Source organism: Nonomuraea cavernae (assembly GCF_040655715.1).
Lineage (GTDB): Bacteria > Actinomycetota > Actinomycetes > Streptosporangiales > Streptosporangiaceae > Nonomuraea > Nonomuraea cavernae_A.
Genome location: NZ_JBFAKL010000026.1, coordinates 1 through 114773, shown reverse-complemented (window position 1 = coordinate 114773; position 114773 = coordinate 1). Strand labels below are relative to the sequence as shown.

95 protein-coding genes, 1 pseudogene and 1 riboswitch (1 of these 97 running past the window's edge) are annotated in these 114773 nt (G+C 71.2%); of the genes and pseudogenes, 47 read left to right on the top strand and 49 right to left on the bottom strand.

Going from position 1 to position 114773, the window contains the following annotated elements:
• The 10 genes from AB0I38_RS31180 to AB0I38_RS31135 form a co-directional block, all read right to left on the bottom strand.
• Positions 1-760, bottom strand: partial view of a carbohydrate ABC transporter permease gene (locus AB0I38_RS31180; RefSeq protein WP_358487239.1) — the 5' portion only. Its footprint begins 95 nt before the window's first position; only the first 760 of its 855 coding nucleotides appear in the window; it begins with the start codon at positions 758-760; its stop codon lies beyond the left edge, outside the window.
• Positions 757-1647 carry a carbohydrate ABC transporter permease gene (locus AB0I38_RS31175; RefSeq protein WP_358487236.1) on the bottom strand — a complete coding sequence of 297 codons (891 nt, stop codon included), beginning with the start codon at positions 1645-1647 and terminating at the stop codon, positions 757-759. Before AB0I38_RS31175 ends, AB0I38_RS31180 begins: the two co-directional genes overlap by 4 nt.
• 141 nt (positions 1648-1788) lie before the next feature.
• Entirely contained in the window at positions 1789-3117 is a 1329-nt protein-coding gene (locus AB0I38_RS31170) for an ABC transporter substrate-binding protein (protein ID WP_358487233.1), read from the bottom strand.
• Between the two features lie 265 nt (positions 3118-3382).
• On the bottom strand, positions 3383-4624 hold the full coding sequence (locus tag AB0I38_RS31165) for an RNA polymerase sigma factor (protein WP_358487230.1): 1242 nt from the start codon (positions 4622-4624) through the stop codon (positions 3383-3385).
• Between the two features lie 126 nt (positions 4625-4750).
• Complete coding sequence (locus tag AB0I38_RS31160) at positions 4751-5179, bottom strand: YciI family protein (protein WP_358487425.1); 429 nt, start codon at positions 5177-5179, stop codon at positions 4751-4753.
• 186 nt (positions 5180-5365) lie between these two features.
• Complete coding sequence (locus AB0I38_RS31155) at positions 5366-6028, bottom strand: CHAP domain-containing protein (RefSeq protein WP_358487223.1); 663 nt, start codon at positions 6026-6028, stop codon at positions 5366-5368.
• Between the two features lie 11 nt (positions 6029-6039).
• Positions 6040-6176: riboswitch (cyclic di-AMP (ydaO/yuaA leader) on the bottom strand.
• Between the two features lie 117 nt (positions 6177-6293).
• On the bottom strand, positions 6294-7247 hold the full coding sequence (locus AB0I38_RS31150) for a Gfo/Idh/MocA family protein (protein ID WP_358487213.1): 954 nt from the start codon (positions 7245-7247) through the stop codon (positions 6294-6296).
• An 18-nt stretch (positions 7248-7265) separates the two neighbouring features.
• Positions 7266-8087, bottom strand: coding sequence for an aldo/keto reductase (locus AB0I38_RS31145; protein ID WP_358487207.1), 822 nt, complete (start codon positions 8085-8087; stop codon positions 7266-7268).
• Positions 8088-8170: 83 nt separating this feature from the next.
• The gene (locus AB0I38_RS31140; protein ID WP_358487200.1) at positions 8171-8989 is read right to left on the bottom strand and encodes an SAM-dependent methyltransferase; all 819 of its coding nucleotides are present in this window, start codon (positions 8987-8989) and stop codon (positions 8171-8173) included.
• A gap of 133 nt (positions 8990-9122) precedes the next feature.
• On the bottom strand, positions 9123-10625 hold the full coding sequence (locus AB0I38_RS31135) for a glycoside hydrolase family 13 protein (RefSeq protein ID WP_358487196.1): 1503 nt from the start codon (positions 10623-10625) through the stop codon (positions 9123-9125).
• A gap of 300 nt (positions 10626-10925) precedes the next feature.
• Between AB0I38_RS31135 and AB0I38_RS31130 the strand changes: the two genes are divergently transcribed.
• The 3 genes from AB0I38_RS31130 to AB0I38_RS31120 are packed head-to-tail and all read left to right on the top strand — an operon-like array spanning position 10926 to position 14606.
• On the top strand, positions 10926-12197 hold the full coding sequence (locus AB0I38_RS31130; RefSeq protein ID WP_358487189.1) for a sugar ABC transporter substrate-binding protein: 1272 nt from the start codon (positions 10926-10928) through the stop codon (positions 12195-12197).
• A gap of 4 nt (positions 12198-12201) precedes the next feature.
• Positions 12202-13770: an ABC transporter permease subunit gene (locus AB0I38_RS31125; RefSeq protein ID WP_358487182.1), complete on the top strand. Its 1569-nt coding sequence runs from the start codon at positions 12202-12204 to the stop codon at positions 13768-13770.
• Positions 13767-14606, top strand: a complete 840-nt coding sequence (locus tag AB0I38_RS31120) for a sugar ABC transporter permease (RefSeq protein ID WP_358487178.1) — start codon at positions 13767-13769, stop codon at positions 14604-14606. Before AB0I38_RS31125 ends, AB0I38_RS31120 begins: the two co-directional genes overlap by 4 nt.
• Positions 14607-14667: 61 nt before the next feature.
• On the opposite strand, the gene AB0I38_RS31115 is transcribed toward AB0I38_RS31120, so the two are convergent.
• On the bottom strand, positions 14668-16080 hold the full coding sequence (locus AB0I38_RS31115) for a hypothetical protein (protein WP_358487168.1): 1413 nt from the start codon (positions 16078-16080) through the stop codon (positions 14668-14670).
• Between the two features lie 642 nt (positions 16081-16722).
• On the opposite strand from AB0I38_RS31115, the gene AB0I38_RS31110 reads away from it, so the two are divergent.
• From AB0I38_RS31110 to AB0I38_RS31095, 4 genes are all read left to right on the top strand, one after another.
• On the top strand, positions 16723-17979 hold the full coding sequence (locus tag AB0I38_RS31110; RefSeq protein ID WP_358487162.1) for a right-handed parallel beta-helix repeat-containing protein: 1257 nt from the start codon (positions 16723-16725) through the stop codon (positions 17977-17979).
• 251 nt (positions 17980-18230) lie between these two features.
• A complete protein-coding gene (locus AB0I38_RS31105) occupies positions 18231-18833 on the top strand; it encodes an ACT domain-containing protein (protein ID WP_358487158.1) in 603 nt (200 codons plus the stop codon).
• A gap of 391 nt (positions 18834-19224) precedes the next feature.
• Positions 19225-20766, top strand: a complete 1542-nt coding sequence (locus AB0I38_RS31100; protein ID WP_358487146.1) for an MmgE/PrpD family protein — start codon at positions 19225-19227, stop codon at positions 20764-20766.
• A gap of 3 nt (positions 20767-20769) precedes the next feature.
• Positions 20770-21933 (top strand): acyl-CoA dehydrogenase family protein, encoded by a 1164-nt coding sequence (locus tag AB0I38_RS31095; protein ID WP_358487131.1) that lies wholly within the window; start codon positions 20770-20772, stop codon positions 21931-21933.
• A 39-nt stretch (positions 21934-21972) separates the two neighbouring features.
• Here AB0I38_RS31095 and AB0I38_RS31090 read toward each other — a convergent pair whose 3' ends face one another.
• Complete coding sequence (locus AB0I38_RS31090; RefSeq protein ID WP_358487118.1) at positions 21973-22329, bottom strand: ArsR/SmtB family transcription factor; 357 nt, start codon at positions 22327-22329, stop codon at positions 21973-21975.
• 50 nt (positions 22330-22379) lie between these two features.
• Between AB0I38_RS31090 and AB0I38_RS31085 the strand changes: the two genes are divergently transcribed.
• From AB0I38_RS31085 to AB0I38_RS31075, 3 genes are all read left to right on the top strand, one after another.
• Positions 22380-23486 (top strand): cation diffusion facilitator family transporter, encoded by a 1107-nt coding sequence (locus tag AB0I38_RS31085; RefSeq protein WP_358487111.1) that lies wholly within the window; start codon positions 22380-22382, stop codon positions 23484-23486.
• Positions 23487-23510: 24 nt separating this feature from the next.
• Positions 23511-24704, top strand: coding sequence for an acyltransferase family protein (locus tag AB0I38_RS31080; protein WP_358487102.1), 1194 nt, complete (start codon positions 23511-23513; stop codon positions 24702-24704).
• Between the two features lie 88 nt (positions 24705-24792).
• Positions 24793-26004: a hypothetical protein gene (locus tag AB0I38_RS31075; protein ID WP_358487094.1), complete on the top strand. Its 1212-nt coding sequence runs from the start codon at positions 24793-24795 to the stop codon at positions 26002-26004.
• 36 nt (positions 26005-26040) lie between these two features.
• On the opposite strand, the gene AB0I38_RS31070 is transcribed toward AB0I38_RS31075, so the two are convergent.
• Entirely contained in the window at positions 26041-27564 is a 1524-nt protein-coding gene (locus tag AB0I38_RS31070) for a class I adenylate-forming enzyme family protein (protein WP_358487089.1), read from the bottom strand.
• Between the two features lie 108 nt (positions 27565-27672).
• Between AB0I38_RS31070 and AB0I38_RS31065 the strand changes: the two genes are divergently transcribed.
• Complete coding sequence (locus AB0I38_RS31065; RefSeq protein WP_358487081.1) at positions 27673-28452, top strand: FadR/GntR family transcriptional regulator; 780 nt, start codon at positions 27673-27675, stop codon at positions 28450-28452.
• Here AB0I38_RS31065 and AB0I38_RS31060 read toward each other — a convergent pair.
• Positions 28412-29698 carry an ABC transporter ATP-binding protein gene (locus AB0I38_RS31060; protein WP_358487074.1) on the bottom strand — a complete coding sequence of 429 codons (1287 nt, stop codon included), beginning with the start codon at positions 29696-29698 and terminating at the stop codon, positions 28412-28414. The two genes, AB0I38_RS31065 and AB0I38_RS31060, sit on opposite strands and share 41 nt — an antisense overlap.
• Before the next feature lie 384 nt (positions 29699-30082).
• Here AB0I38_RS31060 and AB0I38_RS31055 point away from each other — a divergent pair, with 384 nt between their 5' ends.
• Entirely contained in the window at positions 30083-31108 is a 1026-nt protein-coding gene (locus AB0I38_RS31055; protein ID WP_358487065.1) for a LacI family DNA-binding transcriptional regulator, read from the top strand.
• On the opposite strand, the gene AB0I38_RS31050 is transcribed toward AB0I38_RS31055, so the two are convergent.
• From AB0I38_RS31050 to zwf, 5 genes are all read right to left on the bottom strand, one after another.
• Positions 31098-32699 (bottom strand): serine/threonine-protein kinase, encoded by a 1602-nt coding sequence (locus tag AB0I38_RS31050; protein ID WP_358487054.1) that lies wholly within the window; start codon positions 32697-32699, stop codon positions 31098-31100. The genes AB0I38_RS31055 and AB0I38_RS31050 overlap by 11 nt on opposite strands.
• A 164-nt stretch (positions 32700-32863) precedes the next feature.
• On the bottom strand, positions 32864-33475 hold the full coding sequence (gene eda, locus AB0I38_RS31045; RefSeq protein WP_358487043.1) for a bifunctional 4-hydroxy-2-oxoglutarate aldolase/2-dehydro-3-deoxy-phosphogluconate aldolase: 612 nt from the start codon (positions 33473-33475) through the stop codon (positions 32864-32866).
• Complete coding sequence (locus AB0I38_RS31040) at positions 33472-34455, bottom strand: glucokinase (protein WP_358487038.1); 984 nt, start codon at positions 34453-34455, stop codon at positions 33472-33474. Before AB0I38_RS31040 ends, eda begins: the two co-directional genes overlap by 4 nt.
• The gene (gene edd / locus AB0I38_RS31035; protein ID WP_358487026.1) at positions 34452-36299 is read right to left on the bottom strand and encodes a phosphogluconate dehydratase; all 1848 of its coding nucleotides are present in this window, start codon (positions 36297-36299) and stop codon (positions 34452-34454) included. The genes AB0I38_RS31040 and edd overlap by 4 nt, the downstream gene beginning before the upstream one ends.
• Positions 36296-37834: a glucose-6-phosphate dehydrogenase gene (zwf, locus tag AB0I38_RS31030; RefSeq protein WP_436838795.1), complete on the bottom strand. Its 1539-nt coding sequence runs from the start codon at positions 37832-37834 to the stop codon at positions 36296-36298. Before zwf ends, edd begins: the two co-directional genes overlap by 4 nt.
• A 97-nt stretch (positions 37835-37931) precedes the next feature.
• Here zwf and AB0I38_RS31025 point away from each other — a divergent pair, with 97 nt between their 5' ends.
• Positions 37932-39107: an ROK family transcriptional regulator gene (locus tag AB0I38_RS31025; RefSeq protein WP_358487009.1), complete on the top strand. Its 1176-nt coding sequence runs from the start codon at positions 37932-37934 to the stop codon at positions 39105-39107.
• Between the two features lie 83 nt (positions 39108-39190).
• On the opposite strand, the gene AB0I38_RS31020 is transcribed toward AB0I38_RS31025, so the two are convergent.
• Both AB0I38_RS31020 and AB0I38_RS31015 read right to left on the bottom strand, forming a co-directional pair.
• Entirely contained in the window at positions 39191-39745 is a 555-nt protein-coding gene (locus AB0I38_RS31020) for a hypothetical protein (RefSeq protein ID WP_358487004.1), read from the bottom strand.
• An 83-nt stretch (positions 39746-39828) separates the two neighbouring features.
• Positions 39829-40530 (bottom strand): DUF2470 domain-containing protein, encoded by a 702-nt coding sequence (locus AB0I38_RS31015; protein ID WP_358486999.1) that lies wholly within the window; start codon positions 40528-40530, stop codon positions 39829-39831.
• Between the two features lie 78 nt (positions 40531-40608).
• On the opposite strand from AB0I38_RS31015, the gene rpsD reads away from it, so the two are divergent.
• Positions 40609-41223 (top strand): 30S ribosomal protein S4, encoded by a 615-nt coding sequence (gene rpsD, locus AB0I38_RS31010; protein ID WP_358487419.1) that lies wholly within the window; start codon positions 40609-40611, stop codon positions 41221-41223.
• A 96-nt stretch (positions 41224-41319) separates the two neighbouring features.
• Here rpsD and AB0I38_RS31005 read toward each other — a convergent pair whose 3' ends face one another.
• The gene (locus tag AB0I38_RS31005; protein WP_358486993.1) at positions 41320-42120 is read right to left on the bottom strand and encodes an ion transporter; all 801 of its coding nucleotides are present in this window, start codon (positions 42118-42120) and stop codon (positions 41320-41322) included.
• Positions 42121-42268: 148 nt separating this feature from the next.
• Between AB0I38_RS31005 and AB0I38_RS31000 the strand changes: the two genes are divergently transcribed.
• Positions 42269-42583, top strand: a complete 315-nt coding sequence (locus AB0I38_RS31000; protein WP_358486984.1) for a DUF4190 domain-containing protein — start codon at positions 42269-42271, stop codon at positions 42581-42583.
• A gap of 161 nt (positions 42584-42744) precedes the next feature.
• Here AB0I38_RS31000 and AB0I38_RS30995 read toward each other — a convergent pair whose 3' ends face one another.
• Complete coding sequence (locus AB0I38_RS30995; RefSeq protein WP_358486977.1) at positions 42745-44103, bottom strand: S8 family peptidase; 1359 nt, start codon at positions 44101-44103, stop codon at positions 42745-42747.
• Positions 44104-44286: 183 nt separating this feature from the next.
• On the opposite strand from AB0I38_RS30995, the gene AB0I38_RS30990 reads away from it, so the two are divergent.
• Entirely contained in the window at positions 44287-46323 is a 2037-nt protein-coding gene (locus AB0I38_RS30990) for a spermidine synthase (protein ID WP_358486972.1), read from the top strand.
• 79 nt (positions 46324-46402) lie between these two features.
• On the opposite strand, the gene AB0I38_RS30985 is transcribed toward AB0I38_RS30990, so the two are convergent.
• Together AB0I38_RS30985 and AB0I38_RS30980 are read right to left on the bottom strand one after the other, a co-directional pair.
• A complete protein-coding gene (locus AB0I38_RS30985; RefSeq protein WP_358486967.1) occupies positions 46403-47863 on the bottom strand; it encodes an LCP family protein in 1461 nt (486 codons plus the stop codon).
• Positions 47864-48327: 464 nt separating this feature from the next.
• Entirely contained in the window at positions 48328-49362 is a 1035-nt protein-coding gene (locus AB0I38_RS30980; RefSeq protein ID WP_358486956.1) for a neutral zinc metallopeptidase, read from the bottom strand.
• 516 nt (positions 49363-49878) lie between these two features.
• Here AB0I38_RS30980 and AB0I38_RS30975 point away from each other — a divergent pair.
• Both AB0I38_RS30975 and folP read left to right on the top strand, forming a co-directional pair.
• Positions 49879-50748, top strand: coding sequence for a LysR family transcriptional regulator (locus AB0I38_RS30975; protein ID WP_358486953.1), 870 nt, complete (start codon positions 49879-49881; stop codon positions 50746-50748).
• 146 nt (positions 50749-50894) lie between these two features.
• Positions 50895-51725, top strand: a complete 831-nt coding sequence (folP, locus tag AB0I38_RS30970) for a dihydropteroate synthase (protein ID WP_358487404.1) — start codon at positions 50895-50897, stop codon at positions 51723-51725.
• Positions 51726-51820: 95 nt separating this feature from the next.
• Here the strand turns inward: folP and AB0I38_RS30965 are convergent, their stop codons facing one another.
• Together AB0I38_RS30965 and AB0I38_RS30960 are read right to left on the bottom strand one after the other, a co-directional pair.
• Positions 51821-53167 (bottom strand): sensor histidine kinase, encoded by a 1347-nt coding sequence (locus AB0I38_RS30965; protein WP_358486950.1) that lies wholly within the window; start codon positions 53165-53167, stop codon positions 51821-51823.
• Positions 53160-53834: a response regulator transcription factor gene (locus tag AB0I38_RS30960; protein ID WP_189125443.1), complete on the bottom strand. Its 675-nt coding sequence runs from the start codon at positions 53832-53834 to the stop codon at positions 53160-53162. The genes AB0I38_RS30965 and AB0I38_RS30960 overlap by 8 nt, the downstream gene beginning before the upstream one ends.
• Positions 53835-53961: 127 nt before the next feature.
• On the opposite strand from AB0I38_RS30960, the gene AB0I38_RS30955 reads away from it, so the two are divergent.
• The 4 genes from AB0I38_RS30955 (at position 53962) to AB0I38_RS30940 (ending at position 57277) form a co-directional block, all read left to right on the top strand.
• Positions 53962-55101 carry a LolA family protein gene (locus AB0I38_RS30955; RefSeq protein ID WP_358486940.1) on the top strand — a complete coding sequence of 380 codons (1140 nt, stop codon included), beginning with the start codon at positions 53962-53964 and terminating at the stop codon, positions 55099-55101.
• A gap of 5 nt (positions 55102-55106) precedes the next feature.
• A complete protein-coding gene (locus AB0I38_RS30950; RefSeq protein WP_358486936.1) occupies positions 55107-56072 on the top strand; it encodes an ABC transporter ATP-binding protein in 966 nt (321 codons plus the stop codon).
• Positions 56059-56994 (top strand): ABC transporter permease, encoded by a 936-nt coding sequence (locus tag AB0I38_RS30945; RefSeq protein WP_358486931.1) that lies wholly within the window; start codon positions 56059-56061, stop codon positions 56992-56994. Before AB0I38_RS30950 ends, AB0I38_RS30945 begins: the two co-directional genes overlap by 14 nt.
• Before the next feature lie 88 nt (positions 56995-57082).
• On the top strand, positions 57083-57277 hold the full coding sequence (locus AB0I38_RS30940) for a CsbD family protein (protein WP_358486922.1): 195 nt from the start codon (positions 57083-57085) through the stop codon (positions 57275-57277).
• Positions 57278-57329: 52 nt separating this feature from the next.
• Here the strand turns inward: AB0I38_RS30940 and AB0I38_RS30935 are convergent, their stop codons facing one another.
• Positions 57330-58040 carry a YcnI family copper-binding membrane protein gene (locus AB0I38_RS30935; protein ID WP_358486916.1) on the bottom strand — a complete coding sequence of 237 codons (711 nt, stop codon included), beginning with the start codon at positions 58038-58040 and terminating at the stop codon, positions 57330-57332.
• A 48-nt stretch (positions 58041-58088) separates the two neighbouring features.
• On the bottom strand, positions 58089-58628 hold the full coding sequence (locus tag AB0I38_RS30930; protein WP_358486910.1) for an MFS transporter: 540 nt from the start codon (positions 58626-58628) through the stop codon (positions 58089-58091).
• A gap of 127 nt (positions 58629-58755) precedes the next feature.
• Here AB0I38_RS30930 and AB0I38_RS30925 point away from each other — a divergent pair, with 127 nt between their 5' ends.
• Positions 58756-59229, top strand: coding sequence for a hypothetical protein (locus AB0I38_RS30925; RefSeq protein ID WP_358486905.1), 474 nt, complete (start codon positions 58756-58758; stop codon positions 59227-59229).
• On the opposite strand, the gene AB0I38_RS30920 is transcribed toward AB0I38_RS30925, so the two are convergent.
• The 3 genes from AB0I38_RS30920 to AB0I38_RS30910 are packed head-to-tail and all read right to left on the bottom strand — an operon-like array spanning position 59223 to position 61658.
• Positions 59223-59987: an ABC transporter ATP-binding protein gene (locus tag AB0I38_RS30920; RefSeq protein WP_358486900.1), complete on the bottom strand. Its 765-nt coding sequence runs from the start codon at positions 59985-59987 to the stop codon at positions 59223-59225. The genes AB0I38_RS30925 and AB0I38_RS30920 overlap by 7 nt on opposite strands.
• A 2-nt stretch (positions 59988-59989) precedes the next feature.
• A complete protein-coding gene (locus AB0I38_RS30915; protein WP_358486892.1) occupies positions 59990-60778 on the bottom strand; it encodes an ABC transporter permease in 789 nt (262 codons plus the stop codon).
• A complete protein-coding gene (locus tag AB0I38_RS30910) occupies positions 60771-61658 on the bottom strand; it encodes an ABC transporter permease (protein ID WP_358486884.1) in 888 nt (295 codons plus the stop codon). The genes AB0I38_RS30915 and AB0I38_RS30910 overlap by 8 nt, the downstream gene beginning before the upstream one ends.
• 129 nt (positions 61659-61787) lie before the next feature.
• Between AB0I38_RS30910 and AB0I38_RS30905 the strand changes: the two genes are divergently transcribed.
• The 3 genes from AB0I38_RS30905 (at position 61788) to AB0I38_RS30895 (ending at position 65415) form a co-directional block, all read left to right on the top strand.
• Positions 61788-62762, top strand: a complete 975-nt coding sequence (locus tag AB0I38_RS30905; RefSeq protein WP_358486875.1) for an alpha/beta hydrolase — start codon at positions 61788-61790, stop codon at positions 62760-62762.
• Positions 62763-62833: 71 nt separating this feature from the next.
• Positions 62834-63667 (top strand): siderophore-interacting protein, encoded by an 834-nt coding sequence (locus AB0I38_RS30900; RefSeq protein ID WP_358486870.1) that lies wholly within the window; start codon positions 62834-62836, stop codon positions 63665-63667.
• A gap of 239 nt (positions 63668-63906) precedes the next feature.
• Positions 63907-65415, top strand: coding sequence for a serine/threonine-protein kinase (locus AB0I38_RS30895; protein WP_358486859.1), 1509 nt, complete (start codon positions 63907-63909; stop codon positions 65413-65415).
• Positions 65416-65467: 52 nt separating this feature from the next.
• On the opposite strand, the gene AB0I38_RS30890 is transcribed toward AB0I38_RS30895, so the two are convergent.
• The 3 genes from AB0I38_RS30890 to aceA form a co-directional block, all read right to left on the bottom strand.
• Complete coding sequence (locus tag AB0I38_RS30890) at positions 65468-66691, bottom strand: hypothetical protein (protein WP_358486851.1); 1224 nt, start codon at positions 66689-66691, stop codon at positions 65468-65470.
• Positions 66688-67197, bottom strand: coding sequence for a SigE family RNA polymerase sigma factor (locus tag AB0I38_RS30885; RefSeq protein ID WP_358486847.1), 510 nt, complete (start codon positions 67195-67197; stop codon positions 66688-66690). Before AB0I38_RS30885 ends, AB0I38_RS30890 begins: the two co-directional genes overlap by 4 nt.
• Positions 67198-67372: 175 nt before the next feature.
• Positions 67373-68659 (bottom strand): isocitrate lyase, encoded by a 1287-nt coding sequence (gene aceA, locus AB0I38_RS30880; RefSeq protein ID WP_358486840.1) that lies wholly within the window; start codon positions 68657-68659, stop codon positions 67373-67375.
• Positions 68660-68938: 279 nt separating this feature from the next.
• Here aceA and AB0I38_RS30875 point away from each other — a divergent pair, with 279 nt between their 5' ends.
• A complete protein-coding gene (locus tag AB0I38_RS30875) occupies positions 68939-70411 on the top strand; it encodes a helix-turn-helix domain-containing protein (protein ID WP_436838794.1) in 1473 nt (490 codons plus the stop codon).
• Between the two features lie 22 nt (positions 70412-70433).
• Here the strand turns inward: AB0I38_RS30875 and AB0I38_RS30870 are convergent, their stop codons facing one another.
• The 3 genes from AB0I38_RS30870 to AB0I38_RS30860 are packed head-to-tail and all read right to left on the bottom strand — an operon-like array spanning position 70434 to position 73108.
• Complete coding sequence (locus AB0I38_RS30870; RefSeq protein WP_358486835.1) at positions 70434-71111, bottom strand: hypothetical protein; 678 nt, start codon at positions 71109-71111, stop codon at positions 70434-70436.
• A gap of 15 nt (positions 71112-71126) precedes the next feature.
• Positions 71127-71849 (bottom strand): endonuclease/exonuclease/phosphatase family protein, encoded by a 723-nt coding sequence (locus tag AB0I38_RS30865; RefSeq protein WP_358486833.1) that lies wholly within the window; start codon positions 71847-71849, stop codon positions 71127-71129.
• The gene (locus AB0I38_RS30860; RefSeq protein ID WP_358486826.1) at positions 71846-73108 is read right to left on the bottom strand and encodes a hypothetical protein; all 1263 of its coding nucleotides are present in this window, start codon (positions 73106-73108) and stop codon (positions 71846-71848) included. Before AB0I38_RS30860 ends, AB0I38_RS30865 begins: the two co-directional genes overlap by 4 nt.
• 618 nt (positions 73109-73726) lie before the next feature.
• Here AB0I38_RS30860 and AB0I38_RS30855 point away from each other — a divergent pair.
• From AB0I38_RS30855 to AB0I38_RS30845, 3 genes are all read left to right on the top strand, one after another.
• Positions 73727-74653, top strand: a complete 927-nt coding sequence (locus AB0I38_RS30855) for a glucosyl-3-phosphoglycerate synthase (RefSeq protein WP_358487393.1) — start codon at positions 73727-73729, stop codon at positions 74651-74653.
• Positions 74654-74827: 174 nt separating this feature from the next.
• Entirely contained in the window at positions 74828-76036 is a 1209-nt protein-coding gene (locus tag AB0I38_RS30850; RefSeq protein WP_189129123.1) for an acyl-CoA dehydrogenase family protein, read from the top strand.
• A 234-nt stretch (positions 76037-76270) separates the two neighbouring features.
• Entirely contained in the window at positions 76271-77494 is a 1224-nt protein-coding gene (locus AB0I38_RS30845) for an exonuclease domain-containing protein (protein WP_358486815.1), read from the top strand.
• Positions 77495-77792: 298 nt separating this feature from the next.
• Here the strand turns inward: AB0I38_RS30845 and AB0I38_RS30840 are convergent, their stop codons facing one another.
• Both AB0I38_RS30840 and AB0I38_RS30835 read right to left on the bottom strand, forming a co-directional pair.
• Entirely contained in the window at positions 77793-79466 is a 1674-nt protein-coding gene (locus tag AB0I38_RS30840) for an ABC-F family ATP-binding cassette domain-containing protein (protein ID WP_358486808.1), read from the bottom strand.
• 124 nt (positions 79467-79590) lie between these two features.
• Positions 79591-79776 (bottom strand): hypothetical protein, encoded by a 186-nt coding sequence (locus tag AB0I38_RS30835; protein WP_358486803.1) that lies wholly within the window; start codon positions 79774-79776, stop codon positions 79591-79593.
• A gap of 480 nt (positions 79777-80256) precedes the next feature.
• On the opposite strand from AB0I38_RS30835, the gene AB0I38_RS30830 reads away from it, so the two are divergent.
• From AB0I38_RS30830 to AB0I38_RS30820, 3 genes are all read left to right on the top strand, one after another.
• The gene (locus AB0I38_RS30830; protein ID WP_358487388.1) at positions 80257-84402 is read left to right on the top strand and encodes a LamG-like jellyroll fold domain-containing protein; all 4146 of its coding nucleotides are present in this window, start codon (positions 80257-80259) and stop codon (positions 84400-84402) included.
• 79 nt (positions 84403-84481) lie between these two features.
• Positions 84482-90847 carry an RHS repeat domain-containing protein gene (locus tag AB0I38_RS30825; RefSeq protein WP_358486798.1) on the top strand — a complete coding sequence of 2122 codons (6366 nt, stop codon included), beginning with the start codon at positions 84482-84484 and terminating at the stop codon, positions 90845-90847.
• A gap of 112 nt (positions 90848-90959) precedes the next feature.
• Positions 90960-91688: a hypothetical protein gene (locus tag AB0I38_RS30820; RefSeq protein WP_358486791.1), complete on the top strand. Its 729-nt coding sequence runs from the start codon at positions 90960-90962 to the stop codon at positions 91686-91688.
• An 85-nt stretch (positions 91689-91773) separates the two neighbouring features.
• Here the strand turns inward: AB0I38_RS30820 and AB0I38_RS30815 are convergent, their stop codons facing one another.
• Together AB0I38_RS30815 and AB0I38_RS30810 are read right to left on the bottom strand one after the other, a co-directional pair.
• Positions 91774-92736 carry a peptidoglycan DD-metalloendopeptidase family protein gene (locus tag AB0I38_RS30815; RefSeq protein WP_358486785.1) on the bottom strand — a complete coding sequence of 321 codons (963 nt, stop codon included), beginning with the start codon at positions 92734-92736 and terminating at the stop codon, positions 91774-91776.
• 154 nt (positions 92737-92890) lie between these two features.
• A complete protein-coding gene (locus AB0I38_RS30810; RefSeq protein WP_358486780.1) occupies positions 92891-93262 on the bottom strand; it encodes a DUF302 domain-containing protein in 372 nt (123 codons plus the stop codon).
• Between AB0I38_RS30810 and AB0I38_RS30805 the strand changes: the two genes are divergently transcribed.
• Positions 93255-93443 (top strand): hypothetical protein, encoded by a 189-nt coding sequence (locus tag AB0I38_RS30805; RefSeq protein ID WP_358486775.1) that lies wholly within the window; start codon positions 93255-93257, stop codon positions 93441-93443. The genes AB0I38_RS30810 and AB0I38_RS30805 overlap by 8 nt on opposite strands.
• A 42-nt stretch (positions 93444-93485) precedes the next feature.
• Here the strand turns inward: AB0I38_RS30805 and AB0I38_RS30800 are convergent, their stop codons facing one another.
• The gene (locus AB0I38_RS30800; protein WP_358486772.1) at positions 93486-95321 is read right to left on the bottom strand and encodes an alpha-amylase; all 1836 of its coding nucleotides are present in this window, start codon (positions 95319-95321) and stop codon (positions 93486-93488) included.
• A 304-nt stretch (positions 95322-95625) separates the two neighbouring features.
• Here AB0I38_RS30800 and AB0I38_RS30795 point away from each other — a divergent pair, with 304 nt between their 5' ends.
• From AB0I38_RS30795 to AB0I38_RS30770, 6 genes are read left to right on the top strand one after another with little or no spacing between them, the layout of a single operon-like run.
• Positions 95626-96918 carry an extracellular solute-binding protein gene (locus tag AB0I38_RS30795; RefSeq protein ID WP_358486765.1) on the top strand — a complete coding sequence of 431 codons (1293 nt, stop codon included), beginning with the start codon at positions 95626-95628 and terminating at the stop codon, positions 96916-96918.
• A gap of 4 nt (positions 96919-96922) precedes the next feature.
• On the top strand, positions 96923-97933 hold the full coding sequence (locus tag AB0I38_RS30790) for a carbohydrate ABC transporter permease (RefSeq protein ID WP_358486755.1): 1011 nt from the start codon (positions 96923-96925) through the stop codon (positions 97931-97933).
• Positions 97930-98790: a sugar ABC transporter permease gene (locus AB0I38_RS30785; protein ID WP_358486745.1), complete on the top strand. Its 861-nt coding sequence runs from the start codon at positions 97930-97932 to the stop codon at positions 98788-98790. Before AB0I38_RS30790 ends, AB0I38_RS30785 begins: the two co-directional genes overlap by 4 nt.
• 25 nt (positions 98791-98815) lie before the next feature.
• Positions 98816-100399 (top strand): glycoside hydrolase family 13 protein, encoded by a 1584-nt coding sequence (locus tag AB0I38_RS30780; RefSeq protein WP_358486739.1) that lies wholly within the window; start codon positions 98816-98818, stop codon positions 100397-100399.
• A 1-nt stretch (position 100400) separates the two neighbouring features.
• On the top strand, positions 100401-101438 hold the full coding sequence (locus AB0I38_RS30775) for a LacI family DNA-binding transcriptional regulator (protein WP_358486732.1): 1038 nt from the start codon (positions 100401-100403) through the stop codon (positions 101436-101438).
• 48 nt (positions 101439-101486) lie between these two features.
• Positions 101487-102242: an ABC transporter permease gene (locus AB0I38_RS30770; RefSeq protein ID WP_358486723.1), complete on the top strand. Its 756-nt coding sequence runs from the start codon at positions 101487-101489 to the stop codon at positions 102240-102242.
• A gap of 54 nt (positions 102243-102296) precedes the next feature.
• On the opposite strand, the gene AB0I38_RS30765 is transcribed toward AB0I38_RS30770, so the two are convergent.
• The 4 genes from AB0I38_RS30765 to AB0I38_RS30750 form a co-directional block, all read right to left on the bottom strand.
• The gene (locus AB0I38_RS30765; protein WP_358486710.1) at positions 102297-103304 is read right to left on the bottom strand and encodes a 1-aminocyclopropane-1-carboxylate deaminase; all 1008 of its coding nucleotides are present in this window, start codon (positions 103302-103304) and stop codon (positions 102297-102299) included.
• 108 nt (positions 103305-103412) lie between these two features.
• Positions 103413-104096 (bottom strand): GntR family transcriptional regulator, encoded by a 684-nt coding sequence (locus AB0I38_RS30760; protein ID WP_358486702.1) that lies wholly within the window; start codon positions 104094-104096, stop codon positions 103413-103415.
• A gap of 65 nt (positions 104097-104161) precedes the next feature.
• Entirely contained in the window at positions 104162-104767 is a 606-nt protein-coding gene (locus tag AB0I38_RS30755) for a hypothetical protein (protein ID WP_436838793.1), read from the bottom strand.
• Positions 104764-106152 carry a selenium-binding protein SBP56-related protein gene (locus AB0I38_RS30750; RefSeq protein WP_358486695.1) on the bottom strand — a complete coding sequence of 463 codons (1389 nt, stop codon included), beginning with the start codon at positions 106150-106152 and terminating at the stop codon, positions 104764-104766. Before AB0I38_RS30750 ends, AB0I38_RS30755 begins: the two co-directional genes overlap by 4 nt.
• A gap of 167 nt (positions 106153-106319) precedes the next feature.
• Here AB0I38_RS30750 and AB0I38_RS30745 point away from each other — a divergent pair, with 167 nt between their 5' ends.
• The 3 genes from AB0I38_RS30745 to AB0I38_RS30735 all read left to right on the top strand — a co-directional run bounded on the left by AB0I38_RS30745 (position 106320) and on the right by AB0I38_RS30735 (position 109908).
• The gene (locus AB0I38_RS30745; protein ID WP_358486685.1) at positions 106320-107219 is read left to right on the top strand and encodes a bile acid:sodium symporter family protein; all 900 of its coding nucleotides are present in this window, start codon (positions 106320-106322) and stop codon (positions 107217-107219) included.
• Positions 107220-107233: 14 nt separating this feature from the next.
• Entirely contained in the window at positions 107234-108721 is a 1488-nt protein-coding gene (locus tag AB0I38_RS30740) for a carboxylesterase/lipase family protein (protein ID WP_358486682.1), read from the top strand.
• Between the two features lie 74 nt (positions 108722-108795).
• Positions 108796-109908 carry an acetamidase/formamidase family protein gene (locus tag AB0I38_RS30735; protein ID WP_358486677.1) on the top strand — a complete coding sequence of 371 codons (1113 nt, stop codon included), beginning with the start codon at positions 108796-108798 and terminating at the stop codon, positions 109906-109908.
• 62 nt (positions 109909-109970) lie between these two features.
• On the opposite strand, the gene AB0I38_RS30730 is transcribed toward AB0I38_RS30735, so the two are convergent.
• Both AB0I38_RS30730 and AB0I38_RS30725 read right to left on the bottom strand, forming a co-directional pair.
• Entirely contained in the window at positions 109971-110888 is a 918-nt protein-coding gene (locus AB0I38_RS30730) for a hypothetical protein (protein WP_358486671.1), read from the bottom strand.
• A complete protein-coding gene (locus AB0I38_RS30725; RefSeq protein ID WP_358486667.1) occupies positions 110885-111430 on the bottom strand; it encodes an RNA polymerase sigma factor in 546 nt (181 codons plus the stop codon). The genes AB0I38_RS30730 and AB0I38_RS30725 overlap by 4 nt, the downstream gene beginning before the upstream one ends.
• Positions 111431-111620: 190 nt before the next feature.
• On the opposite strand from AB0I38_RS30725, the pseudogene AB0I38_RS30720 reads away from it, so the two are divergent.
• The 4 genes and pseudogenes from AB0I38_RS30720 to AB0I38_RS30705 form a co-directional block, all read left to right on the top strand.
• Positions 111621-111785, top strand: a pseudogene (locus tag AB0I38_RS30720) (phosphorothioated DNA-binding restriction endonuclease); the annotation flags it as partial.
• A 102-nt stretch (positions 111786-111887) separates the two neighbouring features.
• Positions 111888-112874 carry a hypothetical protein gene (locus AB0I38_RS30715; protein WP_358486659.1) on the top strand — a complete coding sequence of 329 codons (987 nt, stop codon included), beginning with the start codon at positions 111888-111890 and terminating at the stop codon, positions 112872-112874.
• Between the two features lie 12 nt (positions 112875-112886).
• The gene (locus AB0I38_RS30710; RefSeq protein ID WP_358486653.1) at positions 112887-113654 is read left to right on the top strand and encodes a hypothetical protein; all 768 of its coding nucleotides are present in this window, start codon (positions 112887-112889) and stop codon (positions 113652-113654) included.
• Positions 113655-114180: 526 nt separating this feature from the next.
• Positions 114181-114714, top strand: coding sequence for a hypothetical protein (locus tag AB0I38_RS30705; protein ID WP_358486649.1), 534 nt, complete (start codon positions 114181-114183; stop codon positions 114712-114714).
• Positions 114715-114773: the final 59 nt, after the last annotated feature.

Here is a 114773-nt window from a genome sequence, read left to right as displayed (position 1 = left end):
CGGTGAACAGCATCACGTAGTCGGTGCCGTGGGCCTGGTTGAGCGCCGCGATGGACGTCTGCACCACCGGGTTGTCCGGCAGCAGCACGATGAGCGGCCACATGAACTCGTTCCACGTCTGCATGAACACGAGCAGCGCGAGCACCGCCATGCCCGGCCGGAGCGCGGGCAGGATGACCTTGCGATAGATGCTCAGCGTGGACGCCCCGTCGACCCTGGCCGCCTCGACCAGTTCGTCGGGGACCGCCTGGGAGGCGTACTGGGTCATCATGAACACGCCGAACCCGTTGACCAGGAACGGCAGGATCACCGCCTGCAACTGTCCGGTCCAGCCGAGCGTCACCATGAGCTCGTACAACGGGACGATGCCCATCTGCTGCAGCGGCACCATCATGGTGACCAGGATCAGCCCGAGCAGGATCTTCGAGCCGCGGAAGCGCAGCTTGGCGAAGGCGAAGCCGGCCAGCGTCGAGATGAGCACCACCGACACGGTCACCGTCGTGGCCACGATCGCGGAGTTGACCAGGCCGGTGATGAAGTAGGCGTCCTCGGTGGAGAGCAGCCGCTGGACGTTCTCGCCCAGATGGCCGGCCGGCAGGAACGGCGGCGGCACGTCGAGCGCGTCGTCGTTCGTCCGCGTCGCCATGATGAACATGTAGTAGATCGGAAAGGCCGACAGCAGCAGCGCGAAGGTCAGCACGACCTTGGTGAGAAGCCCCGCGTCCCACAGTCGGTTGGCCGGTTGCCCGGTGGTCGTCATCGCGCACCCCCGATGCGGCGTGTGAACCAGTAGTTGATCATCGTGCCGATGAGGATCAACACGAACAGCAGCCAGGCGGCGGCCGAGGCGTAGCCGATCTCGAAGCCGCCGCGGAAGGCGGCCTCGACGATGAACATCGCCACGGTCTGGTACTGGCCGGTGGTGCCGCCGGTCATCATCTGCTCGCCCTCGAACATGACCGGCTCGGTGAACAGCGTCAGGCCGCCGATGGTCGAGATGAAGACGACGAACACGATGGTCGGCCGCAGCATCGGCAGCGTGATCTGCCAGAACTGCCGTCGAGCGGACGCTCCGTCGATGGCCGCGGCCTCGTAGAGATCCTTGGGGATCGTCTGCATGGCGGCCAGCAGGATGATCGAGTTGTAGCCGGTCCAGCGCCAATCGACCATCGTGGCGATGGCGATCCAAGAGGACCACTTCTCGTTCTGCCAGGCGATCGGCTCGATGCCCACCAGGCCGAGGATCCAGTTGAACAGGCCGTAGTCGCGGCTGTAGAGCTGGCTGAAGATGACCGCCACGGCGACGACCGAGGTGATCATCGGCAGCAGCACGCCCAGGCGCAGCAGCAGCCTGCCTCTCAGGCGCTTGTTCAGCGCGTTGGCCAGCAGCAGGGCGAGGATCATTTGGGGCACGGTGGCCAGCACGAACATGCCGATCGTGTTGAACACCGCGTTCCAGAACTCGGTGTCCGCGATCAGCTCGACGTAGTTGCCGAAGCCGGTGAAGGTCCGCTGCCCGGCGAGCTCCGCGTCGTGCAGCGAGAGCCAGAACGTGTAGATCAGGGGGAAGACCCCGAAGATGGCGAAAAGCAGGAAGTAGGGCGACACCAGGAGATACGGCATCCCCTTGACGTCGAAGCGGGTCATTCGCCGCCTGGGTGCCGTCGGCTTGCCGGGCGCTTGCCGCGGCGGCGCGAGCTGGAGAGTCATGGAAGCCTTTCGGGCCGGATCGGGAGGCGGGCGGCGGCGCGTCGCGCGAGCCGCCGCCCGTCCTGAGACGGCGGACCGTCAGCCGGCGGCCTTGACGCCCGCCGCGGTGAACTTCGACCATGCCTCGTCGTAGCCGATCGCACCCTGGTCCATGCCCTCGAGCACCTTCTCCACGGAGGTCTTGACCTGGGCGTGCTTCTCGCCGAGGAACACCGGGAGCAGGTCCTTCACCGAGGCCGAGAAGATCTCGCCGGTCGGCACGTCGTTGAAGTACTCGTTCTTGAGGCCGGCGACCTCAGGGTCCTGCTGGGCCGGGATGGAGCTCGGGAACGCGCCCGCCTCCTTGAAGGCCGCGACGTGGCCCTCCTTGCCCGTCAGGTAGTTGAGCACCTCGGCGGCTTCCTTCGGGTGCTTGGTCTGCTTGGGCACGGCCAGCCAGGAGCCGCCCCAGTTGCCCGAGCCGCCCGGCACGGCAGCGACGTCCCAGTTGCCCTTGTTCGCCTCACCGGCCGCGCCGGAGATCACGCCGAGCATCCACGACGGGCAGCCCATGGTGGCGAAGTCGCCGCCCTTGATGGCCTTGTTCCACGGCGGGCTGAACGCCTGCAGCTTGGCCGTCAGGCCCGCCTGGCTGAACTTCTGCACCCAGTCGAAGGCGGTCTTGACGGCCGGGTTGCTCTCGATGACCAGTTGGTTGCTCTTGTCGAAGTACGACATGTTGCCGTTCTTCGGCGCCTCCTGCGACAGGATCACGTTGTAGATGGTGTTGGGGCCGTCCATCCACTTCGCGCCCGTGTCCGCGGCCGAGAACTTCTTGCCCGCCTCCAGATAGGCGTTCCAGTCCGGCCACAGCTTGCCGACCTCCTCACGCTCGGTCGGCAGGCCGGCCTTCTTGAACAGGTCCTTGCGGTAGCACATGGTCATGCCGCCGATGTCGGTGCCCAGCGCGAACAGCTTGCCGTCGGCGTTGACGCCCGACTCCCACTTGGCCGCGGGGAAGTCGGCCTTGCGGCTCTGCAGGCCGTACTCGCCGAGGTCGGCGAAGAACTGCGGGCGGGCGGCCATGAGGCCCATCGCGCCCTCGTCGATGCCGACCACGTCACCCGCGCCTGCCCCCGCCTGGAGGCGCTGGAGGAGCTGCGGCAAGTAGACGTCCTCGAAGCGGTCGGTCAGGTTCTGGTACTTGATCTGGATGTTCGGGTGCTCGGCGTTCCACTTCTTGACCGCTTCGTCATAGCCGAAGTTCTCGCCGCCGCCGAAGGTGTGCACGTTGATCGTGACCGGCTCGGCGGCCGCGGCGCTGCTCTGTGACGCGGCCGGAGTGGAGCTACCGCCGCCGCACGCGGCGGTGGCTGCCAGAGCGGTGAGCGCGACACCGGCTACTACAAGGCGCTTGTGGTTCGTCATTCCGTACCCCTCTTGGGTGTGGCTGTGGGAGGTGCGTGGCGGCTCGCGGCCGCGGGGGGACAATCTTTGGGAGCGCTCCCACAAAGAGTGCCCGTACGGCGTGCGGGCGTCAACGTCCCGAAACGGAACCGTTACCGATGAGGCGATTTAGCACCATAGAAGCGGACTCTAGTTGCGAAACGTCTCAAAAAGGTTGCTGGGAGCGCTCCCATCTCATGGGCACCGTTTGTGCGCAACCCGGACAACTTCCTCGCCGATCGCGGGTCTAGGAGCAGGCGCCGGCGCGGTCGAGCAGCAGTCTGCGCTCGCGCTCGTTGCGTGTCAGCGAGGCCGCCCGCTCGAACTCCGCCCGCGCCTCGGACAGGCGCCCCAGCCGGGCCAGCAGGTCGCCGCGCACGCTCGGCAGCAGGTGGTAGCCCTTGAGCGACGGCTCGCCGGCGATCTGGTCGACCAGGTCCAGCCCGGCCCCCGGGCCGTACGCCATGGCGAGCGCGACCGCCCGGTTCAGCTCCACGACGGGCGAGCGCGCGAGCGGCGCCAGCTCGTCGTACAGCGCGGTGATGCGCGCCCAGTCGGTGTCCCCGGGAGTGAGCGCCCGGGCGTGGCAGGCCGCGATGGCCGCCTGCAGCGTGTACGGGCCGCGCGCGCCGGCGAGCTCCTCGGCCCGATCGAGGGCGGCCAGCCCGCGGCCGATGAGCAGGCGGTCCCAGAGCGCGCGGTTCTGGTCCATCAGCAGGATCGGTTCGCCGGACGGGCCGACGCGGGCCCGCGCTCGCGACGCCTGGATCTCCATCAGCGCGGCCAGCCCGTGCACCTCGGCCTGCCGGGGCATCAGCCCGGCCAGCACCCGGCCCAGCCGCAGCGCGTCGTCGCACAGCGCGGGCCGCATCCAGTCGCCGCCCGCCGTGGCAGAGTAGCCCTCGTTGAAGACGAGGTAGATCACCTCCAGCACCGAGGAGAGCCGCCCCGCGAGCTCGTCGCCCCGCGGCACCTCGAACGGGACCTTCCGGTCGGCCAGCGTCCGCTTGGCGCGCACGATCCGCTGCGCCACGGTGGACTCGGGCACCAGGAAGGCCCGGGCGATCTCGTCGGTCGTCAGCCCGCCGAGCACCCGCAGCGTCATCGCCACCCGCGCCTCGGTCGACAGCACGGGATGGCAGGAGGTGAACACCAGCCGGAGCAGGTCGTCCTCGATCTCGTCGGCGTCGGGGAGCTCGTCCACGCCGTCGAGGTCGCGGCCGAGCTCGACCAGCTTGCGCTCGTAGCGCTCCTGGCGGCGCAGCAGGTCGACGGCGCGACGTCTGGACACCGCCATGAGCCAGGCGCCCGGGTTGCGCGGCACGCCAGACTCCGGCCATTGCTCCAGCGCCGCGACCAGCGCATCCTGCGCCAGCTCCTCGGCCAGGCCTATGTCGCCCCGCGTCATCCGGGCCAGCCCGGCGATGACGCGGGCCGCCTCGATCCGCCACACCGCCTCGATCGCCTGATGGGTCTTGGAAGCCGTCACCGGCCCATGAGACCAGCCCCCACGCCCGCTCGCAACCGCGCCCGCCCGGCGCCCGGAGTCTCGCGCCGGCCTGATCTCAAGACGGTCCGGTGCCCGCCGGCCATGTGCGTGGGCGGGGCGGTGGGATCAAGCGCCTTCGTGGCCCTCCAGGGACTCGCGCAGGGCGTGCTCGCGCTCGGTGGTCTCGGGCGACATCGACTCGGGCGGCATGTCGGTCGGGTCGAGCACCTGCCACACGTGCAGGCCGACGCCGTCGTGCCCGCAAGGCACGGGGATCCGCATCGCCCATTCGAGGGCCTCTTCGCGCGACTTGACCTGGATCAGCCAGAAGCCGGCGATGAGCTCCTTGGCCTCGGTGAACGGCCCGTCGAGCACGGTCGCCTTGCCTCCGCTGTAGGCGATGCGGGCCCCGTGCGAGCTGGGGTAGAGCCCCTCGGCCGCCAGCAGAACTCCCGCCTTGACCAGCGACTCGTTGTACTCCATCATCGCGTCCACCAGTTCCTGGCTGGGCATGACGCCGGCCTCGCTCTCCTCGTTGCTCCTGCCAACGATCATGAACTTCACGACGCCGACCTCCTTCGTCCGTTGCCGGGGTCCCGGCCGGACCCCACGCTCACCAACGCGTCGAGCTCTGTGCCGGCGAATCGACACGTCCGGCCAGATTGTTCCGGAAAAGCGGCGAGCGCGCGCCCGAGGGGGAGTGGGGCGCGCGCTCGCCGGAGAGGGAGGCGGGGGTGTGGGTCAGGCCGCGTACTGCGGGTAGCCGTAGCCGGCGACCTGCCACTTGGGCCGGACCCGCTCCTCGACCTTGCCGTTGCCGGTGTTGCCCTCGATCGTGGTCAGGGTGCCGTTGCCGTTGTCCTTGACGACGAAGCCGACGTGGTTGATCGAGCTGATGCTCTTGCTGCCGCTCCAGGCGAAGAAGACGACGGCGCCGGGCTTGGGGGTAGTGCCCCAGCGGCCCTTGTCGGCGAACCACTGGGCGTGCGTCACGGTGTAGGCGTCCCAGCCGATCTGAGGCCGGGCGCCGGAGTTCTCGCCGACCCAGGAGACGAACATCGCGCACCAGGCGGCGTTGAGGTAGCCGGCCCGGTTGCCGCCGTCACGGGCGATCGTCTCGGCGGCGCGCTGCGAGTACGCGTACCACTCCTGGAACTTGGTGCCTCCGCCGTAGGCGTTCTCCGAGACGCCGATCTGGGCCCTGGCCAGGGCGAGCACCTGATCTGCCGTCACGCTGACCGCGCCGGCCTTGGCCGGGGTCTCCGCGCCGGTGCCCGCGTGCTGGGGGGTGTCGGCGGCGGCGGGGGCGACGACGCCGAAGGCCGCGGTGGCGGTGAGGGTGACGCCCAGGGCGGCGCGGGCGGCGTGGCGTCTGAGGGCATGGGAAGGACAACGGGTGGCCATCGGTGGGGGACTCCTTGCTTCCATACCGCTTACCGAGTTAGCTGACGGGTTCGGACGTGGAAGCTGCCCTACGGCACGATGTGCCGATTCACCCCATGAGACCTGGGTCCCCGGTTCCGCGCGGACGCGGATTCAGCGGTCGCAGGTAGATCCTGCGATGTTCTTGTCGATGGAACGGCAACGAACGGACAAACCGGACATACGCCGCTAAGACCCCATAAAGTAATACAAGCGGCAAGAGATGACAAGCGAATGACCGCCCTGGTCAGGAAAGCTGTCTGCGAGCCGCCGCGAGCAGCCCCATCATGGCAAGGCTTTCGTCAAGGGGCATGATCGCGCTCTCGGTCCGCCCGGCGGCCAGCGCGTCGCGCACCTCGCGCACCTCACCGGCGTATCCGTTGTCCTCCGGAGCGAGCTCGTGCGTCTCCGGTTCGATCGACGGCCCGCTCAGGGTCATCCGCCGTGGCGCCCAGAACGGCGCCTCGATGTCGGCCCGCATCCCGGTGCCGACCACATAGGCGCTGTTGGGCAGGGCTCCCAGTAACGAGACCTCCACCAGCGCCCGCCTGCCGCCCGGGTAGAGGAGCACGCCCGCCGCCTCCGCGTCCACGCCCGACGGCGCCAGCGACCCCGTCACCCGCAGCTCCGGCGGTGTCCCGAGCAGCAGCTGAGCCAGCCCGAACGGGTAGATCCCGAGGTCGAGCAGTGCCCCGCCGCCGAGCTCCGGCGCCCAGAGCCGGTGCAGCGGGTCGTACGGTGAAGCGAACCCGAAGCTGGCGTGAACGGAGCGAAGGTCACCGAAGCGCGGATCGGCCGCCAGCCGCCGGATCAGCGGGTTGAACCGCATCCACATGGCTTCCATCAGGAAGACGCCGGCCTCGCGCGCCAGTCGCACCATCCGCTCGGCGTCGGCGAGCGAGGCGGCCAGAGGCTTCTCGCACAGCACCGCCTTGCCCGCGGCGATCGCCGCCTCGGCCACCTCCAGGTGCTGGGTGTGCGGGGTCGCCACGTAGACCGCGTCCACGGCGGGATCGGCGCACAGCGCGGCGTAGGAGCCATGGGCCGACTCTGCGCCCAGCGTCGTGGCCAGTGCCCGCGCCCGGCCGAGGTCGCGTGAGCCGACGGCCGCCACCCGCATCCCCGGCTCCGCCGCGATGACCGCTCCCACGGTCCTGGCGATGCCGCCAGTCGCTGCGATTCCCCATGAAAGATCCCTCATGGGGAGGGATCGTAGTCTTTACGCCCTGTTGAAGGCGTCTGGGTCGGGTCCGAGCCGTTTTCCGATGTTCATCGCCCCGATGGCCGCGATGTCCTCATGGTCGAGGACGAAGTCGAAGACGCCGAGATTCTCCTTGATCCGCGACGGCGTGACCGACTTGGGGATCGCCACGTTGCCCACTTGGATGTGCCAGCGGAGCACGATCTGCGCCGGAGTGCGGTTGTGCTTGTCCGACAGCACCCGCAGCGCGCGGTCCTCCAGCAGCCCCCGGCCCTGCCCGAGCGGGCTCCACGCCTCGGTGAGGATGCCGTTGGCCTCGTGGAAGGCCCGCAGCTCGCGCTGCTGCAGGTAGGGGTGGAGCTCGATCTGGTTGATCGACGGCGCGAGATCGGCCTCGTCCAGCAGCCTCGTGAGCGTGTCCACGGTGAAGTTGGAGACGCCGATGGCCTTGGCCCGGCCGTCGCGGTAGATCTTCTCCAGCCCCCGCCAGGCCCGCAGGTAGGTGTCGCGGGCCGGCATCGGCCAGTGGATGAGGTAGAGGTCGACGTAGTCGAGCCCGAGCCGGGCCAGGCTCTCCTCGAACGCCTCCTCCGGGCGCTCGTGGTCGGTGTTCCACAGCTTGGTGGTGACGAACAGCTTGGCGCGCGGAATCCCCGAGGCACGCACGGCCCGGCCCACGCCCGGCTCGTTCTGGTAGAGCGTCGCGGTGTCGATGTGGCGGTAGCCGACCTCGATCGCGGTCTTCACCGACCTCTCGGCCTCGTCGTCGGGCACCCGCCAGACGCCGAACCCGATCTGCGGGATCTGGACGCCGTCCGTGTTGAGCAAGAGCGAGTTCATACTCTCCATTGTTCACTCGGCGTTCCGTCCCGCTTGAGGCGGACGGAGCCGCCCGCGCCGGACGGAACGGGAGACACCGGCCGCTAGGGCTTGCGGCCGATCCCGGCCAGGCCCAGGCGGGCGAAGTCCTCGTCGAGGAACATCGTCGCCTCGAGGTCGGCGAACGGCCACACCACCTCGGGGCCGAGGCCGGTGGCCAGGCCCGGAGGGATCAGCTCGAAGTCGCCGAAGAAGGACGCGACCTCCTCGTAGGAGCGCGGGCAGAACGGCGAGTTGGCCTGCCGGTAGAACTCGCTGATCCGCTGAGTCACCGCCGGAGCCGCGTCGCCGGCCACATGGGTGATCGCCAGGTAGCTGCCGGGGGCCAGCGCGTCGCGGTAGGCGGCCACGAACTTCTGCGGGTCGTCCTCGTCGGGCACCAGGTGCAGCAGGAACATCATCAGCACGGCCACCGGCCGGTCGAAGTCCAGCAACGCCTTGACCTCGGGCCGCGCCAGCACCTCGGCCGGCCGCCGGACGTCGGCCTCCACCATGGTCACCCGGGACGGGTCGGCCAGCAACGCCCTGCCATGCGCGGCCACCACCGGGTCGTTGTCGACATAGACCACGTGGGCGTCCGGGTTGAACCGGTGGGCCACCTCGTGCACGTTCTCCTGGGCGGGGAGCCCGGAGCCCAGGTCGAGGAACTGGGTGATGCCCTGCTCGCACAGGTACTGGACCACCCGGCCGATCAGCGCGCGGTTCTGCTTGGTGCCCTCGCGGATCTCCGGCATCACGCTCAACACCAGCTCGGCCAGATCCCGGTCGGCCTTGAAGTTGTCCTTGCCGCCGAGGAAGAAGTCATACATACGTGCCGCGTTCGGGATGTGGGGGTCGACACCGTGCGGGGCTTGCTCCGTCATGAGCCCATGATCCCTGACATGAGGGAGTATTTTGTGACTTTTACCGATCACTATTGGCAAACGGACGACGAATCGCGCGTCACCGGCCCGGCCACCGCGCCGTCGCGGAGCGGCAGCCGTACCGGAATCCCGGTCAGCGGCCCAGCCAGAGTGTGCTGTCGGGGGCGATCGTCCCGTCGCCCGCCTGGGGGCCGCTCGACAGCAGCACCTCGCCGCGCAGCCCGAGCGCGGCCAGCTCGACCGGCCGCTCGCCGGTGTTGAGCACCACGACCAGGCCCGGGTCCCGCTCGAAGGCCAGCACGTCCCTGGGGGAGTCGAGCCAGGCGAGCGTGCCGCCGCCGAGCGCCGGATGCTCCTTGCGGATGCGCAGGGCGGACCGGTAGAGGTTCAGCGTGGAGCCGGGATCGCCGTGCTGCGCCTCGGCCGACAGCGGGCCCCACGAGCCGGGGATCGGCAGCCAGGGGTCGCGCCAGCCGAAGCCGGGCTCGCCGGTCCACGGGATCGGCACGCGGCAGCCGTCGCGGCTCTCGCCGCTGCGCCGGAAGGCCGGGTCCTGGCGCAACTGGTCCGGCAGGTCGAGCACCTCGGGCAGGCCGAGCTCCTCGCCGTTGTAGACGTAGGCGGCGCCGGGCAGCGCGAGCATCAGCAGCGTGGCCGCCCTGGCCCGGCCGAGCCCGCCGTGGCGGGTGACATGGCGGGGCTTGTCATGGTTGGACAGCACCCAGGTGGTGGGCGCGCCCACCAGCTCCGCCTCGGCCAGCGCCTTCTCGATGACCGTCCGGAACGCCTTGGCGTGGTAGTCGGCCAGCATGAACTCGAAGTTGAACGCCTGGTGCAGCTGGTCCGGGCCGACGTAGCGGGCCAGCCGCTCGGGCGACGACACCCACGCCTCGGCCACCGCCATCCGCCCGCCGGGGTAGGAGTCGAGGATCGGCCGCCACTCGCGGTAGATGTCGTGCACGCCGTCCTGGTCGAAGTACGGCACGCGCTCGTCGCCGAGCATCTCCGCCTGGGGCCCGTCCTTGGCGCCCACGTCCGGCAGGCCCTCGGCCTTGACCATGCCGTGCGCCACGTCCACCCGGAAGCCGTCGACGCCGCGGTCCAGCCAGAACCGCAGCACGTCGCGGAACTCCGCGCGCACCTCCGGGTGGTCCCAGTTGAAGTCGGGCTGCTCGGGCGCGAACAGGTGAAGGTACCACTGCCCGTCCTCGACCTGGGTCCAGGCCGGCCCGCCGAAGATCGACTCCCAGTCGTTCGGCCGGTCGCGGAAGATGTAGCGGTCGCGCAGCCCCGCCTGGAACCAGGGATGCCGGTCGGAGGAGTGGTTGGGCACCAGATCCACGATCACCCGGATGCCCCGCGCGTGCGCGTCACGGACTAGCTCGTCGAAGTCGCCGAGCGTGCCGAACATCGGATCGACGTCGCGGTGGTCGGCCACGTCGTAGCCGGCGTCGGCCATCGGCGAGGTGTAGAAGGGGCTCAGCCAGATCGCGTCGACCCCGAGCTCGCTCAGATAGCCGAGGCGGTGGCGGACGCCCTGCAGGTCGCCCATGCCGTCGCCGTTGGCGTCGGCGAAGCTCCGGGGGTACACCTGGTATACAACGGCGTCGCGCCACCAGTCGTCGTCGGCCAGCATGGTGATCCTTCCCCCGGATTGTCCGTGATGTCTGGTGCAGAATGGCGTGACTCCTTGCGAGAGGTCAAGTGTAAGTTGCGGAAAGTTGCGCATTTCTCCTTGTGCCAGGTCAGCCATATGGTCCGCGAAGGTGCGACACGCCCGAGATGTGGATCTGGTAACGCTATCTTGCAAATTCTTCCAATTCTTGCAAAGTCCCGGTAACGTCCCGGAAATGTGAGCCGCGAAAGCGGCAAATGATGACCTTTCCGGCGGCGGCGCGTGAGGTGTCGTCGCTCCCTCCCGACCTCAGGAGGTCTCATGCGCAACCGAGCTCTGGGTGCGGCCGCACTCGCGACGCTGACCTTAGCCGCCACGGCCTGCGGCGGCGGGTCCACCGCCCCCTCGGCGGCCCCCACCGGATCGGCCACCGCCGCCCCCGCCGACAAGGGCGGCGGCCGGCTGGTGATCTGGGCCGACCCCAACCGGGTCAAGGCGCTCAAGCCCTTCGCCGACCAGTTCGGCACCGAGAACGGCGTGAGCGTCGAGGTGAAGGAGATCAGCAAGGACAACCAGCAGACCTTCCTCACCGCCTCCCAGCAGGGCAGCGGCCCCGACGTCATGGTCGGCGCGCACGACTGGATCGGCAACCTGGTGCAGAACGGCGCCATCGACCCGGTCAACCTGACCGAGGAGCAGAAGGCCGCCTTCTCCGGCATCGCCCTCAAGGCCGTCACGTTCGACGGGCAGGTCTACGCGGCGCCGTACGCGGTCGAGAACATCGCGCTGATCCGCAACACCAAGCTCGCCCCCGACGCCCCGGCCACCCTCGAGGACATGGTCGCCAAGGGTAAGGAGCTCAAGGAGGCCGGCAAGGTCAAGGAGATCCTCTGCCTGCCCGTCGCGCAGAAGGGCGACGCCTTCCACGTCTACCCGATCTTCGCCGCGGGCGGCGGCTCGCTGTTCGGCACCACCCCCTCCGGCGACCCCGACCCCAAGAAGGTGCTGCTCGGCTCGGCCGAGTCCGTCAAGGCGTTCGGCAGGCTGAAGGAACTCGGCGAGAAGGGCGACGGCGCGCTCAAGACCTCCATCACCAACGAGAACTACGTCGCCACCTTCGCCGGCGGCAGGTGCGCCTTCCTCATCTCCGGCCCGTGGGCCATGGGCGACGTGAAGAAGGGCGGCATCAGCTACGACATCACGCCCGTTCCGTCGTTCGAGGGCGGCAAGCCCGCCACGCCGTTCGTCGGCGTCCAGTCGTTCTTCGTCGCCGCCAAGGGCAAGAACAAGACCCTGGCCCAGGAGTTCGTCGCCAACTACGTGACCAACAAGGACGTGGCCAAGGCCCTGTACGACGCCGACCCACGCCCGCCGGCGCTCACCGCCGCCCTGCAGGAGGTGCAGGCGGCCGACGCCGACGCCGGCAAGTTCATGGACGCCGGCAAGGACGGTTTCCCGATGCCCGCCATCCCCGAGATGCAGGCGGTCTGGGAGCCGTTCGGCATCGCCGAGGCCGCGGTCGTCAAGGGCGGCGACCCCGCCGAGGCGGCCGAGGCCGCGCAGAAGACCATCGACGGCTCCCTCAAGAACTGACGTCATGCCCTCGGACGTCCCCGAGGCCGCCAAGCCCCGCCGGGCGCCGCGGCCGCGCCGGGAGATCACCACGGCCTACGTGGTGACCAGGATCGCGGTGCTCGCCGTGACCGCCGCGATCCTGCTGTACGCGGTGCCGCCGCTGGTCGCGGCGCGGGCCTGGATCGCGCTGGCGGTGCTGGGCGTGGTCACCGCGGCCATCGTCTGTCTCTACCTGACCCGGCGCCTCATCCCGGCGAAGTACCTCATTCCTGGCACCGTCTTCCTGATCGCGTTCCAGGTGTTCCCCATCCTCTACACGGTGAGCACCGCGTTCACGAACTTCGGCGACGGCCACCGGGGCGACAAGCAGTCGGCCGTCACCGCGATCGAGACCGGCTCGGTCCGGCAGGCGCCCGGCTCGCCCGAGTACACGCTGACCGCGGCCGTGCGCGGCGACGAGCTGGTGTTCCTGCTGGTCGACCCGGAGACCAGGCGGGTCCAGACGGGCTCCGGCGAGGGGCTTGCCCCGCTGGAGGGCGCCCGGCTCGGCGTAACCGGCAAGGTGCTGGCCGCGCCCGGCCTCACCGTGCTGACCGCGCCGCAGGCGGCCGCCCGCGGCGAGGAGATCGCGGCGCTGGCCGTGCCCACCGCCGGCGGGCTGATCAAGGCCAACGGCCTCAGCCGTGCCGTCGAGGGCAGGGCGGCGCTCGGCTACGACCCCGCCTGCGACTGCGTCCGGGGCGACGGCGACACGTGGACGGCCGACGAGGCGCGGGGCTACTTCGTCAACGCAGGAGGGGAGCACCTGGCGCAGGGCTGGCAGGTAGACGTCGGCTTCGACAACTTCGCCCGGGTGCTGACCAACCCCACGATCTCCGGCTACTTCGCGGGCGTGTTCGGGTGGAACGTGGTGTTCGCGCTGGCCTCGGTGGTGACGACGTTCGCGCTCGGCATGGGCGTCGCGCTGGCGCTGCACCACCCCCGCATGCGTGGCACGCGCTTCTACCGGATCGCGCTGATCCTGCCGTACGCGATGCCCTCGTTCGCCATGCTGCTGGTCTGGCGTGACCTGTTCAACCGCGACTTCGGGCTGGTCAACCAGCTGCTGGGGCTGACCGTCGACTGGATGGGGGAGCCGGTCACCGCGAGGTTCGCGGTCATCCTGGTCAACCTCTGGCTGGGCTTCCCGTACATGTTCCTGGTGACGACGGGCGCGCTGCAGGCCATCCCGCGCGAGCTGACCGAGGCGGCCTCGATCGACGGCGCCTCGCCCTGGCACGCCTTCCGCAAGGTGACGCTGCCGCTGCTGCTGGTGGCGCTCACGCCGCTGCTCATCTCGTCGTTCGCGTTCAACTTCAACAACTTCAACGCGATCCAGCTCACCAGCGAGGGCGGCCCGTTCCCGGCGGAGAACCCGCAGGTGGGCGCCACCGACCTGCTGATCACCTACACGTTCCGGCTGGCCTTCGGCACCGGCGGGGCGCAGTTCGGCTTCGCCGCCGCCATCTCGGTGTTCATCTTCGCGATCGTCGCGCTCATCTCGGTGGTGGCCTTCCGCCGGACCCGCAGGCAGGAGGAGGTCTACGCATGAGACTCGCGCTGAGGCACGTGTTCGTGCTCGTCGTGTGCGCGTTCGCGCTGTTTCCCATCGTGTTCGTGGTGTCGGCCGCGATCAATCCGCTGGGGACCCTCGCCTCCACCGACCTGCTGCCGGACGGGGCGAGCCTGGCCAACTTCGCCGACCTGTTCGGCTCCGACGTCTACCCGTTCGGCCGGTGGTTCCTCAACTCGGTGTTCATCGCGCTGACCGCGTCGTTCGCCGGCCTGCTGCTGTCGATGTCCGCCGCGTACGCCTTCAGCCGGATGCGCTTTCGCGGCCGCCGCGTCGGGCTGCTGGCGCTGCTGCTCATCCAGATGTTCCCGCAGTTCCTGGCCATCGTGACGATCTTCATCATCTTCACCAAGGTGACCGAGCTCTACCCGGCGTTCGGGTTCGACACCTCGTGGGGGCTCGTGCTGCTCTACCTGGGCGCCGCGCTGGGCGTGAACACCTGGCTGATGAAGGGCTTCCTCGACACCGTGCCGAAGGAACTCGACGAGGCGGCCACCGTCGACGGGGCCACGCACGCGCAGATCTTCTGGCGGGTCATCATGCCGCTCGTGACGCCGATCCTCGCGGTCACCGCGATGCTGGCGTTCATCGGCATCATGAGTGAGTTCATCATCGCCAGCGTCTTCCTGCGCGATCCCGCCAGCAAGACCCTGGCGGTCGGCATGTACGGGATGATCGCCGGCGATCAGCGCAACGCCAACTTCGGCATGTTCGCCGCGGCGACGCTGCTCACCGCGATCCCGACCGTGGGGGTCTTCCTCTGGCTGCAGAAGTACATCGTCTCGGGGCTGACCTCCGGCGCCGTCAAGGGCTAGCCCCGTTTTCCGCACGTCAGGTCGTGGGCAGGTGATCGAGGTACTGGTGATCGTCCGGCTGTCACCATGCCTGGACCAAGGGGGCCTGTTCGCCGGGCACCATCTGGGTGTGACCGGTTTCCAGGTCGAGGCGCAGTAGTTGTGAGCGGGCGCCGCCGCACGGAGGCAGCCCGGCCAGGGGTGACCGGTCCATCTCTTCGGCCTCCCGGTCGACGCCGACCAGCAGGTAGCGGCCGGTGGGGTCGAGCGCCAGCGATTCGATGTGGCCGCAGTCCACCGCCAGGACCTTCCTGACCAGCCGCGTCCCCTCATGCAGGACGAGCGTGCGGGTCGGCCAGCCGAGCGCGCGCAGTTGCCGCCCGCCGGGCAGGGGGAGGATCGGCCGGGTGAACTCGTGCTCGGCCGGGGCGGCGACCTCCCCGATCGCGCCCGTGCCCACGTCGAGGGTGGCCAGGGCGCCGGCCCGGACGCTGTGCTCGGGGAGCGCGAGGATCCGGGCGTCGAGCCACTGGAGACGGTTGCCGCTGACCGGCCATTCGCGTTCCAGGGTTCCCGCGAAGCGGGCTTCGTCCGTGATCCGCCCGTAGGCGATGCGGCCCTCGGCGGAGACGGCCAGGCCGTTGACCGTGCCCTTGAGGGTGGGGGTGAGCCGCTCGCCGAGAGCGATCCGGCCGTCGTCGCTCATGGACAGCCGGTAGAGGCGGAAGTAACGGCCTGACAGGCTGGTGATCGCCGCCACGTAGTGGCCGGGCTCGGTGTCGCGGACGATGAGATCGTACTGAACGTAGGTGCGCGTCGCCTGGGGCAGCAGGCTCACCGGCTCACCGGTCTCCAGGTCGAGCACGTACGGCCGGCCCAGGCCGGCCACCGCGTAACGCGGGGTGCCGTCCGCGTTGGCCGGCGGCCCGATCAGCGCGGCGGGCAGGAACACGGCCAGGACGACGGCTGCCACCGCCAGCCCGGCGTCGCGCAACTCGGTCAGGCGCGGCCGGAGTCCCGCACCCGCGATCCCGGCCAGCAGGACCATGGTGGCGGGGGAGAGCAGCCAGGCCAGGATCAGGCGCGGCGCCACGAAGGACGGCGGCGCCATCTGCGCGTGCAGGCACTCCTGCCACATGAAGGGCATGTCAGGAGACAGCCGCTCCTCGGCCTCGGCCAGCGCGGCGGGGAGCAGGGCGACCGCCAGTCCCAGCGTGGCGGGGAGCAGGAACCTGCCCCGGCCCGCGTTGGGACGGCCCCGGGGTCGCGACCGGATCGCCCAGAACGCGGTCAGCGCCAGCAGTACGGGCTGGAGCCGGGCGAGCCAGTCACCGAGGAAGCCGGCCGCCTGGGCCGCCGGAACGGGCTGCGGCCAGTCCAGCGGCCCGGCACTGCTGCAGATGACCGTTACCGTTTCGGCGAACAGGGGTTCGGCCAGCAGTTCCCACAGAGACAGCGCCACCGCTGCCGACCAGAAGAACTTCATTACGCGCATCAGGGGACTTTCCCGTGTAGGGGGCCGGAGTGGCCTAGCGGCCGCCGCGCCGTCATGATCACACATCTGCGCCGGGCCCGCCCCCACGCGGCCGGCCGGCCCGAGCCCGTGGGGGCCACGGAGCCTTTGGCTCCGGCTGGGACCTCCCGGGTCGTCTCGAACCGTCGAGGCGGCCCGGGAGGCGGCTCAGCCGGACGTGTAGGTGATGGAGCCCGTCCAGCGGTGGGCGGCGTCCCGGTCCGCCGGCAGGCCTGTCGGCTTCGGCGCGAACGTCGGCCCGGTCGACCGTTCGAGGTCGCGGATGTCGTCGAAGTCGTAGTGGGTGATGCCCTGCTTGCCGACGTACAGGCCGTAGGGCCGGCCGATCAGCTCGGCCGGCGAACATCAAGATCGTAATCACGTCCGAGGCCGGGAGGCCATAGGTTTTAGATCACATGTTCGACTTTCGTGTCGCGCGACCAGGCGCTGTCCGGGGAGTTCGGACGGCGATGCGCGGCCGATCCGGTCAACGCGACGCCTGCGACACCGGCGGATCCACGCGGCGACGCGCCGATGATCAGCGTCTGGCGTCCGTTCCGGTGAGCCGCTAGGTTGGCGGACTACCGTCCGTCCTTCCTTCCCTTCAGATCGTGGTGTGCCCGCATGAGATTGCTGTCCGTGGTCGCCGTGGCTTCGTTGCTGCCTGCCGCCCCCTCCGCGGCGCAGGCCCAGGTCCAAGCAGGCACCACCTACTACGTCGACTCCAGGGCCGGCGACGACGGCGCGGCCGGCACCAGCGCCACCGCCCCGTGGCGCTCGCTCGACCGGGTCAACCAGGCCGACCTCAAGCCGGGCGACGCGGTCAGCCTCAAGCGCGGCAGCAGATGGACGGGCAGCCTCACTCTGGAGGCCGACGGCACCCCCGCCAGACCCATCGTCATCCAGCCGTACGGCAAGGGCCCTCTCGCCAGGATCAGCGGCAGGGGCGCCAACTGCGTGGTCGTCAGCGGCGACCACTGGCGGATCGGCGGCGTGCGCGCCTCCGGCTGCCAGTGGGCGGGCTTCGAGGTGGCCGGCGACGACAACCACCTGATCGGGGTGCGGGCCGACGGCAACGTCACCGGCGTCTGGGTCACCCCGAGCGGCTCCCGCAACACCATCCGCGGCAGCCAGATCGTCGGCAACAACCGGATGAGCGTCAACGACGAGGGCGGCGACAACGACTCCGGCGCCTTCGGCGTCCTGCTCAACGGCGACGACAACGTGGTGACCGGCAACACCATCACCGGGAGCCACGCGGCCAGCCACGACTACGTGATGGACGGCGCGGCCGTCGAGATCTACAACGGCGACCGCAACCTCGTCACCTACAACAAGGCGCACAACAACGAGACGTTCACCGAGCTGGGCGCGCAGAAGGGCAAGACCGCCACCGGCAACGTGTTCGCCTTCAACGTCGTCACCTCCACCCTCAGGCAGGGTTCCTTCCTCGTCACCCGCGGCCCGGGGCACGTCGTCGGGCCGGTGAAGGGCACCATCGCGGTGCACAACTCGGTCTATCTGCCGGCGCGCAAGACGATCGGCTGGTCCTGCCACGACGGCTGCTCACCGTCGATCCTGAAGCTCCGCAACAACGTCGTCTCCGTCGGCGGGCAGGCGGGCTACGAGGACGGCAAGGGGGCCGACGAGGGCGGCAGCGTCTACCAGGCGACCTCGACCAGGTTCAAGCTCGGCCCCCGGTCGGTCATGGCCGACCCGCGCCTCACCTCTCGCACCGACCTGCGTCCGCGTCCCGGCTCCCCGGCCCTCGGCCGCGCCTTCCCGCTCTCGGCCGCCTGGTACGGCGGCAAGGCCCTCACCCGCGACATCACCGGCAGGCCGCTTCCGGCCACCCCCGCCGCGGGCGCCCACCAGCCCTGACCGCTCCGTCGCGAATCCCCGTCCCCGGTGGCGGGGTGCCGACGTCGGAGGGTAGCGCCAAGACGGGGCGTACTGGGTAGGAAAAGTACGAGCCAGGGGCGGATAACCGCAGGTAGAGGTTGTCACACCCTTGTCGACAATCTGGGATTAGCGTTGCATGCTTGGACTAACCGCAGCATGTGCGACATTTCCGTGGAACCTGCACGAAACCTTTCCACGGCACTGTGAGAGCCTCTGGAAAGGGGGCGGCAATGCTGCTGCGACTGAGGGTGTCATTGCCGGATCGCCCCGGAGGGCTGGGTCAGGTCGCCAAGGCGCTCGGCACGCTGGGCGCCGACATCCTGCAGGTCACCGTCCTCGAACGCGAGGCCGGACGGGCCGTGGACGACTTCGTGGTCGCCTGGCCGGGTGCCGTGTCGGGGGAGGAGGTCCGTGACCGGATGTCCGCCGTGCCCGGCGTGCGAGTCGAGGGGGTCTGGCCGACCAGAGAGGTGCCGGGCTCGGCGCCCGACTACGACCTGCTCATGCACGTGGCCACCGAGCCCTCTCGCGGCATCGCCACGCTGGTGGACGCGCTGCCGGCGCTCTGCGGGGCGGAGTGGTCGCTGGCGGTCGCCGACGGCGCCGTGCTGCACGCCAGCCTGGCCGCCCCTGAGGCGTTCGAACTACCCGAACCGCCCCTGCGCGCCGCCACCCGCGCCTCGGAGGGCCTGCGGCTGATGCTGCTCCCGGTCGTCGCCCAGGGGCTGCACGTGGTCGTCGCCCGCGCCGCCGGGCCCGGCTTCCACCGCGCCGAACTCGAACGCGCCGCCCGCATCGTCGACGTCGTCGCCACGCTGGCGTCCCGGAGCTGATCTCCACTCCCCTCCTTCACGGCACAGCCAAGGAGGGGCCACCCGCCGCACGTGGCCGAGGGCCTCCAGGAGTACGCCCGCTGACCCGCGTCCGGCGGGCCGCCGTCACGCCGTCCCACCGGCCGGTTCCCGGGTCACCGCCGACGGCCGGTCGGCAAGGGAGGTTCGCCGTGGGATTGAAAGAATGTTCTGTTTTCTGGATTCTGTACCCAGCGGGAGACGTTGACCGTAAAACGTCAGACTAATACCGTGACGATCTGGAACGCAGAGGAGCCGCCCGTGACCGTTCAGCAGCACCACCTCGCCCCGGCGGCGGCGGGCCCGCTCGCCCCGTGAAGGACACCCGCGTCCGGCGGCCCGCCCGCCCCGGTCCGGCGGCGGACGGCGGGCGATGACCGCCGTCCGGAGCCTGGTGGCCTGGGCGCTGTCGCTGACCCTGGACGAGGTGCCCGACTCCGTCCGGGCGGCCGGGTTACGCCACCTGCTCGACGGGCTGGGCTGCGCCGCCGCCGCCGTCCGTGAGGAGGACCCTCGCCGGCCGGCGGCCGTGGCGGTGGCGCTCGACCTGGGCGGGGCGCCGGAGGCGAGCGTGCTCGGGGCCGGGCGGCGGGTGTCCGCGCCGGCCGCCGCGCTCGCCAACGGCGCCCTGCTGGACGCGCTGGACCTCGACGACGTGCACGCAGGCGGCCCGGTCCGCGCGAGCGCGGCGGTGCTGCCCGTCGCGCTGGCCGTGGGGGAGGAAGCGCGCGCTCGCGGGAGCGAGGTGCTGGTCGCGGCCCTCGCCGGATACGAGGCCGTCTGCCGTCTCGGCGCCGCCGTGCCGCCCGGGCTGGACGCCGCCTCCGCGTGCGGGCCGCTCGTCTCCGCGCTCGTCGCGTCCAGGCTGTACGGCCTGCGCGAGGAACAGGCGATCGACGCGCTGGCCATCGCGGCCGGGCACGCCGGCGGGCTGCCGGCCTCCGCCGCGCGGCCGCATCCGGGGCTGGCCGCCCAGGCCGGGATTCTGGCCGCCCGCCTCGCCCGCTCCGGAGCCACCGGCCCGCACGCCGCGCTGGAGGAAGAGCACGGCCTGTACGACACGTTGTTCGGCCGGTCCGGCTCCGGCCCGGCCGAGGGTCTGGGGGAACGCTGGGAGGTCACCCGGATCACGATCAGGCCCTATCCCGCCGACCGGCTCGTGCATGCCTCGCTCGACGCCGCCAGGGTCCTGCGCGCGGACACCGCCTGCCCGCCGCCCGGTCACCCTGGCCGGCCGGACCCCGCCGGGCCGGCCACGTCCTGGGTGCGCGCCCGTGAAGCCGGTGGCCAGGACGTGCTCCGCCCGGCCAGGTCGCGGCGGGGCCTGCCCGGCGGCGCGCTGGCTCGCCGGGGCGGGGGCGGCCAGTCAGGACAGGATGGCGCGCCGGCCGCACCGGGCCGTGCTCAAGCCGGGCACGGGCGACCGGCCACCGGCGAGTTATGGGGCGGGCGTGACCTCCGGGAGGTCCGGGAGATCGTCGCCACGGTGCACCGGGACAGCGTGCCCGTCGTGTGCGGGCCGGGCGCCCATCGGCCCCGGACACCGTACGAGGCGATGCGCAGCCTGCCGTGGAGCGTCGCGGCGATGCTCCTCGACGGCGAGGTCACCGTGCGGACATATCGCGATGTCCAGCGGGAAGAGGTCGCGGAGCTGGCCAGGCGCATCCGATACGAGGCGATCGACCCGCCATGCGAGGCCGACGACCAGCCGGGACGGCTGCTCGTGAGATACGCCGACGGGACCGAGGCGGTGGCCGCGGTCGAACGCGGCTCGGGCGGCCCCGGCGACCCGGACATCGAGGACCTGGTCCGGCGCAAGGCGCTGGGCAACGGGCTGAGCCCCGCGGCGGTCGAGGCCGTGCTCGGGCTCGCGGAACAGGACGTGCTGGTGCTGCCGGCAGGCGACAAGGAGTGAGTGATGGATTTCGAGCTGAACGACGACCAGAAGGCCCTTCGCGAGACGTTGCGCGCGTTCGTGGACAAGGAGATCGTGCCCGTGGCCTCCGAGTGGGAGCGTACGGGCAGGTATCCCACGGAGATCGTCGAGAAGATGAAGCAGATGGGGCTGTTCGGCCTGTCCGTGCCGGAGGAGTACGGCGGCATGGAGGCCGACATGGTGTCGTTCGCGCTGGTCTTCGAGGAGATCGCGCGCGGCTGGATGGGCGTGGCGGGCACGATCGGCTCGCACTCGCTGGCCTGCTCGATGATCGCCCGCCACGGCACCGAGGAGCAGAAGCGGCTCTACCTCAAGGACCTGGCCACCGGCGCGCGCCGTACCGGGATCGCCCTCACCGAGCCCGGCGCAGGCACCGACCTGCAGGGCATCCAGACGCGTGCCGTGCGCGACGGCGACCACTACGTCGTCACCGGCACCAAGACGTGGATCACCAACGCCCGCCACGCCGACCCGCTGCCCGTGCTGGTCAAGACCGCCGTGACCGAGCCCGCGCACAAGGGCATGGCGGTGCTGCTCGTGGATCCCGCCTCCGAGGGGTTCAGCGTGAGCCGCGACCTGCCCAAACTGGGCTACAAGGGCACCGAGACCTGCGAGGTCGTGCTCGACGGCGTGCGCGTGCCCGTCGAGGCGCTGCTCGGCGGCGTCGAGGGGCGCGGCATGCAGCAGGTGCTCGGCGGGCTGGAGATGGGCCGCGTCAACATCGCGGCCCGCGCCGTGGGCGTCGCGCAGGCCGCCTACGACGCGGCGCTCGCCTACGCGCGCGAGCGCACCGCGTTCGGGCAGCCGATCGCCGAGTTCCAGGCCATCCAGCTCAAGCTGGCCGACCTGGGCACCGAGATCCAGGCGGCCCGGCTGCTCACGTACTGGGCCGCGTCCCAGGCCGACGGCGGCAAGCGGGTCGACATGGAGGCGAGCATGGCCAAGTACTTCGCCTCCGAGGTCGCGCTGAAGGCCACGTTGGAGGCGATGCGGATCCACGGCGGCTACGGCTACTCGCAGGAGTACGTGATCGAGCGGCTCTACCGCGACGCGCCGCTGATGGCGATCGGCGAGGGCACCAACGACGTGCAGCGCATGGTCATCGCCCGCGCGCTCGTGTCCGGCAAGGGCAAGGTCGGATGGTGACGCGGCCCGCGTGACGCCCAGGATGGCTCGCCGGGCGCGTCAGTCGTGCCGGGGGAGGTGGGAGACCTCGTGGTCGGCGTGCGACAGCGCCTCGGCGATCAGCGCGCGGACGTGTGAGTCGCGGGCGCGGTAGAGCACCCGGCGGCCGTCCCTGCGGGTGGTCACCAGACCGGCCAGGCGCAGCTTGGCCAGGTGCTGCGACACCGAGGGCCTGGGCATGCCGACGGCCCGGGCGAGCGAGGTCACGTCCAGCTCGCCCGATGACAGCAGCCACATGAGCCGCAGCCGTGTGGCGTCGCTGAGCATGCGGAACGCGTCGACGGCCGAGCTCACCTGGGCGGGAGTGGGTTGCTCCTGCGCCTGATGCGCACCTGAGTCGTTGTCGCGTGCGTACATGAATACATATACTCGCCCAAAGGAGACATCGTGCGCAAGTGAGGGACGGTATGTCTGACCTCGAGTCCAGCTCCGCACCCGTACACCGCCCTGACCCCGAGCCCGCCCATGAGCACGGCCACGGGCATGGGCACGGCCACGGTCACGGCCACGGCCAGCGCCGAGGTGGCGGGAAGGGGTGGGTGACACGGGTCGGGCGGCTGATCGCGCCGCACGGTCACGACAGCGCCGACAAGACCGACGCGGCCCTGGAGAGCAGCAGCCGCGGGCTGCGCGTGCTGGCCATCTCGTTCGCCGTGCTGATGGTGACGGCCGCCGTCCAGGCCGTCATCGTGGTCAGGTCGGGGTCGGTGGCGCTGCTGGGCGACACCCTGCACAACGTCGCCGACGCCCTCACGGCGGTGCCGCTGGCGATCGCGTTCTCCGTCGGCCGCCGCGCCGCCACCCGCCGCTTCACCTACGGTTACGGGCGGGCCGAGGACCTGGCCGGCATCGTCATCGTGCTGATCATCGCCGCGACGGCCGGGCTGGCGGGTTTCGAGGCGGTCAAACGGCTGGTCGACCCGCAGGACATCTCGGCCGTGGGCTGGGTCGCCGCCGCGGGCGTGGTCGGCTTCCTGGGCAACGAGTGGGTGGCGCGCTACCGGATCAAGGTCGGCCGGGAGATCGGCTCAGCCGCCCTGGTCGCCGACGGGCTGCACGCCAGGACCGACGGCTTCACCTCGCTCGCGGTGCTGCTCGGCGCGGGCGGCGCGGCCCTGGGCTTCCCGCTGGCAGACCCGATCGTCGGGCTGCTCATCACCGTCGCCATCTGCTTCGTGCTGCGCGATGCCGCCCGCGAGATCTACCACCGGCTGATGGACGCCGTCGACCCCGGCCTGGTCGACCAGGCAGAGGCCGTCCTGCGCACGGTCGGCGGGGTCCGGCGGGTCGGCTCGGTCCGGCTGCGCTGGATCGGGCACGCGCTCCACGCCGAGGTGGAGATCCTCGTCGGCCACGACCTCACCCTGCTCCAGGCGCACGCGCTGGCGGTGGAGGCCGAGCACCGCCTCATCCACGAGGTGCCGCGGCTGCGCGCCGCCACGGTCCACACCGACCCGTACGACCCGTCGGGCGCCGACCATCACGCCCCTTTGAATAGTCATCGCATCACTTGAACCCTTACGGGTATGTTGGGCCGAGTGTCGATCGCCGCCGCACATCAGTCTCCCACCCCTGTCTCCACCACCAGACTCGCCTGGCTCGACGCCCTCCGCGGCATCGGCGCCATGGCCGTGGTGGCCGAGCATCTGATGCCGTGGTTACTGCCCTCGCTCCGGCCCTACTGGTTCAGCATGGGGGCCTTCGGCATTCTGGTGTTCTTCCTGGTGAGTGGCTACATCATTCCGACCTCGCTGGAGCGGCACGGCGACGTGCGCAAGTTCTGGATCAGCCGGGCCTTCCGCCTCTACCCGCTCTACCTGGCGGTCATCGTGCTGGTGGTCGGGATGTCGTGGTGGGTGCCGGTGCGCGAGCAGGTCCCGCGCGACGGGTCGGTGATCGCGGCGCACGCGACGATGCTGCTCGACGTGGTCAGCGTCGGCGGGCTCGCCGACACGATGTGGACGCTCTCGTACGAGATGGTCTTCTACCTCCTCGTCACCGCCCTGTTCGTGACCGGGCAGCACATGCGCAGCGGGTTGCTGGCGATGCTGTTCGGCGCCGTCGCGGTCATCGCCGGGCTCGTGCTGTCCAGGGCGGTGCTCGAAGGGGAGTGGCTCTCGTACGTCTCGGCCGCGGTGTTCGTCGCCGGATTGGCCTGCGTGATCTCGGGCCGGTTCCGTACGGCGGGCGCGTACGCGCTGGGCCTGCTGGCGGTGACGCTGGTCGTGCTGGGCAGCCGGGTGCCGTGGCTGGGCGTCGCCGTGCTGGCCGCCATGTTCGCCGGCACCGCCATCCACCGCTGGGAGCGCGGCACCGGCTCGCTCTGGCCGGTGGCCGTCACCACGGCGCTGATCGCGGTGGCTCCCGTCTGGGCGCCCCAGGCAGGCTGGTGGTGGGTCCAGCCCGACGTGTGGATCACCACGATCGCGATGGTCGCCGTCACGTTCGCGGGCGGGATGGCGCTGCGGGGACGCAGGGTGCCGAAGGTGCTGACCTGGCTCGGACTGATCAGCTACTCGCTCTACCTGGTGCACCATCCACTGCTGAAGTTCTTCGCGCAGGTCACCGGTGACCTGCGCGAATCGCCGCTGCCCGTGCAGCTCTCCATGGCCGCGGTGGCCGTCGTGCTGATCCTGCTGGCCAGCGCGCTGACCTACCGGTTCATCGAGAGACCGGCGCAGAGCTGGGGCCGCCGCTTCACCCGGCCTCAGCTGAGCGCCACCCGCTCCTGACCCCCGGAACGTCAAGCCCCCGCCGGGCCCGGGTCTCGCGGTTTCCCTGGGCATGCCCGTAGTCGGCGCGAGAGAGAGGTGCGCGGCCATGCCCGCGATGCTGGTGCTCATGGGATCGGGCGAAACGGCTCCGACCATGGTCGAGGTCCATCGGGCCGTCGCCCGCCGGCTGCGACCGGGGCCGCGGGCCGTGCTGCTCGACACCCCCTACGCCTTCCAGGAAAACGCGGCCGACATCTCCGCCCGTGCCTGCCGATACTTCGCGCGCAGCGTCGGCCTGGATGTCCGGGTGGCCGACGGCGTCGCGGGCGCCGACTGGGTGTTCTCCGGGCCGGGCAGCCCCACGTACGCCCTGGAGCGCTGGACCGCCACCTCCGTGGCGGGCGACCTGCGGGCCCGGATCCGGGCCCGCAGCGGGGTGACCGTGCTGGCCTCGGCGGCGGCCTGCACGGCCGGCCTGGCCACGGTGCCGGTGTACGAGATCTACAAGGTGGGTGCCGAGCCCCACTGGCGTGACGGGCTCGGCCTGCTGGAGGCGCTCGGCCTGCGGGCCGTCCTGATCCCCCACTTCGACAACACCGAGGGCGGCACCCACGACACCCGTTACTGCTACCTGGGGGAGCGGCGGCTGGCCCGCATGGAGCGCGAGCTGCCGCCGGGCGCCGCCGTCCTCGGCGTCGACGAGCACACCGCCGTGCTCATCGACCTGGAGAGCGAGCAGGTCGAGGTGGCCGGGCGCGGTGGCCTGACCGTCCGGCGGCCTGGGTCCGCGGTGGTGCTCCCGGCGGGCACCCGCACCGGCCTGCCCGAGCTGCGCCGCCTGGCCGAGGGCGTCTCGGGCGCCACCGCCGCGCCGCCGTCCCGGCCGGCCGGTCCGGCGCGAGGCCCGGTCACCACGCTGGAGGAGACGGTGCGCTCCTGTGAGCGCCGCTTCCAGGTCGCGGCGGCCGAGCCCGACCTGGCGGCGGCGGCGCGGGCCGTGCTCGACCTGGAGGCGGAGCTGGTCACGTGGGCCGCCGACACCGAGGAGGACTCCGGCGGGGTCGACGAGGCCCGTGACCTGATGCGGCTGCTGATCGCCAGGCTGGGTGAGCTGGGTGCCACCACCGACCTCCGCCGCCTGGTGGAGCCGCTGCTCGCCTGGCGCGACGGGCTGCGCGAGCAGGGGCGCTACGAGGTGGCCGACGCGCTGCGCGACGCCATGATCCACGGGGGCGTCCTGGTCGAGGACACTCCCGACGGCGCCCGCTGGGCCCCGGCGCACCCGGCCGCGACCGAGCCCCCGCCCCGCCGCGACTGAGCCCCATCCCGCCGTCCGGCGCGGGTCGGATGTGGGTCAGGCGCCGTTCCTGAGCTCGCGCTTCAGGATCTTGCCGGCCGCGTTGCGCGGCAGCGACGGCACGAACACGACCGTCCTCGGCAGCTTCGGCCCCGACAGGCGGGTACGGCAGTGCGCTTCCAGCTCGGCCCCGGACACCTCGGCGCCGGGCAGCCGGACCACGTACGCGGCCACCCGCTCGCCCCACTCCTCGTCCGGCAGGCCGACGACCGCGGCCTCCGCGACGCCGGGGAAGCCCTGCAGGACCTCCTCCACCTCGCGCGGCGCGATGTTCACCCCGCCCGAGATGATCATGTCCTTCTTCCGGTCGACGATGTAGACGTAGCCGTCGTCGTCGCGCACCACGATGTCGCCGCTGCTCAGGAAGCCGTCATCGGTCACGCAGGCCGCCGTCGCGGCCGGGTCGCGCAGGTAACCGCTCATCAGGTACGGCGAGCGGCTGAACAGCTCGCCCGGCGTGCCCGGGCCCACCGGGAGGCCGTCGTCGTCCACCACCCGGATCTCCGTCATGAACCAGGGCTGTCCCACCGAGCCGGCCTTCCGCCGAGCGTCGGCCGGGCGGCAGTCGGTCACGATGCCGGCCTCCGTAGACCCGTACAACTCGTGCACCCCGACCCCGGGGAAGGCGTCCAGCACCCACTCCTTGAGCGCCCGGGGCAGGGCGGCGGCGTTGAAGTAGATCGTGTCCAGGCTCGACAGGTCGTGCCGGCGCAGCGCGGCCTCGCCCAGCGCCCTGATGCCGTGGGCGTGCGTGGGCACGAGGAAGACCGACTGGGCGCGTTCGCGTTCGATCATGGCGAGCAGGTGCTCGGGGTCCCAGGTGCGCAGCATCGCGACGGTGCCGCCGGTGTGGACCGGCGCGTACCCGAAGGCGAAGCCCGCGCCGTGGTACATGGGCGCGACGGCGATCGTGCGGCGGCCGGTCGCGAGGCCCCACTCCAGCGCGGAGCCGTAGAAGGTGAGGGACCGGGAGCGGTGGCTGATCACCACGCCCTTGGGGTGGCCGGTCGTGCCGGAGGTGTAGGCGACGCAGAACGGCTCCAGCTCGCCGACCGGCACGCGCGGGTCGGCGGCCCGCGCGCCCTCAAGCGCGCTCTCGTACGGCCGCTCCGCCCCGGCCCCGCCGATCGACAGGACGGTCCCCGGCGTCGCCCCCGCCGTCAGCCCGCCCAGCTCCTCGGCCTGGATCAGTGCCCGGCTCTCCGAATGCCCGAGGACGTACGCCGCCTCGACGGCGGTCGAGCGGGGGTTGACCGGAACCATGACCAGGCCCGCCTTGGCGATCCCGCACGCCACCTCCGGGTACTCCAGCCGGTTGCCCAGCAGCACGGCCACCCGCTCGCCGGGCCGCAGCCCCTCGTCCAGCAGCACGTTCGCCAGCCGGTTGGACCGCTCGTCCAGCGCGCGGTAGGTCAGCCGCCGATCCCCGTCGACCACGGCGGTCGCCTCCGGCGTCGCGACCGCGAACTCCCGGACCCCGCCCGCGATCGACAGCGCGGCACCACCGGGCAGCAGCGGCATCGAAGCCCACCTCGTTTCGCAGGAAGGAACACTATTTCCGTAGAGCATGTATCGCGGCTCCGGCCTCCGTCAACGGAAAGTCTGACGTTTTCCCGTACGCTTGCTCCTGTGAGCACGCGCCCGCCCGCCTACCAGTCGCTGGCCGCCGAGTTGCGCGCCCAGATCCTGGCCGGGGTGCTCAAACCGGGCGACCGGCTGCCCGTGGAGCCCGAGCTCTCGGCCGCCCACGGAGTCAGCCGCAGCACCGTCAGAGAGGCGCTGCGCCTGCTGGCCAGCCAGGACCTCATCGCCACCGTGCGCGGCGTGGCGGGCGGCAGCTTCGTCGTCACGCCCAGGCCCGAGCAGGTCAGCGAATACCTGCACGCCAGCCTCAACCTGCTGACCGTCGACACCCAGATCACCGTCGACCAGCTGCTGGAGACCCGTGAGCTGCTGGAGGTGCACGCCACGGGCCGGGCGGCGCTGCACCGCACCGACGACGACCTGACCGGGCTGCGCGCGACGCTCTTCGACCCCTGGCAGCTGCGGCCGGAGGAGATGTACGAACCGAACAAGGCCTTCCACGCCCTGCTGCTGCGCGCCTCGGGCAACCCGCTGCTCGAAGTCGTCGCGCGGCCGGTCTTCCAGGTGCTGGACGAGCGGTTCCTGCGCCGGCGCGCGCCGGGACGGTTCTGGCACGAGATCGACCACGACCACCGTGAGATCGTCGCCCGCGTGGCGGCCCGTGACGAGGCCGGCGCCCGCGAGGCCGCCCGCGCCCACCTTGACCGGCTGCGCACCACCTACCTGGCCATCGACCGGGCCCGCGCGCACGCGGCGGGCCAGGTCAGCGACGCGGAGGGCCAGGTCAGCGACGCGGAGGGTCGACCCGGGCGCCGTCCGGAGTGAAGATCATCAGGCGGCTGACGTCCACGGCCACCTTGGCCGCGTCGCCCGCGCGCCAGACCGGCCGGCCGCCGAGGCGGACGACCAGGTCGGAGCGGCGGTGGAAGCCGCTGCCGACGTTCTGGCCGACCCGTTCCTGTTCCTGCGGCTCCTCCTGTTCGCGGCCGCCGAACATCCGGCGCACCATCCCGCCGAACCCGCCCGGCCCGTCGTGGCGCTCCCTGGCCCGGCCGCGCGGATCCGGCGGCTCCGGCACCGCGGCCGCGGGCACGCCGCACTCGACGTAGGCGAGCCACTCGTGACCGTGGTACTCAAGGGCGCGCACCCGCCCGAAGAACGACGGCCCGTCGTACGACTCGGGAACGGGCGCCAGGCCGTCCGGGCGCAGGCCCACCAGGATCTGGCCGCCGGTGTGCTGGGAGACGGCGTACGCCCTCGGATCGCTCCAGGGGATCATCAGCCGGTGCGTCCCGAAGTCGAGCAGCACGAACTCGTTCTGAGGCGTGTACACGGTCGCGGCCAGCAGGTTGAGCTGCTGGGAGTTGAGGAAGGAGGCCACGAACGCCGTCGCCGGATCGTTGTAGATCTGGGCCGGCGTGCCGACGTCCTGCAGCACGCCGCGGTTGAGGATGGCGATCCGGTCGGCCAGGGTGAGCGCCTCGACCTGGTCGTGGGTGACGTACACGGTGGTGACGCCGAGCGACCTGACCAGGGCGGAGATCTCCATGCGCAGCTCGGTGCGCATGCCCGCGTCGAGGTTGGACAGCGGCTCGTCCATGAGGAACAGCTTCGGCTGGCGGACGATCGCGCGGCCCATCGCGACCCGCTGCCGCTGGCCGCCGGAGAGCGTGCCGGGGCGGCGGTCCAGGGTCTCGTCGATGTGCAGCGCCTTGGACAGCTCGGTGACGCGCTCGCGGGTCATCTCCGGGTCCGACTTGGCGATCTCCAGAGGGAAGGAGATGTTGCCGCGCACCGTCCGGTGCGGGTAGAGGGCGCCGCTCTGGAAGACCATGGCGACGTCGCGCTCGCGCGGAGGCAGGTGATTGGCCATCTGGCCGTCGAGCCACAGTTCGCCCTCGGTGATCTCCTCCAGGCCCGCGATCATGCGTAACAGCGTGGACTTGCCACAGCCCGACGGCCCCAGGAGCACCAGAAACTCACCGTCGCCCGCCTTCAGGCTCAGCCGATCGACCGCCAGGTGGCCGCCCGGGTAAATCTTGGTCACGTTGTCAAGTACGACCGAGCTCATGGGCCCACACCTTGCGCGCGTGTCACCTGTGACGGGGCAGATTGGAGAGGTAGTACATCGCGCCTTAATACTGTGTGTCCACCCTTGACATGAAAGATCTCTATACCTGGAGATTTCGGGTGTCAGGTTCGGCCGACCGTAACGCGAAATAGTGGGACATATGGGACTATGGAAAATAGTTGCGTAAAGTTGCCGCAATGGATTTCATGGGTCGGGGACCGTTCCGGGGGTTGAGATCATGACAAGTGAACGTGACGCCATGATCCGTCAACGGCCCGGCGGCGCCCACGCGCCCGGCCGCGACCGGGCGCCCCGCGCCGCCGATGTGCCCGGCGCGCCCGATGCGGCCGCTGCGCGAGCCTCGCGGAAAGTAAAGTGTCCCGCATGAACGGTCACGCGCGCCTCGCCGACATCGCCGCCCAAGCCGGGGTGAGCGAGGCCACGGTCAGCCGGGTGCTCAACGGCAAACCCGGCGTCTCGGCCGGCACCCGCCAGGCCGTGATGACCGCGCTCGACCTCATGGGCTACGAACGCCCGCCGCGCCTGCGGCAGCGCAGCAACGGCCTGATCGGCCTCGTCACCCCCGAGCTCGACAACCCCATCTTCCCCGCGTTCGCCCAGGCCATCGAGAAGGCACTGACCCAGCACGGCTACACGCCCGTGCTCTGCACCCAGTTGCCCGGCGGCGCGCCCGAAGACGAGTTCACCGAGTTGCTCGTCGACCGCGGGGTGAGCGGCATCGTGTTCGTGTCGGGCCTGCACGCCGACACCACCGCCCGGATGGATCGATACACCCGGCTCACCGACCGCGGCCTGCCGATCGTGCTGGTCGACGGCTACAGCGAGCACATCGACGCCCCGTTCATCTCGCCCGACGACCGGCTCGCCGCCCGGCTGGCCGTCCAGCATCTCGCGGACCTCGGCCACGAACGCATCGGGCTGGCGCTCGGCCCGCGCAGGTTCGTGCCGGTGATTCGCAAGATCGAGGGCTACAAGCAGGCCATGGCGCGGCTGCTCGGCGCCACCGAGGTCGACGACCTGATCGCCAGCTCGCTGTTCTCCGTCGAGGGCGGCCAGGCCGCGGCCACGCAACTGCTGGCCGCCGGCTGCACCGGCATCGTCTGCGCCAGCGACCTGATGGCGCTGGGCGCGATCCGCGCCTGCCGTCAGCAGGGCCTGGCCGTGCCCGGCGACGTGTCGGTGGTCGGCTTCGACGACTCGCCGTTGATCGCGTTCACCGACCCGCCGCTGACGACCGTGCGCAAGCCGATCGGCGCGATGGCCACCGCGGCCGTGCAGACGCTGCTCGAAGAGATCAACGGAGCCCCGGCCAAGCACGTCGAGCTGATCTTCCAGCCCGAGCTGGTGGTACGCGGCTCCACCGGCTCCGGTCCGCTGGTCAGCCGCTGACCCACGACGTCTGACCCACGACGTCCCGCACCGGAGCGCTCGCGCCGGCCCCGTCGGGAATTCTCGACACCCACGCGATGACGGCCACCAGCAGCACCAGCAGCACGATCACCACCACCACGGCCGTCAGGCAGCCCACGAACACGCTCCTGCGCGGCTTGGCCACCGGGAACATCCCCGGCGGCGGAAGCGGGCCCTGCCCGGTCTGATGATTGGGCGGTCCCTGCATGGGCAACGGGCCCTGCCCCGTCCGGTGCGCCGACCGCCCACGCCCTCCCGGCGCCCGCGGCGCGGCCGAGCCGCCCACCGGCCCGGCGGGATGGCCTGACGGCGCCTGCGCGGGCGGGCGGGCCGAGGGTGGCTGGCCGCCCGGATGGGCCGGAGGAGGACCGGCGGGATGCCCTGACGGCGCCTGCACGGGCAGGCGTCCGGACGGCGGCTGGCCGCCCGGGTGGGCCGCCGGCGCCGGTCCAGCGGGATGGCCTGAGGGCGCCTGGCCGGGTGGGGCGGCGGGATGGCCTGACGGCGCCTGGCCGGGTGGGGCGGCGGGGGGCTGTTGCGCGGGAGGGGGCGCCGAAGGTGCCGGTCCGCCGGGGTGAGCGGGACGCGGACCATGCGAGTTGGGCGGCTGGACCGTGGGTGGGTGGGGTGAGGGTGCTTGCCCGGCGTGATGCCGCGAGGGCAGGGGGAACGGGGGCAGGTCGGAGGGGTTCCACGAACTGGAGAGGTGGCGCGTCGCGGCGAGCTGGGCGGCGGGTTCGTCGGCCGCGCCGACCAGCTCCAGCAGCAGTTGCTTGGCGGCGGGCCGGCGGACGGGATCGGGGTGGATGGCCGCGGCCACCAGCCGGTCGAGCGGAGCGGGAAGACCCCGCAGGTCAGGCGGCGCGGTGCGGGCGCGCGCCGCCATGACGTAGGCGTCGCCCTCGCCGAACGGGTGGCCGCCCAGCCCGGCGTAGGCGATGAGCGAGCCCCAGGCGAAGACGTCGCCGGCGGGGCTCGTACGCCCCTCGAACACCTGCTCCGGAGCGATCCAACCAGGTGTGCCCATCACCATGCCGGCGTTGGTGTGGCGGGAGCCGACGTGGGACGAGCGGGCCAGCCCGAAGTCGATCACCCGCGGCCCGGCCAGGGTCAGCATGACGTTGGCCGGCTTGAGATCGCGATGAACCAGACCGGCCGCGTGGATCGCGGTCAGCGCCGCCGCCACGCCCACGGCCGCCGAGTGCAGCACGGACGGCGTCAGGGCGCCGTGCTCGATCAGGTGATCTTCGAGCGAGATGCCGTCGATGTATTCGGTGACGAGGTAGAGGACGCCTTCGTGCTCGCCGTGGTCGAGCACGCGGGCGGTGCAGAACGAGGCCACCTTGCGGGCGTTGGAGACCTCCTCGTGGAAGCGCGCCCGGTAGACGGGGTCTGCGGTGAAGTCGCGGCGGATGGCCTTGAGCGCCACCTGCGAGCCGTCGGCGGCCCTGGCGAGATAGACGGTGCCCATGCCGCCCGAACCGAGGCGGCTGAGCAGCTCGTAGGGGCCGATCGCCGGTGGATCCTCGGGCGTCAGCGCGCTGCCCGCGGAGCGACCCTGCTGCCCCAACGTCGCTGTCCTCTCGCCGTCGTCGTCTTGTCGCCGCAACCGACCGATCCTCCGCCCGGCATGCCCTTTGACACCCCAGACTCTAACGGAGGAAGAGCCCGCCCCGTGGCGCCCCGACGGCGCGGCAACCCCGGCGCCGGCGAGGGAGCGGCACGCGGGGCGCGTCAGCCGAGGACGGCCGCGTCGGCGGCCAGCTTCTCCACGCGGCCCCAGTCGCCCGCCGCGAGGGCATCGGCCGGGGTCAGCCAGCTGCCGCCGACGCAGCCGACGTTCGGCAGCGCCAGATAGCCGGGGACGCTGGACGCCCTGATGCCGCCCGTCGGGCAGAAACGGACGTCCGGCAACGGCCCGGCCAGCGACTTCAGATAGGGCACGCCGCCCGCGGCCTCGGCGGGGAAGAACTTGAGCTCCTTCAGCCCCCGTTCGGCCAGCGCCATCGCCTCGGACGCCGTGGCCGCGCCGGGCAGGAACGGCACCCCGCTCGACTCCAGCGCCTCGACCAGCGACAGGGTCGTGCCGGGGGAGACGAGGAACTTCGCCCCGGCCTCCAGCGATCTAGCGATGTCGTCGGAGGCCCGGATCGTTCCGGCACCGATCACGGCCTCGGGCACCTCGGCGGCGATGCGGCCGATCGCCTCCAGGGCGCAGTCCGTACGCAACGTCACCTCGATCACCGGGAGGCCGCCCGCGACGAGCGCCCGCGCCACCGGCACGGCGGTCTGGACGTCGTCGATCACCACGACGGGGATCACGGGTGCGAGGTCGAGCAGGCTCATCGACGGTTCTCCTCTGGTGCGAAGAAGGGCGTGCCGACGCCGGCGCGCTGGGCCAGCCAGGCGGCGGCGCCGGTCAGCGCCGGCTGCGGCGCGACGATCAGGGTGGTCGCGATGCCGGACAGGTAGTCGGACATATCCGGATTGCTGGCGAACCTGGCGCGGAAGCCGCAGGCACGCACACGTTCCACGATACGGGGCAGCACCCCGCCGCCCAGGTAGACCCCGCCACGGGCGCCGAGGGTGAGCGCGACGTTCGCGGCGAAGCTGCCCAGCATCCCGCAGAACACCTCGACCGTCTCCGCGCACAGCGGGTCGTCGAGGCGCGCCACGATCTCCGACGCGGTCAGCGTGTCCGCGGGCACGCCGTTGACCGCGGCCAGCGCCCGGTGCAGCCGCGCCAGGCCGGGACCGGACAGGACGTGCTCGGCCGCCACCGGTCCACGGGCTCCCAGCACGCGGACGAGCTCCAGCTCCCGCTGGTCCAGGACCGGCACCGTGACGTGCCCGCCCTCGCCCGGGACCGGGATCCAGCCGCCGTCCGACGGCACCAGCCCGGCCACGCCCAGCCCGGTGCCGGGCCCGAGCACGGCCTTGACGCCGTGGCCGGGCGGCGGGCCGCCCAGCGGCTCCAGGTCGTCGCCGGCGAGGTGCGGCAGCGACAGGGCGAGTGCCTCGAAGTCGTTGAGCAGCGCCACGTACGGGATGCCGAGGTCGCGCGCCGATCCGGCCCACGGCGAGTTCGTCAGCTCGTAGCGGTCGCCGTCGACCGGTCCGGCCAGGGCGAGGCAGGCCGCCCCCGGTCGGACTCCGCCCGCGTGTTCGGCGAGATAGGCGGCTATGGCTTCGGGGAGGGTCGCGTACTCGGCCCCGGGCAGGACCGCGACGTGGGCCGGCCGGGTGCCCGGTGCGGTGACCAGCCCGAACCGGGCGTTGGTGCCACCGATGTCGGCCACCAGCCACGGCGGCTCCAAGGCGCTCACCACGACTCGGCGCCGCTGACGCCGAAGATCCCGGCGCCCTGCTCGGCGTGACCGGCCATCCGGCGGAAGGTCGCGAACAGCTCGCGGCCGGTGCCGACCCACTGGGCGTCGCTCAGCGGTCGGCCCTCGGGCGCCCGGCGGGCCAGCTCCTCGGCCGGGACCAGCGCCTCCAGCGTCCCGGCCGCCGAGTCGAGCCTGATCACGTCGCCCTCGCGGAGCAGCGCGATCGGGCCGCCTTCGGACGCCTCGGGCGACAGGTGGATGGCCGCGGGCACCTTCCCGGACGCGCCGGACATCCGGCCGTCGGTGACGATCGCCACGCGCTGTCCCCGGTCCAGCAGCACGGCCAGCGGCGGGGTGAGCTTGTGCAGCTCGGGCATGCCGTTGGCGCTCGGCCCCTGGTAGCGGATGACGGCCACGAAGTCCTGCCCGTCCAGCTCGCCCGCCTCGAAGGCGCGCAGCAGGTCGAGCTGGTCGTCGAAGATCTTGGCGGGCGCCTCGATCACCAGGTGCTCGGGCCTGACCGCCGACACCTTGCTGACCGCGCGGCCCAGGTTGCCGTCGACCATGTGGATGCCGCCGTCGGCCGCGAACGGGGCCGACACCGGCCGCAGCACGTCCGGGTCGGCGCTGCCCGTGGTGACCTCGCTCCACACCAGCTCGCCGCCGGCCAGGACGGGAGCCGACCGGTAGTGGCCGAGTCCGCGTCCGGCCACGGTCAGCACGTCGGCGTGCAGCAGGCCCTCGTCGAGCAGGTCGCCGATGAGCACCTGCATGCCGCCGGCGTCGCGGAAGTGGTTCACGTCCGCCTGGCCGTTGGGGTAGATCCTGGTCAGCGACGGCACCACCTTCGACAGGCAGGCCAGGTCGTCCCAGGTCAGCACGATGCCCGCGGCGGCGGCCATGGCCACCAGGTGCAGCGTGTGGTTGGTGGAGCCGCCGGTGGCCAGCAGCGCGACGCAGGCGTTCACGATCGCCCGCTCGTCGACCAGCTCGCCCACCGGGGTGTACTCGGCGCCGTGCGCGGTGATCTCCACGGCGCGGCGGCCGGCCGCCCCGGTCAGCGCGTGCCGCAGCTCGGTGTGCGGGTTGACGAACGTCGAGCCCGGCAGGTGCAGCCCCATGACCTCCATCAGCGCCTGGTTGGAGTTGGCGGTGCCGTAGAAGGTGCAGGTGCCGGGGGAGTGGTAGGAGTCGGCCTCGGCGTCCAGCAGCTCGGCCCGGCCCACCTTGCCCTCGGCGAACAGCTGCCGGGTGCGGGCCTTGACCTTGTTCGGCAGCCCCGACGTCATCGGCCCGGCCGGGACGAAGATCGCGGGCAGGTGCCCGAAATGCAACGCGCCGATCAGCAGCCCCGGGACGATCTTGTCGCAGACGCCGAGCAGCAGCGTCGCGTCGAACATGTCGTGCGACAGCGCGATCGCCGTCGCCATGGCGATCACGTCACGGCTGTAGAGCGACAGCTCCATGCCGGGACGCCCCTGCGTGATGCCGTCGCACATCGCGGGCACGCCGCCCGCCACCTGCGCGACGCCACCGGCCGCGCGCACGGCCGCCTTCAGCTCCGCCGGGTACGTCTCGTACGGCTGGTGGGCCGAGAGCATGTCGTTGTAGCTGGTCACGATCGCCACGCCGGGCTTGACGGTGCCCCGCAGGGCGGACTTGTCCTCGGCGGACGCGGCCGCGAAGCCGTGCGCCAGATTGGCGCAGCCGAGGTGCGCGCGAGCCGGTCCGCGCCGCCGGGCCGCCTCCCCGTCGCGCCGGATCCGCTCCAGATAGACGGTACGGCTGGCCCGGCTGCGCTCGGCGATCCTGTCCGTGATCTCCTGGATGACCGGATTCACGCTTCCTCCTCGTGCCAGGCGCGACCGCTGCGGCCGAGCAGTTCGTGGGCGCCCGCGGGGCCGGTCGACCCGGCGGGGTAGGGCTCGGGCAGCTCGGCGGACGACTCCCAGGCGGCCAGGATCGGATCGATCCAGCGCCAGGCCGCCTCCACCTCGTCGCGGCGCATGAAGAGGGTCGGGTTGGCCGCGAGCACGTCCGTGAGCAGCCGCTCGTACGCCTCGGGGACCCGCGTGGTGAACGTCTCGCCGAAGCTGAGGCTGAGCGGCACCGGCTTGAGCGCCACCTCTCCGGCGCCGGGCTCCTTGGCCATGATGTGCAGCTCGATACCCTCCTCCGGCTGCAGCCGCAGCACGAGCCGGTTGGGCGTGCCGCCGGGGAAGATGGAGTGCGGCACGTCCTTGAACTGCACCACGATCTCCGACGTCCGGCGCGGCATCCGCTTGCCGGTGCGCAGGTAGAAGGGCACTCCGGCCCAGCGCCAGTTCCTGATCTCGGCGCGGATCGCGGCGAACGTCTCCACCCGGCTCGACGCCTCGGTGGGCGGGGTGGAGCCGGGCTCGTGCAGGTAGCCGGGCATCCCGGCGGCCTCGGTGTACTGGCCGCGCACGGTGAACCGGTCGGCCTCGGTGCCCGTGATGGGCAGCAGCGACTGCAGCACCTTCACCTTCTCGTCGCGGATCGCCTCCCGGTCGTTGCGGGCCGGGGGCTCCATCGCGGTCATGCAGAGCAGTTGCAGCAGGTGGTTCTGGACCATGTCGCGCAGCGCGCCCGCGTGGTCGTAGTAGCCGCGTCTGCCGGGCGTGCCGACGGTCTCGGCGACGGTGATCTGCACGTGGTCGATCCAGAGGGAGTTCCAGATCGGCTCCAGGAAGGCGTTGGCGAAGCGGAGCACGAGCAGGTTCTGCACGGTCTCCTTGCCCAGGTAGTGGTCGATGCGGAAGATCTGCCGCTCGTCGAAGATGGCGCCGACCTCGTCGTTGATCCGGCGCGCGCTGACCAGGTCGTGGCCGAGCGGCTTCTCCAGCACGACCCGCGAGCGCGGGGTCACCAGCCCGGCCGCGGCCAGCTCGCGGCAGAACGGGCCGAACGTCCTCGGCGGGCTGGCCAGGTAGAACACCCGGTCACGCTCCTCCTGCCCGGCCAGCAACGCGGCCAGCGCGTTCCACCCGGGCAGGTCGGTGTCGTCCCCGCTCGCCCGGCGGCCGACGTCGACCGACACGTGGTGCAGGCGGCCCAGGAAACGCCGCCAGCCGCCGGGGTCGTCGACCGGCACCTGGCCGCGTACGTCGGCGTCCACCTTGCCGCGGAAGTCGTCGTCGGTCAGGCCGCCCCTGGACATGGCGATGATGCGGGTCTCGGGGGAGAGCCGGCCATCGCGGTCGCAGTGGTACAGCGCCGGCAGCAGCTTGCGCATGGACAGGTCGCCGGTGCCGCCGAAGACCACCAGGTCGGCGGCGTAAGCGGTGGCGGACGTCGAGAGGGGGGACACGGGGAGATACTCCGATGATCTATCAACCAGGGACAGAACGGACATTAGTGGGAGTTTGGGTCAGGCACAAGCAGAGTTTTGCTATCTGAGATAAGAAAGTCAGGACTTTTCATTACCTAACTCTGTGTGGTTCACTTGGCCGATGTCTCGACGTACCGCCGCGAGCCTCGCCACCAGTGGTGAGGTGCTCCGCCTCATCCGCACAGGTGAGGCCGTGACGCGCGCGGACCTCGGCCGGGTCACCGGCCTGTCCCGGCCCGCGGTGCAGCTGCGCGTCGCCGAGCTGCTCGAACGCGGGCTCGTGGTCGAGCGCGCCGATGCCCCCTCCACCGGCGGGCGGCCCCCGGTCCGGCTGGAGTTCGACGCCGCCGGCGGCGTGGTGCTGGTGGCCGCGCTGGGCGCGAGCCGCACCCGGGTCGCGGTCTGCGACCTGGCCGGGCGCGAGCTGGCCGGGCGCGACTTCGCCATCGACGTGGAGCAGGGGCCCGACGTGGTGCTGCCGCTGCTCATGGACACCTGGGACGACCTGCTCGGCGACCGGCCCCGCTCGATGGTCAAGGGAGCGGGCATGGGCGTGCCCGCCACGGTCGAGTTCGCCGAGGGCCGCGCCGAGAGCGCCCGCGTGATGGCCTCGTGGACCGGCGTGGCGATCCCGCCCGTCGTCCGCGAGCGGTTCCCGGTGCCCGTGCTGGTCGACAACGACGTCAATGTGCTGGCCATCGGCGAGCACCGCGGCGTCTACCCCGAGCTGGCCGACCTGATGTTCGTCAAGGTGTCCACCCGCATCGGTGCCGGAGTCGTCGCGGGCGGTGAGATCCTGCGCGGCGCGATGGGCGCGGCGGGCGAGATCGGGCACATCCCGGTGCGCGACGGCGGCGGCGTGCTGTGCCGCTGCGGCAACGTCGACTGCGTCGACTCCGTGGCCAGCGGCACCGCGTTGCTGCGCGACCTGCGCGCCGCGGGCAAGGACGTCAAGAGCGTCGGCGACGTGACCGCCCTGGTGCGGGCGGGCGACGCCGAGACGATGGCCATGGTGCGCGAGGCCGGGCGCCGCATCGGCGAGGTGCTGGCCGGCGCCGTCAACATCCTCAACCCGTCGGTCCTCGTGCTCGGCGGCGACGTGGCCGAGGCGTTCGGCCCGCTGGTGTCGAGCATCCGCGAGGTCGTCTACCGGCGTTCCACCGCGCTGGCGACCCGTCGGCTGCGCATCGAGGCGAGCAGGCTGGGCGCGGGGGCGGGCATCAGCGGGTGCGCGGTGATGGTGCTGGACCACGTGCTGTCGCCCGACGCCATCGACGACAGCCTGGCCAGGCGCTGAGCCGCGAGCGCGGCCCTAAGGCGTTGAGGCGTTGAGGCGTTGAGGCGCTGAGGCGCTGAGGCGCTGAGGCGCGAGCGCGGCCGTCAGTCGTGCGGTGACACGGCCTCGCCGTAACCCGGTGGTGTGCTGACCGGGGCCGGGCTCAGCGGGGGAGCGCCATGGCCGGCCGGCGGGTGCGTCCGGGTGGGCACGGCCGAGTAGGGCATGGCGGGTGTCACGAAGGAGCGGCCGGCCACCGCCGTGGGACTCGCCGCCGGACTCCTCGTAAGGCCGGCCGTCGGAACGGCCGTGGGCTTCGGCGTGCGGGCCGGGCGAGTGGCCGCCGGGCCGACGTCGGCCGACGGGCGGGTGGCCGCCGGGCTGGCGCCGGTCCTGAGCGACGGCCGCGCGCTGTGGGACGGGCGCGTCACGGGCGGCCGGGTGGTGACGCCCGTGGCCCGCACCCTGACTTTCCCGGTGGACAGGGTCGTCGCGGGCTGGGCCGGCCGATCACCGGCCTGAGCGGGGAGGCTGACCGGGGACAGTGAGGTGACCGGCGGCCGGTCGCCGCCCAGGATCGCGGCGGCGGCCAGCATGAGGCCGCCGGCCAGCACGCCGGCGACCATCAGAACACGCCCGTGCCGCTCCGAGTCGCTCACAGCCGCCGATGATAGTGACCCCGCGCGACCACTCGGGCGGCTCTGGGCGAATCGTGATCAAGGCGATCATCCTCGGGCGGCCCTCAGCACGCGCACAGCAGGCCCCGCAGGGCGGTCTCCAGGCAGAGGCCGGTGTGGACCGGGGACGGCCACGGGAAGCGGATCAGGGAGTCGTCCGTGCGCACCGTCGCGCCGTAGCGGTCGAGCTCCCACAGCCACACCTCGCCGGCGTCCTCGCCCAGGTGCCGGGTCACCCCGCCGGAGAGCTGCGGCCGGTGCGCGTCGTTGATGTGGGCCAGCACGCGCTCGGCCGTCTCGGCCAGCGGATCGGGCACCGCGTCGAGGTAGTCGTCGGCGTCGAGCACCCCCGACTCCTGCCCGGTCAGGTAGACCACCTGGCCCACGTCCAGCCGCAGCAACCGGGGCGCGCCCGGCTCGCCGTACCTCTCCAGCGCGTCGAACAGGGCCTCGTCGGGGCAGTGCGACGACACCGAGACCGCCGCGGCGCGCGCCTGCTCGAAGGGCACCGCCTGAGCCCAGCCCTGCACCTCGATCATCGCCCGTGGATGCTCGATCTCGCCGAGGCGGCGCATGGCGGTCAGGTTGACCGCGACGACGGCGTCGTCGCACAGCCCGTGCAACGGCTCCCCCGGCCGCACCAGCAGGACCGGACGGCCGAGTTCGTCGACCCCGCCCTGGGCGGGGGCGGGCGTGCCGTCGACGGACAGCCGGGCGACGCAGGCGGTCGTGGCGAGCGTGCGGATCCGCTCGGGGATCGGCAGCATGGGCGCCTCCTTGAGACGGCGGAAGACAATAGGTTAGGCTTACCTAAGTAAGGATTACCTAATCACATGGAGGTCAACGTGCGCTACACCGGTCCCAAGGTGAGGCTGTCGCGCCGCGCGGGTGTGCCGCTGACCAGGAAAGCCGTCCGCCACTTCGAGCAGCGGCCCTACCCGCCGGGCGAGCACGGCCGCAAGACCAACCGCCGCGCCATGGGCGACTACGGCACGCGCCTGCTGGAGAAGCAGAAGCTGCGCTGGTACTACGACGTGTCGGAGCGGCAGTTGCGGCGCTACTGGGACCTGGCCGTGCGCAGGCCCGGCGCCTCGGGCGCCGAGCTCGTCTCCCTGCTGGAGACGCGGCTCGCCTCCCTGGTGCTGCGGGCCGGCCTGGCGCCGTCGATCTACGCGGCCCGCCAGTACGTGACGCACGGCCACATCACCGTCGACGGTCGCAAGGTGGACATCCCGAGCTACCTGGTGAAGCCCGGCCAGGTCGTCTCGGTGCGTGAGAGGTCGCGCCGGATGCAGCCGTTCGTGGCCGCCGCCGAGGGCGTGCACGCCGATGAGCGGATCGCGCCCTACCTGTCCGTCGACCACGCCGACCTGCGGTTCACGCTGACGAGCAAGCCCGAGCGCGACCAGATCGCCGTCCCGGTGGACGAGCAGCTCGTCGTCGAGCACTACTCACGCTGACCAGCCCCCGTTGACAGCCCCGTTGACCGGCCCCCGTTGACCGGGGACTCCCTCCGACGGGGGGAGCCCCCGGTGGCACTCGTGGGCGGTGAAGGCCTACTCCATGGCCTTCTCCCGGCGCAGCTCGTTGATCTCCGCGCGAAGCGCGGCCAGCTCGGCCAGGATCAGCCGGGTCGAGGCGGCCGAGGTGTCCTCCAGCTCGGCCAGCTCGGCCCGCTCCAGAGCCGATTCCTCCTCCATGGCGCTCACCACGACCGCCATGAACAGATTGAGCACCACGAACGTGCAGATCAGGATGAAGATGGTGAAGAAGATCCAGGCCGACGGGTGCTCCTGCATCACGTCTCTGGCGATGTTGCCCCAGTCGTCGCCGGTCATCGTCTGGTAGAGGGTGAACAGCGAGGTCGGCAGGCTGCCGAAGCGCTCCGGCACGGCCTCGCCGTACATCTTGGTGGCCATCACGGCGGCCACGTACAGCACCAGGGAGAGCAGCACCACGATCGAGCTCATCCCGGGCATCGCGCGCAGCAGGGCGGAGACCACGCGGCGCAGGCTGGGCACGACCGACAGCAGGCGCAGCACCCGCAGGATGCGCAGCGACCGCAGCACCGACAGCCCGCCGGTCGTGGACAGCAGCGCGATGCCGACGATCGCGGTGTCGAAGACGTTCCAGGGGTCGCGTAAGAAGCGGGCCCGTTCGACGTAGATCTTGGCCAGCAGCTCCGTGACGAAGATGTAGAGCGCCACGTGGTCGATCACCCAGAGCACGTCGCCGTAGCGCACGACGACCGAGGGGACCGTCTCCAGGCCGAGGGTGGCCGCGTTGATCAGGATGACGCCGATGATGAACTGCTGGAAACGCCGATGGTTGATGAAGGCGCGGATGCGCTCACGCACAGGGGTGGGCTCCTCAGGACGGATGCGTTGCCCCACCATGATGGCGCAGATGATCACACCGTCATCAAGTGTCCCGCAACCACCCGTCAAGGGATGCCCTGTGGTATAAAAACCGCCTGAACACCGATAAGCGAGGGGCCGAACGCAGATGTCTTATCCCAATTACGGCCCTTCCTACTACGGTCCGCCGCCCCAGACGCATCCCAACGGCACCACGATCCTGGTGCTGGGCATCCTGAGCCTGGTCGTCTGCGGGCTCGTCGGGCCGTTCGCCTGGTCGATGGGCAACAAGGCGCTGCGCGAGATCGACGGCAGCGGCTACGTCTACGAGAACCGCGGCATGGTGCAGGCGGGGCGCGTCTGCGGCATCGTCAGCACCTGCCTGTTCCTGGCCGTGATCGGCTTCTACGTGCTCATGTTCGTGGTCTTCGGCGGCGCCGCCATGATGGGCGGCCTGGACTAGCGGCCGGCGGCCGTAGTCGCCGATCCCCCTCTCCAGCAGGTCGAACACGGCTTCGGCCTGCTCGCGCAGCTCCGGTCTGATCTGCGTCCAGCTCTCGCCCGCCGGTCTCCGTCCCAGGGGGTGCCTGGCCGTCGGGACCCGGGAGAACGCCTGAGCCCGGGTCAGCCGGCGCTCCTGGCCCGGCGCCGGAGCGCGGCGACGATGCCGGCCGGGTCGATGGTCCCGTAGCCGTAGTCGTAGTCGAAGCCCACCTCGCTGCGGTCGTCGGCGGTGCGCCGCAGCAGCGAGCGCAGCTGCGACGGCGACAGCCGCGTGGCGGGCCACCGGGTGCGGACCGCGGCGACCAGGCCGGCCGCGACCGGCGTCGCCGCCGACGTGCCCGAGTCGGCCTCGTCGTCGCCGAACGCCCTGGAGCCCGAGAAGTGCGTATAGGCGCAGAAATCGGGCTTGCGCGCGGTCAGCCGTCCCGGCCCCTGCGAGGAGTAGCCGACCCGGCCGCCGTTGACGTCGACGCCGCCCACCGACAGGGCCTTGGGATGTGAGTTGGCCCCGACGATCGGCCGGTCGGGATAGGCGCACCGGCCGTCGCGGCAATCGCGCCCGCAGTTGCCCGCCGCGAACAGCACGTCGGCGCCCGCCCGGTCGAGCTCGGCCACCATCAGGTTGAACGGGTGTGCCGCGTTGTCGGAGTAGTTGCCCGGATGCCCGACCGGGAAGTCCCATTCGGGGGAGAACGACCCCCACGAGTTGGAGACCACCAGCGCCCTGGACTCCTCGGGTTGCGCGTCGAGCACCCCGCGCAGGTGCGCGAACGCCGCCACGGCGTCGGACAGCAGCCCGTCGAGCGCCGAGCCACCGGGCCGGGTGGACAGCAGCACCGGGACATCGATCACGGACGCCCGGGGCGCCCCGATGAGGGTGTCGAAGGCGCACATCGTGCCGTGGTCGACCTCGAACTCGCCCGGCCGGCCGGGGACGCCCGGCGGAATCCAGCTCCGCCGGGCGTCGAGCTCGACGCTCCGGCCGAGTTGCCGGGTGACGTGCGCGGTGTTGACGCCGGTGTCGAGGACGGCCACGGCCACCCCCGCGCCGTCGAGCCCCTCGGCGCCCAGGCCGGCGACGTCGAGCAGCCGCTCGACGTCGTGCCAGTCGCCGACCGGCGAGTCGCCTCCGCAGGTCAGCGAGGACCCGATGACCGGGTCGGCGAACACCCCGGCCACATCGGGGCGCAGCGTCTGCAGCAGGGTCACCCGGGTGGCGAGCTCGTCGTCGGAGATCGTGCCCCGCACCAGCACCGAGGCGTCCTCGGCGGCCAGCGAGAAGTCGAGCGGCTGGTTGAGGGAGAGCGGGTCGCCGCCCGCCGCCGGGATCGGCCGGGGCACGGCGACCGGGGCGAACCCGGCGTCGAGCTCGACCCCGGGCAGGCCGTCGGCGACGTCGGCCGTGGTGACCGCGCGGGCCGGATCGATGACGGCCGCGACCAGGTCGGGGGAGGGGCGGAGCTGGATCAGGACCCGCATGAGTCACCACCGGTCATGTGGAGGGAACGAACCTCACCACATTCCTCCATCCGCACGGGCGCGTCCAGCGGTTCATCAGGGATGTGACCTGCTGTGACACCTCAATTCGGACAGAAGTGCTCGATGACCGTTCCCGAGCGTCAGGCTTCCGTGTTCCGGGTCCTTTCACTACGGTGAGTGCCCATGACGCTCCAGGCCCAGCAGGCGGTCACAGTCGGCACCGGAGGCCACTGGCTGGCGGTGCGCCCGAGACTCATCCTCGCCAGCGCCTTCATGCTCTTCCTGGAGCTGGCGCTGATCCGGTGGACCGGGTCCAACATCGTGCACCTGAGCTACTTCACCAACTTCGTGCTGCTCGGCTCGTTCCTCGGCATCGGGCTCGGGTTCCTGCGCGTGGGCAGGTCCAAGCGCCAGCCCTACTACTCGCCCGTGGTGCTGTTCGGCCTGGTGATCGTCGTCCTGACGTTCCCCGTCACCGTCGACCGCGACACCGAGGGCGTCCTCTACTGGACGAGCCTGGCGACCACCGGGCCGCCCGCCTGGCTCATCCTGCCGGTGATCTTCTGCGCGGCGGCGCTGGTCCTCATGGGCCCGGCCGAGCTGGTCGGCCGCTGCTTCCCCGAGCTGCCGCGGCTGGAGGCCTACCGCTACGACCTGATCGGCAGCCTCACCGGCATCGCCGCGTTCACCGCCCTGTCGTTCCTGAGCGCGCCGCCCCTCTTCTGGGGGCTCATCGCCGCCGTCGCCTACGCGCTGCTGCTCGTGCCCCGGCCGCTCGTCACCTACCTCGGCTTCGTGGTGGTGCCGTCGCTGGCCGTCGTGGGGCTGCTGCTGGCCGAGACGCTCACCGCCGGCGCCCTGTGGTCGCCCTACTACAAGGTGACCTTCCGGCAGTTCGAGCAGCTCGGCGTGCCGGTGACCGACATCGCCGTCAACGGCATCCCGCACCAGCAGGCCGTGCCCGCCGCCGCCCGCCTGGAATGGGAGCGGCAGTACGGCCTGCCGTACGAACGCGTCACCAGCCCGCCGAAGGACGTGCTCATCGTCGGCGCGGGCAGCGGCACCGACGTCGCGATCGCGCTGTCCAAGGGCGCCGGCCACGTCGACGCCGTCGAGATCGACCCCAAGCTGCGCGAGCTCGGCGGCTCCACCCACCCCGACCACCCCTACGACGACCCTCGCGTGACCACGCACGTCACCGACGGCCGGGCCTTCCTCGAACGCACCCCCCGGAAGTACGACCTGATCCTGTTCGCGCTGCCCGACTCGCTCACGCTCGTCTCGGGAGCCAGCTCGCTGCGGCTGGAGAGCTACCTGTTCACCGAGGAGGCGATGCGGGCGGCCCGCGCCCACCTCAAACCCGGCGGCGCGTTCTCGATGTACAACTACTACCGGGAGACCTGGCTGGTCGACCGGCTCGCCTCCACCGTGCAGAGCGCCTTCGGCCACAAGCCGTGCGTCGACGTGGTGAGCACCGCCGGGCAGCAGGCCGTCATCACGGCCGGCTTCACCCCCGAGGCTCAGCGCTGCGCCACGCCCTGGGCCGGGGCCGCGGCCGGCACGCCGCCGCCCGCGCTCGACGACCGGCCCTTCCTCTACCTCAAGGACGGCGACATCCCGCCGATCTACCTCATCACGCTCGGCCTGATCCTCGCGGTCAGCCTGCTGGCCGTGCGCGTCGTGGCCGGCCCCTACCGGCGGATGCGCCCGTACGCCGACCTGTTCCTGCTCGGCGTGGCCTTCATGCTGCTGGAGGCCAAGAGCGTGACCGGGTTCGCGCTGCTGTTCGGCACCACGTGGGTGGTCAACGCGATCGTGTTCGCCGGGGTGCTCGTGGCCGTCCTCGCCGCGGTCGAGGTGACCCGCCGCTTCCGCACCCCGCCTCTGCCGGTCATGTACGCCGTGCTTCTCGGCGGGCTGCTGCTGGCCTGGCTGGTGCCCAACACCTGGTTGCTGTCGCTGCCGTTGCCGCTGCGGGCGGTGGCCGCCGTGACGGTGGCGTTCCTGCCGATCTTCGCGGCGAACGTGGTGTTCGCCAAGCGCTTCGCCGAGACGGCCGACGCGACGACCTCGTTCGGGGCCAACCTGCTGGGCGCGATGGTGGGCGGGTGCCTGGAGTACCTCGCCCTGGTCATCGGCTACCAGGGGCTGCTGATCGTGGCCGCCGTCCTCTACCTGGGCGCCCTCGCCCTGCTGCCCCGCAGGCCGGCCCTGGCCTGACCGGCCTTCGTCTGACCGGCCTTGCTCTGATCGGCCCTCGTCTGACCGGCCCTCGTCTGATCGGCCTTCGTCTGACCGGTCAGAGGCCGCAGAGTTCGTCCAGGGACTCGCTGGTCTTCTGGCCGTTGCGGGTCGGGGTCTGGCTGGGCACGGCGGCCTGCGTCCGGGTCGCCGTGGGCGCGGCCGAGGGGCTCCCCGGCGAGGCCGTCACGTCGGCCGTACGGGCCCGGCGGGGCTTGAGGGAATCGGAGATGGCCTTCGCCGACGCGCGGCGGATCTTGGCCCAGTCGGCCGCGCCCGGCCAGAACTCCGGCGGGACGAACTGTGTGCTGGTGATCCTGGCGTCCTTCACCTGCAGGGCCAGGGCGACCAGCGGCTTCACGAGGGGCTGTGGGATGTTGGTCCGCGCCATGCGCTGCGTGGCGCCGGCGATCTTGGTGAAGTTCAGCAGGATCTTGTCAGGGGTGGCCTGCTTCGCGAACGCGCCGATGACGCAGCGCTGCCGGCTCATGCGCGAGAAGTCGTCACTGTTGACGCGGGAGCGGCCGTACCACAGGGCCTCCTCGCCCGACAGCCTGCGGGTGCCGGCCCTGATCGTGCCCGCGGTGCCGAACGTGCCGCCCCACTTGACGTCCTGCTCGACGTGGATCCTGAGGCCGCCGATGGCGTCCACGAGGTCCGCGAAGCCGTACATGTTCATCAGGACGTAGTAGTCGATCTTGAGGCCCAGCGTGTGGCCGATGGCGTCCATCAGCGCGCGCGGGCCCCTGTTGTGGCCGCCCATGATGTCCGGGTGCTCGTTGGCGTACTGCCAGACCTCGTTGAGCAGCCCACCGTTGGGGAGCTCGGCCATGAAGCCATTGGGGAACTGCTTGTGCAGCGGAGAGGTCTGCGGGAAGCGTACGTGCTGCAGGTTGCGCGGCAGGCTGAAGAGCACCGTGTTGCCGGTCTTGATGTGCACGCTGGCGACGTTCATGCTGTCGGTCCGCACTCCGGTGCGGTTGCCCGCCGCGTCACCGCCGACCAGCAGGAAGTTCACCCGTTCCTTGCCGTTCCACGGATCCTCCTCCTTGATCGGGGCGACGTCCGGGTCGCCGGTCCCGCTGGAGAAGATCCGGTGGATCGTGCTCCGCGTTTCCAGCACTCCGCCGGCCGCGAAGGCGAAGGGGGCCATCACGATCACGCACAGCACGCCGACCGCGATGCCCGAGACGATCTGGCCCTGCTGGTTGAGCCGGTTGGGGTTGAGCGCCACGTACGTGGTCACCAGCAGGGCGAACCAGGCCAGCGCGCCCAGCGAGGTGAGCGTGATGACCGTCACCAAGGTGCCGTCACCGACGAGGTCGGCGAGGTTCTGCTTGTTGCGGGTCAGCGCGAAGGCCAGCGCGGCGAGCAGCAGCACCCCGTACACGCTGAGCAGCGCCAGCCCCGTGCGACGGTGGCCGGCGCGCAGGTGGCCGGCGCCGGGCGCGATGGCGGACAGGGCGGTCCAGCCGAGGATGGATCCGGCGTTGAGCGGCTTGGCGAAGCGGGGTGCCACACCGGCCCGGCCCGGGCGCGCACCGGTCTGGGGCTCGGTCTGCTGCCCGGCCTGAGGGCGGATCTGAGGGCCGGTCTGAGGCCCGGTTTGAGGCCCGGTCTGGGGGCCGGGTCGCGCTCCGGTCTGGGGCCTGGTCTGGCGGCCGGGTCGCGGCCCGGCCTGAGGCCCGGGTTGAGGACCGGGTTGAGGACCGGGCCGCGCGGCTGGTGGACCGGGTTCGGTGGGGGGAGGCGCCGGGGTGCCGGGCTCGCCGCCCGACGCCGTACGAGGACGGCGTGAGGAGCGTCGTTTCCGGCCCCCTGGCGTGGTGCCCGCACCTTCGCCCTTGCTCACACCGGCTCCTAACGCCTGCCAGGCAAAACTCGGTTCTGCTCCCCGTTTGAGCACAAGATTGCCAGGATTCTAGTCCCCATATAGGGACATCAAAGACATGTGCCCAACCTGAGATGAACTCCTGGCAGCCCTCAGGAGGTCGTCGAGGAGGGCGCCATCCAGGTGTTGCACTGGTACGTCTGGTTCTTCTCCCAGCCCTGTCTGAACCATCGGTTGTTGTTCACCATGGAGCCGTGGTCTCGCGGATGGCCGGGTTGGTCGCCCAACCGGCTGTAGAACCAGAACAGGCGGCTGCGGTTGGCCGGACCGATCGGGTAGGACGTGGCCACCGACCGCATCCACATGGCGCCGAAACAGGTCGCCTGGAGTTCCAGCCTTCTGCTGAGTGCCAGCTTCCCGCTCTTGCTGCCCGACTCCAGTGTCCGCGACCACCAGGAGTTCATCAGGCCCGACAGGTTCTGCACGTGGTGGCCGTACTCGTGGGCCATCATGCTGATGATCCCGCCGTTCCACGTGATGATCTGGCCGTAGCCGAGGGCGTTGCCGTTGCCCTTGGACATGGCCGTGGTGGAGGCGTAGATCGTGTTGTTGCGCGGGCAGTAGTACGGCACCATGGAGCCCGCCGACGGGTAGTCGCCGCAGGCCCCCCTGCCGCTCCGCTGCGCGATCGCGTAGCCCGGCGGGCTGAAGTCGATGCCCTGCTCCCGCAGGATCGGCCCCCACGCTCGGTCCATGCACTTACCCGTCTTCAGGATCAGCGCCTTGAGCTGGGCGTGGCTGAAGATGTTCGCGTTGCCGGCCCGGCAGCCGACCCTGGCCAGCGTGCCCGCCCGGTAGAGCGTGTTGTTCTTCAGGCTCGTGTCGAGCGTGACCTGCTTGGGCGGGGTGACCGTGGTGTCCTGCGTCGGCCGCCGGGTCGGCTCGCCGGTCGCGTCGTCGTCGCCCTGGCTCGGCCGCTCGCTCGGCCGCTCGTCCGGCGTGTAGGTGGGGACGGCGATCGGGGTGGTGGTCTCCGACCGGGAGGAGTCCTTGAACGCCACCGAGCCGATCACGATCAGCACGAACAGCGCTGCCATCGAGCCGAACACGACCCCGAGAATCCCGGCCGCCCCCATGCCGGACTTCCTGCGCGGGGGCGGCGGCCACTGCCCATAGGGCCCGTGCATGGGCGGCGGGGGCGGCGACGGCCGGCGCGGGGGCGGCCATCCCTGAGGAGGCGGGGGCGGCGGCTGCTGCGGGTAGGGCATCCCCCGATGCCCGGGTAAGGGCTGCTGGTACGGCGGGCCCTGCGGCTGCTGCGGATAGGGCTGCTGGTACGGCGGCGCCTGCGACGCCGGCGGATAGGGATGCTGGTAGGGCGGCCCCTGGGGCTGGGGTGAGCGAGGTAGCCCGTGCGCCGGAGGAGGCCAGGGGAGCGACGGTGGCCGCTGGGGCTGTCCGGGCTCCGGTGGCGGAGGTGGATGTTGCCCGTTGCCTGTCACCGTGTCGCCCCCTGTGATCGGTTGTCCGTATTAAGCGACTTGTGTGATCGCTTCCCGGACCTTTGTCAAATTTGGGGCAGAAGCATACTGATTTATCACCCGTCACGGATGTGACAGCGCTCGGTTACAGTCCGAAATCATTCGAGGTGATCTCCGCTATGTTCCCCACCGCGCGGCAGGCGTTGTCCTAGCTTCTTTGGCATGAACCTCCAGCAGCTCCGCTACGTGGTCGCGACTGCGGAGCACCGCACCATGACTGACGCGGCCAGGTCGCTCTACATCGCGCAGCCTGCGCTTTCGCGCGCGATCCGGGATCTGGAACGCGAGCTCGGCATGACGCTCTTCGCCCGGTCGGGACGTGGCGTCGTGGTCACCGCACAGGGCCGCCGCGTGGTCAAACTCGCCCGGGAGGCACTCGACGCCGTACGCGAGATCGAGGGCCTGGCCAACCACACCGGATCGGCGGAGGCGGAGCTGCGCATCGCCTCCACCCCGAGCCTGGAGCCCGGCCTCGCCGGGCGGCTGCTGCCCGCCTACGCGGCCGAGCATCCCGGGGTCCGCGTCCACATCGTGCGCTGCGAGGGCCGTGAGGCCGTCGTCAGCGCCATCAGGGAGCAGCGGGCCGATCTCGGGCTGACCGACCTGCCGGTGCCCACCGATCTCGTCACCCACCCGCTCGAACGCCAGGAGATCGTGCTGATCTCCCCGCCCGGCCTCGAACTGCCCAATCCCGTGCCCATGGGCCGGCTCGACGGCATGCGCCTGGCCCTGCCCGCCCGCGGCAGCGTCCGGCGCAGGGAGCTCGACGCGATGTTCGGCAAGTACGCCGTCAACCCCGTGGTCGTGCTCGAGACCGACGAACGCAACGGCTGGCTCAAGGCCGCGCGCAGCGGTCAGGCCTCCCTGCTGTGGTATCGCGGCATGGCCGAGCAGGCGGGCAGGGCGGGCCTCGTGGTGCGCTCGCTCGATCCGGCCGTGCGGCGCGTCATCGCCGTGGTGCACGCCCGCCGTCGCCTGCCGCTGATCGCCCAGGACTTCCTGTCCACCGCGGAGAAGGGCACCGCCGCCTGACCGCTCGGCCGCGGCCGCGCCGCTCTCTCCTCACACCACGCCCCGCCATGTGGGGCCGCGCGACCCGTTCCCCGTACGAGGCCCGCCATCGGCGCGCGCTCGCCCCGCCGTACCGCGTCGCGGACGGCGCGGTACGCTCGCCGATGATGAGCACTCTGCGCCTGCGTGGCCGGGAGTTCGGCCCGGGGGAGCACGCCGTGATGGCCGTGGTCAACCGCACGCCCGACTCCTTCTTCGACAAGGGCCGCACCTACGGCTTCGACGCCGCGATCGAGGCGGTGGACCGGGCGGTCGAGGGCGGCGCCGACATCGTCGACATCGGCGGCGTCAAGGCCGGTCCCGGCGACGAGGTCGACGCCCGCGAGGAGATCCGCCGCGTCGCCGACCTGGTCGAGGCCGTCCGTGAGCGGCATCCCCGGCTGCTCGTCAGCGTCGACACCTGGCGTGCCGAGGTCGGCGAGGTGGTCGCCAGGGCCGGCGCCGACCTGCTCAACGACACCTGGGGCGGCGTCGACCCCGGCCTGGCCGAGGTGGCCGCCAGGCACGGCATCGGGCTGGTCTGCGCGCACGCCGGTCGGGTCCGGCCCCGCACCCGACCGCACCGCATCGCCTACACCGACGTGGTGGCCGACGTCGTCTCCTACACCACCGCCCTGGCCGAGAAGGCCGTCGCCGCCGGGGTGCCGCGCGAGTCGATTCTCATCGACCCGGCCCACGACTTCGGCAAGAACACCTTCCACTCGCTGGAGGTCAGCCGCCGGCTCGGCGAGATGACCGCCACCGGCTGGCCGGTGCTGGTCGCCGTGTCCAACAAGGACTTCGTCGGCGAGACGCTGGGCGGGTTGCCGGTCGAGCGGCGGCACGCGGGCACGATCGCCACCCTGGCGATCTCCGCCCTGCTCGGCGCGCGGGTCTTCCGCGTGCACGACGCGGCCTCGGCCACGGCGGCGCTCGCGGAGCTGGCCCGCCTCACCTGACCGGCGCCCGCCTCACCTGCGCGGCCTCATCCGTGCGGCCTCACCCGTGCGGACGCACCCGCACCTGAGGCCGGTCGACCCGGACCTGAGCGGGCTCACCTGGCCACGGGCAGCCGCACCACGGCGCGCAGCCCCGGCCCGGCGTCCTCCAGGGTCACCACGCCGCCGTGCGCGCGCACGGTCTCGCGGACGATCGCCAGGCCCAGCCCGGCGCCGCCCTCGTCGCGGCTGCGTCCCGAGTCGAGCCGGGTGAACCGGTTGAACACCCGCTCCCGGTCCTCCTCCGGGATGCCCGGACCGTCGTCGGTCACGGTCAGCACCCCGTCGGCGGTCAGCGCCACCTCCACCTTGGACGAGGTGTGCCGTACGGCGTTGTCCACCAGGTTGGTCAGCACCCGGCTCAGGTCGAGCGCGTCACCCCGGACCAGCACCGGGTCGCACACGGTCAGCCTGACCTCGCCGTGGCGCTCGGCGCTCTGCCGGACCACCTCGTCGAGGTGGACCGGCTCGTTCCTGGCGGGCACGCCGCCGCGCTCGTCGAGGCGGGCCAGCGCGAGCAGGTCCTCGGCCAGCCGCGACAGCCGCATCGCGTCCTCCAGCACGCCCTCGGCGGTCTCCGGCCAGTCCTGCCCCTCCGGATGGCCGAGCGCCACCTCCAGCTGCAGCCGGATGCTGGCCAGCGGGCTGCGCAGCTCGTGGGCGGCGTCGGAGACCAGCGCGCGCTGGCGCTGCTCGGCCTCCTCCAGCCGGGCCAGCATGCCGTTGAGCGTGGTCGCCAGCCAGTGCACCTCGTCGCGCGACTCGGGCACCGGCAGCCGGCGCGACCTGGCCGTGTGCGTGATCTCCGCCGCGCCCCGGCGCAGCGCGGTGATCGGGCGCAGCGTCCGGCCGATGATCAGCCAGCTGGCCACGGCCAGCAGCACGATCAGCAGCGGTGTGCCCACGAACAGCACCCTGGTGGCCGTATCGAGACTGGTCTGGATCTCGCCCACCGGCCGGGCGGCGATCACCGTCTGCCCGTGGTCGGCGCGGAGCACCACCACCCGCAGCGGCCCCGGGATCGCGTAGGGCCGGCCGTCGGCGAACGTCGCGCTGCCCTCGCGCAGCACCCGCTCCCTGTCGTGGTCGCCGAGCAGGGGCACCAGCCGGTCGGCGCCGTAGGTGACGTGCGTGATGCGGCCCGCGGCGTCGATCACCTGCACGATCGTGCCGTCGTGGGTGGTGATCGGGGTGGTCAGCGTGCCCGCGTCGGCCTGCACCCGTACGGTCTGGGCCTGCTCGCGCGTCGAGTCGTCGACCGTGTCGATCAGGGTCCGGTCGAGCACGGTGAGCAGCACCGACGCAGACACGGCCAGGGCCAGGGCGAGCACCGTGGCGGCCACCACGGTCAGCCTGAACCTCAGCCCCTGCCGCCGCCACCAGGCATAGGGGGAGTCAGCCACCGTCGCCGGCCAGCCGGTAGCCCGCGCCGCGCACGGTCTGCAGGGAGTTGCGGCCGAACGGGACGTCGATCTTGCGCCGCAGGTAGCCGACGTACACCTCGACCACATTGGGATCGGTGTCGAAGGTGTCCCAGACGTGCTCCAGGATGTCGGTCTTCGACACGACCTCCTCCCGCCTGCGCAGCAGGTATTCGAGCAGCGCGAACTCCCGGGGCGTCAGCTCGATCGGGCTCTCGCCGCGCAGCACCCTGCGCCGGGCCGGGTCGAGCGACAGGTCGCCCGCCGCCAGCACCGCCGGCCGCCGCCCGGAGTCGCGCCGCAGCAGCGCGCGCAGCCTGGCCACCAGCACCACGTAGGAGAACGGCTTGGTCAGGTAGTCGTCGGCGCCCAGGTCGAGCCCGTCGGCCATGTCGTACTCGCCGTCCTTGGCCGACAGCATCAGGATCGGCACCCAGTTCTCCTCGGCGCGCAGCTGCTTGCACACGTTGTAGCCGGACAGCCGGGGCAGCATGATGTCGAGCACCACCACGTCGTAGTCGCCGTGCCTGGCCTCGTGCAGCCCCTGCTCGCCGTCGTGGGCGAGGTCGACGGAGAAGCCCTCGGCCCGCAGCCCCCGCTGCAACGCGGCCGCCATCCGCCTCTCGTCCTCGACGACAAGTACTCTCATGCCCCGATCCTCCCGCTCCCGCCCTGAGACGACGCTGAGAAGGCTGAGAGGGGTCTCAGGCTGTCTCAGGTTCGCCTAAGGATGCATCACGCAGGCTGTGGTCATCGACATACCGTTAAGGAGTGAGATGCGAAAAGGCACGTTCGTGAGGTGGGGGGTCCCGATCGCCGCCGCCGCCGTGATCGGAGCCGCGATCGGCGCGGGCCCTGTCGTCGCCGCGGTCAGTGGCGATCCGGCGCTGCCCGAGCGTTCGGCGCAGCAACTGCTCGCCGACGCCGTGACCGCCGTCGAGAGAACCGGCGGCCCGCTGCCGATGTCCGGCACCGTCCGGCAGACCGCGTCACTCGGCCTGCCCGCGCTGCCCCAGATGGGCGGCGAGTCCCCCCTCGCCCTGCTGTCGGGCTCGCACGAGGTGAAGGTCTGGTACGGCGCGCAGGACAAGCTCAGGGTGGCGATGCCGACCCATATGAACGAGACCAACCTCATCGTCAACGGCGACGAGGCCTGGTATTGGGACAGCGACGGCAACACCGCCACCAGGGTCAAGGTCAAGACGGGCGGCTGGACGCACGAATCGGCCACGCGCATGCCCACGCCGTCCGATCTGACCCCGCAGGCCGCGGCGGCGAAGGTGCTGGCCGAGGCCGACGAGCACACCGCGATCGGCGTCACCAACACCGCCGCGGTGGCGGGCCGTCCCGCCTACCAGCTGGTGCTGCGGCCGAAGGCCGAGACCTCGCTGGTGCAGGAGGTGCGCCTGGCGCTCGACGGCGAGACCTACGTCCCGCTGCGGGTGCAGGTGTACGCCAAGGGCTCGGCCGAGCCGGCCTTCGAGGTGGGCTTCACCCAGGTGACGTTCACCCCGCCCGCCGAGGAGAACTTCACCTTCACCCCGCCCGCCGGGGCCAAGGTGCAGGAGCGGTCCCTCGGCGAGGAGGTCGCCGGCAAGGCCGGCGAGCACACTGGCGAGCACACCGGGGACGCCAAGGACCTGAAGGTCGTCGGTGAGGGCTGGGGCGCCGTGGCGGAGGTCCCGATGCCGGACCTCGGCTCGCCGGCCGAGGCGTCCGGCGGCCAGGGCGACGCGGCGGAGGCCGGCGCGCTCCTGGACGGCGTGCTCAAGTCCGCCACCCCGGTGAGCGGGACGTGGGGCTCGGGCAAGCTGATCACCACCAAGCTGGTCACGGTCCTGCTGACCGACGACGGCCGCCTGCTGGCCGGCGCGGTCACTCCGGAGGAGATCGTCCGGGTGGCGGGCACCAAGTGACCGCCATGACGCGCGAAGCGGGGGCGCCCTTCGGGGCGGCCCCGCCCTCCGCCGAGGCCGCCATCGTCACGCGCGGCCTGACCAAGCGCTTCCGCGGCGGCCAGGTCGCGGTCGACTCCCTCGACCTCGACGTGCCGCGCGGATCGGTCTACGGCTTCCTCGGGCCCAACGGCTCGGGCAAGACCACGACCATCCGGATGCTGCTCGGCCTCGTCGCGCCCACCGCCGGCGAGCACACCCTGCTCGGCCTGCCGCTGGCCGGCGCGCTGCCGAGGGTGGGGGCGCTGGTCGAGGGCCCCGCCTTCTACCCCTACCTGTCGGGCGAGGCCAACCTGCGCCGCTTCGACGCCGCCGACCCCACCGCCTCCGGCGCCACCGTCAGGCGGCGCGTCGGCGAGGCGCTCGACCGGGTCGGACTCGGCGCCGCGGCGGGCAAGCGTTACCGCAACTACTCGCTCGGCATGCGCCAGCGCCTGGCCATCGCCGCGGCCCTGCTCGGGCCGCGCGAGCTGCTCGTCCTCGACGAGCCGACCAACGGGCTCGACCCGCAGGGCACCCGCGAGGTACGCGCGCTGGTCAAGGAGATCGCCGCCGACGGCACCACCGTCTTCGTCTCCTCGCACCTGCTGGCCGAGGTCGAGCAGATGTGCACCCATGCCGCGATCATGAGTACCGGCCGGCTGGTCGGGCAGGGCACGATCGCCTCGCTCAGCGGCGGCCAGGTCAGCCGCGTCAGGATCGAGACGCCCGACACGGCCGACGCCGCGCGGGTGCTCGCCACGCTCGGCCTGGCCGACGTGCGCGCCATGGACGGGGAGGTCACGGCCGAGCTCGGCGGCCAGGCGCCCGAGCGGGTCAACGCCGCGCTGGTCGGCGAGGGCGTCGCCGTGCGGGGGCTCGCGGTCGTACGGCCGAGCCTGGAGGACGTGTTCGTCGGACTGACGGGAGAGGGATTCGATGTCGACGGCTGAGACGCGGACGCGCAGGACACCGGGGCTCGTACCGGTGGCCGAGACCCTGCGCACCACCGAGCGCCGGCCGCCCGAGCCGTCGCCGCGCGCGGTGCTGCCGGAGCGCGCCCCCTGGGCGTTCTGGCGGCTGCTCGGCTCCGAGCTGGGCCTGACCTTCCGCCGCCCGCGCAACCTGTGGATGCTCGCGGTGCTGGCCGGCGTGCCCGTCGTCATGGGGGTGGCGCTGCGGCTCGTCGCGGCCGACGCGGAGATGGGCGGGATCGTGACGTCGGTCGCGGGCAACAGCCTCATGCTGACGTTCGCGTCGCTGTCGTTCCTCGTCGTGCTGCTGATGCCGGTCGCGGTCGCCATGGTCGCGGGCGACGCGATCGCCGGCGAGGCGGGCACCGGGACGCTGCGCTACCTGCTGGCGGCTCCCGCCGGGCGCACCCGGCTGCTGGTGGTCAAGTACCTCAACGCGGTGGTCTTCTCCTTCGCCGTGACCGCCGTGGTGGCGCTGGCCGCGCTGGCGACCGGGCTGATCATGTTCCCGGTCGGGCCGGTGACGCTGCTGTCGGGCACCACCGTGTCGATGGCCGAGGGGCTGCTGCGGATCCTGATCAGCGTCGGTTACGTCGGCGCCGGGATGGCCGCGCTGGCCGCGGTCGCGCTGGCGCTGTCGACGTTCACCGAGGTGTCCATCGGGGCGGTCGCGGGCACCGTGGTCATCGTCATCGTCTCGCAGGTGCTGCGCGCCATCCCGCAGTTCGACGGCCTGGCCGACTACCTGCTGCCGGCGCGCTGGACGGGTTTCGACGGGGCGCTGCGCAGCCCGATCGACTTCGGCGCCATGTCGGAGGGGCTGCTCACGTTCGGCGCCTACATCGTGCTGTCCGCTTCCGTGGCCTGGGCGCGTTTCTCCGGCAAGGACATCACCTCCTGACGGGTGCCCCTGGTACTGGACGTTTCCTCCCGACCTGTCCGGATAGGGGAGTCCTGGCCAACGAAACCACGACAGAGAGGCACCCGACATGGGAACCGACGACAAGTTCGCGCACAAGGCCGAGGAGCTCAAGGGCCGGGCCAAGGAGAACGTGGGAGACCTCACCGACGACGAGCGGCTTCAGGCCGAGGGCCGCGCCGAGCAGACCAAGGGCGGCATCAAGCAGGCGGGTGAGAAGGTCAAGGACGCCGGCAAAAAGGTCAAGGACACCTTCAAGAAGTGAGGCAGGCACCGCGGACGGCGGGCGCCCCGGCCGGGCGCCCGCCGTCCGTCTGTCATGCCGAGCGCCGGCGCAGCGCGAGGGCGGCCACCACGAGGCCGATCAAGCCCAGCGCGAGCCCGGCGCCGCCCAGCACGCGAGCGGTGCCGTCGGAGGCGGCCGTGACCGTGGCCACCCGCGTCATCTGGGGCGCCGCGCCGGCCGTGGCCGAGACGGCCGCCGTGGCCCCCTCCTTGGCGGCGGGCGTGAGCTTCAGCAGCGGGGCGGGGTGCCCGGCTTCGGTGCCGTCGGTCTTGGGCGCCTCGGACCAGTCGACGACCTCGCCGCCGGAGTAGGTCTGCTTGGTCGGGAAGAGCAACTGGTCGACGCCCTCGGGCAGGCGGCCCATGGACACCTCGAACTCCTGGAACTCACCCTTGCCGATCTTGCCGCCTTCCCAGACGACCTTGCTGACCGACTCGGTGAGCTCGCCGTACTCGGTCTTGACCGGCGAGGGCAGCTTGCTCTCGGTGACCTTGACGCTCCACCCCGGCACCGGCTTGACCGAGACGAACGCCAGCGGGTGCTCGATGGGGAAGGAGACCTCGATCTTCACGGTCGAGGCGTCGTCGCGCTCGTTGGGCACCCGGAAGGCGACCTTGGTGAACCCGCCCTGCTCGGCGGTGCCCGGGTTGATGGTGACGTGGGCGAGGGCGGGCAGCGAGAGGCCGATGGTGACGGCGGTGGCGGCGGCGAGCACCGTCGCGGCACGGCGAACGAAGGACATGGCGAATCTCCACTTGACTGGTTGAGGAAGTAACGGGGGTGTCGGCGATCAGGCGGGAAGTGGAGGACCACGCCTGACGACCGAGTGCCGCAGCGCCGGATCGGGCGGGACGACGCGCACCCGCACGATGACGGGGGCGGCCGGGTGCGCGGAGGGGAGGGGCGTCGGCCACCGCAGGACGAGGGGGCGGACCAGGCGGCGCAGCGTCGCCCACAGCGCGGCCTCGCCGCGTGCCAGCCACCAGCCGGTGAGCAGGGTGGCCGTCAGGTGGGCCAGCAGCATGCCGACGTCGTTGCCGAAGCCCCGCCCGTGGAGGTGGGCCACGACATAGCCGGTGCCGTCGTCGCCGCCGAACAGCTCGTGCAGCCCCAGTTGCGCGCAGACCAGCGCGATGTTGATCGTGGCGGTCGAGCGCTCCCGGCCGCCCAGCGCCAGGGCCAGCGTGAAGACCGTGCCGACACCGAGCGCCGCGGCCCACGGAGCGGGTGTGGAGCCGCCGCCCACCGCGTGCGCCAGCGCGGCGAGCGTCACGCAGACGGCGGCGAAGACGGCCGTCCGCGCGAGCCTCAGGGGAAGTTCGGCGCGCATGAGTGTGCCACATGTTCTCACGCGCGCCCCTTCGAAGGGACGGCTACTGGCAAGCTGCCCAATACCTGGTTGATTTACGGCTTTTGTCGCTAAGGTCGAGCCGACACATCGACTTGGGGTGAGAACGTTGCGGCATTTCGCTGGTCTGCTCATCGGGATCGTGGTCACGGCGGCCGTGGTGGGAGGCGGAGGATGGGCCGTCCAGCAGGCGATGGGCAGTGCGCAGGCCGGCCCCGCCGGCGGCCAGAAGCTGTGGATCGCGCTCGGCGCGATGGCCGCGGTCGGCCTGGTCGTGGGCCTGGTGGTGGCGGGCCGCGTCTCGCCGCTGGCCACGTTCCTGCCGGCGATGGCGCTGCTGGCGTGGACGGTCGTGTACGCCCTCGACATGAACCGCGCCCTGTCCCTCGTCCCCGACCAGCCGTCGGTGAACCAGCTGATCAGGGACGCCGGATTCGGCGCGAAGACGCTGCTCTCCACGGGGGCGTTCGCGCTGCTCGGCGTGGCCATGTTCATCCCCGTGCTGATGCCCTCCCGGTGGGCGCGGCGGCATGACGACCTCGACGACGACTACGAGGAGAGCCCGCAGGGCGGCTACTACTGATCCCTCGGGCCGGCCGTGCCCGGCCCGGTGTAGAGGGCGGTGACCACGTCCTCGATCGACGACCGGCCGGGAGCCGTGGCCATCAGGTCGGCCAGTGACCCGTCGAACGCCAGCCGCCCGTGGTCGATCAGCATGACCCGGCGGCAGAGCCGCTCGATGTCGCCGAGGTCGTGGGTGGTCAGCAGCACGGTCGTGCCCCGCTCGGCGTTGACCCGCAGCAGGAACTCGCGGATGCCGGCCTTGCTCACCACGTCCAGCCCGATCGTCGGCTCGTCCAGCACCAGCACCTCGGGCGCGTGCAGCAGCGCGGCGGCCAGGTCGCCGCGCATCCGCTGGCCCAGGCTGAGCTGACGCACCGGCGTGCGGAGGAAGCCGCCCAGCCCGAGCGTCTCGGTCAGCTCCCCGAGCCGCCGCGCGAAGGCTTGTCGATCTACTTTGTAAAGGAGCCGGATCAGCTCGAAGCTGTCGCTGAGCGGCAGGTCCCACCACAGGGTCGTCCGCTGCCCGAACACCACGCCGATGTGCCGTGCCAGCGTGGCGCGCCTGCGCGACGGGTCCAGCCCGGCCACCCGCACCCTTCCCGACGTGGGCGTGAGGATGCCGCAGAGCATCTTGATCGTGGTGGACTTCCCCGCGCCGTTGGGGCCGAGGCAGCCGACGAACTCACCCGGCTCGACGCTGAACGACAGATCTCGTACGGCGTGCACGACGGCGCGCCGCACCTTGAACGAGCGGCCGGCCCGGTCGACTTCGATCATGGTCAACTCCCCGTGGAGGTGTAGCGTCGGATGCCCCATCGCCAGGCGGAGGCGGCGGCCAGCACCAGCACCACGGCCGCGACCGGGCCGAGGAACCGCATGAAGCCGGGCGTGCCGAACGGATCGTCCCTGTCCAGCACGTACAGACCGGGCTGCCAGTTGACGAACGCCAGCGGCAGCGCGTAGGTCACGCCGCGCACCAGGTCGCGGCCGTAGATGCTGAACGGATACTGGGTGAGCTGGCCGCTGCCGTAGGTGAAGGCGTTGACCACCTCCGGGGCGTCGGTCAGCACGAACTGCGCCGCCCCGGCCAGGGTCCACAGCGAGGCGAAGATGACGGTGCCCGAAACGACCATGACCGGCACCATCCAGAGCCGGCGCCCGTCGAGGTCGAGCACGGCCAGCGCGTAGCCGAGGGCGGCGGCGGCCTGCAGGACCCGGGTGGCGCGGGTGGGGTTCATGCGGTCCGTCGCCACCTGGATCCAGGTGCTCACCGGGCGGATCAGCATGGTGTCGAAGGTGCCCGTCCGGATGTGCTGGCTGATCCGGTCGAGGTTGCCGGCGATCAGGTCGCACAGCGTGAACGCGAGGTTGGCGGTGCCGTACAGGAAGAGGACCTCCTCGCGGGAGAAGCCCGCCAGCGAGGTGGTGTTGGCGAAGACGATCAGGATCACGGCCACGTCGGCGGAGGCCAGGACCAGGCCGAGCACGGCCATGATGGCGAACGACGCGCGGTAGGCGAACGCGGCGCGGGTCCAGGTCCAGGCCAGCAGGAGGTAGGTGCTAACCACCCTGGATCACCACCTTGTGGCGGATCGCCCGGGTGCCGAGCGCGCCCAGCCCGAGCAGCGCCGCGGCCCAGGCCGCCTGGAACGCCAGCGTCGGAAGGGCCGGCGCCTTGCCGAGGTAGACGTCGGCGGGCGCCTGCGCCATGGCCGCCCACGGCAGCGCCCTCGCCACCTCGCCCAGCGCCCCGGGGAACAGCGCGAGCGGCAGCAGCAGGCCGCTGAACAGGGTCGTGAGCACGAGAGAGAAGACGGCCACACCCCGGTCGTCGGCCAGCCAGCAGACCGACAGCGCGACCAGGTAGCGCCAGGCGAAGCTGACCGCGATCCCGGCCAGGACGCTCGCGAAGATGCCCGCCCAGCGCCCGGCGCCGGCCGGGACCACGATGCCGAACAGCGCGGCGCCCAGCAGCATCGGCGGTACGCCGCGCACCAGGAACAGGTAGGCCGCCCGGCCCAGGTCCTCGGCCATCGACCAGAGCTGCAGCGAGGCGGGCCGGACGAGGTCGAGCGCGATGTCGCCGGTGCGGATCCGCTCGGTGAGGGTCAGCCCGCCGCCGAAGAGCTGCATGGGGCCGATGCAGGCCTGGGTGACGAAGCAGAACGTGACGGCGTCGATCATGTCGTAGCCGGCCAGGCCGGGCCTGGCCTGCCAGAGCGCGATCAGGACGTAGGCGCGTAGCACGCCGAACACGCTGTTGGTGAAGGCGCCGGCGAGCGCGGCCCCGACATAGGTGGCGTGCTTGCGGAAGCCGTACCGGACCAGCCGCGCGTAGAGGGGGATCGTGGCGCACCTCCGGAGCGTGATGACGTGGTGGCGTACCGTGCCCGGGTCGCTGCGTGGGCCGGCCAGTGGGAGCCCTGGATTATGCGCGTTCCGGCTCACCTCGCGCAACGAGATATCAACCCGGAACCGGCGCGCGATACCTGCCCGAAACATCCAGGTAAGCGATGAGATACATACTTGTGAGTAGAGCGGCGTTCCGCGGGGAAAGGATTCTTCGGAGGCCCGAGCATGCACATCGACAGGGACGTCACTCCGGACTATCCCCTCAGCTGGCAGGCGCGCGCGCTCACCGGACTGATGCGCGGCACGCTGAAGCCGGTCTCCAGCCTGCTCATGCGTCACACGCTGGCGCTCGACTGCGCCTCCCGCCTGGGCGACCTCGTGCTGATGGTGCCGCACTCCGCGCCCGAGCACGTCGGCATCCTGCCGCACAGCTCCGGCACGTGCGGCGGCGAGTGGGTGCGTGCGGGGCAGGAGCTGGACGAGTCGAAGGTGCTGCTCTACTTCCACGGCGGCGGCTACTTCTTCTGCTCGCCGAAGACGCACCGGTCCATCACCTGGCGTCTGTCGGCGGTGGCCGGCCGGCCCGTGCTCGCGCTCGACTACCGCCAGGGCCCGATCCACAAGCTGGCCGACTCGCTGAGCGACGCGCTGGAGGCGTACACGTGCCTGCTGGAACGCGGGCACGCCGCGCGGGACATCATCCTGGCGGGAGACTCCGCCGGCGGTCACCTCACGCTGGCCGCGCTGCTGGCGCTGCGCGACCGCGGCGTGCCGTTGCCCTCGGCGGCCATCTGCCTGTCGCCCTGGACCGACCTGACCGACACCCCCCGCACCGCCAACCGCTGGCAGGACCCGATGCTGCCGGCCAGCCGGGTGCGCTGGCTGGCGCGCCGCTGGACCTCGGGCCTCGACCCGCACGACCCGCTGGTGTCGCCGGTGCTCGGTGACTTCACTGGACTGCCGCCGCTGATGATCGTGACCGGGTCGACGGAGGTGCTCCGCGACGAGGCGCGGCGGGTGGCGTTGCGGGCCAGGCAGGGGGGCGTGCCGGTGACGTACGAGGAATGGCCGCGGATGCCGCACGTCTTCCCGATCCTGGCGGACGTGCTGCCGGAGGCCCGCCACTCTTTCCGCCACATGTCCGACTTCCTCGCCGCCGTGGCCGACGGCTCGTCCCGCGGGGAGACGGCGGCCGCCTGACCGGAGATCGCCCGGCACTCGGGAACGCGCGGTAAGTTAGGTATACCTAACAAGCCGTGAGGAGCCGGGCGATGACGGACAAGCCAAGAGATCACCATCTGGGTGTGGTGCTGCGCACCGAGCGGTTGACGCCGCACATGATCCGGGTGGTGCTGGGCGGTGACGGCCTGCGCGACTTCGCGACGCGGGGGCTCACCGACCACTACGTGAAGCTGGTGTTCCCGCACGAGGGGGTCGACTACCCGGCCCCGTTCAGTGTCAAGCAGGTCCGCGAGACCATGCCGCGCGAGGTCTGGCCCCGGCTGCGCACCTACACCGTGCGCGCCTGGGACCCCGAGACGCTGGAGCTCACGATCGACTTCGTGCACCACGGTGACAAGGGCCTGGCCGGGCCCTGGGCCGCGGGAGCGGTCCCCGGCGACGAGATCATGATGCTGGGGCCGGGAGGCGACTACGCGCCGGACCCGGAGGCGGCCTGGCACCTGCTGGTGGGCGACGAGAGCGCGCTCCCGGCCATCGCGGCCTCCGTCGAGGCGCTGTCCGAGGGGGTGCCGGCCTATGTGTTCGTGGAGGTCGACGGCCCCCGCGACGAGCTGAAGCTGGGGGCGTCGGCCGACGTGCGGGTGTCCTGGCTCTACCGCAACGACCGCCCGCTCGGCGACGCGCTGGTGGAGGCCGTGTCCGCGCTGGCCTTCCCGGAGGGTGACGTGCACGCCTTCGTGCACGGCGAGGCGGGGTTCGTCAAGCGGCTGCGGCACCACCTCAGGGTCGAGCGCGGGGTGCCGATGGAGCGGCTGTCGATCTCCGGCTACTGGCGCGCCGGGGTCGACGACGAGGCGTGGCGCGCGGTGAAGAAGGACTGGAACCGCCAGGTGGAGGCCGAGGAGGCCGCCGCCCTCGGCTGATCTCTCCGGGCGCGCTTGGCGGATCGTTCCCGTCGGACACGGCAGGGGCGCAACACCACTTCAGACCGCCAGGCCACACCCCTTACTCACCATCGGGGTACGAACGCCTTACCTGCGATACCCCTTCTGAAGGTCATGCGGAAACGCCTGTCCGATGAGGCCACAGTGTGCTTTGCCGTGTCCCGGACAGGAGAGGCGAAACTCGGATGGCGCGTGGTTCGAGCGACATGCCTCCAGGCGTGAGGCCGCTTACGGTGGGCGACCCGATGATCATCGGCCGATATCTCCTGCTGGGCCGGCTGGGCACCGGGGGGATGGGCGTGGTCTATCTGGCGGAGCACCCCGGGGGTGGTCTGGTCGCGCTCAAGACGCCACATGCCGTGCACCTCAAGGATCCCACGTTGCGCGCCCGTTTCGCCGAGGAAGTCACTTTTTCCCGGCGAATCGTCCCGTTCTGCACGGCAGCGGTCGTCGAGGACGGCACCGACCGGGACCGTCCCTACCTGGTCTGCGAATACGTGCCGGGCCCGGCGCTCTCCCAGGTCGTGGCGGTCCGGGGGCCGCTCACCCCCGACCTGGCCTACGGGGTGGGGCTCGGGGTGGCGGCGGCGCTGGTCGCCGTGCACGACGCCGGGCTGGTGCACCGCGATCTCAAACCGGGCAACGTGCTGCTGTCCACCGGCGGGCCCCGCGTCATCGACTTCGGCATCGCCCGCGACGTCGACACGCTCGCCGCGCACACCCAGGCCGGCCAGGTCATGGGCAGCCCCGGCTGGGTGTCGCCCGAGCGGCTGACCGGAGGGCCCGCGGTGCCCGCGTCCGACGTGTTCGCCTGGGGGTGTCTGGTGGCGTTCGCCGCCACGGGCTGCCATCCGTTCGGCGGCGGCGAGGCCGACGTGCTGGCCCGCCGCATCATGGTCGAGGATCCGCGCGTCGAGGGTGTGCCCGCGCTGCTGCGGCCCGCCGTCGAGGCGGCGCTGGCCAAGGAGCCGGCCGGCCGTCCCAAGGCGGCCGAGCTGCTGCGCGCCCTGCTGGCGGCGGGAGGCGTGGGCGACCCGTGGGACCTGCGCGAGGCCGTCACCGGCGTGCTGGAGGAGATCTGGACCCCGGTGCCCTACCCGCCCGGCGGGGGCCGGGTGCGCCTGGCGCCGCCGCCCGGCGACCGGCGGCCCACCGCGCCCAAGCGCGGGCGCAGGGCCAAGGGCGGGGCCGGCCTGTCGCACGCCGGCTTCGCGGCGCTGGCCACGGTGTCGATCGCCGCGGTGACGGTGGTCGCCGCGTCCGGCGGCGGTGACACGCGCATCGGCGGTGGCTCCCCGTTGCCCGACCTCCCGGTGGCCGTTCAGTCGCACGTGCCGAGGGCCACGGCCGACTCGACGCTGCGGCCGCCGGCCACCCTCACCGGCGGCGTCCCGGCCAGCGCCGGCACCTGGTCGCCCGCCACGCCCGCCACGCCCACCGTGCAAGTCACCGGGACTCGCACCCGGGGCCCGTCCACGGTCCCCGACCCGACGCCCGAGCGGCAGACCGGCTCCCGGCCGCCGGTGACCAGGGACCCCGGCGGCCAGGACGACGGCGACCCGTGCGCCGGCCCGGCGGCCAGACGCCGCGCCAACGCGGCCAGGCGCGGCTGCCCGCAACCCACCACGTCGATCACCACGATCCCGCAGGAGGGGCCCGGCGAGTCACCGGACCCCTCCGCCACCCCCACGGTGCCGCCGACACCCTCGCCCACCGGCCCTTCGTGATGCCGGCACGTCCCGGCCGGTGTGCTGACGGTCCCCTCCCGGCACGTCCGATCTACGGAATCCTGGTCAAGTCGATGACGCGGAGTTCGTCGCCGACGGTGTAGGCGAGTAGTCGCTGCCGGCTGTCCGGGTAGCTCCCCTGCACGCTGTCGCCGTCCGGCCGGACCCCGAGGTCGGCGGACTTCCCGGTCGTCATGTCGTGCAGCACGACTCCCAGGACCTGCCGGCCCACGCCCAGGTCCTGCCGGCGCGGACCCTCGCCGAGCACCGACGCGGTGTGGAAGCGGCCGGGCAGGAGGAGCGGGTGCATCCCGCCGGGCAGTTCCTGTTCCCCGGAGCCGTCACGCAGCCGGTGGAAGGACGGGCCGGTGGGCTTGGCGCCCACGCAGAAGGTCAGGCCGCAGACGATGTGCTTCTCGTCCACCTGGGTGACGGCCGTGTCGGTCTCGCCGGTCTCGACGTTGCGGATCGAACCGAACCTGGGCTCCTCCGTGGGGCCGTACCCTCCTGACATGCCGATCCACGGCCAGGCCAGCAGGTGCATGCCCGTGCCCCCCTCGACGGGCTCCGCCGGGCCTCCGCCGAGTGGCGCGGTGAAGACCCCGCCGGCCCGCAACGAGAAGACGATCCGGTCGCCGGCCACTTCCAGAGCGTCGAAGCCGCCGTCGTCGACCGGGTGGGTCACCACGACCTCGGCCTGGCCGCCCGCGAGGAGCGCCGACCAGATCTTTCCCTCGCCGCCCTTCAGCGCGGTCCACCAGAGCACCCTGTCGCCGGCGACCTGGAAGCCGGAGGCGTACAGCACGGTACCCCGGGGCGTCGGCACGTCGGCGATCTTGCGCAGCTTCCGGGTGTCCAGATCGTAGGCGTAGATGGCGTTCGTCTTCTCGAAGCTGGACCACGTCGTGACGAGGAGCGTGTGGTCGTCGATGCGCCTGATCTCGCGGATGGTCTGCCCGCCTGGGAGCTTGACCGGCAGTGTCCGCACCGCCTGCGGCCAGACCTGCTCGACCGGAGGGGGCAGCGCCGTGGAGATGGCCGGTGGCGTCTTGGCCGGGACGGTGGCCGGCAGGGTCTGGATCGTTCCGCCGCGCAGCGCGATGGCCGCGCCGCCCGCCAGCAGCACGACCGCCCCGGCGGCCAGTAGTGCCTGGCCGCGGTGCCGCCGCCTGCGGTAGCGGGTCTCCACGGCCTCGGCCAGCCGGTCCGGCGCGGGCGGCGCCTGCCCTGCGGCGTGACCGAGGGTCCTGCGCAGGCTCTCTTCCAGGTCGTTCATCGCGCGTCCCCCCGTACGGGCTGTGGGTTGATGGCATCCGGTGTGGCGGCGCGGAGCTTGCCGAGCGCCCGCGAGGCCTGGCTGCGTACGGTGCCCGGGGAGATGCCCAGGACCCCCGCTATCTCAGCGTCGGACAGCTGCTCGTAGTACCGCAGCACCAGGACGGTCCGCTGCTTGCGGGGCAGCGTCGCCAGCGCCTGCCAGAGCGCCCGCTCGTCGCCGCGGGGCAGCACGTCGTGGTGTTCGCCCTCGGGCAGGTCCCAGGCGAGCAGCTCGCGCCGCCGCAGCCGCCAGGCACGGATGTGCAGCCGGGCCATCGTGGTGCGCGCGTAGCTCTCCGGGTTGTCCTTGGCCCGCACCCGTGGCCAGGACGCCCGCAGTTTGATCAGGGCCTCTTGCACCAGGTCGGCCGCGTCGTGCGGGTTTCCGGCCAGTACGTGGCCGTAGCGCAGTAGCGCGTCGCCGCGTTCGGCCACGAACTCCGCGAAGCGGGAGTCTGGTTCCACCTGTCTTCGCCCTTTCCTCGTCTCCGTCATCTCTCAGAGCGGATCGGCGGGCGAACCGTTGCACGAAGGCGTCCGGACATGGAAGGGCCGCGCCAGGCCGGGGGGAGCCTGGCGCGGCCCTTCGTCGCCGGGGGAACCTACCCATGCCCTGGTGGTGGCCGGCGAGTCGGGAGTGTCAGTGAGCGGCGGTGAACTGCTCCTCTTCGGTGGAGCCCTTGTACGCCGTCGTCGAGGAGTCGGGCGCGACGGCCGTGCTGATCAGGTCGAAGTAGCCGGTGCCGACCTCGCGCTGGTGGCGGGTGGCGGTGTAGCCGCGCGACTCGGCCGCGAACTCCGCCTCCTGCAGCTCGACGTAGGCGGTCATGCCGTCGGCGGCGTACCCCTGGGCCAGGTCGAACATGGAGTAGTTGAGCGAGTGGAAGCCGGCCAGCGTGATGAACTGGAACTTGTACCCCATGTGTCCCAGTTCCCGCTGGAACTTGGCGATCGTGGAGTCGTCGAGGTGCTTCTTCCAGTTGAAGGACGGCGAGCAGTTGTAGGCGAGCATCTGGTCGGGATACTCGGCCTTGATCGCCTCGGCGAACTCGCGGGCCACGTCGAGGTCGGGGGTGCCGGTCTCCATCCAGAGCAGCTCGGAGTGCGGGGCGTAGGCGAGGCCGCGGGCGATGCACGCCTCGACGCCGTTGCGCACCCGGTAGAAGCCCTCGGCGGTGCGGTCGCCGGTGGTGAAGCGCTGGTCGCGGGGGTCCACGTCGCTGGTCAGGAGCGTCGCGGCCTGGGCGTCGGTCCGCGCGATGATCAGTGACGGGACGCCGGCCACGTCGGCGGCGAGCCGGGCGGCGTTGAGCGTCTTGATGTGCTGGCCGGTCGGGATCAGCACCTTGCCGCCCAGGTGGCCGCACTTCTTCTCGGAGGCCAGCTGGTCCTCCCAGTGCACGCCCGCCGCGCCGGCGGCGATCATGCCCTTCATCAGCTCGAAGGCGTTCAGCACGCCACCGAAGCCGGCTTCGGCGTCGGCCACGATCGGGGCCAGCCACTCCCGCGACTCACCTTCCGACCAGCTGATCTGGTCGGCGCGGAGCAACGCGTTGTTGATGCGGCGGACCACGGCGGGGACCGAGTTGGCCGGGTACAGGCTCTGGTCGGGGTAGGTCTGGCCGCCCAGGTTGGCGTCGGCGGCGACCTGCCAGCCGGACAGGTAGATGGCCTGGAGCCCGGCCTTCACCTGCTGCACCGCCTGGTTGCCGGTCAACGCGCCGAGGGCGTGCACGTAGTCCTCGGTGTTCAGGAGCTGCCACAGACGCTCGGCGCCGCGCCGGGCCAGCGTGTGCTCCTCCTGGATGCTGCCCCGCAACCGGACCACGTCTTCGGCGCTGTAGGTGCGCTCGATGCCATCCCAGCGAGGGTCGTTGTCCCAATCGTTTCGCAGCTGCTCAGCAGCTCCCTTGAGGCGATCGTCCATGTTTCCACTCCTTTGTCGTCCCCTGGGGCCTGTGTCGAGTCTCTGCCCGGCAAGGGGGCGATCAACAGTGGGAAGCATGCAGAAGGAACGCAAAATTTCACTTCATGTCAATACTTGTCGGTATTCAGCAGAGAAGAAAACGCGAGTTTTCCCGATGGACTAGACCATTCATGTGACACGGCCCGCACGGACGGGCGGCGCCTGTCACAACCGTGGCGGTGCCCCGGAGGCGGGTCCGGGCCCTGGAAGATGAGCGGAATTTCCGACTAAGATGCCCCCATGGCGTCCTTGCTGGGAGAAGAACCGCTGTCTTTGACGCAGGAGCTCGATCTCATCGCGTTTGGGCAGCGCCTCCGCCACCTGCGCAAACAACGCGGCCTGACCCTCTCCGACCTGGGCAGTCGCGTCAGCAGGGCGCCCAGCCAGCTGTCGCTGCTGGAGAACGGCAAGCGTGAGCCGAAGCTGTCGCTGCTCAAGTCGCTGGCCGCCGCACTGGGCGTGCCCGTCGAGGAGCTGCTGCGCCGCCAGCCCCCCAACCGCCGCGCCCAGCTCGAGATCGCACTGGAGGAGGCGCAGCGCGACCCCATCTACGCGGCGCTCGGCCTGCCCCGGCTGAAGGTCTCCGCGCGGGTGCCCAACGACGTGCTCGAACACCTCCTCGGCCTGTACGGCGAGCTACGCGCCCGGCAGGCCAGAGGCACCGCCACCCCCGAAGAGGCCAGGGCCGCCAACGCCGAGCTGCGGCGCACGCAACGCGAGCTGGGCAACTACTTCCCCGAGATCGAGAAGGCCGCCGCCGAGGCGCTCGACTCCGTCGGCTACCGCACCGGCGCCCTGTCGCAGAGCACGATCCAGAGCCTGGTCACCCACTTCGGCTACACCGTGCACACCGCGCAGGACCTGCCCCGGTCGGTGCGTTCCATCACCGACCTGCGCAACCGCCGCATCTACGTCAAGCACGAGCAGCTCGGCATGCACACCCCCCGCACGATCCTGCTGCAGACCCTCGGCCACCTCGCCCTCGGCCACGACAAGCCGCGCGACTTCGCCGACTTCCTGCGCCAGCGGACCGAGGCCAACTACTTCGCCGCCGCCGTGCTCGTCCCCGAGAAGGCCGCCGCCCTCTACCTGAAGGAGGCCAAGGCCGACCGCGCGCTGTCGGTGGAGGACCTGCGCGACGTGTTCGCCGTGTCCTACGAGATGGCCGCCCACCGCTTCACCAACCTGGCGACCCACCACCTCGACCTGGTCTGCCACTTCGTCCGCAACGACGCGGGCGGCATCATCTACAAGGCGTACGAGAACGACGGCATCGTCTTCCCCGCCGACGAGCAGGGCGCGATCGAGGGCCAGCGGATGTGCCTGCAGTGGTCGGGGCGGCAGGTGTTCGCCTCGCCCGACCGCTTCTCCGTCTTCTACCAGTACTCCGACTCGCCCACCGGCACGTACTTCTGCGTCGCGCACGTCGACCCCTCCCGCGAGCGCGACTTCGCGATCACGCTGGGCGTGCCGTTCAAGGAGTCGCGCTGGTTCCGGGGGCGCGAGACCACCCATCGCACCAAGTCCAACTGCCCCAACGGCGACTGCTGCCGCCGCCCGCCCACCGAGCTGGCCGAACGCTGGGAGGGCTACGCCTGGCCGTCCGCCCGGGGCAACTCCCACGTGCTGGCCGCCCTGCCGCCCGGTTCGTTCCCCGGTGTGGACGAGGCCGACGTCTACACCTTCCTCGAACGGCACGCGGCGACGGCCTGACCCTCCTGCCGGCCGGCCGTGCTCACGGCCCGAGCAGGGTCTCGCCCACCAGGGTGAGCCGCTCCCGCAGCTCGTCCGGCGTGAACGGGGTGCGCCGCAGGCGACCGGGTGGCCGCTGCCCCGGCTCGATCAGCACCTCGGAGTGCGACCTGGTCACCGGGCCTTCCAGGAACAGGGTGACGGCCGGCCCGGCGGTCACCTCCACGCGGTGAAGGGTGCTGGCGGCCTGTGAGTACGCCGACCCGGCACAGACCTCCAGCGTCGCGGACCGGGCGACCACGACCGTGTCCCGGCGTTCCAGCCGCCACCCGTCGGCGTGCAGCGGCGTGCTGTCGGTGAACCTGTCGTACGGGCGCCCGGTCTCACTCCGCTCGAACAACGCCGACCGCACCACCCCGGCGACCACCGCCGAGGAGAAGGCGAAGCGGTGGTTGTGAATGTGCTCACGTTCGTGGTGCGCGTCCGGCCACCACACGTGCATGTGCAGGCGGCCGGCCGGATGCCGGCACCACAGGACGTACTTGTCGAAGCCGAGCGGATGCCGGTATGACATCCGGGCGACCCGGAGCACGGCGGCCTCGTCGGCGAGGAGCCCCTCCAGCAGCCGGGCGACCGGGCCGGGGCCGGACAACCGGCTCAGGATCGCCCGCTGCCGTCGCGCCGGTGTCGCCACCAGGTCGGGTAATCGCAGGGCATCCACCAGGTCATCCACGGCTCAGCCCAGGTCCAGCTCGGCCACGCACAGGCAGTGGTCGGAAAAGGTGCGGACGACCCGGGCCGACACCCGCGCCACGGAGGCCGAGTGGACGATGTCGTCGACGGCCTTGCCCCTGCGGGTGGCGCCGGTGACCGACGTCTCCAGGTCCGCCCCGATCCGGCGCAGCAGCAGGCGGCGGTGAGATGTGTTGAAGTCGCCGGCGATGACGGTCACCTCGTCCTCCTCCGGCTCGAGTTGCTTGGCCAGGTTGTCCCAGATGTAACCGAAGTCCGGGTCGTCGGCACGCCTGCCGAAGCGGTGAAAGGGCGGCATGTGCAGGGAAGTCATCGCCACGAGACGGCCCATGGCCCGGACGCGCGCGGTCACGGTGCCCTTGTCGAAGGAGAGCATGCCGCCGCGTTCCAGACGGGGGTTGGGCAGCACCGCCACCGCCGCCGTCTCGATCGGGAATCTGCTCGCGACCGCCACACCGGAGCGTTTCCCCTGGACGAGCCAGGAGGGTGAGAGCACGTTCGCCTGGTAGTGGCGCAACCGGGTCCGCTCGGCCAGCTCGGTCAGCAGCGGCGACGACCGCGAGCCCTCGGGAAAGGGCACCTCCTGCAACGCGAGCAGGTCGAGCCGCTCGGCCAGGACGTGCTCGACGGCCTCGTCGAGCACGTCGCCGTGATCCGTCACTCCCTCGTGGACGTTCCAGGTGCCCACTCTGATCCTGGAGATCACATCCAGATCGGCCGGCGCATCGCGTAGTCGCGCATCACGCTCAACCCTTGGTAGGTCATCCAGATGGGACGCCACTCTTTCCATCGCCAGATTCCATTCTCTTGGCGGCGTAGGACCGCCTCGACGGCGCCGCGTAGTAGGTCGGGATCGGGGTCGCCGCAGGCCATGAGCGCCTTGGCGACCCACGCCGCGGTGAAGTGGTGGATGGTGATCGTGTCGAGCTCCGTGCCCACCGGCCGTCTCAGACGTTCATGGCTGTCGGCCAGATCGCTTCCGCCCTTCACCAGCCAGGACAGTCCTGCCTGCACCGACTCGTCCAGATCGCCGTGACCGGGCAGGACGTCGGCGGCGCGGCGCAGCGCGACGATGGCCCGGGCGGTGTGGGCCACCGACGGCGGCGGCTCGCCGACCAGGCGCTCCCCCCAGCCGACCTCGTCGCGCGCGTGCGTCGCGGAGGCGATCAGCCGGTCGGCCAGGTGGGGGAGGAGCGGTGAGGCCGGGGCGATCTCGGCCAAGGTGGACACCACGGTCGTGACCACAGTGGTGCGCTCCAGCCCGACCGTGTCCCTCTCAGTGATCTCCTCCAGCAGCCCGACGAGCCGGGCCTGCTCGACCGGGTCCAGCCCGGCCCGGCTCGCCGCGCCCAGTGCCCAGGCGGTCACCTCGGGCCTGCCGATGCCCCGCTGGCTGCGTGCCGCCCAGCCTCCGCCGCCGCACTGCAGCGCGAGCAGCGTGCGCACCAGCATCCTGCGATCGAGCGTCGGGTGGTGAAGGTCCATGGCCAGCACCAGACGCAGGCCGTACGAGGTGCCGGTGGCGCTCGGCGGCAGCGACTCGCCCAGGAACTGGCACCAGCCGAACAGGCCGGGATGACCGGGTGCCTCCCTGGCCGTCTCGATCAACCGGCGCCTGGCGCCCACCACCAGCACCCGCGCGGGCGGTCCCGTGACGGTGTTCGCTTTTCCCGTGGGTGCCCGCTCGACCTGGGCGGGGACATCGGGAGCGAGTGCCGTCGATCCGCTCGTCAGGGCCGCCACCGCCGGCAGCCGGCGTAATGCGGCCAGCCCGAGCCAGACGCAGCCGGCCGCCAGCAGCGCCAGCAGGTAGCGCAGGACGTCGACGGTGAACCAGGTGTCGGGCAGGTGGTCGATGAGCACGCCGTAAGCCGTGAACGCCGCGGCCGGGGGACCCGCGGTGAAGAGTGCCCTTAGTGCGCGGTGCCGGCGGACGTCGCCCGCCTGCAGGCTCTGGTCGATCACGTTCACCCCGTGGTGTGACGTCGATTACTCCAAAGGTAACCAAGGTCGAATGTCGCGTCGATGCATATGGGATTACGGCGCCTGCCCGCAATGCTGTTGTCATTCCGGAACTTCGCTATCCGCCCGAGAGCTGGTCATTTATGACTTGCCCCAATCTGCCGTGAATCCTTGATCTTCGGTAGGTGCGACTCGGGTGTCACAGCAGCATGGAGCCGTTATCGACGCTCTGTCCGCGACGTCGGGTGTACGTTGATGGCCGCTTTCATGTGGGTTATCGGCCAATTCGGATACGGTCGGCGATTTATGGATTAAAGGCGGAGATTCATGGCAGGGATTTCCTGACCGCTGATGCTTCCCTTGGTGGTGCCTAACCGCCCCCGGGAGGACAACCGTTCAATTCCCGTCGATTGGCGATAGGCGCTATCCGCATATTTCGCCAATCATCGGCAATCGGTGCCCCCGCGCGCCGTGTTGCCCGCCGGGGAGCCTTTCCTCCACCGCACCGCCCGTGAGCCGTGGCGGTCTCCCGCGTGCGGGGAGCCCGTCGCGGCACTCGGCGACGAGCCGATCGAGGCCACGCCCTAAGCTTGGGGCGTGTCATCGACGGGGGAGGGGCGTGTGCTGCCCGAGGTGCGTGCCTGGCTGCGTCACCGCACTCATTCCGCCGCCGACTGGCCGCTCGGCGCGCTGGCCGAGGCCAAGGGCGACACCTCGATCAGCGTCGTCCTGCCGGCCCGCGACGAGCGCGAGACCGTGGGAGAGATCGTCGGGGTGATCCGGCGGGAGTTGTCCGCCGTCGTCGACGAGATCGTGGTGATCGACTCGCGCTCCACCGACGACACCGCCGTGGTGGCCGCCCGGGCGGGGGCGCGGGTGCACGCGCAGGACGAGATCCTGCCGCACCTCAAGCCGCTCGACGGCAAGGGCGAGGCGCTCTGGAAGTCGCTGGCGGTCACCTCGGGCGACATCCTGGCGTTCGTCGACGCCGACATCCGTGACTTTCGCGCCTCCCTGGTGACCGGGTTGCTCGGGCCGCTGCTGGCCGACCCGGGCATTTCGTACGTCAAGGGGTGTTATGACCGCCCGTTGGGCGGTCTCGCCAACGGCGGCGGGCGGGTCACGGAGCTGGTCGCCCGGCCGCTGATCAACCTGCACTGGCCCGAGTTGGCCGGGTTCGTCCAGCCGCTGGCGGGCGAGTACGCCGGCCGCCGCTCCGCGCTCGAACGCGTGCCGTTCGTCACCGGCTACGGGGTGGAGCTCGGGCTGCTGATCGACCTGGTGGAGCTGGTCGGGCTCGACGGGCTGGCCCAGGTCGACCTGGGCTCGCGGGCGCACGCGCCGCAGTCCACCGAGGCTCTGGGCGGGATGGCCGCGCAGATCATGCTCGCCGCCTGGTCACGGCTGGAGCGTCAGGGCAAGATCAAGGCGTCGCACGATCCCGCCGCACTGCTCACGCAGTTCCGCCGTACGGCCGGTGGCCACGAGCCGGTGACCAGGGACGTCTCCATCTCCGAACGCCCGCCTATGGTCACCGTGCGGCACTGACGGACCCCCGGCTTCCGATGCGGGCTACTGATCGGTAAGTTGTTGCCATCACGTCGGCTGCGCCGGCAGGGGCGGCCTGGCGGCGCGCCCGGGGGTTCGTGCCGGAGTCCTCGCGCACGGGCGTTCGTGCACGGGCCGAAGTGAACATACGCGGATATATCAGGGAGCGCGGGCATGAGCGGCTTTTGTCCGGAACTGAGCGGTGACGTGGCCGAGGTGCGCGACTGGGTGCACGCGTTCGCCCGCGACGTGGTCCGCCCAGCCGGGGCCGAATGGGACGAGCGCGAGGAGACGCCCTGGCCCGTCATCCAGGAGGCCGCCAAGATCGGCCTCTACTCGCTCGACTTCTTCGCCACCCAGTGGTTCGAGGAGAGCGGCCTCGCGCTGCCCGTGGCGTTCGAGGAGATCTTCTGGGGTGACGCCGGCATCGGCCTGTCCATCGTCGGCACCGGCCTGGCCGCCGCCGCGCTCTCCGCCAACGGCACGCCGGAGCAGATGGGCGAGTGGCTGCCGCAGATGTTCGGCACGGAGAACGACATCAAACTGGGCGCCTTCTGCGCCTCCGAGCCGGACGCCGGCTCCGACATCGGCTCCATCCGCACCCGCGCCGTCCCCGACGGAGGCGACTGGATCATCAACGGCGTCAAGACCTGGGCCACCAACGGCGGCATCGCCAACGTCCACGTCATCGTCGCCTCCGTCGACCCCGCCCTCGGCACCCGGGGTCAGGCGACCTTCGTCATCCCGCCCGGCACGCCCGGTCTGTCGATGGGGCAGAAGTTCCGCAAACACGGCATCCGCGCCTCCCACACCGCCGAGGTCGTCCTGGACAACGTCCGGGTGCCCGGCTCCTGCCTGCTCGGCGGCAGGGACAAGCTCGACGCCCGCCTCGCCAGGGTCCGCAACGGCGAGCGGGCGGGCGAGCAGGGCGCGATGCGCACCTTCGAGACCACCCGCCCCGTGGTGGCCGCGATGGCCGTCGGCATCGCCCGCGCCGCCTACGAGTACGCCCGCGACTACGCCCGTGAGCGGGAGCAGTTCGGCCGCAAGATCGGCGAGAACCAGGCCATCGCCTTCCTCCTGGCCGAGATGGCCACCCGCGTGGACGTGGCCCGCCTGCTGACCTGGCGCGCCGCCTGGATGGCCCGCAACGGCCGGCAGTTCGAGCAGGCCGAGGGCTCGATGTCCAAGCTGGTGGCGGGGGAGACGGCGGTCTGGGTGACCGAACAGGCCATCCAGATCCTGGGCGGCGCCGGCTACACGCGGGACCACCCGGTGGAACGCTTCCACCGCGACGCCAAGATCTACACCATCTTCGAGGGGACGTCCGAGATCCAGCGGCTGATCATCGGCCGCGCGGTCACCGGCCTGCCCGTCCGCTGAACGGACCCGCCTTCGGATTTCGGTGCTGAAGATCGTCTGAGAGCTCTGTTCCGTCAGGGCCCGCGCGAGCTCACTCTCTGGGTGAGCGGTCTCGAATAGATATGATCTACGCCGTAAAGGCGACCAGCGTGTAGCGCGGACTGATCATCACAAGGTCGTCACAATCCGTAGGGATGCCAAAACCCTCAGGCGTCAAGACGCGTCGTCCCTGTTGGACGAAGAGGGTGAGGGAAGATGACCAACAGCGAACCCGGATACGCAGTCATCGACGTCGAGACCACGGGCCTGCGTCCGTCATGGCACGACCGGATCGTCGAGATCGGGGTCGTCCTGCTCGACCCCCGCGGACTCGTCACCGGCGAAAGGAACACCCTGGTCAATCCCGAACGTGACCTGGGACCGCAACGCATCCACGGCATCACCGCCGCCGACGTCCGTCACGCGCCGACCTTCAAGGACATCGCGGGCCATCTCACCGAACTGCTGCGGGGCCGAGTGCCCGTGGCCCACAACCTCCGCTTCGACTCCGGCTTCCTGGAGTACGAGTTCGCCCGGGCCGGCGCTGCGATCCCCGCTCTGGACACCATCGGCATCTGCACGATGACCGAGGCCGCCCGCTTCCTGCCCGTCGCTCCCCGCACCCTGGCGGGCTGTTGCGCCGTCGCCGACATCCCGCTCGACGGCCACCACGACGCGCTCATCGACGCCCGCGCCGCCGCCGAGTTGTTGCGCCACTACCTCGGACTCGCCCATCCGGACTCGCCCTGGGCCCATGTCCTCCATTCCGCCTCCGCACTGACCTGGCCGGCCATTCCGCGTACCGGCACCATCGCGGTGCGGCGGGGTGTGTCCGCCGAGCGTGACACCCACTTCCTTGCCCGGCTTCTGGACAGGCTGCCCCGCGCCTCCGACACCGTCCGCGCCGACCCCTACTTCGCCCTGCTCGACCAGGTGCTGCTCGACCATCACATCTCGGCTGCCGAAGCCGACGCGCTGATCGCCCTGGCCGCCCACCTGGACCTCAGCCGCGCCGACGCCGTCCGCTTGCACCACGAGTATCTGAACGCGCTGGCCCACGCGGCCAAGGCCGACGGCATCGTCACGCCCGCCGAACGCCGCGAACTCGACCGCGTCGCCGCCCTGCTCGACCTTCCCCCTACAGCGGTGGAAGCCGCGCTGGCGTCCAGCGAAGCGCCCCGGCACCCCTCCGCCTCGGGCGGCTTCCGTCTCCAGCCCGGTGATCTCGTCGTGTTCACCGGCGAAATGGAGGGCGGTCGTGAGGCCTGGGAGGAGCGGGCGCGTCAGGCCGGCCACGTCCCACACGGGAACATCACCAAACGGGTCCGATTGCTGGTCGCCGCCGATCCCGACTCGATGTCCGGCAAAGCACGCAAGGCACGCGCCTACGGCATCCCCATCGTCACGCCGGACGCTTTCGCCCGCATGAGCTCTCTATGAACCGCCCCGGCGTAGAGGCCGAGCTCGATGGAGTCGCGCTCGTGGATCGTCATGCCACCATGGGCGCCACTGGGCAGACCCGCCGACACCAGCGTGCCCTTGGGGCACTCAGCTCCATAACCGGTCATCGGCACAGACCCTGATGTCGGTCACCTGGCTGACGTGCCGGGCGCCGCAGCGATCACCCGGCATCACCAGGTGCGGGCCCTGCTCGTCCAGAGCCCGGCAGTCCGAAGAAGACGGGGTGCCGTTGAGAATCGTGCGATGGCCGCCACATATGCCATGACGACTGTAGCGATCACTCACCTGACGAACGGCTCGCGCAGGATCGGACACCCGGTGCTGGAGATTCGCCTATCTCCAGACGCGGCCAGTCGGCGAGGTCCCGCAGTAGTTGCCGGTCGTGCGTGGCGACGACGACGGCAGCGCTCGTGCCGCGGATCGCGTCGGTGAGCTCGTCTACCAGCGCCGGCGACAGGTGATTGGTCGGCTCGTCGAGCAGGATCAGGCTGGGCCGCCCCGCCAGCACGAGCGCCAGGTCGAGGCGCCGCTGCTGTCCCTGGGACATCTGCCCGACCGGCGTGCGCATCGCCTCGGAGTCCAGCAGCCCAAGTGCTCCGAGCGGGACGGCGTCGGCGTCGCGCAGTGCCTCGTGGGCCACCAGCCGTCCCACATGGCGGGCGTACACCTCGTGGGCGGTGAGAGCGGGGTCCTGTTCGGCGGTCTCCTGGGTGACCCGGGCGATCCGTGCCCCCTGCGCCGTCCAGACGTGCCCGTCGGTGGGCTCGAGCGAACCGGCCAGCACCGCGAGCAGCGTGGACTTTCCGGCGCCGTTCGGTCCGATGACGAGTAGCCGGTCGCCCCCGTCGAGGGTGAGGTCGACCGGACCGGTCAGCCGCCCGTCGAGGGCGACGCCATGCGCACGCAACTGCGGCGCCCCCCGCCGGGCGCCCAGGTTCGGCCAGCGCAACACCGGCGGTGGCTCCGGCACGTCGATCCGGTACGCCCGCAGGGCGTCCTGCTGGCGGTTCAGGGCCTGCACGACGCCCGGTGCGCGGGACTGGCGCTGGTGCTTGCCGGTCCCTTTGTCCGGCCGCCAGCCGGTGGAGAGCCGGTCGCGGGCCTTCGATACCGCGTCCTGCAGCCGTCGTTGCTCGGCCTGTTGCTGCTCGTGGTCCTGCTCCCAGTGTTCACGTTCGCGACGCCGGGCGTCCTGCCAGGCGTCGTAGCCGCCGGCGTACAGCCGCGCCCTTCCGTCGCGGGTCGGGTCGAGGTCGAGAAACCGGTTCGCGACGTCGCGCAGCAGTGCCCGGTCGTGGCTGACGACGGCGAGGCCGCCATCGTGCTCGCGCAGTCTGCGGGTCAAGAAGTCCAGCCCGCCGGCGTCAAGGTGGTTGGTCGGCTCGTCGAGCAGCAGCACATCGTGCCGCGCGCCGAGCAGGCACGCCAGCCGCACCCGGTAGCGCTGACCGACCGACAGCGTCACCAGCGGGCGGTCGCGGTCGGTGCAGGCGCCGAGGGCCTCGAGCGCGACGTCGATGCGGCGTTCGGCGTCCCACGCGTCGAGCCGGGTGGCGGCGTCGAGTGCGGCGGCGTAGCGGTCGTCGGCGGTGGGGTCGCCCTCGGTCATGGCGAGGGTCGCCTCCTCCAGCGCGCCGAGGGCCGCGAGCGACGCGGCCAGCGCCTCGGACGTCAGGGTGGCGACGGTCTCACCCTCTCGTGCGGACAGTTCCTGACGGGCCAGGCCGATCGTGCCGGCCCGGTGCACGGTGCCGTCGTCTGGCGTGATCAGTCCGGCGAGGACGTGCAGCAGCGTCGTCTTGCCACGGCCGTTCTCGCCGACGACGGCGACCCGCGACCGGGCAGAGACAGTGATCGAGACGTCGTTCAGGACACGCCGAAACCCGCGGGTGACGGTGACGCTCGTAGCGCGTACGTGTGCGCTGTCGCCCGCCTCGACGGGCAGGGACATTTCGGAATTCGGGGTGAGGTTCAACGGTGCTCCGCAGCTCGCAGTGGAGCCGGGCAGCAAGAGACGGCCGCCCGGCGGAAACCGGGACGGCGAGCGCGGATTCAGCAGGAAGAAGGCGCCGCCGTCAGCGGGCGGAGCGGATCTTCTGCGACCAGATACCTCGTGCCATGACGATCACGTTAGCAGCCTTGACGCCTCCCGCGAGCCGGCTCGGCGGCGCGGGCGGCCATGGCCCGGTGACCGTGACCGCCCGCAGTTCCCAGCCGGGATCCGGGTCAGCCTCCCTCATGTTCTGGATCAACATGATCATGGCTGCTCTGCTCGCCCTGATCGGGCTAGTGCTTGTGGTCATTGAAACCAGAAGGAACACCTGCCGCACCACCGTTCACCTTCGTTGGGTGACAGGGGTCTGTCTGGTAACCCTCGCGGCCGTGGCGATTCGCTGGAACCTGTCCCCCCGGTGGAGTACGTCGTCGACCCAACTCCACGGCCAGGCGATCCCATTCCCGAGCCTGCGGACCAAGTCGTGTTGCATAAGGCGCGGAGCCACTGGTTGGTGTCGCATCCCACGGCGTGACGCTGATGGTAGAGGCCGAGGCTGGTGACCTCGCGCCCGAGCTCGGCTGATGGGAACACGAAACTCCACCCACGGGTGTACACCGTAGGTTGGCAGCCGGGCGGCGACTACCGCGGTTGTTGTAGTCAAGGTTCAATCCAGCGCCGAATGGCCGTCCGATCATCCCGCGTCTAGTTTCTGATCATCAGGACGGGGTGTTGGGAGCGGGTGGCGATGCTGGTGATGCTCGGCGGCAAAGGCGGATTAAGGCGCGTTCTAGCCCAGGGCGTAGCGGTTCTCGCCGTACTGGCAGGCCTGAGCGTGGGCGGGTCTGAGGCGGGTGCGGCGGCCGCGGTCACCGAACCGCCCGCGGATCCGCCCGCCGGCACAGCGGTGACCGACGAGGACGCGGTCACGCTGGCGCGGAAGTCGGGACGGCCGGTGGAGGTGCTCTCACAGCGGGGCGAGCACCGCACGGTCACGGTCCTGCCCAACGGACGGTTCGAGGTGACCGAGCACCTGCGGCCGGTGCGCACGCGCCGCGACGGGCAGTGGGTCGGCATCGACACCACGCTGCGGCGGGACGGTTCCGGTGTCGCCCCGGCCGCGACCGCTGTCGGGCTGCGGCTGTCCGGCGGCGGGCAGCAGCCGCTGGTGCGGATGTCCAGGGCGGGGCGCGAGCTGTCGCTGTCGTGGCCCGGCCCGCTCCCCGAGCCGGTTTTGGACGGGGACAGCGCCGTCTACCGGGCTGTTCTGGGGAGCGACGTCGATCTGCGCGTACGGGCGCTGCCGGACGGCTTCTCGCACACCCTCGTGGTCAAGACGGCGGCGGCGGCCAGGGTCCCTCGGCTGAGCCGGCTCCCCTTCACCCTGGACACCTCCCGGCTGTCGGTGGACCGGGACGCCGCCGGAATGCTGCGAGCCGAGGACGGCACCACCGGCGAGGCCGTGTTCGAGGCGCCCTCCCCGGTCATGTGGGACTCCTCGCCGCCCGCCGCGGGTACGGCGGCGCGCGGCCCGGCCGCTCGTGGCCAGGACCTGAGCAAGGGGCCGGGAGAGGGCTCCCGAACCGCAGACGTGCGGGTCGGCCTGGGCGAGAGGCGACTGGAGCTGACCCCGGACCAAGGGCTGCTGACCTCACCCGACACCGTGTTCCCCGTCTACATCGACCCGGTGTGGCAGACCAGCGCCGCCTACTACTGGGGAATGGTGTCCTCGGGCTACCCCGACGAGAACTATCCCAAGTTCAACGGCAACGCCACCGAGGGCATGGGCCGTTGCGAGGTCGCCAAGGACGGCCGGTGCGTGAAGAACCAGACCAAGCGGCTCTTCTACCGGATGAAGCTGCCCTCCATCAAAGGCAGGTACATCGAGTCGGCGGAGTTCGTGGCCTACGAGACCGCGGCCTACGACTGCGACAACGCCACCTCGGTGCAACTGTGGCGGGCCGGCTCACTCACCTCCGCCGCGACCTGGAACAACACCAAGAACGCCTGGCTTGAGCACCTGACCTCGCGCGACGTGGCCTACTGCTCGCGGGCGCCGGTCGAGTTCGGTGGGTCCAAGCTCCGCGCCCACGTGCAGAGCGCGGTGGACAAGGGGTATTCGACCATCACCTTCGGCCTGAAGGCCTACAGCGAGAGCTCGATGGACTGGTGGAAGCGGTTCGCCGACGACGCCTACCTGCGCATTCAGTACAACCGGCCGCCGCACCAGCCCAACACCGGCTCGATGTTCGCCAGCCCCGGCACCAAGTGCGTGAACAGCGGAGAGGCCCAGTGGGTCAACGACCTGTCCACGCTGTACGCCTACCTGTGGGACCCGGACACCGAGGACGCCAAGAAGGTGCGAGGCCAGTTCACCCTGCACTGGGCCGCCAACGCCGACGGCTCGGACTGGGGCGCCAAATGGACCTCAGCGCTGACACCCGCGCTGACCTCGGGCAGCAGGCACCAGATCAAGCTGCCCAGCTCCATCCCGCAGAAGAAGCTCATCGGCTGGGGCGTACGAGCGTGGGACGGCGTCCAGTGGGGACCGTGGAGCTACGACGGCGCGCAGACCGGCTGCTACTTCTACTACGACCCGTCCGTGCCGGCCGCGCCCTCGGTGTCATCGGCCGAATACCCCGGCGACCAGAGCTGGCACGGCGGCGTCGGGGACGCGGGCACGTTCACCATCAGCGACCCGGCCAGGGCCGCGGCCCGCTACGAGCTGAAGCTGAACGGCACCCCCCTCACCACCGTCACCACGGCGGGCGGCGCCGCGCGCCAGGTCGCCGTGGCGCCCAGCCGCTCCGGCCCCAACCTGCTGACCGTGCAGGCGTTCACCCAAGCCAACCAGAACAGCGCACCGACCACGTACGAGTTCTGGGCGCGGGCGGGCGCGGACGCCGCGGCCCGCTTCACGCTGGATGAGACCGCGGGCGCGACGAGCGTGACGGGCCGCGGCCCGGGCACGGCGGCGTACATCCGCGGCGGCGCCACGCTGGGCGGTGCCGGCCAGGTGGGCACGTCACTCACCGTCGACGGGACCAGCGGCCACGCCGAGACGAACCTGCCGGTGCTGCGCACCGACGACAGCTTCACCGTCTCCGCGTGGGTCAGGCCGGTGAGTCACGGCATGGTCAACGCCCTGGCCCAGGACGGGGTGCACCAGAGCGGTTTTCAGCTCGGCATCCTCCCGTCAGGGCAGCCGGAGTTCAAGAGGCCCGGCGCCGACACCGCCGGCGACGGCGGGGGAGCCTGGTACAGCGCCAGGGGCGACACCCCGATCCCGCTGAACGCCTGGACGCACCTGTGCGGCGTCTACGACCGGCCCTCCGGCCAGCTGCGCCTCTACGTCGACGGGCGACTCGCCGGCACGGTGAGCGGGGTGACCGCCTGGCAGGCGGGGGGCGCCTTCCAGTTCGGCCGCAGCAAGTACAACGACGCCCAGGCCAACCAGTGGCCGGGTGGCATCGACGAGGTCAAGGTGTTCCAGCGGGCGCTGCCCGACCAGGAGGCCCAGCAGCTCGCGGCGGGCGCGACGCCGTCCGGCGCCGGTCCGGTCGCGTACTGGTCGATGGACGAGGAGGCCGGGGCCGGGCGCGTCTACGGCACCGCCACCACCGTCCAGGCCGCGCTGTCGGGCGGCGCGACTCTCGGGCAGGCCGGTCAGGACGGCACGGCGCTGCGGCTGGACGGCTCCACCGGCCACGCCGCCACGAACGGGCCGGTCGTGGACACCAGCAAGAATTTCGCGGTGTCGGCGTGGGTGCGCCTGGAGACGGGCCGGCTCGACAAGAACTACACGGTCGTCTCCCAGGACGGGCTGCGCAAGAGCGGCTTCTACCTGAAGTACGACGGCGGCATCAGGAAATGGGTGTTCGCCAAGTCCAAGACCGACACCGACGACAGCGGCTGGTACCAGGCGGTCTCCAAAGCCACTCCGTCCGCCGGTTCCTGGACCCACCTGGTCGGCGTGCACGACGCGGTCACCCGCAAGCTGCGCATCTACGTCAACGGCGAGCAGGGCACCGACAGCGGCCCGCTGGAGGCGGTGTGGCACGCGGCCGGCGGGCTGCAGATCGGCCGCGCCAAGTGGCTGGGCACCTACGTGGACCAGTGGCCCGGCCTGATCGATGACGTACGGGTCTACGACCGGTCCGTGGGCGCGGTCGAGGCCGAGGAGCTCGTCACCCAGCACCCGGTGGTGAAGGGCCGCTGGAAGCTCAACGCCGATGGCGCGGGCGAGCCCGCCGGCGCCCAGAACCTCACCCTCGCGGGCGGCGCCGTCATCGACCCCGCCGCCGGCTTCCGCTACGTGTCCAGCGCGGGGCTGCTGCTCAACGGCACCACGGCCTACGCCGAGACGGCGGCCCCGCCGATGCGTACCGACGACAGCTTCACGGTGGCCGGCTGGGTGCGCAACATGGGCCGCCCGCAGGCGGCCAGGACCGTGTTCTCCCAGGCGGGAGCGAACGCCAACGCCTTCGCGCTGCGGTACGTACCCGATCCGGCCGATCCCGACGCCGGAGGCTGGCAGATCCAGATGCGCAACGCCGACTCCACCGCCGCCTCCGAACTGCGTCAGGCCGAACATTCGGCCTTCACCGAGTGGGACTGGGACCACGTCGCGCTCGTCCACGACGCACTGCGCGACCGGATGAGCCTGTACGTCAACGGCCAGCTGGAGGAGACCGCGCTCGGCGTCTCCCAGGAGGACCAGGTGTTCGGGTTCACCGCCGCCAACGGCGGGCTGCAGGTCGGCCGCAGCAGGTTCGGCGGCGAATTCTGGCCCGACGCCATCGACGACGTGTGGGCCTACCAGGGCGCGCTCACCCAGGAGCAGGTCCAGATGCTGGCCACCGGCGGCGAACTGGACACCGCCTCCGGTCCCTGACGCACATCGGCCGCCCGCGCCTCCGCCAGGGGGCCGGGCCGTAAACCCCTGTCGGCTGCCCTGCCCCGTGGAGATCGTGATGAAGGTGAGCCTGAAGCGCGCGGCCCTGCGCTGGACCGTGCTCGGCACGGCGCTGGTGTGCCTGACCGGGGTCCTGCCCGGCGTCCCGGTACTGGCCGAGCCCGAACCGGTCAACACCGAACGGCCCAGCCCGGCCCGCACCGAACGCCCCGTCAAGGGCAGGTCCCTGACGGGTCTGCCCCGCCCGGCCGACCCGGCGGCCCGCCCGGGGCCGCCGCCCATGGCGGCCTGGCCGGTGGCGGGCACCGCGGAGGTGAGCGTGCCGGGCGCGGGAGGACCGGTGCGCGCGGGCCGGCTGCCGGTGTGGATACTCCCCCCAGCTGAAACCTCGGCGCAGGCACAGCGGACGACGCCCCGTCCCGCGCGCAGGGTACGCGTGTCGGTGCTCGACAAGGCCGCCGCGGCCCGGGCGGGCCTGGACGGCCTCGTGCTCACACTGGGCTCCGGGGAGGCCGCCGGGCCCGGCCCGGTCGGGGTGCGCGTCGACTACTCCTCCTTCGCCCAGGCCTACGGCGGCGCCTACGGCACCAGGCTGCGCCTGCTGCGCCTGCCGGAATGCGTGCTGACGACCCCGGACGATCCGGAGTGCCGTACGGCCGTGCCGCTGCCGGCCACCAACGACGGGGCCGCGCGAACCCTGACCGCCGAGGTCGAAGCCGCCTCAGGGACCGTGCTGATGGCCGCCGCCGGGGAGTCGGGAGGGCAAGGCGACTACAAGGCGAGCTCCCTGTCGGCCTCGGCCACCTGGGAGGCCGGTGGCAACGGCGGAGAATTCACCTGGACCTACCCGATGCGGGTGCCGCCCGTGCCGGGCGACCTGAAGCCAGAGGTGGCGCTGACCTACTCCTCGGGCAGCGTGGACGGGCGCACCGGCAACACCAACGGCCAGCCGTCCTGGGCAGGCCAGGGCTTCGAGCTGTCACCGGGGTTCATCGAGCGCCGCTTCACGTCGTGCGAGGACGACGGCGCCCCGAAGGACTCCTGGGGCAACCACCCCGGCGACCAGTGCTGGGGGTACGACAACGCCACCGTCTCCTGGAACGGCAAGGCAGGCGAACTCGTCAAGGCCGCGGACGGGAAGTGGCGGCTGAAGAACGACGACGGCACCACCTTCGAGAAGCTGACCGGCGCCGCCAACGACGACGACAACGGCGAGTACTGGCGGGTCACCGGCACCGACGGCGTGCAGTACTTCTTCGGCCGCGACCGGCTGCCCGGCTGGACCGACGGCGACCCGGAGACCGCCTCGACCTGGGCGGTGCCGGTGTTCGGCGACGACGCGGGCGAGCCCTGCCACGACTCCTCCGGGTTTGCCGGCTCCTGGTGCCAGCAGGCCTACCGGTGGAACCTGGACCACGTCGTGGACCGGGACGGCAACGCGGTCACGTACACCTACGCCAAGGAACGCAACCACTACGGCCGCAACCTCAAGGCCGCCGATGAGACCCCGTACACCCGCGGCGGGTACCTCAAGTCCATCGCCTACGGGCTGCGCGCCGACGCTCTGTTCGCCACCGCGCCGGCCAGGGTGGTCTTCGGCACCGCCGAACGCTGTCTGCCGGACGCGTCCTTCGACTGCGCCCCCTCCAAGATCGGCGACCATCCGCAGCGCTGGTGGGACGTGCCCTGGGACCTCAACTGCGACGCTGGCCAGGAGTGCAAGGACAGCCACGGGGCGGTGGCGCCCACCTTCTGGTCGCGCAAGCGGCTGACGAAGGTCACCACCCAGGTGATCAAGGCCGACGGGTCGGGCCACCGCGACGTGGAGTCCTGGTCGATGGACCACGCCTGGGGGCTGGCGGACGTGGAGCGGGACCTGCTGCTGGCCTCCATCCAGCACACCGGGCACGCCGTCCCGGACGGCGAGAAGCCGGTGACGCTGCCGAAGGTGACGTTCAGACACGTGCAGCTGCCCAACCGGCTCGACAAGTCCGGCGACGACATCCTCGCCTACATCCGCTACCGGCTCGGCGCGATCTACGACGAGTCCGGCGGGCAGATCGACGTGCGGTACAGCGAGCCGGACTGCGCGCTCGACGCGTTACCGACCCCGCAGACCAACACCAAGCGGTGCTTCCCGGTGATCTGGCAGCCGCCGGGGCGGGAAGACCCGATCACCGACTGGTTCCACAAGTACGTCGTCACGAGCGTCACCCAGGTGGACCGCACCGGACTGGCCCCCGACATGGTCACCACGTACGAGTACCCGGGCGGTGCGGCCTGGCACTTCGACGACGACGACGGGCTCACCAAGGAGAAGCACAAGACATGGTCCCAATGGCGCGGCTACGGCCAGGTCCGCACACTGACCGGCGATCACGCCGCCCCCGCCACCCAGACCGACGTCTTCTACCTGCGCGGCATGGACGGCGACCGGCTCGACAGGTCAGGCGGCGAGAAGTCCGTGACGGTGCCCGACGGGGAGGGCGGCACGCACACCGACCACGACGCCCTGGCCGGATTCGAGCTGCGCACGATCCAGTACACCGGTCCCGGCGGCCAGGTCCACTCCAAGACCGTCAAGACCCCGTGGCGGGTACAGACCGCCTCCCGTACCCGCTCCTGGGGCACGGTCACGGCCAACGTCGTCAACACCGACGTCACCCGCACCTGGACGGTCAAGGACGGCGGCGGCTGGATCGAGACCAGGACCGACGCCGACTACGCCCAGTCGGGCCCCGGTGTCGGCCGCGGCACCACCGTCAACGACCTGGGCGACGTCACCACCGCCGCCGACGACAAGTGCACCCGGACCAGCTACGGTGACAACACCGCCGCGCACATGGTGACCTTCCCCATCCGCGTGGAGACGGTCGCGGTGGCCTGCGCCGCCACCCCCGACCGGTCCCGTCAGGTCATCTCCGACGTGCGCACCTACTACGACAACGGCGCCTACGGCGCCGCCCCGAGCAGGGGCAACGTGACCAGGACCGACGCGCTGGCCGCCCACGACGGCGCCACCGCCACCTACGTCACCGACAAGCGGACCGCCTACGATCCCTACGGCCGCCCCACCGTCGTCACCGACGCCCTCGGACAGTCCACCACCACGGTCTACACCGACACCCGCGGGCTGACGACCAAGGTCGCCAAGACGCCGCCGACGGTACCCGGCCTGGAGTCCACCCCCCTGACCACCACCGAGGAACTCGACCCGGCGTGGGGCGAGCCGACCGCCAAGATCGACGAGGCCAACCGGCTCCGCACCGACCTGGCCTACGACGGGCTCGGGCGGCTCAGCAAGGTCTGGCAGCCCAACCGCTCCAAGGCCACGGGACAACAGCCCAACTTCGCCTTCACCTACCGGGTGGAGGACCAGAAGATCGTCGCCATCACCACGACCGAGCTGACCGCGACCGGCGGCCAACGCGTGTCGGAGATCGAGCTGCTGGACGGCTGGCTGCGCTCGCGGCAGACCCAGGTGCCAGGACCGGAGGGCCGGCTGATCACCGACACCTACTACGACGACCGCGGACAGGTGATCAAGAGCTACGCCCCCTACTCGGCCGCCGGGTCACCGCAGCCCGAGCTGTTCGGGGTGCTGACACCCGGCAACGTCGAGGCGCAGACCCGCACCCAGTACGACGGGCTGGGCCGCAAGACCGCCGAGATCCTGATGGTGGGCAACGGTTCGCAGCCCGCGCAGGAGAAGTGGCGCACCACCACCGGCTACGGCGGCGGCAACCGCGTCTCCGTCACCCCGCCCGCGGGCGGCATCCCCACCACCGAGATCACCGACGCCCGCGGCCAGGTGATCGAACGCCGCCAGCACCACGGCTCCACGCCCACGGGCGACTACGACGCCACCCGCTACACCTACACACCCGCCGGAGAGCAGGCGACCGTGACCGGACCGGCCGGCGCCGTCTGGACCACCACCTACGACCAGCGTGGCCGGAAGATCAAGACAGTGGACCCGGACAAGGGCACGACCACCTTCACCTATGACGACCTGGACCGGGAGACCTCCGTCACCGATGCCCGCGGCAAGAAGGTCTTCACCGGCTACGACGCGCTGGGCCGCAGGACCGGCACCCGCGAAGACTCGGCGAACGGCCCCCGGCTGACCTCCTACACCTACGACACCGCGCCCGTCGGCAAGGGCAAGGTCGCCACCTCCACCCGGCACACCTCCGGCGGCGACTACACCAGCCAGATCCGCCACTACGACCAGCTGGGCCGCGCCGACACCACCGCGGTCATCGTGCCCGCCGCCGAAGGCGCCCTGGCCGGGACCTACGTCTTCACCACCTCCTACGGCCTGGACGAGACCGTCACCGGCCGCGGCCTGCCTGCGGCCGGTGGCCTGCCCGCCGAGGCGCTGGTGACCACCTACGACGACCACCTGCGCCCCACCCGCCTGACCAGCAACCTGGGCACGTACGTGGCCGCCACCGACTACACCCCGGCCGGGAAGCCGCTGCTGTACGAGCTGGGCGCCACCGGTAAGCGCGTCTGGCAGACCTTCACCTACGAGTGGGGCACCCAGCGGCTGACCACCGCCCGTACCCTGCGCGAGAACCAGCGCGGCACCGATCGCGACGCCACCTACCGCTACAACGACGCGGGCCTCGTCACCGCCCTGTCCGACGCGTCCAACAGCGGCACCGACAACCAGTGCTTCGCCTACGACCACCTGCAGCGCCTCACCGAGGCATGGGCCGAGGGCGACGCCTCCTGTGAGACCGCCCCCACCGCCGCCGTGCTCGGCGGCCCGGCGCCCTACTGGCAGTCCTTCACCTACGACAAGGCCAGTAACCGCACGTCGGAGACCCGGCACGGAGTCGGCGGCACAGCCGACACCGTCCGCGCCTACGCCTACGCCCCGGCCGGCCAGAGCCACCGGCTCAACCAGATCACCCAGACCGGCGGCGACGGCGCCCGCACCGACGCCTACACCTATGACGCCACCGGCAACACCACCACCCGCACCGTCGGCGGCGCCGTCCAGACCCTCGACTGGGACGCCGCCGGCCAGCTGGTCCAGGCCACCGAGAGCGGCAAGAGCACCGCCTTCGTCCACGACGCCGAAGGCAACCGGCTGCTGCGCAAGGACGCGACCGGCACCACCCTCTACCTGGCCAACACCGAGTTGCGCCTGAACACCGGCGCCACCACGCCCGTCGGCACCCGCTATTACAGCCATGGGGACGAGACCGTCGCCATGCGGACCACGACCGGAGTCACCTTCCTGACGGTCGACCACCAGGACACGGCCCAGATCGCCGTGGACGCCGCCACCCAGCGGACGACCACGCGCCGATTCACCCCGTTCGGCGGCCGGCGCGGTCCCGACGCGTCCTGGCCCGGCGAGCGGGGCTTCGTCGGTGGCACCAAGGACCCGACCGGGCTCACCCACCTGGGCGCGCGCCTCTACGACCCGGACACCGGCCGGTTCGTCTCCGTCGACCCGGTCTTCAACTTCGACCATCCGCAGAGCTGGAACGGCTACGTCTACGCCAACAACACCCCGGTCACGCAGAGCGACCCCTCGGGGCTCGACGGCCCCCTGCGCGGCAACACCGGCTGCTACTACTCCGGCAAGAACTGCGGCGGCGGCGGAGGCTCCTCGCTGTGCAGGGCGCTCCCGTTGCTGTGCCAGATCCTCAACCCGCCCAGGCCGAAGATCCCCAAGAAGGTCCGCAACAGCCTCGGCTCGATCGGCTGCGGCATCCTCTACTCCTGCTCCTCCGGCGGCGGCGGCAGCCGAGGCGGCTACCGTCCCGCCCCGCGGGCCAGGATGGTGCCTTTGATCCGCCCGGTGCAGCCCTACGAGACCCCGGACGGTTACCTGGGGATTTTCATCAGCAACCTCAATCCGCAGGCATTCACCAACCAAGGCTGGGGGAGCCTCGGCAACACCTTCCTCAGCACGATGCTGGGCGGCGCGCGCACCGTCCCGCTGCTCAACCACGGCGACGAACTGGCGGAGCTGAGGAGAGCCAAGTTCGCCGCCGAGCTGCTGGCCATCAAGAACGGCGGAAACTACCGCTACTGGTCCGACTACTACCGAAGCGCCATGCTCAAGTCGATGACCGGGGCCCAGACCAAGAGCCTGCGTCTCGTACGGCTCGCCAAGGGCGCCAACTACATCGGGGCCGCGCTGGCGGGCTGGGACAACTACAACGCGCAAAGGGCGGAGGACAAGGGCCGTACGGACCTGTCCGGCGGCATGAAGACCACGCGAGCCGTCGTCCGCGGTGCCGTCACGGTCGGCGGCGCGCTGGCCGGTGGGGCCTTGGGCGGCGCGCTGTGCGGCCCGGCGTGCGCCGGGGTCGGCGGCTATCTCGGTGCCGCGGCGGGCAGCGCGGCGGGCGCGTGGGCCGCCCGAGCGCTGCCGAAGGTCAGGAGATGGTTCGACTGACAGCCGTTCCGGACCGCGGATCTGGAGGGGGCGGCGGTGGGTCTCCGGACCGGACGACCTCCTCCCCGGCGATCGGACCCGAAGGCTAATCACACCCCTAAGATGCGACCTTATGATCATTCGCTTATCCGTCGGGACGGCCATGGGCCTGGCTCTTCTTTCCGCTCCGGCGCTCGCCGAGCCGGTGAAGGGCGCCCCCGAGCTGACCCACAACGCGCTCTACAAGGCGGCCAAACTGCCCAAGGTCGCCTGCAAGCTGAACAAGGGCACGAGCAGGGCGTCCACCAAGAAATACGTCACCAAACTCGTCGGCTGTCTCAACACGGCGTGGAAGCCGGCCATCAAGGACTTCGTCCCGGTGAAGGTGGTGTTCAAGGACGCCGACGACAAGCAATCCTGCTCCACCGGCCTGGACGTCCGCGGCTCCTTCTCCGAGATCTGCACCACGGAGATCCGCGTCCGGCTGGCCGATGACTGGATCAAGGCCAAGAGCGACCTCACCGTGTTCACGTCCATCGCCAGGACGTGGGGCGGGGTGGTGACCGGGCAGACCGGCATCGGTGAGGCCTGGTGGGGGTTGGAGAACGGCGCGTCCGAGCCCGTCATGAACGAGCAGAACCGCCGCTACTACCTGCAGATCGACTGCTTCCTGGCGGTGTCCGCCAAGAGTGTGGGGCGTCAGGTCAAGGACTGGAAGCCGGTCGTCAAGGTGCCCGACTTCTGGAAGAACAAATTCCACGGCAAGACCGGCAACCGCCTCTACTGGCTGGATAAGGGTTACAAGGCCGGCAAGCCGGGTGCCTGCAACACCTGGTCGGCGAGCTCGTCCAAGGTCGCCTGAGCCGGAACCCACGTGACGCGACAAGCTCTGGTGGAGCTCGTCCGGGCCCGCCGGCCAGGTGCCGGCGGGCCCGCCGTTGACACGGTCAGCCGAGCGGTATGACCGGCTCCGTCGAACGGCTGGCGTAGAAGCAGCCCGTGGTGGGCAGGCTGCTCGCCGCCGGCGGCGTGGTGCCGTCGTACACGGCCAGCAGGAAGTTCTGCGGGCACCGCCGGGTGCTGGCGGTGCGGATGCCGAAGTGCAGATGCGGACCGGTCGAGTTGCCGGTGTTACCGGTCAGCCCGATCTGCTGCCCGACGCCGACCGACGCGCCGTTGGAGACCGACCACGACGAGAAGTGGCAGTACGTGTAGATGGCCCCGTCGGTTCCGGTCAGGTTGATGCCGCGCCCGCACGAGCTGTCGTCGATGACCGTCACCGTGCCGGCGCGCACCGCGTACGCCGGGGTGCCGGTGCCGACCGGGAGGTCGATCGCGGGATAGTCGTGGTGCGGGTCGTCGTACTCGCTGCGTGGCAGCGCGCTCCGCGGAAGGGGCAGCGAGAACGAGACCGCTCCGGTCGAGGAGGTGATCCTGACCGCGTCGGCGACGACGTAGCCGGGCTGGCTGGTCCAGCGGCTGACGCCGACCACGTTGTAGTCGCCGGCGGCCAGGGTGAACGTGCCGAGACTGACCCAGCGGCCACCGTTGGCCCGCTGGTCGACGACCACACTGCGGGTGCCGCCGGTGGTCGCCACCATGAACGGGGTGGCGCTGTTGTAGCCGGCGTCCGCCGGATACCAGACCTCGACCAGGTGGGCCCCGGCCTCTGCGATCGCCGCCTTGAACCAGGCGGCGTCGCTCGTGACCAGGTTCGGTGTCGCGAACCGGTAGTCCGCGTCGTGCCGCTGCGCGGACCAGGCCGATGTGCCCCAGTCGCTGCTGGCGATGAACCGTTCGGCGGTGGCGTTGTCGACCGTGGTGCTCGCGGCCGCCGCGGGGTCCGCTGGGCCGACCAGAACCAGAGAGGCCGCCACGACGGCGGCTAACCAACTAACGATGATCTTCACGAGCTGTTCCCTCCGAGGGGGGGTGAGGGTAAGCGAAGGTGAAGGTATTTAACCAATATGCGAACGCTTGTGAAAGATATCTACATGAATCAGTTTCTCAGCCGCTGGTCAGCGGCCGGGATCGCCGCCGAGCGCGGCCAGGTCGTCCGGCGGGTCAGTCGGTGAGAGCGGTCTCGATGAGATGTCCGATGCCGGCCAGCGGGGTGATCAGCTCGTCGGAGAAGCCGTAGCGTCGTTGCCAGTCGGCGGGGTCGTGGCGGCTCACCCAGACGCGCTCCTCGTCGTCGGCCCAGACGAGCGCCTTCGACGGCAGTTCCAGGCCGAACAGCGGGTGGGCGACCATGGCCGGCGTGCCCGCCCGGGGGTTTCCGAAGAGCAGCAGTTTCGTGTCGTTCATGGCCAGGCCGGCCCGGTGGGCGCCCCCGCTGTGGTCGACGACGGCGAACAGGTGCAGCTCCGCCTCGTCGATCGCCCGCTTGAGCCGCGCCACGGTCTCCTCGGCCGGGAAGGCGCTCGCGATGGTCACCGTTCCGGGTGCCTCCGGCGAGCCGTTCGATTTCGCGGTGGAAGACACCGGCTCCGACCTTTCTCTCCATGCCGTTCGGGCGGGAGACGAGCGGCGGCCGGAACCGCGCCGGTCGCCGCTCGTCCCGCGCATGGCGGCTGCCTACCCCGCGTTCGGTATGGACCAGCTTCGCGGCAGGTGAAGATCGGGTCGTGATGACGCCGGGACGGCGGCCCCCGAACGGTCAGAAGGTGGGGGTGACGTCGATCGTCTGGCCGGCGGTGCCGTTGTGGTCGGGTCCGGTGGACCACCGCGAGTCGTTGATCAGTGGCTTGAACGCGAACGTCCGGCCGGCGGGGATGCCCTGGATCGGGCACTCCCACAGGGCGGCGGCCTTGTTGACGCAGGCCAGGCCGCTGCTCCAGCTCAGCGGAGCGGTGTCGCCCCTGATCGTGATGCGGTTGCCGTAGCCGGTGTCGTAGTGCACCCGCACCGTCGTGGCTCCCGGAGCGACAGTGGGCGTGGGCGTCGGGCCCGCGTCGCCGAGGCGGGCGCCGGCGTGGATGGCCAGGGCGTCCATGCCGGCGACCGGCGCGGTGAACCTGCCGTCGGCGTTCACGCTGACGGTCCGGCCGGAGCAGGTGCCGGCGTTCGCGTCGAAGTCGCCGTCGATCACGTCGCAGTAGACGCCGGCCGGCAGGCTGGAGTCGAACTCCCGCGACAGCGTCCCGTCGGTGCGGTTGATCACGACGTACCCCTTGTCGCCGCGGCCCCAGGCGGCCTGGTTGCCGTTGATCCACTTGTCGCCGACCGGGGCCGACCCGACCGTGTTGCGGAAACCGACCATGTTGGCGGTCTCGCGATAGCGGTGCTCGCAGACCCACTCGCCGCCGCAGGAGGTCACCGGTCTGGTGTCGCCGTTGGACTGGCGGGGCGGGCTGGTGTCGCGGTCGGTGAAGGCGAAGCTGGACATGACGACCGGCGTGCCGTACGGCCAGCCGAGCTGGAAGACGTTGGCCAGCTTGTACAGGGCGCCGTTCTTGTACGTCAGCACGTGGTGCCTGGTGAGCTCGTCGCGCTGGGTGTCGTGGTTGTCGACGAACGGCACGGCCCGGTCGCCGGGGATCAGCCCCCAGCCGCTGCCGTAGTCGTGGTTGACCAGGTCGGAGACGGTGCCGCCGGTGTTCTTGAACTTCTTGGCGAGCTCGGTGCCGGCGCGGAACTCGTTGGTGTCGCCGATGGCGAAGTACTCGGCGGGAGTGATCGGCTCGCCGGCGCCCTCGTACCAGACCTCCTGGTAGTAGTACGGCGCGGCCAGCCCGGCGGCGGCGGTCTTGGCGGTCACCTTGCTCTTGACGGCGGCCAGGTCGGCGGGCCGGACGTGCTTGGCCGCGTCGACGCGGAACCCATCGACGCCGTTCCTGACCAGCTGGAACAGGTATTCCGCGATCCGGTCCCGGACGTAGCCGGTGTCGGTCCTCAGGTCGGCGAGGTTGAGCAGCTCGCAGTCGCGGATCTCGCCGGCGTCGCCCCAGTTGGCGATGTCACGCCGGCAGGCGCCGAAGTCGCCGTCGCCGTAGCCGTACTGGCCGTCGCCGTGCAGGTCGGGGCTGCGGTACTTGGTGCTGATCGTGGTGCCGGCGCTGCCGGTGCCGCCGCCGTCCTGGCCGGTCAAGTGGTTGACGATGACGTCGGCGTAGATCTTGACGCCGGCGTTCTCGCAGGTCTGCGTCATGGCCCTGAACTCGGCCAGCGTGCCGCGCCTGGTCTTGTCGAGCCGGTAGCTGATCGGCTGGTAGTCCTGCCACCAGGGGTAGCCGCCGGAGCCGGCGTTCGGCAGCACGACGTGCTCGGCCGGTGGCGAGACCTGCACCCCGCCGTACCCCTTGGGTCCGAGGACGTTCGCGCACTCGGCGGCGATGTCGGACCAGCGCCACTGGAACAGGTGGGCGATCACCGAGCGCTCGCCCGGAGGGGCCGCGAGCGCGGAGCGCGTCGTGGCCGTGGAGGCGCCGGCGAGGGTCGCCGCCGCGATGGCCAGCGTCATCAGGGCGCTGATCCCGGTTCTGTACGGTTTCATGGCTCCCTTTCCTGTGGGTGGGACTGTTGTGGCCGCCCCAGGGGCGGGCTCGGGTGTTGACGGTCCCCGGGCCCAGAGCACCGTGGCCTCCACGAGTCGGGCGTTGCTGGGAGTACTGCCCGGAAGGTACTTAACGGATCAGGCCATTGCAATGCCTCTCTGAAAACTGCCGATTGAATTTCAGAAATTTTCAGTAAGATCTTCCAATCATGGTCAGGTGGGCGTAACGTCCCGGCGTACTCCACCCCGGCCGGCCGGATCTTCCGTCGTGTGCCGGACCCCCTTGAGTTCATGAGGAGAAGAGATGCGGCGAGCCCTCCCGGCCGCGGCAGTCGTTGCGGCCCTCGCCCTGGCGGTCTCCGCCTGCGGCGGCGGCAGTGAGACCGCGGCCCCCGCCCCCGCCCAGTCCGCCGCCGACCCGTCGCAGATCAGCGGCGAGATCACCTGGTGGGACACCACCCGCCCCGACAGCGAGGGCCCGACCTTCCAGGCGCTGATCAAGCAGTTCGAGGCGGCGTATCCGAAGATCAAGGTGAAGTACGTCAACGTGCCGTCGGACCAGGCGCAGAACCAGTTCCAGACGGCCGCCCAGGCCGGCACCGGCGCGCCTGACGTGATCCGCTCCGAGGTCGCCTGGACCTCGCAGTTCGCCTCGCTCGGCTACCTGCAGCCGCTGGACGGGACGCGCGCCCTCGACCAGCAGGACGACTTCCTGCCCGGCCCGCTGTCCAGCACGAAATTCCAGGACAAGACCTACGCGGTGCCGCAGGTCACCGACACCCTCGCGTTGATCTACAACAAGCGGCTGCTGAAGGAGGCCGGCCACGAGGAGGCGCCGAAGACCGTCGCGGAGCTCAAGCAGGTCGCGCTGGACGTCAAGGCCAAGACCGGCGTCAACGGCCTCGCGCTGAACGTCGACTCCTACTTCCTGCTGCCGTTCATCTACGGCGAGGGCGGCGACCTGCTGGACGTCGCCGGCAAGAAGATCGTGGTCGACTCGCCCGCCAACGTGAAGGCCGTCGAGACCGTCGCCGACCTGATCAGCTCGGGCGCGGCGCCGAAGCCCGCCACCACCGACAGCTACGCCAACGCCATGACCGCCCTCAAGGACGGCAAGGCCGCGATGATCTACAACGGCCCGTGGGCCCTGTCAGAGATCCACCAGGGTAAGGAGTTCGCCGACAAGTCCAACCTGGGCATCGCCCCGGTGCCGGCCGGTTCGGTCAAGGCGGGGGCGCCCACCGGTGGCTGGAACCTGGCCATCTACGCGGGCTCCAAGAACCTTGACGCCTCATACGAGTTCGTCCGGTTCATGTCCACGGTCGAGGCCCAGGGGAAGATCGCCAAGGAGCTGGGGCTGCTGCCCACCCGTACCTCGGCCTACAGCACGCCCGAGGTGCAGGGCAACGCCGACGTCTCCGTCTTCAAGCCGATCATGGACACCGCCGTGCCCCGCCCCTGGATCCCCGAGGGCGGCCAGCTGTTCCAGCCGCTGCTGGAGGGCTACCAGGCCCTGGTCAGCGGCCAGAGCGAGCCCGCCGAGCTGCTGAAGAAGGTCGACGAGCAGTACCACGGGATCATGAAGGGCTGGAGCTGACCCCATGGCGCTCTCCACTGGACGTGCGGCGGGCACGGCCAGCGACCCGGCCGCGGGCGGCGACGCCCGCGGCCGGCGCCACCGGGGCGAGCGGGGCCGGCTGCGCGGATCGCTGCACAGGCACTGGTACGCCTGGGCGATGGTCACGCCGGTGCTCGTGGTCATGGCGGTGCTCATCGGCTGGCCGCTGGTCCGCGGCGTCTACCTGTCGCTCACCGACGCCACCGAGGCCAACATCGGCCGCACCATCGGCGTCAACGTCATCCCCTCCAGCTACGAGTTCGTCGGGTTCGACAACTACGTCGAGATCCTCACCAGCGACGTGTTCTGGGACAAGCTCCTCTGGACCGTGGTGTGGACCGTCGTCTGCGTCGGCTGCCACTACGGCATCGGGCTCGGCCTGGCCATGATGCTCAACCGCAAACTCCGCTTCCGCTCGCTCTACCGGGTGCTGCTGATCCTGCCGTGGGCGGTGCCGGCCTTCGTCGCCGCGTTCATCTGGCGCTACCTCTACAACAGCGACTACGGCGTGATCAACGGCATGCTCAGGGCGGTGGGCCTGGCCGGGGTCGGCTGGCTCGACGACCCGACCACGGCCAAGCTCGCGGTGATCGCGGTCAACGTGTGGATCGGCGTGCCGTTCATGATGATCGCCGTGCTCGGCGGGCTGCAGTCGATCCCCAAGGAGTTGTACGAGGCGGCCGAGGTCGACGGCGCCACCCCGTGGCAGCGGTTCGCCCAGATCACCCTGCCCGGGCTGCGGCAGGTGTCGAGCACGGTGATCCTGCTCGGCACGATCTGGACGTTCAACATGTTCCCCATCATCTTCCTGGTCACCAGGGGCGGGCCCGGCAGCGAGACCGAGATCCTGGTCACCTACGCCTTCCGCGAGGCCTTCACCGGAGTGCGCGACTACTCGGGCTCGGCGGCCTGGGGCGTGATCATCCTGGGGCTGCTGGTCGTCCTGGCGCTGGCGTACCGGCGCACGCTGCGCAGGCAAGGAGAGGTCTGGTGACGACTGTGACGGCCAAGCGCAGGAGCCGCGAGGACCGCGGCCCGCTGGCCTCGATCGCGCTGCACGGCACCCTGATCCTCGCGGTCGGCGTCGCGCTGTTCCCCGTGGTCTGGCTGGTTCTGACCTCGCTCAAGCCGCGCGACGGATGGCTGTCGACCGAGCTGCAGATCTTCAGCGACACCTCGCTGGGCAACTACGCCCGGGTGCTGGGCGAGACGGAGTTCCCGCTGTGGCTGCTCAACTCGGCGCTCGTCGCGGCCCTGACCACCGTGCTCGGCGTCTTCCTCGCGGCCACCACGGGCTACGCGGTCAGCCGTTTCCGCTTCCCGGGGCTCCGGAGCGTCATGTGGCTGCTGCTGGTGACCCAGATGTTCCCGGTCGCCGTGCTGATCGTGCCGCTCTACAACCTGATGGCCGCGCTCGGCCTGCTCAACCAGATCCCGGGACTGGTCATCGCCTACATGACCATCGCGGTGCCGTTCTGCGCGTGGATGATGAAGAGCTACTTCGACACCGTTCCGCGCGAGCTGGACCAGGCGGCGATGGTCGACGGGCTCACGCCGTTCGGCGCGTTCTGGCGGGTCATCCTGCCGCTGGCCAGGCCGGGCATCGCGGTGACCGCGTTCTACTGCTTCATGACCGCCTGGGGCGAGGTCGGCTACGCCACGATCTTCATGTCGCAGGAGAACAAACGCACCCTCGGCGTCGGGCTGCAGCAGTTCGTCGGGCAGCACTGGTCCGACTGGGGCCTGATGACCGCCTCCGCGGTGCTGATCGCGATCCCCGCCGGAGCGGTGTTCCTGCTGGTGCAACGCCATCTGATCACCGGGCTCACGGCGGGCGCCACCAAATCATGAGATTTCATTCGATCGGGGGAGCGACATGACCGAGCTCGCACACGTGGAGCGGGACGCCTCCGGCGTCACCGGGTGGTGGCGGGACGCGGTGATCTACGAGGTCTACCTGCGGAGCTTCGCCGACGGCAACGGCGACGGCGTCGGCGACCTGCTCGGCCTGCGCGGCCGGCTGAGATACCTGGCCGACCTGGGCGTCGACGCGATCTGGGTGACGCCCTTCTACCCCTCTCCGATGGCCGACTTCGGCTACGACGTGGCCGACCACCGCGACGTGGACCCGATCTTCGGCACGCTGGCCGACGCCAAGGCCGTGATCGACGACGCCCACCGGCTGGGCCTGCGGGTGATCATGGACGTCGTGCCCAACCACACCTCCGACCGGCACGCCTGGTTCCGGCAGGCGGTGGCGGCCGGTCCGGGCAGTCCCGAGCGGGAGCGTTACGTCTTCCGCGAGGGCCGGGGAGAGCTGCCGCCCAACGACTGGGAGTCGGTCTTCGGCGGCCCGGCGTGGACCAGGCTGCCCGACGGGCAGTGGTACCTCCACCTGTTCGCGCCCGAGCAGCCGGACCTCAACTGGGAGCACCCGGAGGTGCACGCCGACTTCGCCGGCGTCCTGCGGTTCTGGCTGGACCTCGGCGTCGACGGCTTCCGCGTGGACGTCGCGCACGGCATGGTCAAGGCCGAGGGGCTGCCCGACGTCGGCAGGCCCGGCCACGTCCAGCTGATCGGCGGCGACGTCCTGCCCTTCTTCGACCAGGACGGGGTCCACGAGATCCACCGCTCCTGGCGGGCGATCCTCGACTCCTACGAGGGCGAACGGATCGGCGTGGCGGAGGCCTGGGCCCCGACTCCGGAACGGCTGGCCAGATACGTCCGCCCGGACGAGCTGCACCAGGCGTTCAACTTCCACTTCCTCAACACGCCCTGGGACGCGGGCCGTTTCCGCGACGCGATCGACGAGTCGCTGGCCACGACCGCGCTGGTCGGCGCGCCGGCCACCTGGGTGCTGTCCAACCACGACGTCAAACGGCACGTCACGCGCTACGGCGGCGGCGAGACCGGCCTGCGCCGGGCCCGCGCGGCGGCGCTGCTGATGCTGGCCCTGCCCGGTTCGGTCTACCTCTACCAGGGCGAGGAGCTCGGCCTGCCCGAGGTGTCCGGCCTGCCGGAGGAGCTTTTGCGCGACCCGCAGCGGCTGCGGGCCCCCGACAGCGGGCGCGACGGCTGCCGGGTGCCGATCCCCTGGGCGGACCTCGCGCCCGGCTTCGGCTTCGGGTTCCCCTGGGAGGAAAGCTGGCTGCCGATCCCCGGCTCGTGGGGGCCGCTCAGCGTCGGCTCGCAGCTGCGCACACCGGGCTCGACGCTGCGGCTGTACCGGAAGGCGCTGCGGATCAGGCGGGAGCTCGGCGACCTCGGCTCACTGACCTGGCTCGACGCGCCGGACGGCACGCTCGCGTTCACCAGGGGAGACCTCACCTGCACGGTCAACATGACCGGCCGGCCGGTCGAGGTGCCCGCGCCGGGTGAGGTCGTGCTGGCCAGCGCGGAGCCCTCTCCGCTGGGCGCCCGCGTCCTGCTGGAGCCCGACTCCACGGTGTGGTGGCGCTGAGGTGAGCGCGGCCGGCAACGGGACGACCCGGCTGACCGACATCGCCGCCCACGCCGGGGTGAGCGAGGCGACGGTCAGCCGGGTCCTGAACGGCAAGCCGGGACCGTCCTCCGCCACCCGGCAGGCGGTGCTGGCCGCCATGGACGTCATGGGTTACGAACGCCCGAAGCGGCTGCGGCAGCGCAGCAACGGGCTGGTCGGCCTGGTGACCCCGGAGCTGGACAACCCGATCTTCCCGGCGTTCGCCCAGGCCATCGAGAAGGCGCTGGTCCAGCACGGCTACACGCCGCTGCTGTGCACCCAGCTGCCGGGCGGCGCGATCGAGGACGAGTTCACCGAACTGCTCGTCGAGCGCGGCGTCAGCGGCATCATCTTCGTCTCCGGGCTGCACGCCGACACCACCGCGCGCGCCGGCCGCTACACGGAGCTGATCCGGCTGGGCGTGCCCATCGTGCTGCTCAACGGGTACGCGGCGGAGGTCCGGGCGCCGTTCATCTCGCCCGACGACCGCGCCGCCGCGGGCCTGGCCGTCCAGCACCTGGCCGACCTCGGGCACGAGCTCATCGGCCTGGTCGTCGGTCCGGGCCGGTTCGTCCCGGTGATCAGGAAGATCGAGGGGTTCCGGGCCGCGATGGCGCGGGTGCTCGGCGCCGGGGGCGCGGACGAGCTGATCTCGCACTCGCTCTTCTCGGTGGAAGGCGGTCAGGCCGCCGTCGGCCCGCTGCTGGATCGCGGCTGCACGGGCGTCGTCTGCGCCAGCGACCTGATGGCGCTCGGGGCCATCAGGGCGTGCCGCGAGCGGGGGCTGTCGGTTCCGGGAGACGTGTCGGTCGTCGGCTACGACGACTCGCCGCTGATCGCCCACACCGACCCGCCGCTCACGACGGTCAGGCAACCGGTGCAGGCCATGGCCGCCGCCGCGGTCGACACGCTGCTGGAAGCCGTCGCCGGTGCTCCGGCCCGGCACTCCGAGCTGGTCTTCCAGCCCGAGCTCATCGTGCGCGGATCCACCGGCTCGGGCCCCAGGGTGCTGCGCTGACCTGGCCCCCGGCTCATCCCGGGAGCCGGTGGCGGCAGACTGCTGATCGTGCGCTCCTCATCGCTGATCTCGGTCACGCCGCTGCTGCCGGTGGCGCTGCTCGCGCTCGTCGTCCTGGGCGCGCTGGTGGCCCGGCTGGGCGGGCTGGGGCACGGCCGGGCCGTGGTCACCGCCTGCCTGCGGGCGGCCCTGCAGCTGGGCGCGGTGTCGGCGGTGATCGCCACGGTCGTGGCGCTGCCGCCGGCGGTGGCGGGGTTCGTCCTGCTCATGTACGGCGTCGCGACCTTCACCGCGGGCCGTCGCATCGCCCGGAACCGGGGCTGGTGGTGGGCCGGGGTGCCGATCGCGATCGGCACCGGGCCCGTCCTGGCGCTGCTGCTGGCCTGCGGGGTGATCTCCACCCAGGGGATAGTGATCATCCCGGTCGCCGGGATCCTGCTGGGCGGATGCCTGACGGCCACGACGCTGGCCGGGCGGCGCGCGGTGGACGAGCTGGTCCAGCGCAGGGGAGAGGTGGAGGCGGCGCTGGCGCTCGGGTTCCGGCCGAGGGACGCGGCGCTGGAGATCTGCCGCCCGGCCGCGGCGCAGGCCCTGGTGCCCGCGCTCGACCAGACCAGGACCGTCGGGCTGGTCACCCTGCCGGGCGCGTTCGTCGGCATGCTGCTCGGCGGGGCGAGCCCGATCGAGGCCGGGATCGTCCAGCTCGTGGTGCTGGTGGCCCTGCTGGCCGCCGAGGCCGTGGCGACCGTGGTGACCATCGAGCTCGCGGTCCGCGGCCACCTCGACGGCGGATCGCCCGGGTGACGGGGAACCGCCGGCCACCTCGACGGTGGTTCCCGGGTGACGGGGAACCGCCGGTCAGCGGAAGACGCCGCTGTAGGCGTTGAGGGCGGGCTGCCCGCCGAGGTGGGCGTACAGGACGTTGGAGCCCTTCGGGATGGCGCCGTCGCGGACGAGGTCGATCAGCCCGGCCATGGACTTGCCCTCGTAGACGGGGTCGAGGATCACACCCTCCAGGCTGCCGGTGAGCCGGATGGCGTCGACGGTGGACGCGACGGGGACGCCGTAGCGGTCTCCCGCCCAGCCCTCCAGGAGCGTGATCTCGTCGTCGCGCAGGTCGCGGCCGAGGCCGATGAGCTCCGCGGTGTTGCGGGCGATCTTCTCCACCTGGGCCCGGGTCTCGGCCGGCTTGGCCGAGGCGTCGATGCCCAGCACTCTGCGCGGACGCTCCTGGCCGGCGAACCCGGCGATCATGCCGGCCTGGGTGCTGCCGGTGACGCTGCACACCACCACGGTGTCGAAGAACACGCCGAGCCGGCGCTCCTGCTCCTGGACCTCGTACGCCCAGCCGGCGAAGCCGAGGCCGCCGAGGGGATGGTCGGAGGCGCCGGCGGGGATGGCGTAGGGGGTGCCGCCGGCGGCCCGGACGCCGTCGATGGCCTCGGTCCAGCTGTCCTTGAACCCGATGCCGAAGCCGGCGTCGGCGAGCCGGACGTCGGCGCCCATGACGCGGGACAGCAGGATGTTGCCCACCTTGTCGTTGACCGCGTCGGGCCAGTCGACCCAGGCCTCCTGCACGAGCACGGCCTTCAGCCCGAGCTTCGCCGCCACGGCGGCCACCTGCCGCGTGTGGTTGGACTGGACGCCGCCGATGCTGACCAGCGTGTCGGCGCCCTGCCGGAGAGCGTCGGGGATCAGGTACTCGAGCTTGCGCGTCTTGTTGCCACCGTAGGCGAGGCCGCTGTTGCAGTCTTCGCGCTTGGCCCAGATCCGGACGCCGCCGAGGTGGTCGCTGAGCCGGTCCAGCGGGTGGATGGGGCTGGGGCCGAAGGTCAGGGGGTAGCGCTCGAAGTCGTCGATGGACACGCGGTGGCTCCTTCAATGTGGCCAGGGCAGTGTGGCCAGGCAGTGCGGGCGGGTCAGTGCGGGCGGGGCAGGGGGTCGGCGGTCGAGGTCGGCGGGCGAGGGTCGTCGTCAGGCGGGCTCGCCGGGCTCGCCGTCGGCCAGCGAGGTCAGGAGCGGGGCCAGCGTCTCCCAGTTGGCCCGGGACGCCTCCGCCGCCCCCTCGGCGTCGCCGGCCGCGCACAGCGCGATGATGCGATCGTGGTGGGCGACCGAGCCCCGGCCGCTCAGCGAGGAGAAGTGCAGCCGCTCGATCCGCCGCAGCACCGGGGTGAACTGCTCCAGCACCGTGCGTACGGCCTGGTTGGCGCAGGCCGCGACCGGGACGGCGTGGAAGTCGTCGTCGGCGGCGAGCGCCTCGCCCGCGTCACCGCGGCGCAGCGCGGCGGCGAAGCGGGCGTTGGCCGCGCGCATCGTGTCCAGCTCGGCCGCCGAGAGGCCGGGCACCGCCTCGCGGACGGCGAGCGCGTGCATGGCCGAGGTCACCGACTGCGCGTCGCGGACCGCCCGGACGTCGAGCGGGCTGACGATCGTGTGGCGGCCTGGCTTGGTCAGCACCAGGCCCGACTGCTCCAGCCGGCCGAGGGCCTCGCGGACCGGTGTCCGGCTGATGCCCAGCCAGGCTCCGAGATCGGTGTCGTTGAGCCGCTCACCCGGGGCGAGGGTGCCGTCGACGATCGCGTCCCGGATCGCCCGGTAGGCGTCCTCGCGGAGCAGCGGTCTGGAGACGAGCCCTCGGCTCTGCGGTACCGGCATGCAATATTATGCACTTTGTATATCGCATTTTGTCAACAATAAGTCCCGTGATTGATGGGGTGCGGTCAGGCGTTCAGCAGGGTGAGCACGCCGGCGCCCACCAGCGCGGCCGCCCACATCCGGTCCACGTTGAACCACGCCCGGCGCAGCACGGTCAGCCCGGCCACCTCGTAGACGGTCAGCGCGATCCCGCCCGCGACCGCGAACATCGCGAGCGTGTGCAGCGCCGCGACGCCGAGGCCCCCCGAGAGCGCCTGCCCGGCGTGCCCGGCATGACCGGCGTGCAGGTCGGTGAACACCGGGATCAGCATCAGCCCCGCGCCGTGCGCCGACGACATGAGGAACGACCACGCGGCCAGCTGCGGCAGGGAGAGTCGCATGCCCACCCAGCGGAAGTGCCGCTTCGACAGCAGCCGCCACAACCCGAACCCGACGAGCACCACGCCGCCGGCGATCGACAGCATCGTGCTCGTCGTCAGCGACCCCGTGACCTCGACCACGACCGCGACCAGCGCGACCGACCCCAGGTGCCCGGCCGCGATGGCCGGCAACGACGCGAGCAGCCTGACCCTGCTGCGCTCCTGCAGGCCCCGGGCGACGGCGAAGAGCCAGCCCATGGCCGGGTTCAGCCCATGGAAGGCGCCCAGCAGGAGCGCCGCCGCGACCGTCACGGGTAGCAGTAGGAGTCGGAGGAGGCGTCGCCTCCCTGAAGTCTCACCTGGTGGGGGCGCAGGCCGCGGAAGTCGTCGCCGTGCGGGAAGAACCGCTCGTCGAACGTGAACGTGTCGGCGTCGATCCCGGCCAGCCAGGCGCCGACGCCCTCGGGATAGAACTGGTCGTCCCACGCCCCGTACAGCGAGTTGCTCACGTAGACGCGCCGGCCGTCCCTGCTCACCTCGACCATCTGGGGGCCGCCGCGCAGCGGGCCGTCGGCAGACGGATGGGACTTCTGGCGGGTGATCCCGCCGATCCGCAGCGAGCCGATCTCCACCGGCTTGAACGGGTCGCTGACGTCGTACTGCTTGAGCTCCCCGGTGCCCCAGCAGGAGACGTAGAGGCGCTGGTCGTCCACCGACAGGTCGATGTCCGTCACCAGCGGCGGCACCGCGCCGAACGGCTTGAGCACGTCGGGCAGGTCGGCCGGGTCGGCCGGCTCGGCGGGGATCTCGATCACCTTGCGCGCCTGCCACGCGCCGTTCTCGTGGAACCAGGTCCACACCGAGGCCGACAGGTCCTCGACGCTGACGACCACACCCGCGAAGCCGTAGGTGCGGGTCGGGTCGTGCGCGGGGCGCAGCTCCAGCGTCATCTGGTGCTGGTCGCCGAGATCGAGCTCCTGGACGTGGCGGCGCTTGCGCAGGTCCCAGAAGTGCAGCTTGTGGCCGTACTTCCGGCCGAGCAGCAGCTCGCCCACCACCCCGTTCTCGATCATCGACGGGGTGCCCCACTCCGAGCTGACCAGCACGTCGTGGTTGATGTGCCACCAGAAGTCGTAGGCGAGGTACTGCGGGCCCCGGTCCACCTCCCACCGGCCGAGCACCTCGAACGACTGGTGGTCGAGGATCGCGATGCCGCCGGGCCCGTCCCTGCCGTCGGCCCCGCCGAGCGCCGAGACGTAGAGCCCCTCGGGGCCGCAGTGCACGGTGTGCGGGCGGGAGTATCCGGCCCGCTTGGCCAGCTCCTCCGGCTCGATCACCTTGACGATCTCCGGGCTGATCCGGTCCTTGGTGTCGAGGATGTAGATGCGCGACGAGCGCAGACCGGGCACGACGAGGTAGCGGCGCTCCACGTGGGGGTGCGGGGCGTACGGGCACAGCGCGCTGCTGCAGGCGTTCCAGCCGAAGTGGTGGAGCTCGTCACCCGTGTGGGGCAGGTCGGTCCAGCCGACCACGTTGCCGTAGCCCGAGGAGGAGGGGTCGGTGTCGAGGACGGCGATCGCGTCCGGTCGCTGCGCGCGGCGGTCGAAGGCGGCGACATAGGCGAGCCGCTCGGCCGGCGCGGCGGCGGCGTCTCTCGGCGACGGGTAGAAGGTGGGATCCGGGGTCCAGAGTGCCATCCCTCCATACTCCCCGCACTCCCTACAGGGTCAAGAGGCATTACCCGCGTGTCGTCGGACGGGTGGATCTGGCGAAGGTCACGAATAGGGCCAATGCCTTGATCAGTGATGGATCGGACTGTTAGACAAGGTCAGCGCTCGCTCATCCCGAGGAACGGTGGTACGCCGTGCAGGAGTCCGTTCTCACCACTGTCATGCTTCCGGCCGCGCTCGCGCTGATCATGTTCGGGCTGGGGCTGTCGCTCACCCTGCGCGACTTCGCGAACGTCGCGACCCGGCCCAAGGCCGTGGTCATCGCCCTGGTCGCCCAGGTGCTCCTGCTGCCGGCCGCCTGTTTCGGGCTCGTCGTGCTGTTCGGGCTGGAGCCACTGCTCGCCGTCGGCATGATGCTGCTCGCCGCCTCGCCCGGCGGCACCACCGCCAACCTCTACAGCCACCTGTTCGGCGGCGACGTCGCGCTGAACGTCACCCTCACCGCCGTCAACTCGGTGCTGGCCGCGTTCACGCTGCCCGTGGTGGTCAACCTGTCACTCGCCCACTTCGCGGGAGACGGGCAGAACATCGGGCTGCAGGCCGACAAGGTGGTGCAGGTCTTCGCCATCGTGCTCGTTCCCGTCGCGATCGGCATGCTCGTCCGGCGGTTCGCCGTGGCGTTCGCCGACCGGATGGACAAGCCGGTCCGGATCCTGTCCGCGGTCGTGCTCGCCGTCGTGATCATCGGGGCCATCGTCCAGGAGCGCGAGCGGATCGGCGGCTACATCGCCGCCGTCGGGCTGGTGGCGCTGCTGTTCAGCGCGATCAGCCTCACCGTCGGCTACTGGCTGCCGCGCCTGTTCAGGGTGGAGCGCCGGCAGGCGATCGCGTCCGGCATGGAGATCGGCATCCACAACAGCACGCTGGCCATCACGATCGCGCTCAGCCCGTCCCTGCTCGGCAACTCGACGATGGCCGTGCCGGCCGCCGTGTACGGGGTGCTCATGTTCGGCACCACACTGGTCTTCGGCTACCTCGTACGACGCCGGCGCGATCTCGCCGAGCCCGACGAGCGCCTGACCGCGGGCACCTGACAGGGGGAGGGCTCATGCCACGGATCATCGACACGACCAGCGGGAAGGTCCGGGGATTCGAGCGGGACGGCTGCGAGATCCACCTTGGCATTCCCTACGCCGAGCCGCCGTTCGGCGCCGGCCTGTTCCAGCCGCCCCGGCCGCGCGCCCCGTGGCAGGGCGTCCGCGACTGCACGGCCTACGGGCCCATCGTCCCCCAGCCGCCGATGCCCGTCATGCCATGGCCGGCCGAACCGGGCGAGGACTGCCTGTCGGTCAACGTCTGGAGCCCGGCCGGCGCGTCCGGGCTGCCGGTGATGGTGTGGTTCCACGGCGGCGCCTACATGTACGGCTCCGGCGCCGAGTCGCTCTACGACGGCGGCGCGTTCGCCCGTGACGGGGTCGTCCTCGTCACCCTCAACTACCGGCTCGGCGCCCTGGGCTTCCTGCACGCGGGCTCGCTGGACCCGGCCTACTCGGAGGCGACCGGCAACTACGGCCTGGCCGACCAGATCGCGGCCCTGCGCTGGGTACGCGACAACATCGCGGCGTTCGGCGGCGACCCCGGCAACGTCACCGTCTTCGGCGAGTCGGCCGGCGGGACGTACGTGCTGTCCCTGCTCGGCTGCCCCTCGGCGGCCGGGCTCTTCACCAGGGCGATCTCCCAGAGCGCGGGCGGCCCGCCCCTGTACGGGTTCCCGCCCGAGGCGGCGGAGCCGGTGGCCCGCCTGGTCCTCGACGAACTGGGCGTCACCCCGGCGGAGCTGCCCGCACTGCCCTACCAGCGCATCCTCGACGCCCAGGTCGCCGTGCTCGGCCGCACCGACGACGAGTACCTGGACGTCGTCGGCCCCCACACCATCCCCTTCCTCCCGCTCACCGGCGCCGGCCTGCTGCCGCTGGCGCCGATCGACGCCGTCGCCGCGGGCGCCGGAGCCGGCGTCGACCTCATCGCCGGGACGAACCGCGACGAACTGGCCACCTTTGAGCTCATGGGCACAGGCGGCCCCGCGTTCGACGCCGACCGGATGTGGCCCGACGACCCCGCCCGCCACGCCCGGATCACGGCCGTGTACGAGGCCACCCACGAGGCGGGCAGCCCGACCTCCGTCTCCGTCGCCGTCGGCACCGACCGGGCGTTCCGGGTCCCGTCCGTCCGGATGGCCGAGGCGCACGCCCGGGCCGGCGGCGCCACCCGCATGTACCTGTTCGGCTGGCGTTCGCCCGCCTTCGACGGCCGGCTGGGCGCCGGCCACGCGATGGAGATCCCCTTCGTGTTCGGCGACCTCGCCTCGCCGATGCTGGCGATGCTGCTCGGCGAGCGGCCTCCGCGGCGGCTGGCCGACGCCATGCACGGCTCGTGGATCGCGTTCGCGACCGGCGGCGACCCGGCCGCCGGCGGCCACGTCCCCGAGTGGCCGCCGTACGAGCCGGAGCGGCGCGCGACCATGGTCTTCGACGACACCTGCGAGGTCGTCCTCGACCTCGACGCCGAACGGCTGGCCGCCTGGAACACCCCCTGACCCCCGGCGGGGCTTGACAGGCTCGGGCGGCGGGCAGAGCGTGACGCTCACCACGCCGCATCGAGGGGGTCGCCATGGCCGTACACGAGATCCGCATCGACCCGAGCCGCACCTTGCGGGAGCAGCCCGGCACCGGGCACAACCGCTGGCACCCCGACATCCCGCCCGTCGTCCGCTGCGAGCCGGGCGACGAGGTCGTCATGGAGACCCGCGACGCCTTCGACGGCCAGATGGGCCCCAACGCCACACTCAAGACCGTGGAGGCGCCCGACCTCGACGTCGTCCACCCGCTCACTGGCCCCGTCTACGTCGAGGGCGCCCAGCAAGGTGACCTCCTGGAGATCGAGATCCTCGAGGTCGTGCCGGACGGCTATGGCTACACCGTCCAGGTGCCGGGGTTCGGCTTCCTGCGCGACGACTTCCCTGAGCCGTTCATCGTGCGCTGGGCCCTGGCCGACGGCTGGGCCACCTCCGACGACCTGCCCGGCGTGCGTATTCCGGCGGCGCCGTTCATGGGCACGATCGGCCTGTCACCCGGTAATCGGGCGCTCGCCGCGATCATCGCCCGCGAGCGGGCCGCGCTCGATCGCGGCGGGTTCGTGCTGCCGCCCTCGCCCGAAGGCGCCGTGCCGGCCGGCCCGCCGATCGCCACCCACGGGCTGCGCACGATCCCGCCCAGGGAGCAGGGCGGCAACGTCGACATCAAGCAGCTCGGCGCCGGCACCCGCCTCTATCTGCCGGTCGACACACCCGGCGCGCTGTTCTCCGCCGGCGACGCGCACTTCGCCCAGGGCGACAACGAGTCCTGCGGCACCGCGATCGAGATGAACGCCACGCTGCGGGTCCGCTTCACCGTCCACTCCGGCGAGGCGGCCGCCAAGGGCATCCGCGAGCCGCGGTTCGCCCGTGCCGACTACTGGGTGGCACCCCAGTACGCCGCCCCGCGCAGCTTCTACGCCACCACCGGCATGTCGGTCAGCCGCGACGGCACCGTGGCCGCCGAGGACGCCACCCTGGCCGCCCGCAACGCGCTCCTCAGCATGATCGACCACCTCGGCGAGCGGGGCTGGACCCGGCAGCAGGCGTACGTGATCTGCAGCGTCGCCGTCGACCTCAAGCTGAGCCAGCTGGTGGACGTGCCGAGCTTCCTCGTCTCCGCGTTCCTCCCTGAGGACATCTTCACCTGACCTGCCCGGCCGCGTGATGATGGTGGCCGCTCATCTTCAGCTGCCGGGCCGCTCGACCCTGCTCAGTCCTGCACGTATTCGAGGCCGGGATGGCGTTCGGCAGTGACCTCCAGACGCACCACACCGGCGCGCACTGACGTGACCTTGTAGACGATCCAGTCGGCACCGACCTGATCCGCCGCCAGCGGCTTGAGCTCATACGCGCCGTCATGGACGGAGACGAGGCTGAACTCGGCGGTCAAGCCTCGTCTCCTCACTTCGGCCAGCATGTCATCGACGGCCCGGCCGCTCACCTTGGCTCCGGACAGTTGCTCTCCGGCACGAGTGGCCGACTGCCAGTCGTTCGCGTAGGACTCGCCAGGCTTGGCCGGCCGTCCCAGCTGGAAATGCATCACCCCGGGCGTGCCCTTGATCGCTGCGGGGACGGTCACGGTCAAGAAGCAGCCGCTGTCGGCCACGTTGCAGCCCGCCGGTTCCATGCGGGCCCCAAAGGACACGTTCTCGATCATCGCGGCCGTATTCCCGCCCATGCTCACGATCTCGCCGACTGATGCCGGCGAGACAGGGATCACCTCGAGCTCGATGTTGAGACCCAGGGCCCGGAACGCCTCGGAGAATTTTCGCTGATCCGCGTAGGGGTCCTTGATTCGGGCGACATAGGTGTCCCTCTCCTCGCGAATCTCCACCGCGGAGTTGGCGTAGGAGATCGCGGTGCCGCCGCCGTATCCCAGCATGCTCGGTCCAAAGACGATGCTGAGGGCGAGGGCGGCGGAGGCAGCGAGTCCGAGCAGTGGGTGACGAGCCCGGTGCCGGTCACGCAAGCGTCGCGGGGGCACCGTCGTCGTCGTGTCCCGCTCCTGAGCGATGATGGCAGCGAACAACGCTTGCGCGCGGGCACCGCCGGCACGTCCGCCCGGTTCATCCACCTCGATCCGGGCCAAGGGCCTCAACAGCTCGCTTATCTCATCGAAGTCCTTCACAGCGGTCTCCCTGCAGGAACGACGGCGTTGCCCGGCGTGAATCGAACGCCGGCTTGGACGAGCGCGCGGGAGAAGCGTTTGCGCGCCCGGTGTAGCCGGATGCGTACGGCATTGCGGGAAAGCCCCAGCATCGTGGCGATCTCGTGGCGGTCCAGGCCCTCCCACGCGACCAGCGAGAGGACCTCACGGTCGTCGTCGGAAAGCGTTCTGAACACCTGCGCAATCGCGGCGAGCTCGACGTTGTGGTCAGCGGGATCGCCATAGAGGTCGGCCATCTCCGCGTTGAGCTCCCGGTGACGCGCCCGGTGTCGAAGCGCGCTGCGGCGGTGGTCGGCCAGCACGTTGCGCGCCACTCCGTACACCCAGAGCCTCGCCTCCGCGCCAGCAGGTAATTGGTCGATTTTGCGCCAGATGATGGTGAAGGTCTCGGCGACCACGTCGGCCGCGTCCTGCGGAGAGTCGCAGCGACGTCCGGCGTAAGCGGTGATCTGGTCGTAGGTCGCCCTATAGACGGCTTCGAACCTGTCGGTGTCATCTGACACAGGAAGTTCCCGTCATGGTGTCCTCCACTCGATACGCGATGCGAACGCTCTCTTCATGGGTGGGCGCGATCTCATCATTTCGCCCCAAACCCAGAAAAATTTTGAGCGGGCCCCGGATCGGTTCGACACTGGCCGTGACACGGTGACCTCGACCACCTCGGCGAGCGGGGCTGGACCTATGATCGCTGTCGTGGACTGGGTCGAGCGGGTCTGCCGGGTGCGGCAGTGGCGCCAGGACGGCAGGCGCGCGCCGCACAAGCCGCTGCTCCTGCTCTACGCACTTGGCCACTTCCAGCGCGCGGGCGACGCGCCCATCCGGTTCCGCGAGGCGGAGGAGCAACTGGAGCTGCTGCTGACGGGTCCAGCGTGACGGAACAAGCGCAGTGGACATACCGTTAAGATCATCCGCATCATCCCCCAAATCTGGGCCGCCACCGGCCGATACCGCTTCGGACGTGTGGCCGCTGTCGTCGTCGCGCTCTACCTCGCCGCCGTGGTCGTCACCGTGGTGCTCGCCGCCGTATCCGGCGACCTGGTTGCGCTGTCGGTGGCCTCGACGGGCATGACGTGGGCCCTGTCCGAGCGGGGGGACCGGCTGGGGCCCCTGCTCATCGGCATCTGCGGGCTCAACGCGTGGATGGTGTGGCAGGTACTGCGCGGTCCCGCGCTGCCACGCGCCGAGGGGTTGCCGCGTGGCGTGGTCTGGCTGCGGCGTCTGCTCTATGCGGGGGTCGCCGGCGATCTGGTGCTGTGGGAGCTCGTGGACGAGTTGTCCGGCACCGTGGAGTACGTGGTGAGCCTGGTCGTGTGGGTTGCCACGGTGATATTGCTGGTGCGGGTCGTCTCCGGGGTCTCGGCGGCGTTCCGCGCGATCGCCCTCGTGCTCTGCCTGATCGGTGCGCTGACCCCGCCGCTGCTGTTCTTCCTCGACGGCCCCGGTCGCCAGGTGATCAGTCCGCTGGTGCTGGCGAGCGTCGGCTCCACGGTGATGATCCTCGTCGGGCAGCGCCGCGACGGGAGATGGAGCGACGCCACGATCAATATCGGGCGGATCGCCCTCATCGCCCCGCTGGCCTTCCCCGTGCTCAGCTTCGTCTTCCAGAACGAGTGGCTGCTGTTCGGTGGCCCGGGGCTCGTGGTGGACTCTCTTGGCGTGTTCAGCACGGTGTGGTTGGCGCGCACCGCGCACGAGCTCGCCAGGCCCGCCGGCGGGTTCGTGACCGAACCCGCTACTCGGCCCGCGCCCGCCGCCCGGCGCCGGCTGCGGCTGTCCCTGGCCGTCGCGCTCGTGCTGCCGCTGGTCGTGGTGGGCGCCGAGGAAGGCGCCCGGTTCAGTTTCACAGGCACGGACGAGGGCTGCCGCGAGCGGACCCGGTCCTACGCCGACACCCGGCCGGAGGACCGGCGGCGGGCGTTCCTCTGCCTGGCCAGGAACGACGCATAAACGGGGACGCCGATGTTCCCCGAGGACCTGCCGGACCAGCGCCTCCTGGCGTACGGCGAGGAACAGTGCGCAATGCCCGGCCTCAAGGAGCGGCAGGCGCTGGTCCGGCGGGCAGGCGGGTCGGCGGACGCGGCCGATCTCGGTGACGCCCTGGAGTTCCTGTGCCCCGGCGTCGTCGCCCAGCAGCGGGCGGACCAGGCGCGCGAACAGGCCGAGCAGGAGCGGGAGTGGGCCGCGCGGAAGGCCGAGATGAACGCCCGATGCGCCGACCCCTGGCCGAAGCTACGGGCCAGGCGGCAGGGCACGGCCGCGTACTCGCTTTTCGAAGGGGGCGGATACGCCGTCTTCGACGACCGGGACAGCACCGAGGGCGCGGGCGGCGACATCTTCAAGGCCATCGACGACGGGTTCATCGACGCCGCCGGCAGCAGCGCCGCCATCACCACCTACGGCGAGAACGAGTCGATGTGCCTCACGGTCAAGGCGTTCGGCGCCGCCCCGCCGCTCCGGCTCAAGGGCTGGAACCAGGTGGTCGAGGTGGGCGTCGTCAGCCGCAGCGGCCGCCTGGTCGTGCCGCCGTATCCGGAGGGCGGCGACAGCGGGACGATTGAGCCGCTGCCCAGCCTGGCCATCGCCAGCCCCGGCCGCTACCGGATGCGCGTCTACGCTCGCGTGTTCGAGTGGGACGAGGACGACCCTGACGCGCCCGTCGAGGAGCACCTGATCGTCGTCTACCCCGGCCGTTCCGCGAAGGAGATCGTCCACCGCCCGTGGCGGTGACCCGGTCAGGCGCTTTGCGTGCAACCGGTGCGCCAGTGCGAGCACCCGCCCGTCGCACGTGGGACGCACCTGAACTTTCGAATCTGCGGCACCCGCCTTAGGAGAGCGCGAGCTATTCGGTCCGTTCAGCTGCTCTGACCTGCCTGAACATGCTAGATCGACTGAGCGAATTCCGTGATCATCCCACAGATGTCCCGCGCTTGTTGAAGTCGAACTTAGGCTGCGAAATAAGTGATCGGGTGTGCCGCAGCGCTATCTGGCGGTCGAACATTCCATTCTGAACCTGATCTTCGTGCTGGATTGTACGATTGCTGTATCTGCACAGAGTCTCCTGCGAGGCTCGGCGGCGTTAACAGAGTCCTGTGTGTCGTCGAGGGCCACGGCTATACCTGGTCATAAGGTGTCAGAAGGGCAGACGAAGGCGAGCAGGGTCTTGTGGTCAACCCGTTCGATCGAGTTCGCTCATACGTAGCAAGCACGGTGTTCTCTGCGAACGAGTCACCTGAGGAGTGCCCGGAGTGCGGACATGACGGCAACGTCCGAAGCTATCGCTGACCAGGCGCCAATGCCGCGCTGGATCGTGCCGTCTCTACGTGAGAGTGAAGGTCGCGACCCGCTCGGCTTGCAGACGACGACTCAAGATCGCCTGATGCCGCTGCTCTTGCCGGGAATCTTGGAACTGTCGCGACGGGCGCGGTACTTTGCGTTCCACGCCTTCCTGCTGGACGAGTACAGACGCAGACGTCTACCGGCGGACTACAAGTCGCTGTCGATGTTTATCCTTCGTTGCGAGTGGGATTTCGGCCTGGCCGTGCAGCGCTGCCCGAACGACTGTGGATCGAGCCCAGTAGGCGCGCGAAGGTTGAGCGACCTCGCACGGGGTTCGGGGCCCTTCCCTCGCGGGGAATCCGTCGAGAGCAGCTTCGGTGGTTACGGCCTGTACTACCGCTCACCGCTGACCGAGTTGGGCATCGTAGCGCGAGCTGGGACGATGCTCGGCGAACAGCCGATTCCGATTGACGTCGAGCAATCGTCAATACCTGTGGATCAAAAGCTTTAAGCAGCGACGGATGGCCGCCCTTCTGGGGACGTCTCGTCCGGCCGCTCGACGAGCTTGCC

Excerpts from the sequence above, each read along its gene's own strand:
- AB0I38_RS31085 (WP_358487111.1), top strand. The coding sequence starts at position 22,380 with ATGTCTGACCTCGAGTCCAGCTCCGCACCCGTACACCGCCCTGACCCC.
- AB0I38_RS31055 (WP_358487065.1), top strand. The coding sequence starts at position 30,083 with ATGAACGGTCACGCGCGCCTCGCCGACATCGCCGCCCAAGCCGGGGTG.
- AB0I38_RS30760 (WP_358486702.1), bottom strand. The coding sequence starts at position 104,096 with ATGCCGGTACCGCAGAGCCGAGGGCTCGTCTCCAGACCGCTGCTCCGC.
- AB0I38_RS30960 (WP_189125443.1), bottom strand. The coding sequence starts at position 53,834 with ATGAGAGTACTTGTCGTCGAGGACGAGAGGCGGATGGCGGCCGCGTTG.
- AB0I38_RS31170 (WP_358487233.1), bottom strand. The coding sequence starts at position 3,117 with ATGACGAACCACAAGCGCCTTGTAGTAGCCGGTGTCGCGCTCACCGCT.
- AB0I38_RS31025 (WP_358487009.1), top strand. The coding sequence starts at position 37,932 with ATGTCTCGACGTACCGCCGCGAGCCTCGCCACCAGTGGTGAGGTGCTC.
- AB0I38_RS31015 (WP_358486999.1), bottom strand. The coding sequence starts at position 40,530 with ATGCTGCCGATCCCCGAGCGGATCCGCACGCTCGCCACGACCGCCTGC.
- AB0I38_RS30920 (WP_358486900.1), bottom strand. The coding sequence starts at position 59,987 with ATGATCGAAGTCGACCGGGCCGGCCGCTCGTTCAAGGTGCGGCGCGCC.
- AB0I38_RS30995 (WP_358486977.1), bottom strand. The coding sequence starts at position 44,103 with ATGCGGGTCCTGATCCAGCTCCGCCCCTCCCCCGACCTGGTCGCGGCC.
- AB0I38_RS30740 (WP_358486682.1), top strand. The coding sequence starts at position 107,234 with ATGCCACGGATCATCGACACGACCAGCGGGAAGGTCCGGGGATTCGAG.
- AB0I38_RS30950 (WP_358486936.1), top strand. The coding sequence starts at position 55,107 with ATGACGCGCGAAGCGGGGGCGCCCTTCGGGGCGGCCCCGCCCTCCGCC.
- AB0I38_RS30990 (WP_358486972.1), top strand. The coding sequence starts at position 44,287 with ATGACGCTCCAGGCCCAGCAGGCGGTCACAGTCGGCACCGGAGGCCAC.
- AB0I38_RS31100 (WP_358487146.1), top strand. The coding sequence starts at position 19,225 with ATGACCGCCGTCCGGAGCCTGGTGGCCTGGGCGCTGTCGCTGACCCTG.
- AB0I38_RS30840 (WP_358486808.1), bottom strand. The coding sequence starts at position 79,466 with ATGTCCCTGCCCGTCGAGGCGGGCGACAGCGCACACGTACGCGCTACG.
- AB0I38_RS30935 (WP_358486916.1), bottom strand. The coding sequence starts at position 58,040 with ATGTCCTTCGTTCGCCGTGCCGCGACGGTGCTCGCCGCCGCCACCGCC.
- AB0I38_RS30830 (WP_358487388.1), top strand. The coding sequence starts at position 80,257 with ATGCTGGTGATGCTCGGCGGCAAAGGCGGATTAAGGCGCGTTCTAGCC.
- AB0I38_RS30825 (WP_358486798.1), top strand. The coding sequence starts at position 84,482 with ATGAAGGTGAGCCTGAAGCGCGCGGCCCTGCGCTGGACCGTGCTCGGC.
- AB0I38_RS30750 (WP_358486695.1), bottom strand. The coding sequence starts at position 106,152 with ATGGCACTCTGGACCCCGGATCCCACCTTCTACCCGTCGCCGAGAGAC.
- AB0I38_RS31160 (WP_358487425.1), bottom strand. The coding sequence starts at position 5,179 with ATGATCGTTGGCAGGAGCAACGAGGAGAGCGAGGCCGGCGTCATGCCC.
- AB0I38_RS30705 (WP_358486649.1), top strand. The coding sequence starts at position 114,181 with ATGACGGCAACGTCCGAAGCTATCGCTGACCAGGCGCCAATGCCGCGC.
- AB0I38_RS31060 (WP_358487074.1), bottom strand. The coding sequence starts at position 29,698 with ATGAGCTCGGTCGTACTTGACAACGTGACCAAGATTTACCCGGGCGGC.
- AB0I38_RS30975 (WP_358486953.1), top strand. The coding sequence starts at position 49,879 with ATGAACCTCCAGCAGCTCCGCTACGTGGTCGCGACTGCGGAGCACCGC.
- AB0I38_RS31120 (WP_358487178.1), top strand. The coding sequence starts at position 13,767 with ATGAGACTCGCGCTGAGGCACGTGTTCGTGCTCGTCGTGTGCGCGTTC.
- AB0I38_RS31155 (WP_358487223.1), bottom strand. The coding sequence starts at position 6,028 with ATGGCCACCCGTTGTCCTTCCCATGCCCTCAGACGCCACGCCGCCCGC.
- AB0I38_RS30940 (WP_358486922.1), top strand. The coding sequence starts at position 57,083 with ATGGGAACCGACGACAAGTTCGCGCACAAGGCCGAGGAGCTCAAGGGC.
- AB0I38_RS30875 (WP_436838794.1), top strand. The coding sequence starts at position 68,939 with ATGGCGTCCTTGCTGGGAGAAGAACCGCTGTCTTTGACGCAGGAGCTC.
- folP (WP_358487404.1), top strand. The coding sequence starts at position 50,895 with ATGAGCACTCTGCGCCTGCGTGGCCGGGAGTTCGGCCCGGGGGAGCAC.
- AB0I38_RS31075 (WP_358487094.1), top strand. The coding sequence starts at position 24,793 with ATGCCCGCGATGCTGGTGCTCATGGGATCGGGCGAAACGGCTCCGACC.
- AB0I38_RS30905 (WP_358486875.1), top strand. The coding sequence starts at position 61,788 with ATGCACATCGACAGGGACGTCACTCCGGACTATCCCCTCAGCTGGCAG.
- AB0I38_RS30890 (WP_358486851.1), bottom strand. The coding sequence starts at position 66,691 with ATGAACGACCTGGAAGAGAGCCTGCGCAGGACCCTCGGTCACGCCGCA.
- AB0I38_RS30710 (WP_358486653.1), top strand. The coding sequence starts at position 112,887 with ATGTTCCCCGAGGACCTGCCGGACCAGCGCCTCCTGGCGTACGGCGAG.
- AB0I38_RS30790 (WP_358486755.1), top strand. The coding sequence starts at position 96,923 with ATGGCGCTCTCCACTGGACGTGCGGCGGGCACGGCCAGCGACCCGGCC.
- AB0I38_RS30795 (WP_358486765.1), top strand. The coding sequence starts at position 95,626 with ATGCGGCGAGCCCTCCCGGCCGCGGCAGTCGTTGCGGCCCTCGCCCTG.
- AB0I38_RS30805 (WP_358486775.1), top strand. The coding sequence starts at position 93,255 with ATGGTCACCGTTCCGGGTGCCTCCGGCGAGCCGTTCGATTTCGCGGTG.
- zwf (WP_436838795.1), bottom strand. The coding sequence starts at position 37,834 with ATGTCCGTTCTGTCCCTGGTTGATAGATCATCGGAGTATCTCCCCGTG.
- AB0I38_RS31125 (WP_358487182.1), top strand. The coding sequence starts at position 12,202 with ATGCCCTCGGACGTCCCCGAGGCCGCCAAGCCCCGCCGGGCGCCGCGG.
- AB0I38_RS30930 (WP_358486910.1), bottom strand. The coding sequence starts at position 58,628 with ATGCGCGCCGAACTTCCCCTGAGGCTCGCGCGGACGGCCGTCTTCGCC.
- AB0I38_RS30800 (WP_358486772.1), bottom strand. The coding sequence starts at position 95,321 with ATGAAACCGTACAGAACCGGGATCAGCGCCCTGATGACGCTGGCCATC.
- AB0I38_RS30835 (WP_358486803.1), bottom strand. The coding sequence starts at position 79,776 with ATGATCATGTTGATCCAGAACATGAGGGAGGCTGACCCGGATCCCGGC.
- AB0I38_RS31090 (WP_358487118.1), bottom strand. The coding sequence starts at position 22,329 with ATGTACGCACGCGACAACGACTCAGGTGCGCATCAGGCGCAGGAGCAA.
- AB0I38_RS30900 (WP_358486870.1), top strand. The coding sequence starts at position 62,834 with ATGACGGACAAGCCAAGAGATCACCATCTGGGTGTGGTGCTGCGCACC.
- AB0I38_RS31105 (WP_358487158.1), top strand. The coding sequence starts at position 18,231 with ATGCTGCTGCGACTGAGGGTGTCATTGCCGGATCGCCCCGGAGGGCTG.
- AB0I38_RS31135 (WP_358487196.1), bottom strand. The coding sequence starts at position 10,625 with ATGCTGGCCGACGACGACTGGTGGCGCGACGCCGTTGTATACCAGGTG.
- AB0I38_RS30845 (WP_358486815.1), top strand. The coding sequence starts at position 76,271 with ATGACCAACAGCGAACCCGGATACGCAGTCATCGACGTCGAGACCACG.
- AB0I38_RS31140 (WP_358487200.1), bottom strand. The coding sequence starts at position 8,989 with ATGACGGAGCAAGCCCCGCACGGTGTCGACCCCCACATCCCGAACGCG.
- AB0I38_RS31150 (WP_358487213.1), bottom strand. The coding sequence starts at position 7,247 with ATGAGGGATCTTTCATGGGGAATCGCAGCGACTGGCGGCATCGCCAGG.
- AB0I38_RS30850 (WP_189129123.1), top strand. The coding sequence starts at position 74,828 with ATGAGCGGCTTTTGTCCGGAACTGAGCGGTGACGTGGCCGAGGTGCGC.
- AB0I38_RS31145 (WP_358487207.1), bottom strand. The coding sequence starts at position 8,087 with ATGAACTCGCTCTTGCTCAACACGGACGGCGTCCAGATCCCGCAGATC.
- AB0I38_RS31175 (WP_358487236.1), bottom strand. The coding sequence starts at position 1,647 with ATGACCCGCTTCGACGTCAAGGGGATGCCGTATCTCCTGGTGTCGCCC.
- AB0I38_RS30980 (WP_358486956.1), bottom strand. The coding sequence starts at position 49,362 with ATGCACGGGCCCTATGGGCAGTGGCCGCCGCCCCCGCGCAGGAAGTCC.
- AB0I38_RS31000 (WP_358486984.1), top strand. The coding sequence starts at position 42,269 with ATGTCTTATCCCAATTACGGCCCTTCCTACTACGGTCCGCCGCCCCAG.
- AB0I38_RS31070 (WP_358487089.1), bottom strand. The coding sequence starts at position 27,564 with ATGCCGCTGCTGCCCGGTGGTGCCGCGCTGTCGATCGCGGGCGGGGTC.
- eda (WP_358487043.1), bottom strand. The coding sequence starts at position 33,475 with ATGAGCCTGCTCGACCTCGCACCCGTGATCCCCGTCGTGGTGATCGAC.
- AB0I38_RS30780 (WP_358486739.1), top strand. The coding sequence starts at position 98,816 with ATGACCGAGCTCGCACACGTGGAGCGGGACGCCTCCGGCGTCACCGGG.
- AB0I38_RS31115 (WP_358487168.1), bottom strand. The coding sequence starts at position 16,080 with ATGCGCGTAATGAAGTTCTTCTGGTCGGCAGCGGTGGCGCTGTCTCTG.
- AB0I38_RS30735 (WP_358486677.1), top strand. The coding sequence starts at position 108,796 with ATGGCCGTACACGAGATCCGCATCGACCCGAGCCGCACCTTGCGGGAG.
- AB0I38_RS30955 (WP_358486940.1), top strand. The coding sequence starts at position 53,962 with ATGCGAAAAGGCACGTTCGTGAGGTGGGGGGTCCCGATCGCCGCCGCC.
- AB0I38_RS30945 (WP_358486931.1), top strand. The coding sequence starts at position 56,059 with ATGTCGACGGCTGAGACGCGGACGCGCAGGACACCGGGGCTCGTACCG.
- AB0I38_RS30820 (WP_358486791.1), top strand. The coding sequence starts at position 90,960 with ATGATCATTCGCTTATCCGTCGGGACGGCCATGGGCCTGGCTCTTCTT.
- AB0I38_RS31130 (WP_358487189.1), top strand. The coding sequence starts at position 10,926 with ATGCGCAACCGAGCTCTGGGTGCGGCCGCACTCGCGACGCTGACCTTA.
- aceA (WP_358486840.1), bottom strand. The coding sequence starts at position 68,659 with ATGGACGATCGCCTCAAGGGAGCTGCTGAGCAGCTGCGAAACGATTGG.
- AB0I38_RS31110 (WP_358487162.1), top strand. The coding sequence starts at position 16,723 with ATGAGATTGCTGTCCGTGGTCGCCGTGGCTTCGTTGCTGCCTGCCGCC.
- AB0I38_RS31095 (WP_358487131.1), top strand. The coding sequence starts at position 20,770 with ATGGATTTCGAGCTGAACGACGACCAGAAGGCCCTTCGCGAGACGTTG.